The 97,380-nt window shown below is 37.2% G+C and carries 94 protein-coding genes, 4 tRNA genes and 1 other annotated feature; of the genes, 76 read left to right on the top strand and 22 right to left on the bottom strand.

What is annotated here, in order from left to right; genetic code table 11:
* Positions 1–280 precede the first annotated feature (280 nt).
* Both ACAN52_RS18540 and ACAN52_RS18535 read left to right on the top strand, forming a co-directional pair.
* The gene (locus ACAN52_RS18540) at positions 281–1,210 is read left to right on the top strand and encodes an ABC transporter ATP-binding protein (RefSeq protein ID WP_378956457.1); all 930 of its coding nucleotides are present in this window, start codon (positions 281–283) and stop codon (positions 1,208–1,210) included.
* Positions 1,207–1,959, top strand: a complete 753-nt coding sequence (locus ACAN52_RS18535) for an ABC transporter permease (protein WP_378956456.1) — start codon at positions 1,207–1,209, stop codon at positions 1,957–1,959. Before ACAN52_RS18540 ends, ACAN52_RS18535 begins: the two co-directional genes overlap by 4 nt.
* Before the next feature lie 80 nt (positions 1,960–2,039).
* On the opposite strand, the gene fba is transcribed toward ACAN52_RS18535, so the two are convergent.
* The 4 genes from fba to ACAN52_RS18515 form a co-directional block, all read right to left on the bottom strand.
* Positions 2,040–2,975, bottom strand: a complete 936-nt coding sequence (fba, locus tag ACAN52_RS18530; protein ID WP_378956455.1) for a class II fructose-1,6-bisphosphate aldolase — start codon at positions 2,973–2,975, stop codon at positions 2,040–2,042.
* A gap of 119 nt (positions 2,976–3,094) precedes the next feature.
* Positions 3,095–3,967: an RluA family pseudouridine synthase gene (locus tag ACAN52_RS18525; RefSeq protein WP_378956460.1), complete on the bottom strand. Its 873-nt coding sequence runs from the start codon at positions 3,965–3,967 to the stop codon at positions 3,095–3,097.
* Positions 3,968–4,211: 244 nt separating this feature from the next.
* Positions 4,212–4,682, bottom strand: coding sequence for a hypothetical protein (locus ACAN52_RS18520; protein ID WP_378956454.1), 471 nt, complete (start codon positions 4,680–4,682; stop codon positions 4,212–4,214).
* Positions 4,683–4,765: 83 nt separating this feature from the next.
* On the bottom strand, positions 4,766–5,095 hold the full coding sequence (locus ACAN52_RS18515) for a hypothetical protein (RefSeq protein ID WP_378956453.1): 330 nt from the start codon (positions 5,093–5,095) through the stop codon (positions 4,766–4,768).
* Positions 5,096–5,279: 184 nt separating this feature from the next.
* On the opposite strand from ACAN52_RS18515, the gene ACAN52_RS18510 reads away from it, so the two are divergent.
* The 3 genes from ACAN52_RS18510 (at position 5,280) to ACAN52_RS18500 (ending at position 6,178) form a co-directional block, all read left to right on the top strand.
* Entirely contained in the window at positions 5,280–5,531 is a 252-nt protein-coding gene (locus ACAN52_RS18510; RefSeq protein ID WP_378956452.1) for a hypothetical protein, read from the top strand.
* A gap of 24 nt (positions 5,532–5,555) precedes the next feature.
* Positions 5,556–6,017 carry a YajQ family cyclic di-GMP-binding protein gene (locus ACAN52_RS18505; RefSeq protein WP_378956451.1) on the top strand — a complete coding sequence of 154 codons (462 nt, stop codon included), beginning with the start codon at positions 5,556–5,558 and terminating at the stop codon, positions 6,015–6,017.
* Positions 5,990–6,178, top strand: a complete 189-nt coding sequence (locus ACAN52_RS18500; RefSeq protein ID WP_378956459.1) for a DUF520 family protein — start codon at positions 5,990–5,992, stop codon at positions 6,176–6,178. Before ACAN52_RS18505 ends, ACAN52_RS18500 begins: the two co-directional genes overlap by 28 nt.
* Positions 6,179–6,278: 100 nt before the next feature.
* Here the strand turns inward: ACAN52_RS18500 and uraA are convergent, their stop codons facing one another.
* Positions 6,279–7,532, bottom strand: a complete 1,254-nt coding sequence (uraA, locus tag ACAN52_RS18495) for a uracil permease (protein WP_378956450.1) — start codon at positions 7,530–7,532, stop codon at positions 6,279–6,281.
* 343 nt (positions 7,533–7,875) lie between these two features.
* Between uraA and ACAN52_RS18490 the strand changes: the two genes are divergently transcribed.
* The 8 genes from ACAN52_RS18490 to ACAN52_RS18455 all read left to right on the top strand — a co-directional run bounded on the left by ACAN52_RS18490 (position 7,876) and on the right by ACAN52_RS18455 (position 15,278).
* Positions 7,876–9,003: a hypothetical protein gene (locus ACAN52_RS18490; RefSeq protein ID WP_378956449.1), complete on the top strand. Its 1,128-nt coding sequence runs from the start codon at positions 7,876–7,878 to the stop codon at positions 9,001–9,003.
* A gap of 118 nt (positions 9,004–9,121) precedes the next feature.
* Positions 9,122–9,517 carry a class II SORL domain-containing protein gene (locus ACAN52_RS18485; protein ID WP_378956448.1) on the top strand — a complete coding sequence of 132 codons (396 nt, stop codon included), beginning with the start codon at positions 9,122–9,124 and terminating at the stop codon, positions 9,515–9,517.
* Positions 9,518–9,677: 160 nt separating this feature from the next.
* Positions 9,678–9,884, top strand: coding sequence for a small, acid-soluble spore protein, alpha/beta type (locus tag ACAN52_RS18480; RefSeq protein ID WP_378956447.1), 207 nt, complete (start codon positions 9,678–9,680; stop codon positions 9,882–9,884).
* Between the two features lie 199 nt (positions 9,885–10,083).
* Positions 10,084–11,334, top strand: a complete 1,251-nt coding sequence (locus ACAN52_RS18475; RefSeq protein ID WP_378956446.1) for an aminotransferase class I/II-fold pyridoxal phosphate-dependent enzyme — start codon at positions 10,084–10,086, stop codon at positions 11,332–11,334.
* Positions 11,335–11,413: 79 nt separating this feature from the next.
* Entirely contained in the window at positions 11,414–11,596 is a 183-nt protein-coding gene (locus ACAN52_RS18470) for a hypothetical protein (protein WP_378956444.1), read from the top strand.
* Positions 11,597–11,827: 231 nt separating this feature from the next.
* Entirely contained in the window at positions 11,828–12,454 is a 627-nt protein-coding gene (locus ACAN52_RS18465; RefSeq protein WP_378956443.1) for a DUF47 domain-containing protein, read from the top strand.
* Entirely contained in the window at positions 12,447–13,436 is a 990-nt protein-coding gene (locus ACAN52_RS18460; protein ID WP_378956442.1) for an anion permease, read from the top strand. The genes ACAN52_RS18465 and ACAN52_RS18460 overlap by 8 nt, the downstream gene beginning before the upstream one ends.
* A gap of 183 nt (positions 13,437–13,619) precedes the next feature.
* Positions 13,620–15,278 (top strand): nucleoside kinase, encoded by a 1,659-nt coding sequence (locus tag ACAN52_RS18455; protein WP_378956441.1) that lies wholly within the window; start codon positions 13,620–13,622, stop codon positions 15,276–15,278.
* Positions 15,279–15,325: 47 nt separating this feature from the next.
* On the opposite strand, the gene ACAN52_RS18450 is transcribed toward ACAN52_RS18455, so the two are convergent.
* Positions 15,326–16,681 (bottom strand): pyruvate carboxylase subunit B, encoded by a 1,356-nt coding sequence (locus ACAN52_RS18450; protein ID WP_378956440.1) that lies wholly within the window; start codon positions 16,679–16,681, stop codon positions 15,326–15,328.
* Between the two features lie 243 nt (positions 16,682–16,924).
* Positions 16,925–18,304 carry a [Fe-Fe] hydrogenase large subunit C-terminal domain-containing protein gene (locus ACAN52_RS18445; protein WP_378956439.1) on the bottom strand — a complete coding sequence of 460 codons (1,380 nt, stop codon included), beginning with the start codon at positions 18,302–18,304 and terminating at the stop codon, positions 16,925–16,927.
* A gap of 214 nt (positions 18,305–18,518) precedes the next feature.
* Between ACAN52_RS18445 and ACAN52_RS18440 the strand changes: the two genes are divergently transcribed.
* A complete protein-coding gene (locus ACAN52_RS18440; RefSeq protein WP_378956438.1) occupies positions 18,519–18,902 on the top strand; it encodes a DUF1540 domain-containing protein in 384 nt (127 codons plus the stop codon).
* A 74-nt stretch (positions 18,903–18,976) separates the two neighbouring features.
* Here ACAN52_RS18440 and ACAN52_RS18435 read toward each other — a convergent pair whose 3' ends face one another.
* Complete coding sequence (locus ACAN52_RS18435) at positions 18,977–19,195, bottom strand: DUF896 domain-containing protein (protein ID WP_378956437.1); 219 nt, start codon at positions 19,193–19,195, stop codon at positions 18,977–18,979.
* Between the two features lie 129 nt (positions 19,196–19,324).
* Here ACAN52_RS18435 and ACAN52_RS18430 point away from each other — a divergent pair, with 129 nt between their 5' ends.
* From ACAN52_RS18430 to ACAN52_RS18395, 8 genes are all read left to right on the top strand, one after another.
* Complete coding sequence (locus tag ACAN52_RS18430) at positions 19,325–20,236, top strand: NAD(P)/FAD-dependent oxidoreductase (RefSeq protein WP_378956436.1); 912 nt, start codon at positions 19,325–19,327, stop codon at positions 20,234–20,236.
* Between the two features lie 201 nt (positions 20,237–20,437).
* Entirely contained in the window at positions 20,438–20,707 is a 270-nt protein-coding gene (locus ACAN52_RS18425; RefSeq protein WP_378956435.1) for an ACT domain-containing protein, read from the top strand.
* Between the two features lie 18 nt (positions 20,708–20,725).
* Positions 20,726–22,084, top strand: coding sequence for a PFL family protein (locus tag ACAN52_RS18420; protein ID WP_378956434.1), 1,359 nt, complete (start codon positions 20,726–20,728; stop codon positions 22,082–22,084).
* Positions 22,085–22,183: 99 nt separating this feature from the next.
* A complete protein-coding gene (gene nth, locus ACAN52_RS18415; protein WP_378956433.1) occupies positions 22,184–22,816 on the top strand; it encodes an endonuclease III in 633 nt (210 codons plus the stop codon).
* A 135-nt stretch (positions 22,817–22,951) separates the two neighbouring features.
* Positions 22,952–23,554, top strand: coding sequence for a peptidylprolyl isomerase (locus ACAN52_RS18410; RefSeq protein ID WP_378956432.1), 603 nt, complete (start codon positions 22,952–22,954; stop codon positions 23,552–23,554).
* Between the two features lie 9 nt (positions 23,555–23,563).
* A complete protein-coding gene (locus ACAN52_RS18405) occupies positions 23,564–23,821 on the top strand; it encodes a GIY-YIG nuclease family protein (RefSeq protein WP_378956431.1) in 258 nt (85 codons plus the stop codon).
* An 18-nt stretch (positions 23,822–23,839) separates the two neighbouring features.
* Positions 23,840–25,396, top strand: a complete 1,557-nt coding sequence (locus ACAN52_RS18400; protein WP_378956430.1) for an ABC-F family ATP-binding cassette domain-containing protein — start codon at positions 23,840–23,842, stop codon at positions 25,394–25,396.
* Between the two features lie 29 nt (positions 25,397–25,425).
* The gene (locus ACAN52_RS18395; protein WP_378956429.1) at positions 25,426–26,052 is read left to right on the top strand and encodes a TrkA C-terminal domain-containing protein; all 627 of its coding nucleotides are present in this window, start codon (positions 25,426–25,428) and stop codon (positions 26,050–26,052) included.
* 106 nt (positions 26,053–26,158) lie between these two features.
* On the opposite strand, the gene dapB is transcribed toward ACAN52_RS18395, so the two are convergent.
* Entirely contained in the window at positions 26,159–26,971 is an 813-nt protein-coding gene (gene dapB / locus ACAN52_RS18390) for a 4-hydroxy-tetrahydrodipicolinate reductase (RefSeq protein ID WP_378956428.1), read from the bottom strand.
* A 187-nt stretch (positions 26,972–27,158) separates the two neighbouring features.
* Between dapB and ACAN52_RS18385 the strand changes: the two genes are divergently transcribed.
* The 3 genes from ACAN52_RS18385 (at position 27,159) to ACAN52_RS18375 (ending at position 30,113) form a co-directional block, all read left to right on the top strand.
* The gene (locus ACAN52_RS18385; protein WP_378956427.1) at positions 27,159–27,845 is read left to right on the top strand and encodes an NlpC/P60 family protein; all 687 of its coding nucleotides are present in this window, start codon (positions 27,159–27,161) and stop codon (positions 27,843–27,845) included.
* Positions 27,846–27,916: 71 nt separating this feature from the next.
* Positions 27,917–28,165, top strand: a binding site (T-box leader).
* 50 nt (positions 28,166–28,215) lie between these two features.
* Positions 28,216–29,232 (top strand): 3-deoxy-7-phosphoheptulonate synthase, encoded by a 1,017-nt coding sequence (gene aroF, locus ACAN52_RS18380; RefSeq protein ID WP_378956426.1) that lies wholly within the window; start codon positions 28,216–28,218, stop codon positions 29,230–29,232.
* Positions 29,229–30,113 carry a prephenate dehydrogenase gene (locus ACAN52_RS18375; protein ID WP_378956425.1) on the top strand — a complete coding sequence of 295 codons (885 nt, stop codon included), beginning with the start codon at positions 29,229–29,231 and terminating at the stop codon, positions 30,111–30,113. Before aroF ends, ACAN52_RS18375 begins: the two co-directional genes overlap by 4 nt.
* Before the next feature lie 21 nt (positions 30,114–30,134).
* Here the strand turns inward: ACAN52_RS18375 and ACAN52_RS18370 are convergent, their stop codons facing one another.
* Positions 30,135–31,757 (bottom strand): GDSL-type esterase/lipase family protein, encoded by a 1,623-nt coding sequence (locus tag ACAN52_RS18370; protein WP_378956424.1) that lies wholly within the window; start codon positions 31,755–31,757, stop codon positions 30,135–30,137.
* A gap of 305 nt (positions 31,758–32,062) precedes the next feature.
* On the opposite strand from ACAN52_RS18370, the gene ACAN52_RS18365 reads away from it, so the two are divergent.
* The 11 genes from ACAN52_RS18365 (at position 32,063) to ACAN52_RS18315 (ending at position 40,095) form a co-directional block, all read left to right on the top strand.
* The gene (locus ACAN52_RS18365; protein WP_378956423.1) at positions 32,063–32,689 is read left to right on the top strand and encodes an ATP-binding cassette domain-containing protein; all 627 of its coding nucleotides are present in this window, start codon (positions 32,063–32,065) and stop codon (positions 32,687–32,689) included.
* Entirely contained in the window at positions 32,661–33,338 is a 678-nt protein-coding gene (locus ACAN52_RS18360; protein WP_378956421.1) for a heme exporter protein CcmB, read from the top strand. The genes ACAN52_RS18365 and ACAN52_RS18360 overlap by 29 nt, the downstream gene beginning before the upstream one ends.
* A gap of 14 nt (positions 33,339–33,352) precedes the next feature.
* The gene (locus tag ACAN52_RS18355; RefSeq protein WP_378956420.1) at positions 33,353–33,979 is read left to right on the top strand and encodes a cytochrome c biogenesis protein; all 627 of its coding nucleotides are present in this window, start codon (positions 33,353–33,355) and stop codon (positions 33,977–33,979) included.
* A 20-nt stretch (positions 33,980–33,999) separates the two neighbouring features.
* Complete coding sequence (locus ACAN52_RS18350; protein WP_378956419.1) at positions 34,000–34,383, top strand: cytochrome c maturation protein CcmE; 384 nt, start codon at positions 34,000–34,002, stop codon at positions 34,381–34,383.
* Positions 34,380–36,578, top strand: coding sequence for a cytochrome c biogenesis protein CcsA (gene ccsA / locus ACAN52_RS18345; protein ID WP_378956418.1), 2,199 nt, complete (start codon positions 34,380–34,382; stop codon positions 36,576–36,578). Before ACAN52_RS18350 ends, ccsA begins: the two co-directional genes overlap by 4 nt.
* 97 nt (positions 36,579–36,675) lie before the next feature.
* Positions 36,676–37,149, top strand: a complete 474-nt coding sequence (locus ACAN52_RS18340) for a cytochrome c3 family protein (protein ID WP_378956417.1) — start codon at positions 36,676–36,678, stop codon at positions 37,147–37,149.
* A complete protein-coding gene (locus tag ACAN52_RS18335) occupies positions 37,142–38,422 on the top strand; it encodes an ammonia-forming cytochrome c nitrite reductase subunit c552 (protein WP_378956416.1) in 1,281 nt (426 codons plus the stop codon). Before ACAN52_RS18340 ends, ACAN52_RS18335 begins: the two co-directional genes overlap by 8 nt.
* 101 nt (positions 38,423–38,523) lie before the next feature.
* Positions 38,524–38,988 carry a YmaF family protein gene (locus ACAN52_RS18330; protein WP_378956415.1) on the top strand — a complete coding sequence of 155 codons (465 nt, stop codon included), beginning with the start codon at positions 38,524–38,526 and terminating at the stop codon, positions 38,986–38,988.
* 186 nt (positions 38,989–39,174) lie between these two features.
* Positions 39,175–39,597, top strand: a complete 423-nt coding sequence (locus ACAN52_RS18325) for an EamA family transporter (protein WP_378956414.1) — start codon at positions 39,175–39,177, stop codon at positions 39,595–39,597.
* Positions 39,598–39,665: 68 nt separating this feature from the next.
* Entirely contained in the window at positions 39,666–39,812 is a 147-nt protein-coding gene (locus tag ACAN52_RS18320; RefSeq protein WP_378956413.1) for a hypothetical protein, read from the top strand.
* Between the two features lie 103 nt (positions 39,813–39,915).
* Positions 39,916–40,095: a hypothetical protein gene (locus ACAN52_RS18315; RefSeq protein ID WP_378956412.1), complete on the top strand. Its 180-nt coding sequence runs from the start codon at positions 39,916–39,918 to the stop codon at positions 40,093–40,095.
* 54 nt (positions 40,096–40,149) lie between these two features.
* Here the strand turns inward: ACAN52_RS18315 and ACAN52_RS18310 are convergent, their stop codons facing one another.
* Positions 40,150–40,356, bottom strand: a complete 207-nt coding sequence (locus ACAN52_RS18310; protein ID WP_378956411.1) for a DUF1657 domain-containing protein — start codon at positions 40,354–40,356, stop codon at positions 40,150–40,152.
* A gap of 230 nt (positions 40,357–40,586) precedes the next feature.
* Here ACAN52_RS18310 and ACAN52_RS18305 point away from each other — a divergent pair, with 230 nt between their 5' ends.
* The 12 genes from ACAN52_RS18305 (at position 40,587) to ACAN52_RS18250 (ending at position 52,598) form a co-directional block, all read left to right on the top strand.
* Positions 40,587–40,829: a hypothetical protein gene (locus ACAN52_RS18305; protein ID WP_378956410.1), complete on the top strand. Its 243-nt coding sequence runs from the start codon at positions 40,587–40,589 to the stop codon at positions 40,827–40,829.
* 242 nt (positions 40,830–41,071) lie between these two features.
* Positions 41,072–42,646, top strand: coding sequence for a putative bifunctional diguanylate cyclase/phosphodiesterase (locus ACAN52_RS18300; RefSeq protein WP_378956409.1), 1,575 nt, complete (start codon positions 41,072–41,074; stop codon positions 42,644–42,646).
* 153 nt (positions 42,647–42,799) lie between these two features.
* Entirely contained in the window at positions 42,800–43,453 is a 654-nt protein-coding gene (locus ACAN52_RS18295) for a carbonic anhydrase (RefSeq protein ID WP_378956408.1), read from the top strand.
* A 171-nt stretch (positions 43,454–43,624) separates the two neighbouring features.
* On the top strand, positions 43,625–44,194 hold the full coding sequence (locus tag ACAN52_RS18290) for a DJ-1/PfpI family protein (protein ID WP_378956407.1): 570 nt from the start codon (positions 43,625–43,627) through the stop codon (positions 44,192–44,194).
* 146 nt (positions 44,195–44,340) lie between these two features.
* Complete coding sequence (locus ACAN52_RS18285; RefSeq protein ID WP_378956405.1) at positions 44,341–45,480, top strand: PP2C family protein-serine/threonine phosphatase; 1,140 nt, start codon at positions 44,341–44,343, stop codon at positions 45,478–45,480.
* A gap of 100 nt (positions 45,481–45,580) precedes the next feature.
* Entirely contained in the window at positions 45,581–46,039 is a 459-nt protein-coding gene (trmL, locus tag ACAN52_RS18280; protein ID WP_378956404.1) for a tRNA (uridine(34)/cytosine(34)/5-carboxymethylaminomethyluridine(34)-2'-O)-methyltransferase TrmL, read from the top strand.
* A 35-nt stretch (positions 46,040–46,074) separates the two neighbouring features.
* Positions 46,075–46,926, top strand: a complete 852-nt coding sequence (locus ACAN52_RS18275) for a TIM barrel protein (RefSeq protein WP_378956403.1) — start codon at positions 46,075–46,077, stop codon at positions 46,924–46,926.
* 106 nt (positions 46,927–47,032) lie between these two features.
* On the top strand, positions 47,033–47,383 hold the full coding sequence (locus tag ACAN52_RS18270; protein WP_378956402.1) for a YlbF family regulator: 351 nt from the start codon (positions 47,033–47,035) through the stop codon (positions 47,381–47,383).
* Positions 47,364–48,296 (top strand): UDP-N-acetylmuramate dehydrogenase, encoded by a 933-nt coding sequence (gene murB, locus ACAN52_RS18265; protein ID WP_378956458.1) that lies wholly within the window; start codon positions 47,364–47,366, stop codon positions 48,294–48,296. The genes ACAN52_RS18270 and murB overlap by 20 nt, the downstream gene beginning before the upstream one ends.
* 120 nt (positions 48,297–48,416) lie before the next feature.
* A complete protein-coding gene (locus tag ACAN52_RS18260) occupies positions 48,417–50,018 on the top strand; it encodes an MBL fold metallo-hydrolase RNA specificity domain-containing protein (RefSeq protein ID WP_378956401.1) in 1,602 nt (533 codons plus the stop codon).
* A gap of 159 nt (positions 50,019–50,177) precedes the next feature.
* Complete coding sequence (gene typA, locus ACAN52_RS18255; RefSeq protein ID WP_378956400.1) at positions 50,178–51,986, top strand: translational GTPase TypA; 1,809 nt, start codon at positions 50,178–50,180, stop codon at positions 51,984–51,986.
* Positions 51,987–52,172: 186 nt separating this feature from the next.
* Positions 52,173–52,598: a cell division protein SepF gene (locus ACAN52_RS18250; RefSeq protein WP_378956399.1), complete on the top strand. Its 426-nt coding sequence runs from the start codon at positions 52,173–52,175 to the stop codon at positions 52,596–52,598.
* 487 nt (positions 52,599–53,085) lie between these two features.
* Here the strand turns inward: ACAN52_RS18250 and ACAN52_RS18245 are convergent, their stop codons facing one another.
* The 4 genes from ACAN52_RS18245 to ACAN52_RS18230 form a co-directional block, all read right to left on the bottom strand.
* Complete coding sequence (locus ACAN52_RS18245) at positions 53,086–54,486, bottom strand: PLP-dependent aminotransferase family protein (protein WP_378956398.1); 1,401 nt, start codon at positions 54,484–54,486, stop codon at positions 53,086–53,088.
* 32 nt (positions 54,487–54,518) lie between these two features.
* Positions 54,519–55,679: a cysteine desulfurase family protein gene (locus ACAN52_RS18240; RefSeq protein WP_378956397.1), complete on the bottom strand. Its 1,161-nt coding sequence runs from the start codon at positions 55,677–55,679 to the stop codon at positions 54,519–54,521.
* Positions 55,676–56,344, bottom strand: coding sequence for a rhodanese-like domain-containing protein (locus tag ACAN52_RS18235; RefSeq protein ID WP_378956396.1), 669 nt, complete (start codon positions 56,342–56,344; stop codon positions 55,676–55,678). The genes ACAN52_RS18240 and ACAN52_RS18235 overlap by 4 nt, the downstream gene beginning before the upstream one ends.
* A gap of 502 nt (positions 56,345–56,846) precedes the next feature.
* Positions 56,847–57,371 (bottom strand): DUF3794 domain-containing protein, encoded by a 525-nt coding sequence (locus ACAN52_RS18230; RefSeq protein ID WP_378956395.1) that lies wholly within the window; start codon positions 57,369–57,371, stop codon positions 56,847–56,849.
* A gap of 229 nt (positions 57,372–57,600) precedes the next feature.
* On the opposite strand from ACAN52_RS18230, the gene ACAN52_RS18225 reads away from it, so the two are divergent.
* Positions 57,601–57,849 (top strand): hypothetical protein, encoded by a 249-nt coding sequence (locus ACAN52_RS18225; RefSeq protein WP_378956394.1) that lies wholly within the window; start codon positions 57,601–57,603, stop codon positions 57,847–57,849.
* On the opposite strand, the gene ACAN52_RS18220 is transcribed toward ACAN52_RS18225, so the two are convergent.
* The 3 genes from ACAN52_RS18220 to ACAN52_RS18210 form a co-directional block, all read right to left on the bottom strand.
* Complete coding sequence (locus ACAN52_RS18220; protein ID WP_378956393.1) at positions 57,850–59,142, bottom strand: aspartate aminotransferase family protein; 1,293 nt, start codon at positions 59,140–59,142, stop codon at positions 57,850–57,852.
* A gap of 85 nt (positions 59,143–59,227) precedes the next feature.
* The gene (locus ACAN52_RS18215) at positions 59,228–61,174 is read right to left on the bottom strand and encodes a peptidase U32 family protein (RefSeq protein WP_378956392.1); all 1,947 of its coding nucleotides are present in this window, start codon (positions 61,172–61,174) and stop codon (positions 59,228–59,230) included.
* A gap of 36 nt (positions 61,175–61,210) precedes the next feature.
* Positions 61,211–62,080, bottom strand: coding sequence for an ABC transporter substrate-binding protein (locus ACAN52_RS18210; protein ID WP_378956391.1), 870 nt, complete (start codon positions 62,078–62,080; stop codon positions 61,211–61,213).
* A gap of 321 nt (positions 62,081–62,401) precedes the next feature.
* On the opposite strand from ACAN52_RS18210, the gene ACAN52_RS18205 reads away from it, so the two are divergent.
* The 3 genes from ACAN52_RS18205 (at position 62,402) to ACAN52_RS18195 (ending at position 67,771) form a co-directional block, all read left to right on the top strand.
* Positions 62,402–65,827, top strand: a complete 3,426-nt coding sequence (locus tag ACAN52_RS18205; RefSeq protein ID WP_378956390.1) for a DNA polymerase III subunit alpha — start codon at positions 62,402–62,404, stop codon at positions 65,825–65,827.
* A gap of 245 nt (positions 65,828–66,072) precedes the next feature.
* Positions 66,073–66,291, top strand: coding sequence for a hypothetical protein (locus tag ACAN52_RS18200; RefSeq protein ID WP_378956389.1), 219 nt, complete (start codon positions 66,073–66,075; stop codon positions 66,289–66,291).
* A gap of 112 nt (positions 66,292–66,403) precedes the next feature.
* Positions 66,404–67,771: a hypothetical protein gene (locus tag ACAN52_RS18195; RefSeq protein WP_378956388.1), complete on the top strand. Its 1,368-nt coding sequence runs from the start codon at positions 66,404–66,406 to the stop codon at positions 67,769–67,771.
* Between the two features lie 26 nt (positions 67,772–67,797).
* On the opposite strand, the gene ACAN52_RS18190 is transcribed toward ACAN52_RS18195, so the two are convergent.
* Positions 67,798–68,934 (bottom strand): acyltransferase, encoded by a 1,137-nt coding sequence (locus tag ACAN52_RS18190; protein WP_378956387.1) that lies wholly within the window; start codon positions 68,932–68,934, stop codon positions 67,798–67,800.
* Positions 68,935–69,133: 199 nt separating this feature from the next.
* Here ACAN52_RS18190 and dat point away from each other — a divergent pair, with 199 nt between their 5' ends.
* The 4 genes from dat (at position 69,134) to ACAN52_RS18170 (ending at position 72,443) form a co-directional block, all read left to right on the top strand.
* Positions 69,134–69,994: a D-amino-acid transaminase gene (gene dat, locus ACAN52_RS18185; protein WP_378956386.1), complete on the top strand. Its 861-nt coding sequence runs from the start codon at positions 69,134–69,136 to the stop codon at positions 69,992–69,994.
* A 114-nt stretch (positions 69,995–70,108) separates the two neighbouring features.
* On the top strand, positions 70,109–71,533 hold the full coding sequence (locus ACAN52_RS18180) for an MFS transporter (protein ID WP_378956385.1): 1,425 nt from the start codon (positions 70,109–70,111) through the stop codon (positions 71,531–71,533).
* Between the two features lie 68 nt (positions 71,534–71,601).
* Positions 71,602–71,946 carry a hypothetical protein gene (locus ACAN52_RS18175; RefSeq protein ID WP_378956384.1) on the top strand — a complete coding sequence of 115 codons (345 nt, stop codon included), beginning with the start codon at positions 71,602–71,604 and terminating at the stop codon, positions 71,944–71,946.
* Complete coding sequence (locus ACAN52_RS18170; RefSeq protein WP_378956383.1) at positions 71,943–72,443, top strand: hypothetical protein; 501 nt, start codon at positions 71,943–71,945, stop codon at positions 72,441–72,443. Before ACAN52_RS18175 ends, ACAN52_RS18170 begins: the two co-directional genes overlap by 4 nt.
* 19 nt (positions 72,444–72,462) lie before the next feature.
* On the opposite strand, the gene ACAN52_RS18165 is transcribed toward ACAN52_RS18170, so the two are convergent.
* The 3 genes from ACAN52_RS18165 to ACAN52_RS18155 all read right to left on the bottom strand — a co-directional run bounded on the left by ACAN52_RS18165 (position 72,463) and on the right by ACAN52_RS18155 (position 73,633).
* Positions 72,463–73,206 carry a M48 family metallopeptidase gene (locus tag ACAN52_RS18165; RefSeq protein ID WP_378956382.1) on the bottom strand — a complete coding sequence of 248 codons (744 nt, stop codon included), beginning with the start codon at positions 73,204–73,206 and terminating at the stop codon, positions 72,463–72,465.
* 79 nt (positions 73,207–73,285) lie between these two features.
* Positions 73,286–73,371 (bottom strand) — tRNA-Leu (locus ACAN52_RS18160).
* Positions 73,372–73,547: 176 nt separating this feature from the next.
* Positions 73,548–73,633, bottom strand: a tRNA-Leu gene (locus tag ACAN52_RS18155).
* Between the two features lie 200 nt (positions 73,634–73,833).
* Here ACAN52_RS18155 and ACAN52_RS18150 point away from each other — a divergent pair.
* The 20 genes from ACAN52_RS18150 (at position 73,834) to ACAN52_RS18055 (ending at position 96,769) form a co-directional block, all read left to right on the top strand.
* Positions 73,834–74,196 carry a hypothetical protein gene (locus ACAN52_RS18150; RefSeq protein WP_378956380.1) on the top strand — a complete coding sequence of 121 codons (363 nt, stop codon included), beginning with the start codon at positions 73,834–73,836 and terminating at the stop codon, positions 74,194–74,196.
* A 418-nt stretch (positions 74,197–74,614) separates the two neighbouring features.
* Positions 74,615–75,754: a nitrogen regulation protein NR(II) gene (locus ACAN52_RS18145; protein WP_378956379.1), complete on the top strand. Its 1,140-nt coding sequence runs from the start codon at positions 74,615–74,617 to the stop codon at positions 75,752–75,754.
* Positions 75,755–75,984: 230 nt separating this feature from the next.
* Complete coding sequence (locus ACAN52_RS18140) at positions 75,985–77,199, top strand: L,D-transpeptidase family protein (RefSeq protein ID WP_378956378.1); 1,215 nt, start codon at positions 75,985–75,987, stop codon at positions 77,197–77,199.
* Positions 77,200–77,394: 195 nt separating this feature from the next.
* Positions 77,395–80,019, top strand: coding sequence for a DNA polymerase I (gene polA / locus ACAN52_RS18135; protein WP_378956377.1), 2,625 nt, complete (start codon positions 77,395–77,397; stop codon positions 80,017–80,019).
* Positions 80,020–80,044: 25 nt separating this feature from the next.
* Positions 80,045–80,869 carry a DNA-formamidopyrimidine glycosylase gene (gene mutM / locus ACAN52_RS18130; RefSeq protein WP_378956376.1) on the top strand — a complete coding sequence of 275 codons (825 nt, stop codon included), beginning with the start codon at positions 80,045–80,047 and terminating at the stop codon, positions 80,867–80,869.
* Between the two features lie 32 nt (positions 80,870–80,901).
* Positions 80,902–81,492, top strand: a complete 591-nt coding sequence (coaE, locus tag ACAN52_RS18125; RefSeq protein ID WP_378956375.1) for a dephospho-CoA kinase — start codon at positions 80,902–80,904, stop codon at positions 81,490–81,492.
* A 40-nt stretch (positions 81,493–81,532) separates the two neighbouring features.
* Positions 81,533–82,099, top strand: coding sequence for a lytic transglycosylase domain-containing protein (locus ACAN52_RS18120; RefSeq protein ID WP_378956374.1), 567 nt, complete (start codon positions 81,533–81,535; stop codon positions 82,097–82,099).
* Positions 82,100–82,112: 13 nt separating this feature from the next.
* The gene (locus ACAN52_RS18115) at positions 82,113–83,786 is read left to right on the top strand and encodes a peptide ABC transporter substrate-binding protein (protein ID WP_378956373.1); all 1,674 of its coding nucleotides are present in this window, start codon (positions 82,113–82,115) and stop codon (positions 83,784–83,786) included.
* A gap of 88 nt (positions 83,787–83,874) precedes the next feature.
* Positions 83,875–83,960, top strand: a tRNA-Leu gene (locus ACAN52_RS18110).
* Positions 83,961–84,009: 49 nt separating this feature from the next.
* Positions 84,010–84,095: transfer RNA gene (locus tag ACAN52_RS18105), tRNA-Leu, on the top strand.
* 244 nt (positions 84,096–84,339) lie between these two features.
* Complete coding sequence (locus ACAN52_RS18100; protein ID WP_378956372.1) at positions 84,340–84,459, top strand: hypothetical protein; 120 nt, start codon at positions 84,340–84,342, stop codon at positions 84,457–84,459.
* Positions 84,440–84,739 (top strand): helix-turn-helix domain-containing protein, encoded by a 300-nt coding sequence (locus ACAN52_RS18095; protein WP_378956371.1) that lies wholly within the window; start codon positions 84,440–84,442, stop codon positions 84,737–84,739. The genes ACAN52_RS18100 and ACAN52_RS18095 overlap by 20 nt, the downstream gene beginning before the upstream one ends.
* A 316-nt stretch (positions 84,740–85,055) precedes the next feature.
* The gene (locus ACAN52_RS18090; RefSeq protein WP_378956370.1) at positions 85,056–86,633 is read left to right on the top strand and encodes a restriction endonuclease subunit S; all 1,578 of its coding nucleotides are present in this window, start codon (positions 85,056–85,058) and stop codon (positions 86,631–86,633) included.
* Between the two features lie 11 nt (positions 86,634–86,644).
* The gene (locus ACAN52_RS18085; RefSeq protein WP_378956369.1) at positions 86,645–88,123 is read left to right on the top strand and encodes an N-6 DNA methylase; all 1,479 of its coding nucleotides are present in this window, start codon (positions 86,645–86,647) and stop codon (positions 88,121–88,123) included.
* Complete coding sequence (locus ACAN52_RS18080; RefSeq protein ID WP_378956368.1) at positions 88,113–89,357, top strand: restriction endonuclease subunit S; 1,245 nt, start codon at positions 88,113–88,115, stop codon at positions 89,355–89,357. The genes ACAN52_RS18085 and ACAN52_RS18080 overlap by 11 nt, the downstream gene beginning before the upstream one ends.
* Positions 89,358–92,540 (top strand): type I restriction endonuclease subunit R, encoded by a 3,183-nt coding sequence (locus tag ACAN52_RS18075; protein WP_378956367.1) that lies wholly within the window; start codon positions 89,358–89,360, stop codon positions 92,538–92,540.
* 27 nt (positions 92,541–92,567) lie between these two features.
* Entirely contained in the window at positions 92,568–93,185 is a 618-nt protein-coding gene (locus ACAN52_RS18070) for a hypothetical protein (protein ID WP_378956365.1), read from the top strand.
* Positions 93,186–93,301: 116 nt separating this feature from the next.
* Entirely contained in the window at positions 93,302–94,333 is a 1,032-nt protein-coding gene (locus ACAN52_RS18065; protein WP_378956364.1) for a PIN domain-containing protein, read from the top strand.
* 87 nt (positions 94,334–94,420) lie between these two features.
* The gene (locus tag ACAN52_RS18060; RefSeq protein ID WP_378956363.1) at positions 94,421–95,278 is read left to right on the top strand and encodes a PHP domain-containing protein; all 858 of its coding nucleotides are present in this window, start codon (positions 94,421–94,423) and stop codon (positions 95,276–95,278) included.
* A gap of 30 nt (positions 95,279–95,308) precedes the next feature.
* Positions 95,309–96,769 (top strand): hypothetical protein, encoded by a 1,461-nt coding sequence (locus ACAN52_RS18055; protein WP_378956362.1) that lies wholly within the window; start codon positions 95,309–95,311, stop codon positions 96,767–96,769.
* The last annotated feature ends 611 nt before the right edge of the window (positions 96,770–97,380 follow it).

The following is a 97,380-nucleotide window of genomic DNA, read 5'->3' as shown; positions in this document are numbered from 1 at the left end:
CCGGACTGATAACGACGCAGATGGGGCATTATCGCCAGTCGCCGCTCAGTAGGTAGAGAATCGGCTGAACCATCGGTCGTAGGTTCGAGTCCTACTCCAGGAGTCATTTTCAAAAAAGCACCATTTAATGAATGGTGCTTTCTCTTATTAATTTGTATCAAAATTACTTTTCCTATATAATATAGCTACTATACATATATAGGAAAAGTAATCTTGATATTTGCAGCTGATTTTATTTATGATAGCAATATAATGAAGATTTTATTAGAGGAGTATTACTATGGATTACATTGTTGAGGCTAAGAAGTTAGCCAAATCTTATGGAGATTTTCGGGCATTAAAGGGTATTTCATTTGCTATTCCGCAAGGTGAATGTTTTGGATTTTTGGGCCATAATGGAGCGGGAAAGTCGACTACTATGCGGATGATTTATGGATTGTCAGTTGTTGAAGAAGGCGAGTTAAGTGTGATGGGAGAACGAATTATGCATTTAACGCCACCTCATATTAAACAAATTTTTGGTATTGTTCCGCAAGAGGATAATCTAGATCTTGAATTAACAGTGATCGAAAATCTAGAAGTGTATGGAAGTTATTTTGGTATGTCGTCTAAGGAGGCAATTAAGCGAGGGCAAGAATTATTAGAGTTTATGGGACTTACAGATAAAATGAATGTAAATGTGGATATGCTTTCTGGTGGGGGGAAACGTCGTTTAGTGATCGCTAGAGCCTTGATTAATGATCCTAAAATTATTATTTTAGATGAACCTACAACAGGCCTTGACCCACAAGCACGCCGCCAAGTATGGCAAAAGTTGAGAAAACTCAAAGAAGATGGAGTTACTATGTTATTGACGACTCATTATATGGAAGAGGCGGCTCAGCTTTGTGATCGGCTGGTGATTATGAATGATGGGGAAATACTTGCAGAGGGAAGCCCTGAAGAATTAGTAGAGGAATATATACTACCTTTTGTTATTGAAGTTAGAATTTCTATTGATATGTTGCCTCCACAAATTAATGAAAAAATTGAAGCAATGGGCGCTAGGGGCGAATATATGGTAGATAGTTTGTTTATTTTTACGAAGGATAGTCGTGAAATATGGGATAAGCTAGATGAAATCGGATTATCCCAACGAGATTGCTATCTTAGGCCTGCAACCCTAGAGGATGTATTTTTAAAATTAACTGGGGAGAGGGAAGAAGCATGAGAATGGCATTACAAATTTTAAAAAGACATTTAATTGTATTTCGTCGCACATTATGGTCTAATATGGTATTTAATGCCATAGAGCCTTTTCTTTATCTTTCCGCCATGGGTTTTGGTTTAGGATCTCTTGTTCAGGATATAGGTGGTATGAGCTATATTCAGTTTATTGCTCCAGGTATGGTAGCTTCAGCATCCATGTGGGCTGCTACTTTTGAGTGCACCTATGCAAGTTTTGTTAGACTTCATTATCATAAAAATTTTCATGCCATGTTAGCCGCCCCCGGGACAGTGACTGACCTAGTCCTTGGTGAAGTTCTGATTGCCATTATAAAAAATATTGTATTTGGTGTTGTCATTCTTTTAGTCATTGGGATGATGGGACAAGTACAGTCAGCTTGGGCGCTACTAATTCCTGTATTTCTTATTTTACCTGGGACAGTGTTTGCACTGATGGCTTTGTCCTATACAGGTATAATTACTCATATTGATTATCTTAATTATTATATTACCCTTGTTACAACTCCTATGTATTTGTTTGCAGGTGTATTTTTTCCTATCTCTTCAATGCCGGAGTGGTTACAAATTGTATCTTGGATCAATCCTTTATATCATAGTGTAGAGGTGTGTCGTGCTCTTGTCGTTGGGCAGGTTGGTATTAGATTGTGGCAGCATGCTGGGAGCTTAATTGTCCTTTCTATCCTACTAGCTGCTATACCTGTTCGTTTATTGAAAAAGCGTCTTATTAGCTAAAATAAGAAAATACTATTTTGAAGCATAACAGAAGAGGCTATCTCAAAAAATTGAGATAGCCTCTTCTGTTGTATATAAAATTAAGCCTTGCCGTTGCAACCAAGAACATGAACGAGTTTATGTTTAACTAATTCTTTAATGTATGCTCTAGCAGGTGATAGATATTGTCTTGGGTCGAAGTGTGAAGGATTAGCGAACATGTGCTCTCTAATACCAGCTGTTAAAGCAAGACGCAAGTCAGAGTCAATATTAATTTTGCAAACAGCCATTTTAGCAGCTTGACGTAACATATCTTCTGGTATACCAATAGCATCTGCTAAGTTACCACCATTTTTATTGATGATGTCAACGTATTTTGGAATAACAGAAGAAGCACCATGCAAAACAATTGGGAAGTTAGGGAGTCTTTTTTCAATTTCTTCTAAAATGTCAAAACGCAATTGTGGATTTTGACCTGGTTTAAATTTAAAAGCACCATGACTTGTACCGATAGCGATTGCTAAAGAATCAACACCCGTGCTTTTTACAAATTCTTCAACTTGCTCAGGATGAGTATAAGAAGCATCTTCAGCAGATACATTGACATCATCTTCAATGCCAGCAAGTTGTCCTAGTTCACCTTCAACAAAAACGCCTTTGTTATGTGCATAGTCAACGACACGTTTTGTTAATTCCATATTGTCTTTGAAGCTATGGTGTGAACCATCAATCATAACGGAAGTGAAACCACCATCGATACAAGATTTGCAAGTTTCAAAATCAGCACCATGATCTAAATGAAGTGCAATAGGAAGACCAGTGTCTTCAATCGCTGCTTGTACTAAATGTACTAAGTAATTATGTTTTGCATACTTTCTTGCACCAGCGGAAACTTGCAGGATAAGTGGAGCATTTTCTTCTTTTGCCGCTTCAGTAATTGCTTGGATAATTTCCATGTTGTTTACATTGAAGGCACCAATAGCATATTGACCTTCATAGGCTTTTTTAAACATTTCTTTTGTACTAACTAATGGCAAGGTAATCCCTCCTAATATTTGTATCATATGGTATTTATGTTGTTTCATTATAACATATTGCGGATAATAATGTAATAAAATATGATTATACTGACAAGTTATAAATTATACTTTTACTGCTAGCTGATTTTTTCTATTAATTCTAGCAAGTCTGCAGGGAGTGGGCTTGAGATATCAATGATTTCGCCAGAAACAGGATGGGTGAAGTATAGCCGAGCAGCATGTAAAGCTTGTCGTCCAATCAGGTTCCTTGATCCACCATAGAGATCATCTCCTAACAAAGGATGCCCAAGAAATGATAAATGTACTCTAATTTGATGAGTACGACCAGTTAAAAGCGCCAATTCTACTAAACTTGCTTCTTTAAAGTTTTTGATTACTTTATACTTAGTCGTAGCATTTTGACCGTTCTCATCAACAACACGTTGGATGATACTATCTGGATGTCGAGCAATCGGTGCATCAATTATACCTTCATCAGGTATGATTAAACCTGAAACAAAGGCCAGATATTGACGTTTAATATTCTTTATATCATTGTGAGAGAGTAAATGTTGAATATGAGGTAACTTCGCAATAAGGACTAGACCTGAGGTATTGCGATCTAGACGATGGACGGGGTGAAAGCTATAAGGCAGTTGATTCTTTTGAAAATAATACATGATCGCATTACCGAGAGTCATTTGATGTTCTGAAGTAGTAGGGTGTACTAACATACCTGCAGGCTTGTCTACGATCAGAAGATACTCGTCTTCATAACAAATGGTAAGTGGCAGCTCAGTCGGTATGATTGTACACTCTTGTTGCCAATTGACAGTGATCTTATCTCCAGGAGATAGAATATGGTTGAGAGGGATTTTTTGATCATTAACCAATAAAGTACCTGAGTGTTTAATCTTTCGCCAGATGGTAAGTGAAAAGCCGATATGACGGCGTAGATAATCTTTTATAGGTATGGGACCTGTCGAGTCAGGAACTAATAAATCCATTATGAGTACTCCTTCTAGGTATATCTAAACAAATAGTATCTACAAAATTTAAATTTATATTGATGTAATACTTAATTTCGGTAAATAGATAGAAAAATCCTTTATACGAGTTAAAAGGACAATCGAAGGATTGCCCTTTCCCACTCATTATTTGTGGAATCAAAAAAAGATAGATTTTTTGATTCCAAGTAAGGACGACTAAAGATTGTGTCTGTATCTGAGGACTTGTTATAAGCCAAATCTTATCTTATAGTAGAGTTTGTGTCATCGCAATTAAATGAGAAATATGTTCTCGTTCCATCGTTAGAGATTCTTGAAAGTAATCATTCATGGGAGTGCCTCGCAAGCTGAAAATATGTTCTAATCGACGATGATGACGTAGTAGGGCTAGTAATAAGAAGAGGAGGCATACACGATGTAGACCTAATTGACGCTCTCCAGAGTCATTTTGTGCTTCTCTCATTTGTGTGCTATATTTTTTCATTGCAGAACTCATGGCTTCATCGTGCATACAGATAAGATGGGTGACGTCCATATAGGCATCCCAGTGGTTTATAGACATGTCATCCAGACGATCACGCATTGTATCGTTAGCTTGTTCAGCTGCTTCCAATGTTGTATACATTAAATCTAATTGTTCAATCGCTTCAGCATGAAGCATACGAATATGCTCTAAATCAAGTGACATCGGTTTTTTTGTTTGTGTTCTCTTCAACATAATACCTCCCTGTCGCAAAGGAATTTTCCGTATTTTATGCTATGAGTGAATACAATATGAAGGTTTGGTTAATAATTTGTAAATTAGCAATTTGATTTAGGACCAATGAATCGAAGCATTTTAATAGGTACCATCATTGATAGAGGTTTGCGATGCTTGCAGATATTAACAATAATAAAATCACAACCGACATGACATAAGGTACCACAAAATGATTCTTGGCGACATATGCGTGCATCAACTGAAAAAATGACATCATCGCCCAACATACATAACAAGCGATCTTTGAAAGAATTTTCAGGATATGCATATGCTTTAGGTGGCATACATTCTTGGTGCATCATCACTTGCCCCATAGGGGGGCAACATTCTTCCATTTCATCATGATACCAATGTGGATATTTGCCATCCATAAATTTTGATAGCCTCCTTTATTGATATTTTATTAGAGTATCTGATACATCATATGAAGACCAGAAACATAATGACACTATATAAATTGTTTGTAAAAAAGAAATATTATTATAAAAACATGCAGGAAAAAGTACTTTTTGTCCGAATTTATAAGTGTTAACTGCTTATAATGAGGTGACTAATATGGAATTAATGCAAAATAGCAATATTGTTGCTTTGGGATTTTTAGTTTGGGTGTTTATTGCTCCTCGGCGGAATAGTTCTAGATACGGCGAATTATTCTTGGCATACATGACATCATTGCTATTTAGTTTAGTAGGTAGTTCTGAGCTTTTGATGGTCAAGCCAGTAGCTTTTTTCTTTACGATTGGTGGAGTATTAGCATTTTTTTATGTGGTAGTTCGCAAAACAGTAAGGATAGGGCTTAGAAAATAAATATTATAAATGGAGGTTCATAGTATGGCGAAGGATTGTTCTTTTGACGTTGTATCCGATGTAGATTTACAGGAAGTTGATAATGCTGTAAACCAAACAGTAAAAGAAGTGGGTCAACGGTTTGATTTTCGTGGTAGTAAAGCTTCAGTGACTTTAGAAGGTGCTCAAATTAAAGTGGTTGGTGATGATGATCATAAACTAAAAAACGTAATCGAAATTTTACAAGCCAAAATTATTAAACGTGGTATTTCTCTAAAAAATTTAGATTATGGCAAGGTAGAATCGGGTTTTAGTGGAACTGTAAGACAAATTGTTACTGTCAAAAAAGGCATTGACAAGGAAAAAGCTAAAGATGTAATTTCTTTTATTAAAAGTAGTAAATTAAAAGTTCAAGGCCAATATCAAGATGATCAAGTACGAGTCATTGGTAAAAATAAAGNGTTACTGTCAAAAAAGGCATTGACAAGGAAAAAGCTAAAGATGTAATTTCTTTTATTAAAAGTAGTAAATTAAAAGTTCAAGGCCAATATCAAGATGATCAAGTACGAGTCATTGGTAAAAATAAAGATGATTTACAAAGCGCAATTGCTCAATTAAGACAACATGATTTTGGTATTGATTTACAATTTGTCAATTTCCGTTCATAAAAAATTAACAAAAAAAGCTTCCGCATATGCGGAAGCTTTTTTTACGGAATCAGCAAGCATAATACTTTCTTGATTCCAAGTCTTTTCTTATAGGGGAAAATTAGATTTTATCGTTCGTAAGTCCTAGGATATCTAAGATCTTAAGGCTCAAGCTAAGAATAATTGATACAATCGTGGCTAGTGCCATGCCTTTCATGGTTACGGTACCAAGTGTAATGCTGGCACCACTGATGCCGAGAATTAACACAATTGAAGTTAAAATAAGATTACGTGCGCGGCTATAATCCACTTTAGACTCAACGAGTATACGTATACCTGAAGCAGCAATAACACCGAATAATAAGAGGGAAACGCCACCCATAACTGGGACTGGGATACTTTGAATCGCAGCAGCTAATTTACCGACGAAGGAAAGGATAATTGCCAGTATCGCAGCACCAGCAATAACTTGAACGCTATATACTTTAGTGATCGCCATAACACCAATATTTTCGCCATAGGTAGTATTTGGAGTGGAACCAAAAAATCCAGAGATGATTGTGGAAAGTCCGTTACCAAGTAATGAACGATGCAGTCCAGGATCTTTAGTTAAATTACGACCAACAATGTTGCCTGTGACGACTAAGTGTCCGATGTGTTCTGCAATGACAACTAAAGCTGCAGGCAAGATAATGGCAATAGCATTAAAATTAAATTCAGGAGTATACAATGTAGGAACAGCGAACCATGGAGCAGCGGCGATCGGGGCTAAATCTACTAACCCTAGGATAAAGGATAACGCATACCCTGCGAAGACTCCGATTAAGATAGGGATAATGGCTAAAAAGCCACGGAACATGATTGAACCGAGAACTGTCACTGCTAAGGTAAACATAGAAACCGTAATAACATTAGCATCTAATGTTTTAGCAGTAAGACCTGCCATATCAGCGGCAACAGGTGCCAATTCTAAACCGATAACAGCGACAATAGCGCCCATTGCTGCTGGTGGGAAGACTGTATCAATCCATTTTGTACCAACAACACTAATCATGAGAGATACTAAGGAAAAAACAACGCCAGCGGCAATAAAACCACCTAAAGCTGCGTTATATCCATATTGAGGTAAAATGATAAATACAGGTGATAAGAACGCAAAACTGGAACCAAGATAAGCAGGGATTTTACCTTTACAAATAAAAAGATATAAAAGAGTACCAATACCATTAAATAATAAGATGGTTGCCGGGTTGACTTTAAATAAAATAGGTACAAGCACTGTGGCACCAAACATGGCAAAAAGATGTTGTAGACTGAGAGGGAATGTTTGCAATAGAGGTAGTTTTTCCTCGACTTGAATAATACGTGTATTCATAAAATATCTCCTTAGTTACCTTCGGCACACAAAGAAAACCTGGCTTGCTCTAAGCCTTAGTTGCCCTTGCTTACAATAAAGCTGACTGCGCAATAAAAAAACTCTTACCAGAGCAAGAGTTTTAAGGGCAGTAGAGACACAGTCTGGGTAAGACTCGTCATTGTGCACCTTATTAGTCTCTCTGGACTAAATTAAAGGTTATTTTATCAAAATGTATCATAAAATATACACTTTGTCTATTCTTTTTATAATAAATAATTAGGAATATCTTTGCTTTTGGTTTAAAATAAGAAAATAGAGTAATTAAACATGTAATGAGAGTGGTTGAAAGAGAGGCAAGAGTATGGCTAAAAATACAGATCGTGTATCAACAAAAAAGAATCAAGGTGCACGGCAAGAAAAAACAAAAATTTATGTTGATGAGTTATACTTTCGTCATGTGGACCAAGCTGAGCGTTGGCGACGAGAATCTGAGCACTATCAGGCAGTAGAGAATAAATTATTGGAAGTAAGTCAGTTTTCCTATGAAGAATTTGACTATACACCGCTGATGGTTAGAAACATTTTTAAAGAAAGAGTAGTACCAGACTACTCCTATATGTTAAAGGATGCGCAAGTTGCCGCTGAAAGTCAATTTTTCATCCCAATTATTGCGCGAGGTATTTTATTAATTGTTGCTGCTTTTATATTGATTGTTGGAACTAATAGTATAGTATTGTGGATGTCAGGTGCTAGTGTTCTCGCATTACTAATTTTATTGTTTTTACTCATACAAGAACGACACCTTTATATTGAAAGAACATTATTGGAAAAACAAACAGAAATTGATAATCGAGTTGCATATGAAAAAAAGAAAATTGCAGATGAGAGAGAACAACACGAAAAGGATGAAAATGAACGAATTAAAATTATTGAAGATTTATTTTCTGGAGAGATTTCATCAGTTTTTGCTAAAATCGAAAATGTATTAGATCAACTTAATTTTTTCTTCGACACCAGTGTTGAAATTGACTTATATCATAATATTCCATCAATAAAAGTCTGGTTCCCTCCTAAAACGATTATCCCCAATATCACGTGTGTAGTACAATCATCGGGACGCCCAACTTTTACAGAAAAAGAAATGCGTGTCATTAATAAACAATATTTAGAGTTGTGCGCAGGAATTCTTATCAAGATAATGTCTGTCATCTATGCTCATATACCTGTATTTCAGACAGCTTATATTTATGGCATGTCAAGAGAAAGTGGAAATGCTGAATGTTTCATTGAAAGTAAAGCTGAGCGAGAAAGTTTAATTATGGCTTGTAGCGCGACGACTGGTTTAGAAGGATTACAGATACTCAAAGCAAATTTTAAATGCAACACATCATTGGAGTTACTACCCCTTGTAGTGGAAGATCCAGAAGAATGGAATAAGGTTGAACGAAAATTAGTGCGCAGGTTACAAGTCAATTTATCTAGGCCATAGAGAAAATAGTTATAATTATTAAAAAAAGATATAAACTAAAAAGGAATTCCCGAATTGTTGGCAAATATATAACTATAGGTCCAACCAATATTAAATGTTAAAAGGAGGATTTTGATTTATGAAAATTGCTGATGTAATACAAAGTGCCGATTGGAAAATTGAAAAACATGCTCCGGTAATTGAAGCACCAGAAAAGGTGGCTGCTGGTGAGAAATTCTGCGTCGATTTATCTGTAGGTAAAGAAATTGCTCATCCTAACACTACTGAACATAATATTCGTTGGATAAAATTATATTTTAAACCTGATAATGGAAAATTTGCTTATGAAATTGGTTCTTATGAATTTAATGTTCATGGTGAGTCTGTTGAAGGGGCTAATAAAGGACCAGTTTATGCTGAACCAGTAGCTAAAGCTGTTTTGAAAATTAGTACTTCAGGTACATTATTGGCTACTTCTTATTGTAATATTCATGGTTTATGGGAAAGTTCTAAAGCTATTGCTGTTGAAGGTTAAAAGGAATAAATATAAAAACCTGTTCTTATTAAAGAGCAGGTTTTTATATTTGTTGGCGTCTGTTGTAAAGTCTATAACCATAATTTTCAATGTATTAAATGATTCTATTATAGGCAAGATAGGATCAGAACCTAATAAAATTGAATGGAGGTCTTGTGTAATGTCAAGGAGTAAAAAACCTGTGAATCCTGCCGCACAAAAGGCTCTCGATCAATTGAAGGAAGAAACCGCTGCTGAAATTGGATTAACTGATTATAAGAATACCTATAAAGGTGCTTTAAGTTCAGCTGACAATGGACGTGTCGGTGGTCAAATGGTACGCAAGATGATTCAAGCTCAAGAAAATCAGATTAGTGGTCAAAAATAGAATTTTCAAATATAAGCAGGCTAAAGGCCTGCTTATATTTTATATGTTTTTATTGAATATAGGCAGGAGTTTTATGTATTAATAGGGAATGGTAGTAATAATTATGATAATATAATCACAAACACAAGTGTATTTCCAAAGTGGTTTTTTCCCATTGTGGAAGTGGGACTTTGTGAAAGAATGTCAAGGGGGAAAAGAAATGACTGATAGTGTTGCCGCGTCACATGCCAAAGGAAAGTGTGCCACAGATAAGATTTTTGGAGCTAATGCGGCTGCGGTTAAAGATGCCGCTCAATATGGTAATGATAAAGTAGTAAATGCTACAATCGGTGCTCTAATGGATGATCAAGAAAAATTAGCCTGCATACCAACTGTTGAAAAAGTGTTTAGAGAATTACCAATCAATAATATTATTAGCTATGCGCCTATTGCTGGTTCACCTGCTTTTTTGAAAGCTTTTATCAATTTAGCCTTTGCAGATCATAAACCTGATGCTTATATTGAGGCGATTGCTACATCTGGCGGATCTGGTGCCATTCATCATACTATCTGGAATTATTCTGATGCAGGGGATACTATTTTGACTTCTGACTGGTATTGGGGACCTTATAAAGTGCTCTGTCAAGATAGTTTACGTAAATTGGATACTTATACTTTATTTGATGAAGAACAAAAATTTAATATTGCTGCTTTTAGCGCAAAAGTAAAAGAATTATTAAGTAAACAAACCAATGTAGTTGTCATTATTAATACACCAGCTCATAATCCAACGGGTTTTAGTTTAACTGATAGTGACTGGGATAATGTATTGGCATTATTTAAAGAGTGTGCTCAAGATACTGAAAAACGTATTATTCCACTCATTGATGTTGCTTATATCGATTATGCAGGTGAAAAAAACGCTTGTCGTGCTTTCTTGAAAAAACTGGGTGGTTTACCCACTAATATATTCCCAATTCTCGCATGTAGTATGTCTAAAGGTTTTACCATGTACGGACAACGTACAGGTGCTATGATTGGGGTTTCTTCAAGTAAAGAAGTCATTGAAGAATTTAAAAATATAAATCAATATACTAGTCGTGCTACGTGGTCGAATATTACTCATAGTGCTATGAACTTATTATCGACTATTTATCAAGACAAAGAACTTTTAGCCCAAACTGAGTTAGAACGTGATGCACTTTATGCACTCATCCGTAACCGGGCAGACATCTTTATGAGTGAAGCTAAGGAAGCTAATCTAAAGATGCTTCCATATATTGCAGGATTTTTCTTGACTATACCTGCAGATCAACCTGATGCAGTGTGCGAAAAATTACATGAAGACCATATCTTTGCAGTACCGCTAGCAAAAGGTATTCGAATTGCTGTCTGTGCTGTATCATCAAGTAAAATTAAAGGTATGGCTGCTAAGATTGCTAAAGCCATACAAGCTGTAGCAGCATCTTAAGTCAAATAAGGCAATTCATTATTTCTTGTTATTGATTATAGTGAGATGGGTAATACTATAATCAAAGGAGGCGATGAAATTGAGTTGTCAACAGAATCATTTATTTGACAATAATGCTCTGGCGTTGCCGCGATTTTTTTTGTGGGGAATACATGTCATTAGTTCCGTTTTATTCTTTTACTTGGGAATGAGATTTACCCTTCGTCATGCACCACTTCCTTTTCTCGCCTATCGTTTATTGCGAAGGATGATGCATCGTTAATATCAAAGAAGAGTGAACCGTTGTTCACTCTTCTTTGATGTTTGTAGTATCGCTTGTATTTTTAAGTATTATTATAAAATTTCAACTATTAGTAAAAGTCAAACTTTATAGGCAAAGCTAGATATGTTATTGTTTTATGTCGCTATTGATGATATAGTATTTCTGGACTATGCCATAATGAGCTTAGTAGGGTACATAAATTTTCCAATATTTAAAAATGGGGGATAGAACATGTTCGGTTTTAAACCAAAAGAAGATGAGTTTTTTAAATTATTTGTTGAAAGTAGTAATGTGTTACGGCAAGGAGCTTATGTGCTTAAAGAAGTCATGGATGACTACACTCAGCTTGAGGAGAAAATGCAACAAATTTCTGATTTGGAGCATAAAGCTGATGATATTAATGACGCAATAATTGACAAACTTAATCAGACCTTTATCACACCACTTGATCGTGAAGATATTTATTCCTTGGCAACTATGCTAGATGATGTGGTCGACTTTTTGCAAGGTACGATGCAACGGATGGTGCTTTATAAGGCTGGTAAACCGACAGCAGGTTCTGCACAATTAGCTAGTTTATTAGCTGAATGTACAGAAGAGATGGTACTCGCTTTTGAGTTGCTTAAAAATATTAAAGGAAATCAGAATAAAATTCTTGATCATACGAATAAGATTGGTCAGCTCGAAAGTCAAGGTGACCAAATTTATCGTCGTGAAGTGGCCCTACTTTTTGACACTTGTCCCAATCCAATCGAAGTGATTAAATGGAAAGAAATATTGGAACACTTGGAAGATGCTCTTGATCATTGTGAAAGTATTGGAGATTTATTACGAGGCGTGGTTATGAAATATGCCTGATACATTAATTATTTGTGTTGTCTTACTCGCATTAGCTTTTGATTATATTAATGGTTTCCATGATACTGCAAATGCCATTGCCACTTCTGTGTCGACTAGGGCGTTGACACCAAGAGTTGCAGTATGGATGGCTGCTGGACTTAACTTTCTTGGGGCTATGTATAGTACTGGAGTAGCAAAGACAATTGGGGGCGATCTTGTAAAATCTGCCCAGATGGTTAATGAACCAATTATTATTGCTGCTATGTTTGGTGCAATTGTTTGGAACTTATTAACTTGGTGGATGGGGATTCCGAGTAGTTCATCCCATGCCTTAGTTGGTGGGGTTGTTGGAGCTGTTTTGACAGCAAGGGGTTATGAAGCTTTAAAAGTTGATGGTATATTAAAAATTGTTGCTGCCTTAATTTGTTCTCCACTGGTTGCTATGTTCACAGGCTTACTGATTATGACATTTTTATTTTGGATATTTGGTAATATGGCACCTTCACGGATTAATCCTAAATTTAAAAAATTACAAATTATTACAGCGGCAATGATGGCTTTTTCTCATGGCTCAAATGATGCGCAAAAAGCCATGGGGATTATTACCTTAACATTGGTCAGCACTGGATATTTAACAACTTTGGAAGTACCATTGTGGGTTAAAATGTCGGCAGCAACTGCTATGGGTCTAGGGACTGCAGCTGGTGGTTGGCGAATTATCAAAACAATGGGGAGTAAAATCTTCAAACTAGAACCTATTAGTGGTTTTGCCGCAGATTTAAACTCATCGATCATCATTTTTGGAGCAACACTGTTGCACTTACCTGTAAGTACAACTCATGTAGTTTCAGGATCAATCATGGGTGTTGGAGCTGCAAAACGGATTCGTGCTGTACGGTGGGGCGTAGCACAACAAATGCTGATGGCCTGGGTTTTAACGATTCCTTCTACAGCATTGGTCAGTGCATTAGCCTATAAAATAATATCATTATTTTTCTAAGATTTCAATTTATATACAGTAAAACAATGAGCGGCAAATATGCATTTATGTTTATTTGCCGTAATTTTTGATATATCAATTATAGAAGTCTCTATATGGAATGAATCTCATATTGTATAAGGATAAAGATGAGAATAAGTATAAGTTATCTAAGTAACAAAACATGTGCAGGGGGGCGTTTTAATGGAAAAGCCTATTACTGTTTATTTTGCCAATCGGGAGTCATGCCAATATCAGGCAGGCATAACATTACTAGAAATCAGTCATGATGTACAACATTTGTATACTACGGCGATTGTTGCTGCTAAAGTAAATAATGAAATTAAAGATTTGCAGTTTGTTGTTACAACTGATTGTACCATTGATTTTTTCGATTTACGTACTGAATTAGGTATAAAAGTGTATCAGCGTAGTCTGACTTTTGTTATGATTGCTGCAGCGTATGAATTATTTCCTCATGGAGAGACAACCGTTGAGCATTCTTTAAGTAAAGGACTGTATTGTGAATTACATATTGGTGAACCAACGACAGAAGATCATCTAAAGGCTTTGGAAATGCATATGCGGAAAATTATCGATGAAAATCGCTCTATTACAATGAAAAGTGTGCCAATTGCCGAAGCTATTGAATTATTCAGAAGTTCAGGACAAATTGAAAAAGTGAAACATTTAGAGCAACTCAAACGTGAGAGAGTTAGGATTTACTATTGTGGCCAGAGCTATGGATATTTTTATGGTATGATGATGCCAGATACAAAGAATTTAAAAATATTTTCTTTAAAGAAACATGAATCAGGTTTTATTTTACGTTTTCCAGAAAAAGAACGACCTGACTGTTTGCCGGAATTTGTTCCTCAAACTAAATTATCGGAAATATTCCTAGAAGCTGAACGGTGGGGAAAAATTTTAAAATGTGGTTATGTTGCTACATTAAATGAATATGTTCATAATAACAAAGTTCATGATATTATCAGAGTGACTGAGGCATTACATGAAAAGAAGATAGGGCAAATTGCAGATTTTGTGTTTGATAACAAAGATGTAAGAGTGATTTTAGTTGCTGGACCTTCTTCATCAGGTAAGACTACTTTTGCTCAACGTCTGACAATACAACTTAAAGTGAATGGGTTAAATCCTGTTGCTTTATCCTTAGATGATTATTTTATTGATCGTGATCGAACGCCACGTGATGAGAATGGTGATTATGATTTTGAATCCATTGAGGCGATTGATTTACAGTTGTTTAATGAACACTTACGCCGCATTTTAGATGGAGAGGCAGTAAAAGTACCTTCCTATAATTTCATGGTAGGTCAGCGGGAATATCGTGGGCATATCATTCAGATTGAAAAAAATCAGCCTCTTATTATCGAAGGAATTCATGGATTAAATGAAAGATTAAGTGCCTCAGTACCCTCGGAACATAAAGTTAAAATTTATGTGAGTGCTTTAACTCAACTATCCATTGATAATCACAATCGAATTTTGACGACAGATACTCGGTTACTGCGAAGGATTGTTCGTGATAGTCAATTTAGATCTCATGATGCACTTAAAACATTACGTATGTGGTCGTCAGTACGACGAGGAGAAGAACGAAATATCTTCCCGTTTCAAGAAGATGCAGATATTATGTTTAATTCAGGTCTTATCTATGAACTCGGTGTACTCAAAAAATATGCTGAGCCTTTATTAAAGCAAATTACATCTGCAGAGGAAGAATATCCAGAGGCTAAACGTTTATTAAACTTTTTAAGCTATTTTGAAAATATTGCAGATGACGAAATTCCTCTTAATTCTATTTTACGAGAATTTACTGGTTCCTCATGTTTTTATCGGTAAATAGGCATAAAAAAAAGCCCCAACCATTTGGTTAGGGCTTTTTACTCTTAACGATGTTTTGCGAAATATTTCAAAGCAACTTCAGGGAACAATGCATAGGATAGAACATCTTCGATAGATGCATTAGGATATCCTTTTTCAGCAAGTTGTGCAGTAAGAAGTTCCATTTGTGGTGCAATATCATCAGCTGGACGATAATCAATGATTTTTTCATCGCCAATGATTTTAGCACGAACTGACTCGTCAACAGGCATAGGAGTTTTACCATATTTACCACGTGCCAAATCTTTGATTTCGCGTGGTACCATTTTATAACGTTCACCAATCATTACATTGAAGGTTGCCATTGAACCAACAATCTGGCTGGTAGGAGTAACCAATGGAGGATAGCCAAGTTCTGCACGTACGCGAGGCATTTCTTCCAATAATTCTTGATATTTTTCTTCGATTCCTTGTTCCTTAAGTTGGTTGTACAGATTGGACAACATACCACCAGGAATTTGGAAGTCAAGAACATTTGTATCAACATCAAAAGCTGTTTTGAGACCGAAATCGGCTCCCAAACTTTTCTTAACATTAGCAAAGTGAAGAACAGCATCTTTTAGTTTATGACGGTCAAGACCTGTATCATATTCAGTGCCTTCTAAAGCAGCAATCATGGTTTCAGTACAAGGTTGGGAAGTACCAAGAGCGAATGGTGACAATGCGCAGTCAACCACGTCAACGCCAGCTTCAATAGCTTTTAAATAAGTCATTGAACCCATACCGCTTGTATAGTGAGTATGAAGTTGAATTGGTACATTAACTTGAGGATCAGCTTTCAAAGCTTTAACCAAATCATAAGCAATATAAGGTCTGAGTAGACCTGACATATCTTTAATACAGATGGAATCAGCGCCACGTTCTACTAATTGACGAGCGAGTGTGATATAGCTTTCAACAGTGTGGTATGGGCTAATTGTGTATACGCATACACCTTGTACATGAGCACCGGATTCTTTAGCAGCTTTCATAGCAACTTCAAGATTACGAACATCATTCAATGCATCAAATACACGAATAACGCCAATACCGTTTTCAACCATTTTCTTAACAAAAGCAGTCACAACATCATCAGCATAGTGATTATAACCAAGGATGTTTTGACCTCTAAGAAGCATAGAGATAGGAGTTTTTTTCAAATGAGTTTTTAGAGTGCGTAGACGCTCCCAAGGATCTTCGTCTAAGAATCTTAAGCAAGTATCAAAAGTAGCGCCACCCCAAGCTTCTACAGCGAAATATCCCATATTGTCAAGACATTCTAGCATTGGCATCATATCATTCATGCGCATGCGAGTCGCAGCAAGTGATTGGTGACCATCCCGTAAAACTGTTTCCATGATTTGTACTGGTTTTCTAGACATATATATCCCCCTTTTGTTTTGACCCATGATTCTGGTGAAATATAATACATGACCGTAAGCGGACAAAATGTAAAATAATTCTGATTCAGAACCAATTAGTTATTTATGTAACAATCTCTGACAAACTTAATTTTACAGTATTTAAACTGCTTTTGCTAGTTATTTTTTTAACTTTTTTAATTTTTTTATATATTTTTTAATATTATACTGTATACAAAATAATATTTTTTATAATTAACACTCTTATTGTCCCAATTTTCGCGCCAATAATTCAGCCATGGGACTTGTCCCAGTCAGGGCTGATGCCTCATTTTCATGACCAAGACGGGCCAAGATTCCATAGACTTGAGGATTTTCTACAGGTGTATGGGCCGGAGAGGCATTTCCATAACTGCTGACAAATTTTTGTCCTTGTTCGGGGGAGAGTAAGCGACCTGGTCCGCCGACGCAGCCACCTTTGCAAGCCATGCCTTCTACAAAGTTGGCATTGAGCTGACCCTTTCTTATTTCTTCAAGCAATTTTTGACAATCGGGAATACCGTCCACTTTGATCGGAACCAATTTTTGTGAGTGGTGTGGTATCAATTTTTTTAGTGTAGCATCGACTGCAGCACTGACGCCACCTGTATAGGCGTAGACTCGACCACTCCAAGAAGCAATTGCTTTTTCATGATCATCCTGGACTACTGGATCTATTTCAGCAGCTTCAAAAATTGTAGCAAGTTCTTGAAATGTCAGTACATAATCAATTGCTCCTTTTAAATCAGGCAATAAAGCTTCTGATTTTTTAGCAATGCATGGACCGATAAAGACAACTTTTGCCTCTGGTTCAAACTGCTTAATGACCCTTGCTGATGCAATCATAGGTGATACGGATGGTGAAATATGTTCAATTAAATCAGGAAATTTATTTTCGATCAGTTTGATCCACACTGGACAACAACAGCTAGTAAACATAAAATCATGAGCTGTTTTTACATGGTCTTCAAATTCAAAGGCTTCTTTCATGGTAATTAAATCTGCATATAATGCTGTTTCTAACATATCTGTAAATCCAAGAGTCAGTAAGGCAGAACGTAATTTTCCAGGAGTCACATCACTGCCAAATTGTCCAACAAACGCAGGAGCAATGGAAGCGTATACTGGACCTTTTTGTTCTTTTAATAGTTTGATCAAAGGAATAAATTGAGATTTTTCACCTAAGGCACCAAAAGAACATTCCTTAATACAGTGACCTTCGCCCATACATTTTTCTTGGTCAATGCTAACCTTACCAAGTTCATCACGGGTGATGGCATGAAGGGGACATGCCATTTCGCAGCGGCCTTCTCCTTCGGGACACATTTGGCAAGCATCTGAATTGACACAGATTGTTGGCTCACTTGCCATACCCATCAGTGCTTCTTCATCATAATCATTGAGAACATGGTCATCGTTGTGTGGGTCTAAGCCCATGGCCATGCGAATTTGGTTAGCGACATAACGACGTGTCGTCTGATCTTGAAACTCTTTGGAAACCATTTCGCAAATTTCTTCACGGCGTTCAAATAATGTGCCTTCCCATGCGGATTTAGCTACATGATAAAGGATACGTGACTTGAGATTGAGTGCGGTGGAGTTCATAAAAATACCTCCTTCTTAGCTTAGATGATCCTACGATTATAGTATTAGCGATTCAGGGAATTTTTCCTCTTCTAATTGTGTAAAAACAAAAAAAGAAGTAATGAGCAAAAAGGCTTGACCTCGTTGCTAATTACTTCAATATGTATAAAAAAATGATACAGTAAGATACTACAAATGAGTCTATATCACCCATTAAAGAGGAGTGAGGATTATTATGGCAAATCCTATCGTAAAATGCGCTGTTGATCAATGTACACATTATATGCCTGGTGATCAATGCATGGCAGCTAAGGTTAGTATTTACAATGAGGAGACAAGTGGGAATTCTAAAAAGTCCCAAGATACCGAATGTAAATCTTTTCATCATCGTAAAACCATGGGCGATATGATTGGTGCGTTTCACAATGCAAATATTGGTGGTACTTTATCAGCAGCTTTTCTTGATGGTACTCAGGTAACGCCTGTAGTAGAATGCTTTGTGAACAACTGTAAATATTGGGAGAGCGATAACCTTTGTAATGCTCGTCACATTGACGTAAGTGGGGTTAATGCTGCTAAAACGACAGATACAGATTGCAGTACATTTGAAGAAAAATAAGGTCTTATTATCGACAAATACCGAAGGCTTTTCTAGCCTTCGGTATTTGTATTCTCTCTTAAATGAGTTTATAATTAATGTTTATGATGCTTATCCTGGCAACCACATGAACAATCATGAGAATTTATATGTTCTTTTTGCGAATCAAGGTGCACTTTTACTTGATTTTTGATATTATCAATATATAGGCGGCGTAACTTAGCTTGTTCAGTACTTTCGTCTGCGCTTAATTGCCCTTCCTTTTGTTTTCGTCCTAATTCATTAATGCGCGCAATGATTTCAGGTGTTATCATAATGGTAAAAACCTCACTTTTTATTTAACTTATTATTTGCTGAAAAAAATGATCCTATTAAAAAGTTTATATAAATATAAACAGATTGTAAAGCGTTTACAGAAAATAAATGAATAAGAGGGGAATAGTATGTACGATTTAATTATTATTGGCGGTGGTCCAGCTGGCTTAACATCGGCAGTATATGCTGCACGTAAAAAAATGGATACATTATTATTAACAAAAGAGTTTGGCGGTCAGCTCATGTGGACAAAAGAAATTGAGAATTATATGGGTTATCAATTTATTAGTGGACCTGAACTAATGAGTAAATTTGAGGATCAGGTAAGACGTTTTGCTGTGGAAACCAAATATCAAGAAGTGACAGGACTAACCGTACATCATGATGGTTCCTTTATCGTCACAACAGAGGAAGGGGAATACCAAAGTAAGACAGTGATTTTGGCTTCAGGGAAACGATCTAGGCGGCTAGGAGTACCAGGAGAATTAGAATTTGCTGGTCTTGGAGTCAGTTATTGTGCTACATGTGATGGTCCATTATTTACAAATAAAATCGTAGCAGTTGTAGGTGGCGGCAATTCGGCGGTGCAGGCAGCGATTGAATTGAGTAATGTTTCTCCTAAAGTTTATTTGGTAACAAGAGGAGAATATGTTGCCGATCCAATACTCATTGAGAAAATGAAAGCTGCAGAAAATATTATCGAAATGCCAGGGTATATTTCGGAAGGAATTTATGGTAAGGATTTTGTTGAAACACTTCGAATTCGTGATATAGATAGTGGAGAATCTCAGGACCTAGAAGTAAAGGGTGTTTTTGTCGAAGTGGGCTTAGAACCTAATTCTGAATTTCTGGCAGATTTAGTAGACTTAAATGAGCAGAAAGAACTCATTATCGATTGCCGCGCAAAAACGAATATTCCTGGATTATTTGCGGCAGGTGATGTAACGAATGGACCTGATAAGCAAATTGTTATAGCGGCTGGAGATGGGGCAAAAGCTGCACTCATGGCTTATGATTACTTGTTACATAAAGAAAATTAGTTATATGGATATCATTTATATCAGTATATAAAGCGCTAAAAAAATTGTCGGAAAATATAAACATTGCAACAAGGTATTGGCTTTTATTTTAAATGCCGTATAATAAACTATACACTTATATCTTTGAAGACGTTACACATGTATTCTTTTAAGAGACATATGTCGTCAAGATAGCAAAAAATATAGATGGAGCGTGGTCATATGAAAGCAGTAATTACAATTGTAGGTCGAGATCAAGTAGGGATTGTCGCTATGGTAAGTGGAATTTTGGCAACCAATGGTGTGAATGTATTAAATATTAATCAAAATATCTTAGACGGATTTTTTAATATGCTCATGATATCCGATATCTCCAAAAGTAAAGTGAGTTTAAAAGAATTGCAAGAAATTTTAAAAGAACACGGTCAAAAAATCGGTCTCGACATAAAAGTACAGCATGAAGATATTTTTAATATCATGCACCGGATATAGGTTAGGGGAGGATATTTAATGTTAACGATTCAAGAAATACTCGAAACAAACCGAATGATTGAGGAAAATAAACTTGATGTTCGTACGATTACCTTGGGAATTAGTTTACAAGACTGCTGTCATCCTGATATTGATGTATTTTGTAAAAATATCTATGATAAAATAACCTTTGAAGCCCAGCACTTGGTGCGTACGGGTGAGGATATTGAAGCTGAATATGGTATTCCAATTATTAATAAACGCATTTCTGTCACTCCGATCTCCATTGTAGCAGCCAGTTGTAATGCGGATAGCTATGTGCCAGTTGCTAAGGCTCTTGATGCGGCAGCAAAGGCAGTTGGAGTAAATTTTATCGGTGGTTTCAGTGCTCTTGTTGATAAAGGATATACCAAAGGTGATCGTATCCTGATCCAGTCCATTCCAGAAGCATTAGCCCAAACAGAGCGGGTCTGTTCCTCTGTCAATCTCGCCTCTACCAAGTGCGGGATTAATATGGATTGTGTAAGAGAAATGGGAGAAATTATTAAACGTACTGCTGAATTAACTAAAGATCGAGATGGCTTAGGTTGTGCAAAATTAGTTGTATTTGCAAATGCTCCTCAAGATAATCCTTTTATGGCGGGTGCATTCCATGGTATTGGTGAGCCTGAGAAAGTGATTAATGTTGGTGTTAGCGGACCTGGTGTTGTAAAACGTGCTTTAGAAGAAGTAAGAGGACAAGATTTTAGCGCTATTGCCGAAACCATTAAGAAAACTGCTTTTAAAATCACTCGTGTGGGTCAACTTGTTGCTCAAGAAGCTTCACGCCGTATGAATGTTCCTTTTGGTATTATTGATTTATCCTTGGCACCGACCCCTGTTGTCGGTGACAGTGTCGCTCATATCTTAGAAGAAATGGGACTTGAGAGCTGTGGTGCTCCTGGTACTACAGCAGCTTTGGCACTGCTTAATGATGCAGTTAAAAAAGGCGGTCTGATGGCCTCTTCCCATGTTGGTGGTTTGAGCGGTGCTTTCATTCCAGTCAGTGAAGATGCCGGTATGATTGCTGCTGTGGAGTGTGGCAGCTTAACATTAGAAAAATTAGAAGCCATGACGTGTGTATGCTCAGTCGGGCTTGATATGATTGCAGTGCCAGGTGAGACTTCAGCGGCTACTATTTCTGGTATTATTGCTGATGAGTCAGCCATTGGTATGATCAATAACAAAACGACTGCAGTGCGCGTTATTCCTGTTCCCGGTAAAAAAGTTGGTGATTGGGTAGAGTTTGGTGGCCTATTAGGTCACAGCCCTATTCTTAAAGTCAATACATTTAAATCAGATGAATTCATTGCCCGTGGTGGTAGAATTCCTGCACCAATTCGAGGCTTAACCAATTAATTCGATTGCTGTAGATGTAAGGATAACTTTTTTCCTATGACGGGAAATCGTTATCCTTATTTCTTTAAGTAAAGTAATAAGAAATAAGGAGGGTTATTTATGCGAATTACTAAAGCGATTAAAGAGGAAATGTTATCGATTTTGGAAGAACATTATCGAGGAACTTCGACAGCTCTTGAATATTCTTCTCCCTTTGAATTATTGATTGCAGTCGTCTTATCGGCCCAATGCACAGATAAACGAGTCAATATTATTACAGCTCGTTTATTTCAAGAATATAATACACCAGATAAAATTTGGTCCATGGGACAAGAAAAATTAGAAGAATATATTAGAGATTGTGGACTCTTTCATAGCAAAGCTCGTAATATTATGGCGACCTGCGAAATTCTCTGTAGGGACTATGATGGACAAGTGCCAGAGACTTTTGATCAATTGATTACGCTGCCAGGGGTTGGGCGAAAAACAGCGAATGTTGTTATTAGCCAATTATTTAACATCCCAGCCATTGCTGTTGATACACATGTCTTTCGTGTATCCAATCGATTGAAGCTTGCCACGGGAGAGACGCCCCTCGCTGTCGAAGAAAAGCTGATGAAAGCCATTCCTAAGAGCAAGTGGTCAGATGCTCATCATTGGCTCATTTGGCATGGTCGTAACGTCTGCAAAGCACGTAAACCTCTTTGCCATACCTGCCCGTTATCTCAATTGTGTCCAAGCAAAGAGATGTAGAAAATCAAAGTTGAAAAAGATACTATTGATGATATAATATTAGAGCATGTTTAAACAAATACTCAGAAAAGATAAGGCAAATTGATATCTGGGCGAATTTTCATGATGATAAGTTAAATGGTAGGAGGAATGGATATGTCAAGAAAAATAGTGAGTGTATTAATCGTTTTATTGATGCAGGTGTTTTTAGTTGCTGGCTGTTCGGGAAATACTGGTAATTCCAATAATCAAGTAGCGCCAGACAATACACCAAAACAAACAACAAGTAAAAAAAATAGTGTAGCTAAATTTGAAACATCAAAAGGTGACTTCAAAATTGAGCTATTTGAAGACAAAGCGCCGATTACGACCAAAAATTTTATTGATCTTGTTAATAAGAACTTCTATAATGGTTTGATTTTCCATAGAGTCATTGATGGTTTTATGATTCAAGGTGGTGACCCGAATGGGAATGGAACGGGAGGACCTGGTTATAAAATACCTGATGAATTTCATCCTGATTTAAAACATGATGCAGCAGGTATTATCTCAATGGCAAATGCCGGTCCCAATACAGGTGGCTCTCAATTCTTTATTACTTTAGCGCCTACACCTCATTTGGATAAAAAGCATGCAGTTTTTGGTAAAGTCATTGTAGGTCTCGACGTTGTACAAGCAATTGGTAAGGTCAAAACAGGAGCTATGGATAAACCTGTAGAGAATGTTGTCATCAAGAAAATTACGATTGAACAACCATAGGCCATTTTTATGGTCTATACATACATTGTACAGTGTGCTGATGGTACTTTGTATACCGGATGGGCAGTTAATTTAGAAAAACGTCTTGCTGCTCATAATGGAGGTACAGGGGCAAAATATACTCGATGTCGTTTGCCTGTTAAACTAGTGTACTTTGAAGAACAAGATAATCAGAGTAGGGCGCAAAAACGCGAGGCTGGCATAAAGAAACTACGACGATGCCAAAAAATTGCTTTAATTAGTGAATTTAATAAACAAAAAATATAAATAATGCAGGTGAATAGAGTGAGCGTATTAACAGTAGAAAATGTAACACATGGTTTTGGTGGTAGACAAATTTTGGAAGATGCTTCTTTCCGTTTATTAAAGGGTGAACATGTCGGTCTAATTGGTGCCAATGGTGAAGGAAAATCTACATTCTTAAACATTATTACCGGGCAATTAATGCCTGATGAGGGGAATGTAGTATGGTCTAATCGTGTAACCGTTGGTTATTTGGATCAGCATAGTGTACTTACTAAAGGAAAGACCATTCGTGAAGCTTTACGGGAAGCATTTCAGTCAATGTTTGATTTAGAAGCTGAAATGTTGGCTATTTACGATAAAATGGGTGATGCAACCCCAGAAGAACTTGAAAAAATGATGGAAGATGTAGGGGAAATTCAAACCATTCTTGAGACAAATAGTTTTTATATGATTGATGCACGTATTGTAGAGGTCGCTAATGGCCTAGGCTTGGGTGACATTGGTCTTGATAAAGATGTAGCGGATTTAAGCGGTGGACAAAGAACGAAAGTGTTACTGACTAAACTGTTATTGCAGAATCCAACAATATTACTTCTTGATGAACCGACTAACTATCTTGATGTGGAGCACATTGAGTGGCTGAGAAGATATCTGAAAGAATATGAGAACAGCTTTATCTTAGTTTCTCATGATATTCCATTTTTAAATGATGTTGTCAATGTGATTTATCATGTGGAAAATACAGTATTAACCCGTTATACTGGCGATTATGAGCAATTTCAACAGTTGTATAACATACGTAAAGGACAAGAGTCAAAGGCTTATGAAAGACAACAGCAAGAAATCGATCGTTTAGAGGATTTTATTGCTCGTAATAAGGCGCGGATCTCTACGACTGGTCGCGCTAAAAGTCGTCAAAAACAGCTTGAAAGAATGGACGTATTAGAAAAACCACGGGAAAAAATGAAACCGGTATTTGGTTTTAAAGAAGCTAGAACTCCAAGTCGTATGATTGTTCAAGCGGAGCATTTGGTGCTTGGTTATGATGAACCTTTGACACGACCTGTTAACATCACATTAGAGCGAGGACAAAAAGTCGCTATTCGCGGTGTGAATGGCTTGGGTAAGACAACCCTCTTAAAAACTATTTTAGGTAAGATTCAGCCTGTATCAGGTAAAGTAGAACTCGGCGATCATCTCCATCCTGGTTATTTTGAGCAGGAATCTACGGAACGTAATACTAAGACTGCAATGGAAGATGTATGGGCTGAGTATCCAGGTTTATCTCACTCTGAAGTTCGGGGGGCATTAGCCCGCTGTGGACTTACGAATGAACATATTACGAGCCAAATGATGGTACTAAGTGGTGGGGAAAACGCTAAAGTGCGATTGTGTAAGCTCATGCTGCGAGAATCTAATTGGTTGGTCTTTGATGAACCGACTAACCATTTGGATGTAGATGCTAAGGCTGAACTTAAACGAGCTCTTACTGAATTTAAGGGAACTGTGCTACTTGTATCCCATGAACCAGAGTTTTATGAAGATTGGGTAACTGACATATGGGATGTCGAAAATTGGACAACTAAAATTATATAAAACGGTTGCTATTTTACTTGGAGGTAACTATGAACAGTGGAGTCGGAGGCGCTATCTATCGTTCAATTGCTCTTGATATTGCTCAACGCATTATTAATGACGAATTTCCAGAAGGAACGAAATTATCAGGACGTTCGTTATTAGCTAGTCAATATAATGTATCACCTGAAACGATTAGAAAAGCCATTTCCCTATTAAAAGAGGAAAATGTCGTTGCTGTCTCGCAGGGGAAAGAAATAACGATTCTATCCATTCAGAAATCCTATCACTTTATTGAACATTGTAAAAGTTCTGATTCTGTATATTCTCTTCGGCAAGATGCAGAAAGTTTATTAAAGAAAAAACGTGAAATGGATCGGCATTTGGAAGGAATTTTAAAGGATATCATTAACTATTCTGATCGGTTGCGTAATTTGACACCTTATAATCCTGTTGAAATCGAAGTTATAGGGAAATCTCATGTAATCAATAAAAAAATTTCTGATATTCAATTATGGCAACATACAGGAGCCACCATTGTTGCTATTCGGCGCGGGACAGAGATTATTATTTCACCAGGACCAAGTGCTGTCATTCAAGCTTTTGATCGCATTGTAGTTGTTGGAGATAGTGATGTATTAGAACGGACAATGGCCTATATCAATAAGTGTAAGTAATTAAAAGCCTGTGATTCTAAGCGTTTTATACGCTTAGAATCACAGGCTTTTTTTATCGAATCCTAAAGGGGGATCATTAAAGTGGCTGCACTATTGATAATAAAAATTAGTTAGCGATAAAATGATGATCATCATCTGTCACTGTATGTTTTTTGATGATTCGTTCTGCATCAAAAACATTGTCCATTCCATAGAGACCTTTTTTACCATTGATAAAATTTGCAGCTTTATAGGCACCCTCAGCAAATGCAATGCGTGAAAAAGATTCATGGCTAATTTCAAGTTGATCATATTCACCGCAAATGAGTACTTTGTGCCTGCCAACAATACCACCAGAACGAACGGCATGAATGGGAACTTCCCGATCATCAAGATGATTGATCATTATATTTTCAATTTTGGCAGCAATTTTTTTTGCCGTGCCAGAAGGACTGTCTTTTTTACGATGATGATGTTCTTCTAAGACTTGAAAATCATACCCTTTCATCAATTCAGTGGCGATTTCTGTCAATAACATGAGTACATTGACGCCGTGAGTAATATTAGGTGCCATAATAATACCAATCTTATCTTGTAAAGCGACTTGTTTAATTTTTTCTATTTCAGCAGGTTCATAGTCTGTAACGGCTGTTACAATGTTAACGCCATAATGAGCTAATAGATTGATATTCTCGCGAAGAAAATGTGAACTCGAAAAATCAATCAATACATCGGGTTTGTTTTCAAATAGTTTACGTTCTAAATGTTCACACGTTTCAATGAAAATATTTGTGTCTCTACGATTTAGTACTACCCCGAGGTCTAAATCTGCATGGTGGCTATTTTTTCGACATAATACCATAGAAAGTACATTTTTCCCGAGCAAGTATTCTGCGACTATTTTTCCGGTGGCGCCCAATCCTACTAAAGCAACGTTCATACCCGCACCCCCTATATTTTTGCTAACAACTTAATTATATCATGAAGGTTGTTAGTGTGTCGATGAAAGATAAACTAATATTTACAGGAATTTTGTAAGATTTGGCGAAATAGTAAAATTAATTCGTAGGCAATCCCAATGATTGGTCTACTAGGAACAAGATATAGTCATTGAGTGGAGGGACGGTATGCTTATGTTTAGAAAAATGATGCTAATATTGATCATCTTGAGTTTCATGTCAACGATATCCTTCGCTGCAAGTCGGCAATTTTCTGAAGGTGATGCTGGTAAGGAAATTGCAGAAATTCAAGTTAAGTTAAAAGCACAAGGTTATTATCGTGATGTGATTAATGGTAAATTTACTGTTGAAATGAAAAAATCAGTTAAAGCATTTCAAAAAAAGAATAAATTAGAACCTGATGGTGTTGTTGGAGAAAAGACCTATTTTGTATTAATGGGTAAAAATATGATAAATAAACCAATCACTAGTGAAGGTGGAAACCAAAGTAATACAGCGGAAAAAATAACTGGGTCAGCCATGCAGTTAGTTGGTATTCCTTACAAATGGGGTGGAGTAACGACTAAGGGCTTTGATTGTTCTGGCATGGTTTGGTATGTTTTTGATAAGAATTCCGTATCCTTGCCACGGACGGCAGATGTGCAATACAAAATGGGAAAAACAGTGGGGAGAGATCAGTTAAAACAAGGTGATTTAGTTTTTTTTACGACTTATGAACCAGGTGCTTCTCATAGTGGGATTTATCTGGAAAAAGGAAAGTTTATTCATGTTTCAGCTAAGCGTGGTGTCATGGTCAGTAATTTGTCCGATGAATATTGGAACACAAGATATCTTGGTGCACGACGGTTTATTTAAAACAATGTTTTTTTACACTTGACAAAAGTGTAAAGCACTGTTATATTATTGATAAGTTGAATCGCATATTTACAATTACAATGAATAGGATAAGTAAGTTTGCAACATTTTACAGAGAGCCAGGGGGTGGTGTGACCTGGTAAGTGTGCTTGCTGAAATACACCTAGGAGTAGCAGGTTGAACGTAGTACAAGTAGACCGTGCCGGAATGCCACCGTTATCATAGGCTAGAGTATCAGGTGTAAGCCTCGTACTTGAAATGTAAGTGACTTGCAATGCAAGTAGGGTGGTATAACGGATTTTTAACATTCCGTCCCTTTATAGGGGCGGAGTGTTTTTTATTTACACAAAATTAGAGGAGGATTTCGAATATGATTATTGTGATGAAACCAGAAGCAACTCAAGAACAAGTAACAATGGTAACTAATAAGTTAACCAAGGTGGGTCTAAAAGTACATTTATCTGAAGGTGCAAGCCGTACAATTATTGGTGTAATTGGTGACAAACGTTTTATCGCTCAAATGCCAATTGAAGCCATGGATGGCGTAGAAAAAATGGTATCTGTGACTGTAGATTATAAGTTAGTGAGCCGAGAATTCAAAAGAGAAGATACGATCGTAGATGTAGATGGTATACAAATTGGTGGTAAAAATCTAGTTGTCATGGCTGGTCCATGTGCGGTGGAAAGCCTTGAACAATTGTTATTATCGGCTGATATTGTGAAAAATGCAGGTGCTCAGTTTTTGCGTGGAGGAGCTTATAAACCAAGGACTTCACCTTATGCTTTTCAAGGGCTAGAAGAAAAAGGGTTAGAAATGATGGCAGAGGCTAGAGAAAAGACGGGACTAAAAATAGTGACAGAGGTAGTCGATGTAGAGTCAGTACCAGTTGTGTGTGCTTACGCTGATATGCTACAAATTGGCTCACGCAATATGCAAAACTTTCAATTGTTAAAAACTGTTGGTAAAACAAATAAGCCTGTATTATTAAAACGTGGGTTATCGGCAACGATTAATGAATGGTTAAATGCTGCTGAATATATTATGAGTGAAGGAAATTATAATGTAGTACTTTGTGAACGTGGCATTCGTACGTATGAAGAGTACACTCGTAATACCTTGGATTTAAGTGCAGTAGCTGCCGTTAAAAATATCAGTCATTTACCAATTATTGTTGATCCTAGTCATGGTACAGGACGATGGGAATTAGTTCGCCCAATGGCGCGTGCAGGCATTGCTGCAGGTGCTGATGGTTTGATGATTGAAGTTCATCCAAATCCTGCCGAAGCTTTATCCGATGGAAAACAATCATTAACACCTGAAAACTTTGAATTGATGATGAAGGAAATTGTGAGCATTGCACATGTTATGGGCAAGATCGTACCATGAACGTCAAGCATATCACGATCATAGGGTTAGGATTGATCGGTGGCTCTTTAGGGCTAGATTTCAAAGAAATAGGTGGATCACAAGTCGTAGTAACAGGGATTGATCGTGATCATGAGACCTTAGTAAAAGCTGTTGGCTGCAACGCGGTGGATTATAGTACTTCTGATCTAGTTGAAGGTGTAAAAAATGCTGATATTATCTTTTTATGTACTCCCGTATTGCAGATTCTACCCATTGTAGAAAAGATAGTACCTCATCTCAAGGAAGGGACTATCTTAACCGATGTGGGGAGTACGAAAGGATTTTTAGCCCAAGAGATTAGAAAGATTTTACCCCGTGGTATTGAGTATGTAAGTGGTCATCCTATGACAGGGCGAGAACAAAGTGGTATATGGGCAGCAAAGCGTGATTTATTTAAGGATAAATGGTATATCCTTGTTCCAGAAGCATCAACTAGCCTTGAAGCCGTCGAGGAAATCTGTCAGGTGCTTACCTGGACCAGTGCTAGGCTTACCACAATGAATATTGCAGATCATGAGCAGTGTGGCGCTGTCATTAGCCATGTGCCTCATGTTGCCGCTGCTGCCTTAGTTAATCTTTTAGAAATGTATCCTGATTTAGAAGATAATTTTAAATTAGTTGGCGGTGGATTTAGAGATACGACTCGCATTGCTTCTTCTAATGCTGATATGTGGGCAGATATTTGTTTGACGAATGCTCAGCCCATTACAGATAGCTTAATCAAGTTACGCGGTTTACTTGATGAGGTGATTGGAGCCGTACAGCAAGGTGACCGCCAAGCAATCCATCATTTTTTTAAACGAGCAAAAAATCGGCGTGATGCCTTAATTCAAAAAACAGACTCTCATACCACACTTTGATGTGATATGAGAGTCTGCTTTTTATTTTGTGACTTTTGCCCAATTGCTATTAATAATGAGACCCATTAATTTTTTACCTTCACTATCGAGATGTAATCCATCTGTCGCATAATGGGGAGGCAATTCATGATTTTCATCCATAAAGTAAGGCTCTAAATCAATGTAATAACGTTGTTGACGAATGAAAGAATTTACATCGGCAAATTGCTTTTGCCAGTCAGGTACTGTCTCTTCATTAAAAGCCTGATTAATTCCATTAGGATTAATAGGTGGTAGAGTGAGAAAAATAGGTCTGATACCATTAGCCAAACATTTATCACGCATTGCGGCGAGCTCTTTAATCACTTGAGTAGCAGGCACACCACCACGCAAACTATTAGAACCACCCATAATAATTAGAAATTTAGGATGATAAGGCAAAACGTCATTGTTGAAACGTTCTAACATAGTTTCCGAAGTGTCACCACTCTTAGCTAAATTTATTGTGGGAAAAGATAAATAGGTTTGGAAGCTATATTCTAAATCTGCAGGTGAATAGGAAATCGCTCCTCCGCCATGACTAATACTATCGCCCAGAGTAGCCGCATATTTTCCGGCTGCAAGATCGACGACAAATTCTTCAGCATCAGAATATACCCCGATTGGTTTACCTGAATTATCAAGTCCTCGTACTCGCCAGTAATACGTTCCAGGAGTAATGAGAGGTTCTTCATCATAACAATCACTGCCCCCATGAATAACTTGTTGACGGATTTGGTATTTAGAAGGTTGTATTCCATTTGGATTTTCCGGAGGGCGGGTCGTTACTTCGACTTCATAACTCACTGCACCTGGAATGGGAATCCATGAATAGACGGGGTAAAGGGGCATAGGCATCTTTGCTTCTTTATAACCTGTATTTGAGATCGGTTTTAAGACCTGAGGCAATGTATGGTCAATGAACAGTTCTGCCACATCTGAAAAAACACCGATAGGATTATCCGCAAAGTTCAGAGCCCGTACACGCCAATATAAGTGATTTCCTGGATAGCGAGTTAAATCAACACTATATGCGTTCGTAAAAACTTCTCGTGAAGAAGATATTTGGTAAACTGAAGGCTTTACATCATTAGGGTTTTCAGCAGGAGAACTCAAAAATTCAATTTCATAATATACTGCGCCTGGGACGATTGTCCACTTTAAGAGAGGTATACTTGGTGCTGGAGCATCTTGTGGATAGCTCGTGGTCGCAATTGGTTTTTGTCTTGCCTGCTGATGATTGATATTTATTTCTGAAATGGAAATGGAGTCAGAATATAAACCTAAAGGTTGATGAAAAAGACTGTGAGCTGACACTCGTAGGTAAGTACTATCAGGGAAGTTTTGATCAATTTTTATTGTTGTATCAAAGGTACGATATTTTGCAATTCTAGAAGATAGATTTGATGATTTTGAGTCCTGTTCTTTGCCAGGGTTATGGTTTAAAACTTCTACTTCATAATAAGCTAAATAAGGTATTTTGGACCAAGTCAATATATAGTGATTTGCAATATAGTTCACATTGACCAAAGGTTTATAGTTGCTCAAACCAATATTTTCATTGGTTTCAATAAAATACAATAAAGTTGTTAAGAGGGAAATTAAAAGGAAAAATTTTTTCATCATTAAAACACCTACTTGATTCGAATTTATTTGCAGTGGCAGTGCAGGACGCGATGATTTTCGTTATCATCTTCTCATGTTATCATATTTTAGGTATTATTGCTAATTTCATCATGAGTTCAATGATTGTGGTTGCTCATTGGCCATCCAAAACAAGTATTGACATAATTCGCAGATTATTTTAAATTAGTCGCATTATTTCTTAAAATAGTATAAAATTATTAATAGAATAGTCTGATAAATTATCTTGACTATTATAATACGTAATTTGTAAGTATAAAGGTATTTATCTTGGAGGTAATGGGATCGTGTACCAAAGTGTGAGTGTAAAATTAGTGAATGTGAGTAAAAAAATAGGATCGAGGGTATTATTTGAAGGATTAACGGTTACAGTGAATTCAGGGCAGTGTTTGGCCATCACTGGTCCTAATGGCTCAGGAAAGTCAACGTTACTAAAAATGATTGCTGGTCTTAGTAGGGCAACAACAGGTACGATACAGGTACTTGGTGATGGGAAAATGTTAGATACAGAAGCGCGACTTGCCTGCTTGGGATTGGTTTCTCCTGAGATTGTATTTTACGCTGACATGACAGGAAGTGAGAATCTACTATTTTTTGTGCGAGTCCGTGGCGGCTACTGTAGTGCTGAGCAAGTCGCAGATTATTGCCAGATTGTTGGCCTTACTGCAGCGAAAGATCAATTAGTACAAACCTATTCTACAGGTATGCGCCAACGATTGAAATTTGCTCTCATATTAGCCCTTAAACCTTTATTATGGTTACTTGATGAACCATCTTCCAATCTAGATGCTGATGGAAAGAGATTGGTGAGCAAAATGATTGGCGATGGGCTGGTAGAGCAGACAACAGTCATTATTGCAACCAATGAACCATGGGAGGCACAGAATGCAAGTTACAAGATTGAACTTGTTTGACCGTATATGGGCAGTGCTAATAAAAGATGGTCTGTGTGAGTTTCGGACTCGCTATTCATTGAGTGCACTGTTTATGTTTGCTTTAGTAGCTTTAACAAGTATTAGTATGTCCATCGGCTCTATAAGTCTACCTGTTGAACTGATCGCAGCATTATTATGGGTTATATTGTTTTTTTGTGCTATGGCTGGCCTTTCGAGAGTTTTCGTTCAAGAGCAGGAATCAGGTACGATGATGGCCTTACGTATTTATGCATCAGGCCAAGCTGTTATATTTGGAAAATTATTATTTAACGTGATCATGCTGCTTAGCCTGACCATACTCCTCATTCCGTTGTTTATTATATTTTTGAATGTAGACGTTTATCGTTGGCCTATGTTTATCATTGTTTTAATTTTAGGTGATATAGGGATTGCTGCTGCATCAACAATCACTGCGTCGATGGTGGCTAAAACCCAAGGGAAAAATGCTTTATTTACAGTGCTCACGTTTCCGATTCTTTTACCACAATTTTTAAGCAGTATTAGTGCAACAACCCAAATATTGGCTGATACTTCGCCTGAAGTAGGGGGAATTGTATTTATGGTCGGTTATGATGGAGTCATGATGATTGCAATATCAATATTATTTGATTATCTTTGGTATGACTAAGTGGGGGGATTATTATGAAATTAGCGGTAAGTTTATGGATTATTGGCGTGGTATATGCTGTATTTTATATCGTACCACCAGCTGAAGGACTCGGTTATTTAGTACGGGTTGCTTTTTTTCATATACCAGTTGCTTGGGTATCGGTACTCGCTTTTTTGCTATCAGCTTTTTGGTCCATGCAATATTTACGGACACAAGAAATACGGTATGACTGGAAAAGTTCAGTAGCGGCCACGTTAGGTTTACTATTTTGTTTATTGGCAACGGTGAGCGGTGCGATTTTTGCTAAACTGACTTGGGGTGCCTATTGGAATTGGGACCCTCGGCAAACTACTATTTTTATTTTACTCTTAATTTATGGTGCTTATTTAGTACTGAGGGCATCCATTCAAGATGAGGAGCAAAGGGCTAGAATCTCTGCTGTTTATGCTTTATTATCTTCATTGACAGTACCATTTTTAGTCTTTATCATTCCACGGTTTTATTTTTCATTGCATCCAGAACCAGTATTTAATAAGGCTGGTAAATTAGAGATGGATGCAATCATGTTGTATATACTTTTAGCGGCTGTAGGGGCATGCACGGCACTATTTTGGCAATTATTTCAGCATATTGTACATAATAAACAAAAGTCAGTTTAAGGATTGGCGCGAGGGGGATTATGATGAAAAGAAGACATGGGATTGGTATTGCCATCATTGCCATATTCATTATTTTTAGTGCATTTAGTTTTAGCAGTTCTCTAACCCCGTATGTTACTTTTAGCCAAGCGAAAGCCATGAATGGAAGTGTGCAAGTGCGTGGAGTGTTAGCCACTGAACAAGTGACGATGACAGATGATGGAAAGGCTGTAAAATTTAAACTCAGAGATGAGAAAGGCCAAGAAGCAACAATTATATATAAAGGTACTAAGCCAGAGGGGATCGAACAGGCAACGAGCATTGTGGCAATTGGCAAATATCAAAATGATCAATTTATAGCTGAAAAATTATTAGTAAAATGTCCTTCCAAATATCAGTCTGTACAAGGGAGCGTGAAATCATGATTGGTTATGGAGCCGTATTTTTATCTTTGATAATGACATGTATAGCAGCATTTTTCTATTTTAATTTACATTTAGCCAAAAGGACACGACCTTCAGGGAAAGGGAGTAGGAGGCCTTTCGGTCTGATTTTCTATCGTTTATCAGTAGCATTTGCTGGGATTGCTGCTGCTTATTTACTTTATCTCATTTTAGATAATCGATTTGATTATGCCTATGTTTTTAGTTATTCGTCTCGTGCACTATCATTGGAATATAAAATATCAGCATTTTGGGCAGGCCAGCAAGGTTCATTCATGTTGTGGTTAGTTTTTCATGTCATATTTGGTGTATTTTTAGCTCAAAAAAAAGATACCCCGCCTGGTGTCATGGCTGTTTATAGTGTACTGCAGATCATGCTACTCATTACGTTATTAACAAAGAGCCCATTTATGCTGATATCACAGCCGCAGCTTGATGGAGTAGGGCTCAATCCCTTATTACAAGATTTTTGGATGGTCATTCATCCGCCAATTATATTTTTGGGTTATGCAGGTCTTGCAGTGCCTTTTGCCTATGCTCTTGAAGGGTTATTTTCAAACCAACACAAAAATTGGACAGCAGTCGTTCTTCCATGGGCTCTGTTTTCCTGGTGTGCTTTGGGGGCAGGTGTGTTTATCGGTGGTTTTTGGGCTTATAAAGTACTTGGCTGGGGGGGATATTGGGCTTGGGATCCCGTAGAAAATTCCTCTTTAGTACCGTGGCTTGTTGCTGGAGCTTTGGTACATACTTTGTTTTGGGCACGGTTAAAAGCGGCAGCAGTGAAAGCAGCTTATTTGGCAAGTATTTTCAGTTTTGTAACTGTATTATATGGAACTTTTTTGACTCGTAGTGGAGTGTTAAGTGATTTTTCAACACATTCCTTTGCTGATGAAGGTGTGGGAGGATTACTTGCAAGTTTTGTACTGATTGCATTAGCAGCAGGTTTGGTGATGCTTATTATACGTTGGCCTGATTTGCCAGAGGGGGACTTGTATCCGAATATTGAGAGTCGTGAATTTCTTTTAGGTTGTGGAGTCTTAGTATTGAGCCTGATGGCAGTCGTCGTTTTTATTGGTATGTCGACACCTCTCATTACAATGTTAATCGGTAATCCGTCAAATGTGAGTGGAAGTTTTTATAATCGCACATCATTACCGCTGGCGGCAGCATTGGTCATATTACTGACAGTTTCTCCGATATTTGGAGATGGAAAAAACAATGGATCTGGGCTAAAACAATATTGGTGGTTGGCAGTGAGTGGTTTGCTATCATTAGGCATTCCCTTTAAGCTCGGACTCTATCATCCTATCATTCTGATTGCGATTGTTTTTTCCGTTACAGCAGTGATCGTGAATATAATGACGGTTTTTAATCGTGGAAATTTATCATGGCCAGCAGCCATGACTCATGGTGGACTAGCACTGATGGTGATTGGTATTGTAATATCATCGGCTGCCAGCCAATCAATGATCGTAACATTAGAAAAACAAGAATCCAAACAAGCTTTTGGCACCAATTTTACATACATCGGCGTTGAAGAGATGAGTGATGGCAGCGGTTTTTATCAAAATTTTGAGATGAGTGGCTCAGAGGTAGAGAAGACGCTGATACGTCCCTTTACTAAATATAATAAAGATGGTAATCCATCAGCAAGAGAACCTGGTATTGAGCGAAGGTTGCTGGCAGATTTGTATGTAGCACCTGTCATGCAGCATGAAGATCATGACCATAGTGGACAAGAAATCATATTGCAAGCAGGAGAAGAACAAAAGCAAAAGGACGTCACTTTTAAGTTGATTCGCGCTGGGATGGTTGGCAAAGGGATGGGGCAAGAAATGCGAGTACAGGCATTGCTAGAGGTTACGAAAGATGGAAAGACAGAAGAAGTTAAACCAGAGCTTGCATATAAAAATGGTGGGTTTACTGGTGTTGCTGTAAAAGCCTTCAATCAATATGAAATCGCGATAAATAGTGTTAATCCTACTGAAGGTAAGGTGAGCCTTGACGTTATTGACAGGGCTGCTACTCGTAATGCAGAGCAAGTCCAGGTTGAAATAAGTCACAAACCCTTCATCAATTTAGTGTGGCTCGGAGCAAGTTTGATCACTGTAGGTTGTGGTTGGGCGGCAATAAACCGCTTTAGAGTTTATTCAAAAATGACTGTTGGCAGCAACTAAATGGAGTCAATGTCCTGCTTGCGGGACTGAATAATTGACTTGTAAGATCAGCGAAGTGCCAGTTCGGTTATAAGAGAAAAGGGAGGGGGGGATTTTTTTGGATACTGGTCAATTTTTAAATCGCAATGGATTAAAGATTGCCCTGGTAGTCTTAGTTGTGGTAATGATCGGAATGATGGCTGCAGGCGCGGGTTATGCTTATTCAGATAGCCCAGAGTTTTGTGGAAGTTGTCATTCAATGGAACAGGCCCATAGTACATGGCAGGCATCAAATCACAAACAGCTTAAGTGTACTGAGTGTCATTTACCACAACAAAATATGGCTATCAAATTGATTACCAAAGGTACGACCGGTATGAATGACACCTATCACGAAGTGCTTAGAGATTATCCAGTAGCAATGAAGTTATCGAGTAAAGGCAAGACGATTGTGGAAGACAATTGTTTGCGCTGTCATCAATCGACCGTAGAAAACACTGGTATGGCAGCCGGTAATGAAGATTGTACTAAATGTCATCGTGGTCTGGTCCATGGCATTAACAAGAGCAAAGGGGGAATAAAAGTTGAGTAAGATGCAGAAAACTTTAATTGCCTTATTAAGCGTAGCAGTACTATTTTTGGGCTTTGTTGTTGTGCGTGTTGGAGCGAAACCCGCAAGTAGCGTTAAGGTAGTACCGATTGCTCAGGGCGAATATGATCCTGCAGTATGGGGAAAAGCTTATCCGCTTCAGTATGAAAGTTATAAAAAAATGTTTGATATGTCTCCTTCCCCAACTGGGTATGGCGGCAGCCTTAAGGTTCAAAAATCTGATATGCAGCCAGAAATGATTGCAAATTTTGCAGGGATGCCTTTTAGCAAAGATTATGCTGAGGACCGAGGTCATGTTTATGCTGTAGAAGATTTGCGAGATAGTAAACGGATTGGACCAGCTAGTAAAGGAGCCTGTATTACGTGTAAAACTCCATATGTTGAACAATTTTATAAAGAATCCGGTTGGGGATATGCCAATAAACCCTTATCAGAATTAATGGAAAGGACGAAACATCCTGTTACTTGTGCTCAGTGTCATGACTCGGAAACTATGGCGTTACGTGTTATTAATCCTGCGTTCATCGAGGGACAAGCTCGCCGAGGGATCGATGTAACGAAAGCCACTCGTGAGGAAATGCGTACCTATGTATGTGCTCAATGTCATTCGGAGTACTATTTTGAACCAGGTACGACTCGGGTTGTTTTCCCTTGGGACAAAGGTTTTAAACCAGAAGAAATGTATTCTTATTATGCTGAAAAACCAAATGGTTTTATTCAAGATTGGAAGCATGCAGATTCTGGAGCGCCCATGTTGAAAGCTCAGCATCCTGATTATGAGACCTTTTCTAATGGCACTCACGCCAAAGCTGGAGTAACATGTGCTGATTGTCATATGCCTTATATGCGCAAAGATGGAAAGAAATATTCATCTCACTATGTTACTAGCCCTTTAAAAACTCTTGATGCTTCTTGCTCATCATGCCATAGTCAAGGAACAGAGTGGCTCAGTGAAAGAGTAAAAACAATTCAAGATCAAACATTCCAGCTGCAACACACTGCAGGGCAGAATGTTGCGAAAGCTCATGCTGCTATAAAGAAAGCGAGTGAAAATCCCAATGTTGATCAGGCTGAGCTAGCCAACTCGCGGGAACTAGTACGCAAAGCTCAGTGGATGTGGGATATTATTGCAGCTGAAAACAGTATGGGGTTCCACAATCCAGATCAAATTATGACAACCCTTGGTAAGGCTAATGAACTAGCTCATCAGGCTATTGAATCAGCTAATCGAGCAGCAGGAATCGGACTGCTATAAATCAAGAGACGGGATATCGCCTAGTTGGTGATATCCCGTTAGTCACATATTCTGCCTAAGTCGCATATAATACTATGGAGAATCATAGGAGGTGTGGTAGAGTGTTTAATGACGAGGAAAGAAAACATATCATGGATTATGAAGGGAAAGAAATGATGGAGTATAATGGTAAAAATCAGATCAATGTCCATGTACATGTTTACAATACTGAAACAGATATTTCTGATGAACATCAACATGTATTGCTGGGAGTGAGTGGTCCTGCCAATATGGTAGGAAGATCTCATATTCATGGGATTCGAACCCGGACATCCTTTACGGAAGATCATTGGCATTGGGTAGATATTATGACAGATCGGGCAATCACGATGCCTGACGGTACTCATACTCACTATTTTGCTGGTCGCACGAGCATGGATGATGGGCATTGTCATAACTTTTCTAACGTAACCAATCTGGGGCCTGATCGATTTTTTGAAGAAGAGGATGAAGAATGTATACCTCCTTCTCAAAAACCTTGTAAATGTAAATATAAGCGCCCTGATGATGATGATGAGTATAATTAAGACTAAAGCCATGATGAAGTAGATTAAATCTTGGCGAATATAGGCTATAAGAGATAAAACCTCTCTAATTGGGAGGTTTTATCTCTTATAACTTAAAAGCGGTAACATTTTTCAAGTCGTAGTTTTTTGACTTTCTGCATATAGTTTACTATTACTTAGATCAACTTAAAGAAAGGGAAAAATAATATGGTCTTTCTTTATGCTTTTATGGGAGTGCTTTGTTTGGGGATTGCGCCTTTATTTGGAAAAACTGCTTTGGATAGTGTGAATCCAACAACTGCTTTTGCAATCAGGACAGTCATTGCTGCAGTGTTAGTTCTAACATGGTTGATTGGGACGAATACATATCATGAATTAACGCATTTATCAAAATCATTTTGGTTATTCATAACAGCAGAGGCAGTTCTAGCTGCTGTATTAGGTGATTTGGCGTATTTTTATGCCCTTCAAAAAGGGAATATTAATGAAGTTGCTTTGATTATGTCTTGTACACCTTTAATTACGGTATTGCTAAGTTATTTATTATTTGATGAAGGTATTTCTCTATCCCTATTAGTAGGTGCTATTTTGATTACAGCTGGCCTAGTTATAATTAACTATAATTCTTGATTTATTGTTAATTATTGTACCGATTTTTATTATTAATAAAGGCAATACTAACAGTAGGAGGTGATATTATGTTTTTGAAACGAAAACGTAATTTGATGATGGACATGGATATGGACATGAATATGCATATGAAGTCAATGGTCAAAGTCGCCGTTGCAGGTGTCGTTATTTATCAAGCGACTAAATTTGTTATTAACCAATTCATGGATGACTAAACTCTATTAAAAGTCGATTTTGAAAAAAAAATCAGGTATAATCCACCCTATTTTGATCATAATAAATGCAGAACCTTTACTAAATTTAGCGGGAGGTTATTGTATGAATAAACAAAAAAGCAACAGTTCTCAACAAGCAATGAACAAATCTCAAAGTGGTGCAACCAGTTCGACAATGAGTGCATCTACACAAAATCAAACAATGAGTGCAAAACAACAAGCAAGTAAATCTCAATATGGAACGTTGACTGCCAAAGATGACGCGAATAACGAGTATAAGTAAATAAATGATTAAAATATGCCGTGGATTGATTCCACGGCATATTTTAAATTAGGATTAATCTTCCGGAGCGTTTAATTGATTTTGTGCTGTTACACCCAAACGACTATTCAATTGGCTAATGTGTCGATCCATGTCTTGTGTCATTTGTGTAAACATTTGTTTAGCACTTTGATCATCAGTAGATTGGCTAAATGTAGAATAGGTTCCCTTAGCAGATTCGGCAGCAGCTACGGCTTTTTGTAAATCTTTTTGTACAGTCATGATACATCTCTCCTTCTTTTTTATTAATAAAGGTACCTTTACAGTATTCTACGAAATGGTCATTTATATAAGTCAATTATAAAAAAATCTATAGCCTTCGAGTAAAATCGCATCAGATCCTTTTACGAAAAATTAACAAGACATCATTGTTAATCCATGGTACTATAATAATAGATAAAAAACATAATAAGTAATACAGTCAAAATAAAAGTAGTAAAGGAGTGTTTATTGTGTGTAATGAAACAGAAGTTGAAATTGATGAAGAAATTCAGGTGCTATTTACCGAAGATGTTGAAATTTTAGAAGACCGCTTGAATGATATTATTATTGCTATGGGGTTGCCAGAAGAACAAACGAATGCAGTTCTCAGACTGATTAGCGACTCACTGGTAGAACATCATTTTAACATTCTTGATACTTATGAAGATGTTCTTGAAGAACAAGATGAAGAATGCGAAGAAGTTACGGAATAAAATAGATGAGTGAGGGGATTTTACCCTGACATGAATGCCCTACAGTGGGAAGACTGTAGGGCATCGCTTGCTTTTGTGCGAGATATATCTTCATTTTGATGAGTGGCATTGATCATAATTTCTTCAATTCAAATAGATAAAAGAAAAATATATGGAATTTTTACAGATAATGATATAATTAATGGAAATGCTGTCGAAAATGTATAGGCAGATTCATAAAAAATGATGTGATAGAGGGAACTATGGAGAAACAATTAACACGTTCTATTGTAAAAAAACACTTATGGATGGGCATTTTTTTTGGGATGCTTTTTCCTGTCATTGCCATTCTTTTTGAATTATATAGGTTGGAAATAGCCTATACGATAGAGAATATTAAAAGCATTCATTTAAATAATAAATTATTATTTATGATCGATACGGTTCCTATCTTTATGGGAATATTGTTTTATCGCAATGGTGTGAGTCGATGGCATATTGAAGTCGTTAATCAGCAATTTGAAAACCTAGTTGTGACTGATGAAATATCAGGAATTAATAATCGACGATATGGCAAGCGCAAACTAAGTGAAATGATCGTATCGGCAAAGAATCATGGTGGACGGATCGGCGTTATCTTTATTGATTTAGATCGATTTAAAACTTTTAATGATAATATGGGGCATTGGTTTGGCGATAAGTTACTTCAAGTTGTAGCGAATCGTTTGAAAGGAGAGCTGCAGACAGGTGAATTCATAGCACGTTTGGGTAGCGATGAATTTATGATTTTAATTGAAAACCCTTCAACGATGGAAGATCTGCATACTGTAGCTGGGCGGTATGTTGAACTTTTTAAACAATCTTTTTTAGTAATTGATAAACATTACACCATTCATGCGAGTATGGGGATTTCTGTATTTCCAAATAATGGAGATGATATGGAAACCTTATTTAGAAATGCTGATATTGCTTTATACATTAATAAACGCAGTAAAAATAATCAATATGAAATATTCCATGATAGCATGTTAGCAAATGTGAACCGTACATTTATCATGGAAAAAGAACTCTGGGGTGCATTAGAACGCGGTGAATTTTCTCTTGTATATCAACCTCTAGTTGATGCATATAGTGGTAAAATTAGTGGAGCTGAAGCCTTGCTGCGATGGAATAATCCCTTACTAGGGGTGGTATCGCCAATTGATTTTATCCCAGTAGCAGAGAGTACAAATCTTATTGTGAAGATTGGAAAATGGGTACTGAAAGAAGCATGTAGCCAAAATAAGCGATGGCAGGAACAAGGGATGACTCCTATTGAAATTTCAGTCAATGTATCAGCAAAGCAATTACGTTACCCTGATTTTATTGATGCTGTAAAAAATATCATTGAGGAAATTGGTATGAATTCTCACCACCTAAAGCTTGAAATTACTGAAAGTGTATCCATGGAAAATATTGATGAGGTGCGGAAAATTTTTCGTGAATTAAAACAGATGAATATAAAGTTGTCGATTGATGATTTTGGTACTGGCTATTCATCATTGGCAGAATTAAAAGCACTCGCTGTTGATGAAATCAAGATTGATAAATCTTTTATTGATGATATTCATATTAGTGGTAATATCAATGATATGGTTATGATTGAATCAATTGTTGCGATGGCAAAAAGTTTTAAACTGAAAGTAGTTGCTGAAGGAGTAGAAAGCGGTGATCAATTTTCGATTCTGCAAGATGCGCAGTGTGATTACGTACAAGGCTATTTCTTTAGTAAACCTGTAAAAGCCGAGGATTTTGTACAAGTTTTTGAAAAACTTGGAGGAGAGCTAATCTTAAAATAGCAAATTTCTCAATCAAAGGGTCATTCGCCAAGAATGAGATAATAAGATCCTCCATGTATATTTTGAAAAAAAGATATATACATGGAGGATTTTGCTATTATATGTAGAAAATTAACTGAGTATTGAGAAAAAACAAAAAAAGGGGGAGTAAGTGTGTTTAAAAAACTGAGTGTATTTATAGTGGCAATGGTTTTACTTATGTCTACGGCCTTAGCAAATGGTACAGAGGTTGGTGTAAATGCAGACACGGCAAAGCAAATGTTGATCGATGGTAATCAACGATTTGTAACTGAAAAACATGCAGATATCAATATTGGACAAATGCGCCGAGAGGAGCTTACGAAAGGACAGCATCCTTTTGCAATTGTCGTAAGTTGTTCTGATTCCCGCGTCCCTCCAGAATTGGTTTTTGATGAAGGTTTGGGAGACTTATTTGTGATTCGAACAGCTGGAGAAGTTGTTGATGATGTAGCACTTGGTAGTATTGAATATGCCGTTGAGCATTTGGGTGTTAAACTCGTTGTTGTACTTGGACATGAAGAATGTGGCGCTGTAAAAGCGACGATTGCTGGGGGGGAAGTTCCAGGTCATATCGTAGCCATTGCAAAGGCAATTACTCCAGCAGTTAATCAAGCAAAAATGAAAAAAGGCGATCTTCTCTCTAACTCAGTAAAGGCTAATGTTGATATGATTGTTGCTAAATTGAATGCATCAGAACCAATCATTAAAGAAAAAATTGAAAAAGATCATGTTAAGGTTGTAGGAGCTGTCTATGAATTACAAACAGGTAAAGTCGTTTTTCGTTAGGATAGGCAGAAAAATATAAAATGAATAACTTTAGTTAAGCGTTGCTTAGGCAGTTGAGGAATTATTTTTTTCAACTGCCTTGAAATATTCTAAGAGCCGTTTTTTAGCAGGAATATATTTACTTAATCTAGAAGGTATTAAAAGGTTTTACACAAATAAGGAGGCTACATTATGAGTAAAAAAATTTTGGTGCTAACTGGTGATTGTGCAGAAGACTATGAAGTAAAAGTCCCCCAACAAGCATTGATGATGCTTGGTTATGAAGTTCATATCGCGGCTCCTAATAAGAAGATGGGCGATACATTACAACTTGTGGTCCATGATTTTGTAAACTTAGATACTTATATTGAACTAACGGGTCACCGTATTCCTGTTGATATAGCTGCATCAGACGTCAATCCAGATGATTATGTAGGTCTACTGATTCCAGGTGGACGGGCTCCAGAATATATTAGAATGTATGATGAAAGCATTAAAATCGTTCAAGATTTTTTTAAAGCAGATAAACCAGTAGCCGCTGTATGTCACGGTACACAATTATTGGCAGCAGCTGATGTACTAGCTGGCCTTAGCGTAACATCCTACCCAGCGTGTTCGGCTGAATGCCGTATTGCTGGCGCAAATTGGAAAAATGAACCTGTCGTCACCTGCGGTAATTTGGTCACGGCGCAAGCATGGCCTAATCATCCCGAATGGCTTAGATCTTTTGTAGAATTACTAGGAGCAAAGATTGATATTTAAATTTCAGAGACTCATCAAGTTGTATTTTGTCGCTTGATGAGTTTTTATTTATAAATTTTATTTAATATATAGAGAGTTGTGTAGTCGTTATGCTTTTTTACTGGTATAATTATACTGATAAATGATATACGATATGGGGTGAAAATGTGGGATGTAAAATTTTGGTTGTTGATGATGTGTCTGTTAACAGAGCCGTCATGAGAGTAGCCTTAGAATCCATAGAAGATGTTGAATTTGTTGATGCGGTAAATGGTGTCGAAGCTTTGAAATTTCTTGATGAGCAGGAATTTAGTTTAGTTATTCTTGATTTAATGATGCCTTTAAAAGACGGCTTTGAAGTCTTAAAAGAGATGAAAAGTACGCCCGCTCAACGTGATATTCCTGTGATCGTGTATTCGGCAAATGAAGATGTTGAAAGTGTTACTGAGGCCTTGAAACTTGGCGCATATGATTATTTTACGAAACCATTAAAACCTCGTGAAATGAAGGTTATTTTACCTATGAAGGCCAAAAATGCTCTTAAAAGTTATGAGCAGCAAAAAATCATTCAAAATTTCAATTTAAAAATACAAGTGGATTTGTTGATGGCTAATATTTTTCAACAGTCTTTATTAAGTGAAAGACGAAAAATGTCCAATGCTGTAATGTATGGTAAGTATATTCCTAGCCAAGATATTGGTGGATCTTTTTATGAGTGTCTGCAAGTTGATGATACCGTATGGTTTATCATGGCAGATGTATCAGGAGATGGGGTATCGGCTGCTATGCTTTCATCCATGATTAAAATGGAATTCGAACATTGTGTTAAAATTTTACATTCCCCAGATAAAGTACTTCGAGTCATGAATCATACATTTTGTAAAATTACCCAAAGTGACTATACACTGACAGCCTTTGTTGGTATGATTCGCGATAATGTACTCTGGTACTCTAACGCAGGACAAGCTTATCCCTTAATTTTTAACCAAGAGCAACAGCGGATGCAAGTTTTGCGCGAAAGTAGCTCGACGTTAGGAGTCATGGCAGATGAGAATTATAATTCCCATCAAGTCAATGTGGGGGCAGGTGATATTGTTGTCACATATACTCAAGGGTTGATCGAAGATAGAGTTATGATTGATAGTTTAGGAGTGTATGATGATTTAGGAAATTGCTTTTTAAATCAAAAGCATCTTATTGATGAAAATGTCACTGCATTTTTTACGAATATGTTTCGGCTATTTGGTAATGGAGGCCATCAAGTAGTGAATAGTGATATGGCAATGATGTTAGTTTGTATAAAATAAGTGAAATTTTTTATCCTGCCGGGGGGTGGGATTTTTCTTTGTAGTGAATTTATAGAATGAAAACAAATAAATTTTCAAAAAATAAGGTTGAGGTGTTATAATGCATATTGTATTGGTTGAACCTGAAATTCCTGGAAATACTGGAAATATCGCGCGATTATGTGCAGCGACAAATAGTGAACTTCATTTAGTGAAACCTCTTGGTTTTTCAATTGAAGATAAATATTTGAAACGTGCAGGTCTTGATTATTGGAATTTGGTGAAAGTTCATATTCATGAAAGTTTTGCTGAAGTATTAGAGTTATATAAAGGTCATAATTTTTACTACAATACAACAAAAGCTGATCAGAGCTATACAGATATTCAGTATAATTCTGATGACTTGCTAGTATTTGGTAAAGAAACGGCAGGTCTACCTGAAGAATTATTAGCTGCGAATCAAGGGTATTGTATTCGCATTCCCATGGTGGATGATGCTCGATCCCTAAATTTATCCAATGCGGCCGCAATTGTGCTCTATGAGGCTTTGCGGCAAGAAAAATTTTTAAATCTAAAATAAGCGGCACTTAAATATAATAGAGATGGTGATGAACAATGTACGCACAATTTGGGCCAGCGGGTAATCCTGATGCTTTTTATGAGGCTGGGAATAAAGCTTCTGTACAAATGCCAGCATGGCTCGGTGGTATGAAGCTAACGGCATATGAATACCAATGTAGCCGTGGTGTAAATATCAAAGAAGAAACGGCCCGGGATATTGGTCGTCAGGCAGCAATATATGGGGTTAAATTAAGTATTCATGCTCCTTACTATATTAGTTTAGGAACGGAAGATGAAAAAATTATCGCCAATACGCAAAATCATTTTTTGAAATCTTTAGAGGTCGCTCGCTGGATGGGAGCGGATCGCATTGTTTTTCATATGGGTGGCCCAGGCAAACAGGAACGTGGTGCTGCAATGGAAATTGTGAAGCGCTCGTTTAGTCAAATTTTAGAACAAGTAGAAAAATGTGGTCTAACAGGTATTTATTTATGCCCAGAAACCATGGGAAAGCAAAACCAATTAGGCTCATTAGCAGAGGTATTAGAGCTATGTAAAATGTCTAATTGGGTTAGACCTGCAGTGGATTTTGGACATTTACATGCTGTGACAGGTGGGCAATATGTGACCAAAAGCGAGATGGAAGAAGTTTTTGATATCATTGGTGAAAAATTGGGCGCGGATGTAGCGAAGAATTTGCATATCCATTTTAGCCGTATTGAATTTACCAAAGGCGGAGAAAAACGCCATTGGACTTTTGCTGATGAATTTGGGCCACCTCATGAGCCGCTCGTAGAACTTTGTGCTTTACGTGGATTTACACCTAGAGTGATCTGTGAATCTGCGGGAACTCAAGCTATTGATGCGAAAGTGATGCAAGATTTATATTTTTCATTAATAAAATAATGATATTCATGTACTATTTATACAATAATATGTTATTATATGACATATTATTGTATAATGAATGAATTGTGTGTATTTGGTAGATTATAAAAACAGGAGGGGTATTATGAATATTTATGATAAAACCCATGACTTAGTTGGTGCGATTAAGGAATCACCCGAATATAGTGAATTTATGGTCACGAAGAAGGTTCTTGACAAAGATGAGCAAGCTAAGAAAATGGTTAAAGAATTTATCGCTAAACAAATGGAACTTGAATATGAAATGATGGGCAATAAACCAGAGGATAAGGCGAAAACCGAGCAGATACAAAAGCTGTATCAACTTATTGCCGCTAATAGTACAGCATCTCAATTTATGCATTCTTATATGAAATTTCAACGTATGGTAGCTGATATCTATAAAATTTTAGGTGATTCTGTAGCTGAAGGAATGGATTTCTTTGACAAAAAATAGTAAACAGGCTGACGTGTTACTAAAGTTGCAGGGTGTGATTCCCGAAGGACGACTCTTAGTGAATGAACCACTTTCTAAGCACACTACCTTCAAAATTGGTGGTCCTGCAGATTATCTGATTCTCCCAGCAACTCTTGATGAAATATCTAGGGTAATGGTCATTGCACAAGAATATAAGGTACCTGTTACTATCCTTGGTAATGGTTCTAATATTTTGGTACTTGATAAAGGAATTAGGGGATTGGTCATAAAACTTGGTAGTGATATGTCTTATATTAGACATTCTGAGTCTACGATTTGTGCTGGAGCTGGAGCTATGCTTGCCGATGTTTCTAGTTATGCTGCAAAAAATGGACTTGGTGGTATGGAGTTTGCCATTGGGATTCCTGGTAGCATTGGTGGAGCAGTATACATGAATGCTGGTGCCTACTCTGGTGAGATGTGTCAGGTTGTAGTTGCTGTATCAGGGGTCTGTGCTGATGGAAGTGTCAGACGATTCGTTGAGTCTGAACTTTCTTTTGGATATCGGCATAGCATATTTCAAGATAATCAGTGTGTGATTTGTGAAGTAGAACTAAGTTTGCAAAAGCAAGAGCAACCAACAATTGAACAAAAAATGAATGACTATACATTAAAGCGTGAAACAAAACAACCTCTTGAAATGCCAAGTGCTGGTAGTACTTTTAAGCGCCCAGAAGGTCATTTCGCAGGGACTTTGATTGAGCAGGCAGGGCTAAAAGGCTTTGCCGTAGGTGGGGCTCAGGTTTCAATGAAACATGCTGGCTTTATTATTAATGCTGGCGGAGCCATGGCGCAAGATGTGTTAGAACTAATTAAAGAAGTGCAACATCGTGTTTACAAACATTCAGGAGTTATGTTACAACCTGAAGTTCGTATATACGGTGAAGAATAGTCAAAGACTTGGGGTAACCCCAAGTCTTTGACTATTTACCATAATAGGAGGTATGAGCAGGAGATTTAAGAAACATTGTCGAAATATACTGATAAGTAGAATAAGAGGAGAGTGGACGATATGAAATTAACATTCTTAGGTGCTGCAAAAATGGTAACAGGCTCGTCTTATTTATTAGAAGTCGGTAAGCAAAAAATATTGATTGATTGTGGCATGTTCCAAGGTTCAAAGACGATTACAGCTCATAATCATCGTGAATTTGCATATGATCCTACGGCTATTGATTGTGTTTTATTAACACATGCACATATTGATCATAGTGGATTATTACCTAAATTATGCAATGATGGGTTTAAAGGGAAAATCTATGCGACAAAAGTAACGAATGAATTATGTGGTATTATGTTGCCTGATAGTGCTCATATTCAAGAATTTGATGCGGAAATTGCTAATCGTAAAGGAGAACGGGCAGGGCGCAAACATGTAGAGCCTCTCTATACAATTGCTGATGCTTATGCTTGCTTAACTCATTTTTACCCTGTAGACTATGATGCAATGGTAAGCTTAGCTCCTAGTGTAAAAGTGTGTTTCCGGGATGCAGGACATATTCTTGGTTCTGCTATGCTAGAAATATGGGTTACTGAAGAGGGAAAAACGACTAAATTATTATTTTCTGGTGATCTAGGACAACCTAATCAACCGATCGTGAAAGATCCTACTGTAATTGATGAAGCCGATTATATCATTGTAGAATCCACATATGGAAATCGTCTACATGAAGAATATGATAAAGAAGAGAAATTAGCGAGTATTATCAATGCTAGCGTCGCACGGGGTGGTAATATTGTTATTCCTTCTTTCGCAGTGGGGCGTACCCAAACCATGTTATATTATTTGCATAATCTTTTAAAAGCAGGAAAAATTCCCGATATGCCAGTGATTATTGATAGTCCACTTGCCATATCAGCGACGGATATCTTTTTGCATAATACACAAGATTATGATAATGAAGCTAAGAATATGTTGGAGATTGACTCTGAGAATCCACTCCTTATGCCGCAATTACGTTTTACGAAAACAGCTGAAGAATCGAGAGCTTTGAATGATTTAAAAGAGCCAGCGATTATTATTTCTGCCAGTGGCATGTGTGATGCGGGACGTATTCTTCATCACTTGAAACATAATTTGTGGCGTCCTGAAGCCAGTATATTATTTATTGGTTATCAGGCTCAAGGGAGCTTAGGACGGCGGTTAGTTGAAGGTGCAAAACGAGTTAAAGTCTTAGGAGAAGAAATTAGCATTAAAGCCACGATTTACAAGTTAGATGGTTTTTCTGCCCATGCTGATCAACAACAATTATTAACATGGTTAGAAAATGTAAAAATAAAGGCCGCTAATATTTTCCTAGTCCATGGAGAATCAGAAGCTTCAGAAACTTTTTCTCAACTTATTAAAAATAAAATGGGAATTTCCACATATATCCCGGATTTTGGAGATAGTGCTATATTGACAGGAAGAGAATGGCGAATTGAAGAAAATCATTCTGAAAAACCTGCGATCAAACAATTACATGATTATTTAGATGCGTTGGAGAGAGATTATCTAGAATATCGTAAACAATTGAGTGACGCCGCTGGTGCTGATGATAGCAAGATTGAAGAGATTATGCGTAGTTTGGAAAAAGTACACAGTTATATGAATAAAACATTAAATGGACTTTAAAAATTAAAAAGCAAAGATTTTCACGAAATATGTAGAAAATTTTCATTTGCTAATTGACAGTGAGGTCACAGTATAATATAGTGGATTGTATGCCACAATAAAAGGGTGCAGTATTGACAGCATCCTTTCTTTGTTTATTTTTTAGGGGGGCTTTAATTTATGAAACGGACTGACTTACGTAACGTTGCGATTATTGCGCACGTTGACCATGGTAAAACGACTCTAGTAGATGCAATGCTTAGACAAAGCAATGTATTTCGTGCTAATGAAACTGTGGCTGAGCGGGTTATGGATTCCAATGACCTTGAACGTGAACGAGGTATTACGATCTTATCGAAAAATACTTCTGTTATGCATAATGATGTAAAGATTAACATTGTAGACACTCCAGGCCATGCGGATTTTGGCGGTGAAGTAGAACGAGTACTTAACATGGTTGACGGAGTACTTTTATTGGTTGATTCCTTTGAAGGTCCTATGCCGCAAACTAAATATGTTTTGAAAAAGGCTTTAGAGCAAAAACTAAAAGCCATTGTTGTGATTAATAAAATTGACCGTCCTGACCAACGAGTGGATGAAGTTGTTGATGAAGTATTAGAATTATTCATGGATCTTGATGCAACTGACGAGCAATTAAATTTCAAAGTCGTGTATGCTGCAGCAAGAGATGGGATTGCTAAACTTAGTATGGATGATGACAGTACTAATTTAGAGCCATTGTTTGAACTCTTAATTGATGAAATTCCAGCTCCACAAGGTGACATTGATGGACCACTACAGATCATGGTTACGACTCTTGATTATGATGATTATGTGGGACGTATTGCTATTGGTCGAGTGATTCGCGGTAAAGTGCGTAATGGCCAACAAGTATTAATCTTAAATGGCGAAACAGAAAGAAAAGGTAAAATTGCTCGTTTGTATACATATGAAGGGCTAAAACGAACTGAAACCCAAGAAGTGGGACTTGGTGATGTTGTAGCGATTACTGGTCTTACTGATGTCAATATTGGAGAGACTGTTTGTGATTTAGAAAATGCAGAAGCTCTGCCAACTATTGATATTGACGAACCTACTTTAATTATGATGTTTAGTGTAAATAATAGCCCATTTGCTGGTCGGGAAGGTAGCTTCATTACCACCAGACATTTACGTGATCGTTTGTTTAGAGAAGTTGAAACAAATGTAAGTTTGCGCGTAAATGAAACAGATAGTGCAGATACTTTTGAAGTATGCGGCCGTGGTGAGCTTCACTTATCCATTCTAATTGAAACAATGCGTCGTGAAGGTTTTGAATTCCAAGTAGGTAAACCTGCTGTTATTTATAAAACAATTAATGGCGAACGTTGCGAGCCAATGGAATCATTAACAATTGATGTGCCTCAAGAATTTATGGGACCTGTTATGGAGTCTTTAGGTACTCGTAAAGCTGATTTAGTAAATATGACTGAAACAGCTGGATATCTACGGATGGAGTTTGTTGTTCCAGCTCGTGGCTTGATTAGTTTCCGTTCAGAGTTTTTAACTGCTACCAAAGGTAATGGTATCATGCATCATGTATTTGAAGGTTATGCACCGTATAAAGGTGATATTCCTGGACGTACTCGTGGCGCGTTAGTTGCTTTTGAAGACGGTGAAACAACTGGCTATGGTATTTTCAATGTCCAAGATCGCGGCGTTATGTTTATCGTACCTGGACAACCTGTTTATGAAGGTAGCATTATCGGAGAAAATACTAGAGAAATGGATATGGACGTAAATCCATGTAAGAAAAAGAATGTTACCAATATGCGTACGAGTGCATCTGATGAAGCTTTGCGCTTGACAGCACCGCGTATATTGAGCTTAGAACAAGCTTTGGAGTATATCAATAAAGACGAGTTAGTAGAAGTTACTCCAAAGAGCATTCGTTTACGTAAGACGATTTTGGATCGTACGTTACGTGGTAGACTGCGTAAAAACTCATAATTTTAAGCTATGCTATAGCGTAAAAACGCCCTTTACGGGCGTTTTTGCATTTACTTTTACTGAGAACTTATATTTTTCATTTAAAATGTAAAAAAAAATAATGTAATGCAGGATATTTATCTGAAAGCGTCGAATGATTACCATAAAATGGTTGTTCGTATGGAGATATGTCAGGAGGCGAAAATAATGGCACTGAGTATGATTGATAAGCTGACAAATTATTTGATGCCAGTGGAAGGAGTAGGGCATCAAGAGAAACAAGTGGAGGAAGTTGATACCGCTCAAGGGAGTAAATTAGTAAGCTTATCTGTGCACTCGAATCAGTCGGCGAAACTAAAAGTTTTGATCGTTTCTGCAGCCAAATATGATGATGTACGTAAATATGCTGATCATCTAAAAGCCAATATAGCCGTCGTCATTAATCTTGTAGGCGTCGATGTGGATACGCAAAATGCAATTAAAGATTTTATGAATGGTGTTTGCTATATAGTGGCTGGTAATGTTCAGAGAATTGCTGATTGTGTATTTATGTATACTCCAGCTGATGTCGATATAGAGAAAGAGTTATATGCTTATTCTGTACCTGCCTATGTAAAACCTAAATTTGAATGAGACATGGATTTAGTGTGGACACGGAATAAATTATTAAACCAGTAATAGTTGCTTAAACTCAGTAATATTATCGTAACTAGAGATGACGTTTTCTGCGTCATCTTTTCTATATTTTAAATTATAAATATAGATTAAAATCAATAAACGAAATAATATTATAGAAGAAATTGTACAAGTGGCTGTCGATAACTCTATTTTTATATCAATAATAGAAAGAATTTGAAATGAAGGTTGAAGTTATAATTGATGGCATCTCTTCTAAATTCAATAGTAAGGCCAACATTTCACAGGGAGATTATAAACTATGTTTTCTTTTTAAAGCTGTAGCGTAATATTAGAGAGAATATAATTTGTATCACCTCTAATCGCTAAAATAGGCTGGCCCTTCTATAGTAAGGGTTCAGCCTATTTGCTTTGAGGGGTTCGCTTTAACTCACCTCCACGATTCAAATCTGAATTTTTTTGTAAAAAATAGTAGACAGCTATTTTATTCATCCCCTAGCCATACCTGTCGCAGTAAATGAACCGCGGGATAAATATCCTCAAGTGCGATACCACCATACCCTAGTAGAACAGTTCCCAAAGGAGCATCTTTTTGATTTAGCCACAAATTTCCTGCAGGATGGATTAGAACCCCTGTTTGAAGTGCACGCATTACAAGTTCCTGCTCTAGTAAATGTGACTTTACTTGAACCAAAAGATGCAACCCTGCATTTTCTCCCGAAATTGAAACCGCATCACCAAACTCATGTTTAAGAGCCTGAATAAGAATATCGCGCTTTTTCTTCATATGCCTGGTGACTTTTCTTAAATGACTTCCCCATTCGCCTTCTTTTAAGAATAACTCCAAAGGCTTTTGTATTAGAAAGGGTACAGAACAAGGGAAATGCTCTGTCGTTAAGAGAAATTGATCTACCAGTTTTTGAGGAAGAACCATATATGCAACCCGTATGGATGGTGAGAGTATCTTCGAAAAACTTCCGATATATACGACTTGGCTAGGAGCTAATGCTTGTAATGCCTGTATGGGTCTTACGTCATATCTAAGGTGGCAGCTATAGTCATCTTCGATAATGATAGCATCAGATTGATAAGCCCACTCCACAAGCTCAAGACGTCTGGTAATAGACATGATATTTCCTGTAGGAAATTGGTGTGAAGGGGTTACATATACTGCTTTTGCATCAGTCATACGTAATTGTTTTACTTGTAAGCCATGTTTTTTTACTGGTATTGGTATTACACGAAGCCCCATATTAGAAAAAATAGAACGTGCTGCCCAAAAACCTGGGTTTTCTATCGCAATCGTAGTCGTTGAGGGGCGGATCAACTGACCGATAAGAGTAAGACAGTATTGAGATCCAGGGCCAATAACAATCTGATTTGCAGTGCATTCTACCCCACGATATTCTCTCAAGAACTCTGAAATGGCTATTCTCAGTCCAAGCTCTCCTTGTACTGGTCCATAATTCATAATTTGCTCTTTATTATCACGCAAGCATTTATTGGTTAATTGCCTCCATCTCTTAAAGGGGAAAATAGCCGTCTCGAGCTTACCATATTGCAAGTTATATTTTGGAGCCTTTAATGGCGCGCTTAGAATAGCTTCTTCTTTTGCATTTGTTTCCATAAACACAGGTATATTAATATTGTCTAGCGCTTCTATATAATAACCGCTGCGTGATTTTCCCACAAGATAACCTTCTGACACAAGTTGCTGATAAGCCATATCCACCGTGGTTCTACTGATACATAACTCTTTTGACAGGTGGCGGCTTGACGATAGCTTTGTCCCTGATTTCAAATCCCCGCTAAGTATATGATTGCGGATTTGTTGGTAGAGTTGAGAGTATAACGGCTTTTCATTTTTGCCACTTAAAACAAACATAACAATGCTCCTATGTAAAATTTATAAAATATTTATTGTTTCATCGGGTATTTAATCATCGATTTAGCTACAATCATTTGTAATGTTAACAAAAAAGTATCCACTTCTTCTATTGTGTTATAAGTAGAAAAGCTAACGCGAATAGCGCTATTGGCTATAATTTCACTTATCCCAGTTGATAATAAAACACGGGAAGGTTTATTGTTTTTGGATGAACAAGCAGAACTTTTTGAAACATAGATATCTTCACTTTCTAGGGCAAGTAGTAATTCTTCTGACTTAAAGCCAGGAAGAGAGAAGTTAATAATATGGGGGGCTCCAACCTTGCTTTGTTTTTGAGGACCATTCAGTATGCAACCTGGTATTTCTATAAGGCCATCTAGTAAGTATTGTTTAAGATTAGATAGATAGCTATAATTGTCCTTCTGTTGTAGGTGCTGTTTATGCATTGCTTTGCTCATAGCGACGATACAAGGGACATTTTCTGTTCCTGCCCGATACCCATGCTCTTGTCCGCCACCATTTACTAATGGAGAGAATGAAGTGCCGCTGCGAATATAGAGCAGTCCTGCTCCACGCAAACCATGAAATTTATGTGCAGAGATGGAAAGAGAGTCGACTCCCCATTCTTTGGGACTGAGTGGTAGCTTTCCGAAGCTTTGCACTGCATCAACATGAAAATGAATAGTAGGATATGCAGACAACAAACGGCCAATATCTGCGATGGGTTGTATTGAACCTAATTCACTATTTACATGCATTACAGTAACAAGAATGGTATCTTTTCGTATTTCTCGTATTACATCCTCTACATGGACACAACCCTTGCCATCGGTTGGTAGATATGTAATGGAATATCCGATGTTCTCTAATTGCTTGCAGGTTTCATATACAGAGGCATGTTCTACACTTGTTGTAATAATATGCTTGCCATGCAAATCTTTCCCCGTAACAAGTCCTTTTATTATTGTATTATTACTTTCAGAACCACTGGATGTAAAGATAATCTCTTCCGGTTTAACTCCTAGACTATCAGCGCAGACACCTCTTGCCTGCTCTAATTTCAGAGCTGCTTTTCCACCTAAGCGGTGGAGCGAAGATGGATTGCCAAAACATCCTGTTACGATTTCATGATAGGTTGCTAAGATATCTTCATCTGGTAAGGTCGTGGCACTATTATCAAAATAGATCATAATGTGTTACTCACTTCATTTTTGTTGTTGAATTTTTTTATTATGGATACGACTGTATTCATAGCGGATACTACAAACCCAAATCCGTTCCAACCCATCATCCCGCTAGTTAAGATTTTTGCCTTATAGCCATTGTCTTCTAAAAACTCGCAGATATAACGAGCGCGAAATCCATGAGAGCATACAATAATATATTCTTTATCCTTAGAAAGGGTTGTCATTTTATGGGATAGCTCTTCGATTGTTATATGTACAGCACCAGGGATACTGCCTTTTTCTAATTCCTTATCGGCCCGTACATCAATAATTTGAAAAGACAGATCACCTGTTTCCATCTTCTTTTTTAATTCGTTAGCACTTATCGACTGGATCTTACTGTTTCGACGACTGCTTTGGCGGGAGTTTTGCCCATATATAGCTTCTTCTATGGCATAACCAATTATAAATGGGAAATTCATGCCATCCTTTGCGGCTGCCTCTGCTTCAGATTTCGTTCTAAATACGGAAAGTGCCCACCATTCATTAGATCTTTTCTGTTGTAGGTAGACGATGTAGCCGGTTTGAATACAGTCACCACAGATATGATTTCCTGTTTCCATTTCGTAAGTAGTCCCGTGTGTTTTCGAATGACATACGCTACAAATATCATGATTCTTATTTTCCATAACTGAGATCTCCTCTCCGAAATTAACGCTAGGTTTGGCATATTCTTATGTGCCTATGTTACACCAAAGGACTGCGCATTAAAAAGATCCAGTTTAAAGAAAAAGTATAAGGCCAGTTATAATTTTCAAGGCCACGCCTCGCCCTACCATGCAGAACTGGGATTTTTCCATCAGTGTTACTGACGTAAGACAGGGGTGTGATTCGAGTGTATCTTACAAGTGGAGGATCGAAGGCTTTTCTTGAAAACACTGCTTTCTCTTATCTGTACGGATAAATTAATGAATGTGATTTTAATAAGAGATTATATGTTCTCAAAATAGTAACGCCTCTTAAAAGTAAAGTACATATATTTATAAATAAGTGGCTAGAAACTGAAAATTTACTTTATGGTTAAGCTATACAAAAATTAAATTTTGATTTTAAAAATTATTCCATGTCCACAAATGTAAAACCCTGAATTCGATTTTATATCGGTTTCAGGGTTTTGTTTTGTATCTTTAATCATGTTGGATTTAAATAGGAATGACAATGTGTACAGATTGATTGGGAAATAGGTGGGGGAGGAGGGGGGCAGAGTTGATGATCTTTTTTAACGATTGGGCAAATAAAAATAACACTAGCAATGGTTATCGATCGAGGGTTAATGCACTGGACAGAGATATCTTCAACAACAGTGTAAACATCAACAACATCACCTTGAAGTTCTTTTAATAAAATAAAAGTACAAAAGGGAATTTCAAAATCGATGGAGTAGAGTGCTTGGTGAGAAGGATTTGATGACAAGAGTACTTTGATTTGCTTTTTCCCATTGATGACGAGTTTATTACCGACTGGTGTACAGATGATTTTAAATGAATTGATCAATACCTTTAAACAGACTTGTCGTATGTTTTCAATTTTAATTTTTCTCGACGGTAGGTATAAAGTGTCGCTTTCACAGAATTGTGTACAAGGATGATGGGGCGGACATTGAGGAAAATGTGATGGTGGCGTAATGCCAAATATTTCAATCGGTTGGCTATCCATAGAGAGTTCCTCCTTATTGCCTAAATCATACGTAGTGGTTCACTACTATCGTATGGCAGTGAGGGGTCGTATGCTACTATACAAACTAATAAAATCTCTAAAATCCTTGTTAGTCATAGTTAAGCTGTCATTAGAATAAGATTGTACTGCAAGGTGAAGTAAAAACTCATGGTAAGGGGTGAGGATAATCAGGAGATTATTTAGAACGAGAACCAGTAAAATTAATTCATTGATTAGTTTGAGTACACTGGCGGCTATGTTTATATTATTTTTCTTATTAATGCCCGAATTTACAGCAACGATTGGTGGAAAAGTATTTGTTGCGGTATGGACACTGATGGCCATGTTGTCTTTCGTTGCCCATGGAAGGAGAATGAAGCAGCGTGAAGGGCGACAATATGTTCCTGTCTTTGGTATACAAAGAAATGAGCGTACCTCCAAGAAGGCACGCTCAACAAGTTTTATGAGTGGATCATAATTAGATTGTCAGTGAACCCAATATGTCATCTAAATGATTGAGCATATTGTTCAAATCATTGGCGGTGATGACAAGAGGAGGTTGGAAGGCTAAGACATTGCGGTTGGGGCCATTTTTACCAACTAAAAAACCTTGGTCTTTCATTCTCTCCATAATGATATCCGTTTCGGCGATCGCAGGTGTCTTATCTTTGTACACTAGCTCAGCACCTAACATAAGACCGATACCTCTTACATCGCCGATGATAGGATGTTTCTGTTGTAAAGTGAGTAGGCCCTCTTTTAAGAGTTTGCCAAGTTCAGCAGCCTTCCCAGGCAAATCGTGATCAGCCATATATTTTAAGGTTGCAAGGCTAGCTGCGGCTGTGACTGGATTACCGCCAAGAGTTGATGCACCAGGGCGAGTATAAACATCAGCGATTTCAGATCGCGCTGTGAAGGCTCCAACTGGTGTGCCATTGGCAAGTGCTTTGGCCATGGTCATGATATCAGGCTCCACGCCATAATGCTCCATGGCAAACATTTTTCCTGTACGGCCAAAACCTGTTTGTACTTCATCAATAATGAGGAGTATGCCGTGAGCATCCAATATTTCTTTAACCCGCTTGAAATAGTCTAGGGGTGGAGTGATAATACCTCCATTACCTTGAATGGGTTCAGCAAACATAGCAGCTACTTTTCCAGAAGTTGCTGTTTTGATAATCGTCTCAATTTCATTGGCACAGGCTAGATCGCATTCAGGGTAGCGTTTATTCATAGGACAACGATAGCAATAGGCGTTCGGTGCAAAACTAATACCACCGACTGGTGTCGGATCAGTACGCCAAAAACTAAGTCCTGTTAAACTCATGCCGAGTTTATTACGTCCATGGAGTCCTTGGCGTAAACTGATGAGCTCTGAGTTGCCAGTATAAAGAGAAGCGAGGAGTGCGGCTCCTTCGTTGGCCTCACTGCCACTAGCGCAGAAGAAGGTTTTTTGCAGTCTGCCAGGTGTGATCCCAGCAAGACGTTCAGCGAGGTTTACAATATTTTCTGTTAGATAAATTGTTGTAGTGTGTTGTAATGTGTTAACTTGCTGGCAAATTTCTTTGGTGATTTCAGGATTGCAGTGACCGCAATTAGCGACGGAGACGCCGGCAAAACAATCAAGATATTGTTTACCATTGCTGTCATACAAATACTGCATTTCACCACGCACTAACTGCATCGGTTGATTATAGAAATGATAGACGCAAGGGATCAAATATTCACGTTTTTTTCGTAAAATTTCTTCAGGGCCAATATACTGACTCAAAATATATCCCACCTTTCAATAAGTAAGTATCTGAAAGAAAATAAATAGATCAGAAGAAAATGACTAGTTATTTTTTGAAGATACCTTAGCGTGAAACACGGTAACGGAAAGTACCAAGACCTAGCTTTCTTGGGCTAGAACTCTGAATTTTTTCAAGTTGTGTAGGTTCAAATTCATATGCAGATTGCTGACTTGCAATCTTATCAAGTTCTTGACGGTAAGTGCTTGTCAGGAGAGCGATGAATTCAGGAGTGTAGTGTTGACCTTCAATGCGGTAGTTCTGGACAGTCTGTAACGACTGCAAATGAGGTAACAAACATAAATCATTAGCAAATAAAATATGGCTGCGATCATATTGGTCAACCATAATGAGATGTTCTTGCCCAGCAGTATCAAGTAAGGCATATTGGCGCGTATCGAGTGTATGATCATAAGTATTGCTGCCATTGTTTAGGATGGCGACCGGAATGGAATGGTCAGTCACCATTGCCGGTAAAGAGCCGTGTACAATCATCTCGATTGGTAATGAACTTTCTTTTGCCAATTGTATAATTTGCTCATGAGTAGCTTCTAGGGAAACGGTACCTTTGCTGATTCCGTTATTTTTTAGGAGTTCAATTGTCAAATGATTAAATATGTTGAATGAAAAATCAGCCTGTATTGGTAAGTCACATAAGGTGCGAGCTAAGCGTAATGCGCCAATATTGCTGACCATTAAGCCATGAGGTCGCAGTGTATTCATACTGGTGAAAAATTGTTCTAATTCACCGCATTCTCGTTCCATTGTAATGCGTGGAGTCGCAACAACAACTTGAGCATTGTATTTGTTGGCTTCTGTAATTCCTTGAGTGATTTGCTCTAAGGTCCAAGGAGTGGCAGGTTTTAGAGCTTCGCCACCAATGTAAATGATGTTTGCACCATTTTGGCAGGCTGCTCTAAGAGAAGGTAAATCGGCAACGCGTACGGATAGTACAGGCTCCATCTTAGTATTTGTAGTAGTGGTAGGTGAAGTAATAGCAACTGGTGTACTCATATCGGCTTCACGGACGGCTTGGCTAAAAAAGCGAGGTTCGCGTTTTCCAGTGTAGCCAATTGCGCTAGCGCCAGGATTACCTAGTGCATAACAAGTGGAAAAGTCACGAGCACGAGAATCTTGTAATTTTTTCCAATCATCAAGGTTTGGTGTATAACCGAGAGGATCTGCAATATAGCTGTCAATGGCATGACGATATGACTGTACAATACTTTTTACAAATGCTGCTGTACGCATGCGGCCTTCGATTTTGAATGAAGTAACGCCTGATTGTATCAGTTCAGGTAACTTCATATATAAACACATATCTTTCATAGCCAGTTTATAAGGGCCAGGATCTTGGTCAGTGACTTTTTTGCCAGTGGCTGCATCAATCAATTCATAAGGCCAGCGGCAGGATTTTAAACAACGGCCTCGGTTGGAACTTTGACCGAAGACTACACCTGAATGAACACATTGACCGCTGTGAGAAATGCACATATCCCCATGGATAAAGTATTCAACTTCAATACCAGTACGTTCTTTTAATAAGGCGAGCTGGGCAAGGGACATTTCTCGATTTACGACAACTCGACTAATACCATAGTCTTGCAAGGTGCGAACTGCATGTTCATTATGAGTATTCATCATAATTGAAGCGTGGAGGGGGACACTTAGTTTCATTTCACGTGCTAATTGCAAGATCGATAGATCTTGAACAATCAGAGCATCAGGTTTAATTTCATCAAGAAATTTGAGGTAAGAACGCATATTGGGAATTTCCCGTTCACTGATGAGATTATTAACTGTGACGTGCAGATGCACATGATGTTGATGAGCGTATTCAATCGCTCGAATGAGCATTTTGTCATCGAAATTTGCGTCTGTTTTTAACATACGCATGTTAAAGCGTTTACCACCCAAATAAACTGCATCAGCTCCCGACTCGACAGCGGCTTCTAATACATCCCAAGTACCAACAGGAGCTAACAGCTCCACAGAATTACGTTTTAATAGCATATTTTCATCTCCAGCATTTTAGTAAAAATGAGTCATTTATTCGAAAATTTCCTTGGCTTCAGCGACTAAATCAGCAGGTAAATTGAGTCCTAAGTTTTGAGCAGCAAAATCATTTAGTAATATCTCTGGAATTTTTACAGTATCTACAGGGATGGAGGCTGGCATTGTGCCGCTAAGAATTTCCTTAGCCTTTGCAGCGCATTCAACTCCTAATTGATGGTGATTCGCAACCAATGCACCTAATGCTCCAGCAGGGACATTGGGTGCATGGGAGGTGATCACTGGTATATTGATGGTGTCGGTATAATAGACAATAGTGGCAAAATTTTCTTCAACTATACGCCCTATTGGTAAAAATAAAACATCTAGGTTTATGGGTAAGAGGTCAGGGAGATTTGATAACTCTTCAGCCTCGTGAATTGGGATTTCGATGAGAGTGAAGGTTGAGTTTTCTAGTTTGCGGAAATTTTCAACTTCTGCAATAGAATTGCTATCATTAACGTGATAGAGTATTCCAAGAGTGCGGGCTGCAGGTAATAGGCGCTGAATAAAAGTTATTTTAGCATCTGCGGGAACCATGCCAGCAACGCCTGTTGCTTTACCTCCTGGTAAGGCTAGACTGTTGACCAATCCAGAACCGACTGGATCAAAAACAGGTGTAAAAACCACGGGAATATGCTCAACAAGCTCAATAGCTGCTTGTGCTGATGGTGTGGAGCAGGCAAAAATAAGATCAACTTTTTGCTGTGCTAATGCTATGGCAAGGTCCGGAAGCAAATCGATATTGCCGTCGGCATTTAAATAATGAAAATTGGCAGCAATTTCTTGTTGAGCAAGACCTTGTTTGAAACCATTGACTGCATCATCCAAATTTTGCGTAAGTTGCAAAATACCTATGTTATACAAAGACGAACACCTCTTTAAAAAAAATTCTAACCCATACATTTTCAACACATATGCGATAATACCTGCAAAAAAAACGAATAAATATTGTAGCATAAAATGATAGAAAATTCCAACATATTATAGTATGCTACGTTGTGAAGGCAGAATTTATTCAGTCATTATAAAATGTTTGCATTTAAGTAAAAGTAAGTCGTAAAATGAAGAGGAAAACGTCTATCTAAAACTTGATGAGTAGGTTAAAATAGAAGTTCACTTCAGTGTTAAAAATCTTCATCGAAAATATAAATTATAAGTGAGATATAGGAAGGATAATAGACCCTTATGAATACGAAACATGATGTTTACAAAGAACAATTCGTTCATTTGCACGTTCATACAGAATACAGCTTACTTGATGGTGCGAGTCGCATTGCAAATTTGGTTAAGCGGGCTAAGGAACTTAATATGCCAGCGATTGCGATTACTGATCATGGGACAATGTATGGTGTTATTGATTTTTATAAACAAGCAAGAAAACAAGGAATTAAACCGATTATTGGTTGTGAAGTGTATGTAGCTCCGCGGTCTAGGCGGGAACGATGTACCGTCGATGGAGAAAACTACTATCATTTGATTCTGTTGGCTGAAACAGATGAAGGATATAGAAATTTAATCGAACTGGTATCTAGAGGCAATACCGAAGGTTTTTATTATAAACCAAGGGTCGATACGGAACTGCTCAGAGAGTATAGTAAGGGGCTCATTTGTCTAAGCGCCTGCATTGCAGGGGAAATTCCGACTTGGATGTTAAAAGGTGATATGGATCGGGCTGAAGCATTGGCTCGCGAATATATGGAGATTTTCGGTAAAGATAACTTTTTTCTTGAAATGCAAGACCATGGTATTCCTGAACAAAAACAAGTGAATAAATTATTGGTGGAGTTATCTCGCAAACTGGGAGTTGGTCTCGTAGCAACCAATGATTTACACTATATTGATAAAAAAGATGCAGAATGTCATGATGTACTTCTCTGTATTCAAATGGGCAAAACTGTGGATGATGCCAATCGTATGAAGTTTTCCACGGAAGAATTTTACTTGAAAGATCATGGTGAAATGTCCCAGTTATTTGGATCTTATCCAGAAGCTTTAGAGAATACCTGCCGTATTGCTGAGCGGTGCGATGTTACTTTGGATTTTGGCAATATGTATTTACCTGAGTTTCCTGTACCAGAGGGTTTAACTGCTGATGAATATCTTGCGCAACTTTGTAAAGAAAGACTCGTTGAACGGTATGAAGAGGTTACGCCAGAAGCTCATTCTCGCCTTGATTTTGAACTATCTGTTATTTATAAAATGGGTTATTCAGGATATTTTTTGATTGTTTGGGATTTTATTAATTATGCCCGAAAACAAGAAATTCCTGTAGGACCAGGTAGGGGATCGGCGGCTGGTAGTATTGTATCTTATTTATTGGGCATTACTAATATAGATCCTCTCAAATATGGTTTGCTATTTGAACGGTTTTTGAATCCCGAACGAGTCAGCATGCCGGATATTGATATCGATTTTTGCTATGTAAAACGCGGAAAAGTCATTGAATATGTATCAGCTCTTTACGGTGCTGATCGCGTAGCTCAAATTATTACCTTTGGTACCATGGCGGCGAAAGGTGCCATTCGTGATGTAGGACGGGCTTTAAACATGTCTTATGGTGAAGTGGATCGCATTGCAAAAATGATACCAAATGAACTCGGAATTACCTTACGCCGCGCTTTAGAAATTAATTCTGAACTGAAGAATGCGTATGAAAGTGAACCGATGGTTGCTAAATTATTGGATTTGGCAATGGCGGTAGAAGGTTTACCGCGTCATGCATCTACACATGCAGCAGGGCTGGTGATTTCTAAAGAACCTTTGACACATTATGTACCGCTGCAAAACTCGGCTGAAGGTTTTTTGACCACCCAATATGATAAAGATAAAGTTGAAGAAATTGGACTCTTAAAAATGGATTTACTCGGTCTGCGAACGTTAACAGTGATCGGTGATACCATCAAGTTAGTACGTGAAAATCGAGGCATAAAGATTGATATTGATCATATTCCTTTTGATGATGCCAAGGTTTCGGCTATGCTGAGTCATGGAGATACTGCAGGAGTTTTTCAGTTGGAATCAAGTGGTATAACAACCTTAGTCAAAGATCTGAAACCTGAATGTTTTGCTGATTTGATACCCTTAGTAGCTTTATACCGACCAGGGCCATTAGGCAGCGGCATGGTGGCTGATTTTATCAATGGCCGTCACGGTAAAAAGCAAGTAACCTATGTACATCCATTGCTTGAGCCGATTTTGCACGAGACCTTTGGGGTGATTTTATATCAAGAACAAGTTATGCAGATCGCCTCTGTCATGGCTGGCTTTACACTCGGCCAAGCTGATATGCTCCGGCGAGCCATGGGCAAAAAGAAACATGATGTACTAAATGCTCAGCGGCAAAATTTTTTGCAGGGGGCCAGTGCCCGAGATATTGATGCCAAATTGGCTGGAGAAATCTTCGATTTGATGGCCCATTTTGCTGATTATGGTTTTAATAAATCCCATAGTGCTGCTTATGCCTTAGTCGCTTATCAAACCGCTTATTTGAAAGCAAACTATCCCCAAGAATTCATGGCAGCTTTATTGTCAAGCGTCATGGGAACCAATGAGAAGGTAGGCCATTATATTGAAACATGCCGGCAGATGGGAATTGCTATATTGCCCCCTGATGTCAATGCCAGTCATAATAGTTTTAGTGTGGATGGTGAGGCCATTCGATTTGGCTTGGCTGCCGTAAAAAATGTTGGTGAAAATGCTATTCAAAATATGGTGATCGCTCGAGAGAAACAAGGATCTTTTACATCGTTGGTTGATTTGTGCACACGAGTTGATATGAGAGTGGTAAATAAGCGAGTCATTGAAAGTTTGATTAAATGTGGAGCTTTTGATTCATTTGGTGCAAAACGGTCCCAACTACTTGCAGTTCTTGATCGTGCAGTGGATATGGCTGCTGTAAGTCAACGAGATAAAGCCAGTGGACAACTTGGGCTGTTTGGTGAAGAAACTTTGAATGAAGCCGCTGAAGTTAATCTACCAGATATACCTGAAATACCCAAAGATCAATTACTTGTTTTGGAAAAAGAAATTACTGGGTTTTATGTAACCGGGCACCCTTTGGATGCATATCGAGACAAGATGAATAGTGTTACACCCCTTGGTGAACTTGTAAATGGTAATTATGCTGATGGGAAAATTGTACAAGTAGCAGGGCTGATCAATAATGCAAAACGTATTACAACCAAAAATGGTGATATGATGTGTTTTATTGCTCTTGAAGATTTTACGGATCAAATTGAAGTTGTCGTTTTTCCTAGAATTTTTGATAAGTTTAGCAAATTTTTATTGCCTGATATGCCTGTTCGAGTATCGGGACGATTAAGTGTGAATGATGAAAGTGCCAAAATTCTTGCTGATAGTGTTCGAAGTTTAGATGATGCAGTCAGCGGTGAAGTGCGGCTTAAGATTTCAAGTCAACAAGAAACTGGAGAAATTTTTGAGCAATTAAAACAAGTTTTGAAACAATATGCTGGCTCAACTGTCGTATTTTTACATCTGATTGATAGTCAGCGTGTCATTAAGACAGAAAAACAATTTTGGATTCAACCTTCAGCAGAGGCTGTTGAAGCCTTAGAAGTGATTATTGGTAAGGGAAGAGTGAAGATTGTATAAAAAAAGAATTAATGTAATTTAATGGTAAAAAAAGATGGTATTCTTTTACGCGATATGGTATTATATGTATTATAAGATGCAAATAAAAAGAAACTGTTTATATTTTTAAAAGAAAGCAAAAAAAAAATGCAGGATTACTGTTTGATATGGAGAAAACAATAGAGAATTAATCTGGCGAGATATGAATGTAATAAAAACATACTTGTGAAAGATTTAATATTAATGATGTAGTAGTAGGAGGACTTATGTGGACTGTAATATATATCGCAGCGAATCGGGCGCAAGCTGAAAAAATGAAAGATATACTAAGTGCAGAAGGGATTCTATCCAATACAAGAGCAACGGGAGCGGCTTTAGCTGCTGGTGATGGAGCATATGAAATTTTGGTCTTGGAGTCCGAAGCAAATGAGGCAAATGAAATTATTTGTCAATATGCTGTTATGAAAAATTTGACTCGAGGCTAATCATAAGATGAGTTGCTGCAAAAATAATTGATACTCCTTATCTCCAGTGTGTATAGTGTAAACGCTCGATGGTGTTTTAAAAATGATTTTGATGGGGCGGAGGGCGTTTATATTGTTCTGGATGATAGGAATAAGCAGTGTTGTTGTATTCATTATACTTGGTTGGTACTATCTTCATAACTTAGACTGGCAGATTAAATTTTTAATAGCGCGATTAAATAAAATGATTCGCTGCCAGAAGCGGGATCGACAAGCTATAAAATCATTATTAAAAGATAGTTATACCATTATCAATAAAGGTATGGTTTGCAATCATTCTACTGCTGTTTATCAAACGTTAGATTTATTAAAATTAGCTTTTGGTCATGGCTTGGTTCGTTCTGGTGAGTCTGGTCGATTAATGGCGATTGGTATAAGCGCATTAAATAACAATAAACCTGATGTTGTTGGTTTTGTTGTAGATGCTTTTAGACCTTTAGTACGTCAGCTATCGCCTGATGACGTTGTCATTGCAATCAATCAATTAACTTTGATTGGTGTGATTTCTTTTAAAAAGAAACAAAATTTTTTAGCAGCCAAAGTTGTAGATTGTATTTTATTTATAATGGAGCAACCGGATGAATCTGTAGAACGAAAAAAAATGGTAGCCGCCATTAAAGCTTTAAAGGTTCTAGGTGTTCTTAGTTTGCGCCGTCGTGATACGGGATTATTTAGAGAACTCAATATACGTTTGTCGACCTGCCTTATCTCTAGTTGTAAAGCAGATGATATGACAACTGAAATCTCTAGTATGCTTGCAGCCTGGTTACATCGTATTATATGGCTCAATGAAACAGTTTTATTCACGGTCATTACTGATATGATTTTCAATTTGATTGGAGCCGATGTATTAACAGATGATGGGATTGAAGTGATGATTGATGAGCTAGGAAATGTTGCAGCATCAGCTTGTTTAAATCCCAATAGTCCCTTGGCAAGTCTCATCCTTGAGTTTATGTTCAGACTTGCAAATGAACGGAAAAATGATCGGCACTGGACGAGGGTCGTTACAATTGCTGGGCGGGTAGCCAAATTAGCTATTTATCGCCATGGTCTTGCTGCAGCATTTACTATCATACATCCTCTTTTGGAATTTGGACGAAATTTACTGTGGGCAGAATTAAAATTTATAGAGTCTGTTGATAAGATTCGCCAGCGACTTTTATTTAGAGTTGTCAGAGAAAGTTTACTCATTTTGTCTTATTGTGCGAGGCTGAATTTACTTGGTTCAACAGAAGAAACGATTGTTGATGTTTTTAAATGTTGGATGGGGCATTCAGAATTAATGATCAATCAGAAATCTGCAAAAAAATATTGTCAGCTCTTATTATTGTTTTGGTTAAAAAATAAACGGCAGATGAAAAGAACTCTGTCATATGACCCAGAATTCATAGAACCTATATTGTTTTCTAGTAGCGAAAGACGACGGCTAGGCATTTAAAAATGCAAAAAAATCCGGGTATATTATTATACGCCGGATTTTTGTTTTGGTAGGCTGCTGCCAGTTAAGAGTACGCTGACAATGGGAAAGACTTTGCTAATGTGTTTAATCAGTACTGCGAAGGTCAAACTAATTCCTATAGTTAATAGGTAAAAAATAATTACGACGATCGCTGACATCATGATATTGTGTCGCGTTAGATAAGCATCTAAATAATACATAACCAAAGGATGAACTAGGTACACTAGGTAAGAGTGTTTTCCTAAGGCAGAAAGAATACTTTCTATACTATTAGGCAGTTTGCTGTTGTTAAAAAATAAAAATAAAAATAAGGTGGAACCGAGTGTATATAAAACGCCAATAGGACTTAGTTGGTGAGCTGTGTTAACAGCTTGTTCAGGGGAATAATGGGAAACATACAACAAATAATAATAAAATGAAAGCATACCTGCTGTGGTAAGGTAAAAGAAAGATTTTATATGTTGTTGATATTTTTTGATTTTCTCTTCGAAAACAGAATAATTTACGGCACAAACAGCACCGAAGAGGAAAATAAAAATATAATGGAATACCCAATAATTTAGACGGTATGATATGAATTTGTTGAAATAATAACTTGTAAAATCAGCTTTCAAAAGATAACTTGAATAATAATTGAAAATGATTTGAAGGAGTAAAAGGATACTTAAATTGCGGAGTGGATGGTCGATGATGTAACGAACCATTGAACGCCAAAGAGGCATAAGAGAATAAAACCATAGTAAAATGACTAAAAAGTACAGCTGACAAGAAGCTAGACCAAATAAAAAAAACTCATAGACTAAAGGCGGAGTCCATATTGAAAAATCTCGATTCATAAATGTATAGTGAAGCATATACAATAAAGACCAGACAATGTAGGGGAGGAGTACAGTGCGCCAACGACGCATGATAAAATTCATATAATTCAGTTTGCCTGTTAGATCTTGATTTACAAATAAGCCAAAGGCTGATACGAAGAAAAAAATAGGTACGCTAAAACGAGTGAGAATTTCTAATAAAGCAAAGAGATGAACGTTTACTTTGGGATTGCTTAATGAATAGGCACCAGTATGAATGCCGACTACGCCGAGCATGGATATCCCGCGAATGTACTCAAGAGCATTTATTCTTTGTTTGGACATAATAAGGTTCCTTTCTTGTACGAATAAATTTATTATCAAATACTAAATTCGTAATTCTTTTAGATTATTCCTGCTTGTATTGGTCACAAAGAGGATTTTCAAGAATAAACGACTCGTTAGCAAAGAATTTTTAATAGGCAGGAATATTAAACTTTGATTTTGAATATATAGATAAATGCTTTTTTTAGGAGGATTGAGAATGAAATCATTAGGTTTAATCAATGGCAATTTAGTTGACCTTGACGAAAATGTTATATCAATGGAAGATCGTGGGCATCAATTTGGTGATGGTGTTTATGAAGTTACAAAAGTCTATAATGGTCGTTGCTTTGCTTTAAAGCCACATTTGGAAAGGTTGTATCGCTCTTTACGGGCAATCAGGATTCCTGCGACTTACACCTTTGAAGAATTAGTTGAATTTCATGAGTTGTTGATTGAAAAAAGTGGCATTGTTGAAGGGGCCATTTATTTGCAAATTACTCGGGGTGTCGCTCCTCGAATACATAGCTTTCCAGAACAAGTTGTACCATGTCTAACCATGTCCATAAGACCTGCTGGTAAGGTTAATAAGGAACTGTGGGAAAAAGGTGTTAAAGTGACTCTGATTCCTGATGAACGTTGGCTGCGTTGTGATATTAAATCTTTGAATTTATTACCTAATATTTTGGGTAAGCAGCAAGCTAAAGAAGCTGGATGTTACGAAGGGGTCATGGTTCGTGATCGGCATGTCACAGAAGGGACAAGCAGCAATTTTTTTGTGGTCAAAGATGATGTGGTTTGGACTTACCCGGCAAGTCCTTTGATTTTGAAAGGAATTACGAGAACTATTGTCATGGATCAATTAGCGAAAGAATTGGGAATTACGATTCTAGAAAAAGCTTTTGAGACATCATTTATCAAAGACGCTTCAGAGGCCTTTTTATCAGGAACAAGTACTGAAATTATGCCCGTCACTATGATTAATGGCAATAAAGTAGGGGATGGTGAAGTAGGGCCTATCACTCGTAAACTACAAATGGCCTATACACGTTTGATTGATGAGGAATGCGAACGCAAATAATGAAGATCTGGTAAAGTCTTGTGTTTTTAGGGGGTTCAAATAGCAGGGGATACCCTGCTATTTTTGTATAGCAGTAGTAGAAGAAACAACTATTTTGGCGATGGAGGCTAATTTATGCAGGAGAGATTAAGGCAGTTGTCATATTATCGATGGTTGATTTTTGGTGTTGCTGCAATGGGAACATTTATGGCGGTATTAGACTCTACAATTGTGAATGTTGCTTTACCGGTGATTGCTGTGAATTTGAACGTGGAGTTGGCAATCGTACAATGGGTGGTATCGGCTTATTTACTTGTGATCACAATCTTACTCCCTTTGTTTGGTAAAGTTGGTGATTTATATGGTCGACGCAGAGTGTATCTACTGGGATTTGTCATATTTACAATTGGATCATTGCTGTGCGGTCTCTCTCATGGAATTTGGCTTTTGGTATTAGCAAGAGTTGTGCAGGCGATTGGAGCTTCTATGTTGATGGCTAATGCACCAGCAATTGTGAGTGTGACTTTTCCGGGTAAACAGCGAGGGCGGGCATTAGGGATGATTGGTACTGTCGTGGCTTTGGCTTCAATGATTGGTCCGATTTTAGGTGGTGTATTGGTAGGATTATTTAATTGGCAATCGATTTTTTATATTAATTTGCCTATCGGTCTATGTGCCTATTTACTAGGATATTTCATATTGCCCGTTGAAGAAAAAGAAGGAAGCGCATCATTTGATGTGCAGGGTGCAATGCTGTTTGCCAGTGGTATGACAGGGTTGTTGATCGTGCTATTGAAAGGGCAAGAATGGGGGTGGGGTTCCTATCTTGTGGATATAATTAGTATGATAACAATTATACTTCTCGGTACCTTTATTTGGTATGAAAATAAAATTGAACATCCGATGATTGATTTATCTCTTTATAAATGCTGGCCATTTCTGGCGGGAAATCTATCTGGATTATTGTCCTTTATGGCGCTATTTTCTAATGTAATCTTATTTCCTTTTTATCTTCATTCAATATTATTGTTTTCACCGACTGAAATTGGTTTAGCGATTACCCCTTTCCCTTTACTAATGGCTGTAATTGCTCCTGTTAGTGGTTATCTATCAGAGCGAATCAGCCCTGCCTTGTTGTCGAGTTCAGGTCTGAGTATTGTGATGATAGGACTTTGGTATTTATCGACTCTTGATACTCAATCTGTAATTTGGAATGTGTTGATTGGGCAAGGTATTCTTGGTATCGGCCATGGTATGTTTCAATCACCTAACAACAATAGTGTTTTAAGTTGCGTACCAAAAGAAAAAGTGGGACTAGCGAGTGGAATGAGTGCCTTGATGCGTAATATTGGCATGGTCAGTGGTACGGCAGTGACTGTATCTGTCTTTGAATGGACAAGACAAATGGAATTGGCTAAAGTCAGTTTGCCCAGTCAAACGGCGAATATAAGCGCATTTTTAATAGGGTATCATGATTCGCTAATGATTGGTGCCTGTTTTGCAGGGCTTGGTGCTCTTATTTCCTTAAGTCGAAAGGGGCATGCAGTATTAAAGACGTAGTTAAATGAAAATAGTTGTGGTAATATAAATATAAGGAATGTTCAATTAGAAATGAGAGGGGTGCAAAAATGAATAAAGTTTGGTTGCAAATCTTTGCTACAATGATCGTTGGTAGTATTCTTAAATCTGCCCTTCACAACTCTTTGGTATGGGTAGCCATTGACCTTGGTATCTTAGGGATTTCCTATTTGATTTTACGTCAACATCTTAATGTAAATCTGAAAGGCAGTATGTTATTTTTAAGTGGTTTAACAGTGATTTCCATACTTGCAGACTTGAATTTGATGAGCGATATGGTTAGTAATCTTTTGGTGTTAGGTTTGGTAGGCTGGATGATGTTCGGCAAGGGTGGTCAAAGTAATGGAAATCGAAATCCTAAAAGTCCGACGATTCGTCATAAATGGCATAAATGAAGAATTTAACTCGTGCGGCACTATTGTTAGCTCTCACTTTGACATTTCAGTCTTTGCGTTATTTTGTCCCGATTCCAATCTTTTTATCGACTTTTTTGATCGGTAGTTTAGTCAATGCTTGCTTGTTGGTCGCGCTAGAAATGATAGGTCCAAAACCTGCTCTTGCCATTGGATTTATAGCGCCGGTGATTGCTTATTTTCAACAATTATTGCCATTGCCGATTATGATTCTTCCAGTAGCTCTTGGAAATGCCATTTATATTGGAGTTTTTTTTAGTGGTGTAAGGTGGCAGTCGTGGTTGAGAATTGGTGTTGCTGGATTAAGTAAAGCGGTATTTATGTATGGTGCCTTCAGTTGGCTGCTGATGCTCATTGCGATTCCGGCCAAGTTGGCAAGTTCTTTGTTGTTTGTTATGAGTTGGCCGCAGTTTGTGACTGGGGTGGTCGGTGGTCTCTTGGCTAGTATAGTAAAGAAAAGGTTACAAAGACTTTTATAAAGCCTTTGTAACCTTTTCTTTACGCATTTTGTAAGAAGTTCATAAGTAGTGCGCCGTTATTTTTTAACCACTGTCTGTGTTCTTTGAAATTTGGTGAGAATTTTCCAACCTCTTGCCAAAATAGAGAAGAATGATTGAGTACACGTAAATGGCAAAGTTCGTGAATCACTAAATAATCAATGACTTCAGGTGGCGCCATAATAATCCGCCAGTTATAATTAATATTACTCTTAGACGAACAGCTGCCCCAACGGGTTTTCTGCTCTTTGATTGTGAGACGTTGAGGTTGAACGTTAATTTTAGTCGCCCATAAGGCGGTTTTGGCGATTAGGAGTGTGCGCGCATTAGTGATATACCATTGTTTTAATAAGGCTTCGGCAACAGAAGCGTTTTCCGACGAGATATTGATGATGATTTGGTGATCGTATAGATGAATGATAGGATGAATATTTTGAGTCTCTGTAAAGTGAAGTGTATGTATTTGACCTAGATAAAGTACTGTTGCGCCATGGGCAATTAATTTGTTCGTAGGATTTGCTTTTAAGTTTTCCAAATGTAAAATTTTTTTGATAATCCAGTTAGATTTTTCATATAATATTTTTTCGATAGCAGTTTTTGGGAATTTATTAGGGGCAATAATTTCCAATTCTCTACTGGAGATTATCTTCAACTGGAGAGATTTACGATTTTTTTGATAAATGATGTGATAGGTTAGTGGATGGTTAGCAAGTGTAATCATATTCATGATAGTAAAATTAGGCACATAGAATATTAAATCCTGCAAGTTTTATGATAAATAAAAAAAAGTTTCCAATTTCAAAATTGGAAACTTGTTAATCACTTGGTGCCGAAGGCCGGACTCGAACCGGCACGTGGAGTACACGTCTGATTTTGAGTCAGGTGCGTCTGCCAATTCCGCCACTTCGGCACATCCTAGGCTGAGATGTTCTCTCAACATTTATTATGATACCATAATGAGGTATTATTGTCAAGTATATAATGCAGTTAACCAAATTTCATTGATATGATGCCGCAATTTCGGATGAGATGTAAAAAATATAAAATAAAAAAGACTTAAGCAATTTGCTAAGTCTTATAATTATCTGGTGCCGAAGGCCGGACTCGAACCGGCACGTGGGGTACACGTCTGATTTTGAGTCAGGTGCGTCTGCCAATTCCGCCACTTCGGCACGCTTATGATGTTTGGTATTCAGAGATTGTTTACCAGACAAGAAGTATAATAACATGTTAAGTAGAGTCGTGTCAACTGTTTTTTTGAAAATAACAATCATTTTATCTATTTTAAGTGAGAATGATTAAATTTATGTATAACAGTGAAATTGTAGGGGATAATTGTATCGTGCGTTTACAAAAAAGGAGGAATAGTCGGATGGCAACTAAGATGGGAAAATTACCAGTGAAGAAAGTTCTTTTAAATAGCGAAACAATGAGCGACGAGGGAGAATTTGAATTTATTATTGACTGTGAGTCTGTTTATTTTAATGCATTGTATGATAATGATGGTAGGTTACAATACTTAGATCAGTACTTTTATACGCAGCATCGTTCTCATGATGATATTGATAGTGCGATTGCTGAACAAGAATTTTTAAGTGTGGATCATAATGATTTTCCTGTAAAAAGCTATTTGTTAGCAAAAGAAGAAGAGGGTAATGAATGGATGCGTTTTCATGCTGTAGTACCTAAAGAAGTAAATCCTGACTATTTTCATCAAAAATATTTAGGAGAATAATTAGAAAAGAAAAATATTGTAGTTTATGCGGTATAGATAGTGGCAGTTTTGGCGGTTGAGTGGCCGCCTTTTTTTATGTTTGGATATTTTTCGTGTATAAGAGTTAATTTTAAATGTCGAAAAATGATTTAAAATGAAAAAAATAATAAAATGTAATAAAAAGGAAATTTTACAATAAAAGTAACAATAATTTGCTTTTATTAGCTCAAACATGTCGAATGTAAGGTGTGGAAGAGATAGAGGAAGGTAGAGGGCTGTTGATCACGTTAACAAGCCTCGACAAAAGTCTGTTAGTTAAATCCGAAATATGTCGCATTTTTACGAACGAAAAATGGTCTAATATAGCAGGAAATACCAAAAAATACAAGAATAATATCTATCACCTTAATAAATGAACGTTACAAAGGGGATAGGAAATATGCAATTATTAGAAGCTTCTCAGAATAAGTTATTGTATTTAACAAGAGAAGATGATTATAAAGAATGCTTTTCATCAACGAGCAATGGAATTATACATCTTGATAGTGAAATGAGAATGAAAAATTTGAATCGAGAAGCTGAACGAATATGTGGTGTTGTACGTACTTCTGTTCTGGGGCAAAGAATTGATATCGTACTAAAAAAACATGGTGAGGATTTTTTAAAGATCTTTAATCTTTCAGAATATAAAAAAGTTAAGACGACTAATTTTAAATTGAAACAGAAGGATCAGTTTATATATATTAATACTGATTCCTTACTACTGCTCGATTCGTGTGGTGAAGTCGATGGGCTGATTGTTATTTTGCAGGATGTAACGGCTGTGCGGGTTGCTATCAAGCAAATACAGACAACCCAGATGCTGATGTCACTTGGTGAACTGGCTGCTGGAGTGGCTCATCATGTCCGTACCCCCTTAACGACGATTAGTGGTTATCTTCAAATCATGTTAGGGCGACTGGAAGATGATCAATATACTGTACGTCGTGATATATTAGAAACTTTGTTAGATGAAGTATCCTATATCAACAGCGTAGTAAAAGAACTGATCTTATTTGCTAAACCGCCAGTAGAGAAGGAACCAGGAGTTGAAATTAATAAGTTGCTTGATGAAGCATTGCTTTTGACTTTTAAACAAATTGGTGGCGAAAAGATCAGTATAGAAAAGCAATTGGCAAAGCAACTTCCTACGATTACTGCTGATAAAAATTTGATAAAGCAGGCAGTGGTCAATATTATGCAAAATGCTATTGAATCTATGGCAGATGAAGGAATGCTCAGCATAAAGACATGGATAAATGGCGATTTGAATATGTTAGTTATTTCCATCAATGACACAGGGAGTGGAGTGGGGGCAGATATATTGGCGCGAGTATTTGAACCTTTTTATACCACAAAAGCCGATCGTATGGGACTTGGGCTGCCAATTGCCAACCGTATTATTGCTGAACATGGTGGATTTGTTAATGTGACTCCTGGTGAAATCAGCGGTACAAAAGTACATATTTACTTGCCGATTATTGATGATCGTATAAATCGATTAACAGTTGTACATCAACAAATTTTAAATTTGCAATAACGTAAGATTTGGTCGTTCTTAGGTGGAATTGCAAAGTGACTTATGTCCTGATTATATAAAAAAAGCACTATAAAATAAGACTTGGCTTGCGCCAAGTCTTATTTTATAATATCCTTTAAATTATCGAGGTTCGATAGGGATGAGAGATAACCTTAGATCGTGTCATACTCATATAGCATTCTTCATATATATTGATTGTTGTGTGAAATTTATATAAAGAAGGTATGCTTATGTTATTTTTTCTGAAAAAGATAATGTATTCGGTTTTGTTATTGTTGCTTTGTATGACAACTGGATATGCGCAATTGAAGGATGTTGCTTCGCCTGCCATTGTTATTAATCTTCCTAGCCGTATGTTGGAATTATATTCTGGTAATACTTTTATTAAAGAATATCCAGTAGCGATTGGAAAATCTTCGACACCTACGCCTCTTGGTAAGTTTACAGTGATTGATAAAGAGATAAATCCAGTATGGGTACCACCAGGCCGTGATTATAGTGTGCCATCGGGACCTGATAATCCCTTAGGATATCGCTGGATTGGTTTTGTAGAGTTATATGGGATTCATGGAAACAATGCACCTTGGTCCATTGGTCAGGCTGTATCAAATGGTTGTGTCCGTATGCTAGAAGAAAATGTTGAGGAATTATTTGAAATTGTACAATATGGTACACCAGTTAAAGTCACATATGATCGAATTAAGGTGAGAATTGACAATTATGGGCAGGCCACAGTAGGGATTTATCCTGATGTTTATGGGCGCAAAGCAGTGACGTTAGCAGAAGTAAATGAAAAAATGTCAGAAATGGGTTTGCGGGGAATGGCGAGTGATGCTTTTTTATTGGGAGTCATTCGCGAAGAAGCTGATAAACAGATACCTTTTGCTCAGGTGTATAAGATAAAGGTCAATGATACTTTATTAAATGAGTGGGCGGTAGCTATTGATAATATTCGATATGTCCCAGTATGGCCTGTCGCCAAGGCCTTAAAAAATAATGTTATTTTGGATGAAACAACCAAAATGGTATGGAATGATAAGCGTGCTGTTAACAGTATGGTGAAAAATGATATTGTATATATTAGTGAGGATAATATTCCAAAGTTATTTGGTGGAGAAATTCTTTTTAAATCAACTGAAAATTGTCTTGAAATTAACGTAGTAACGACAGTCGTTAATGGCAAAATCCTTGGCCGGGCGGCAGAGGTCATTGATGGTGTATTAGCTGTACCAGTTCTTGCCCTTTCTGATTCCTTAGGGAAAAAACTTACTTATGATGAGGTCAACCATATTTTCACTATACAAGAAAAAATCGTACCCGTTTTCTTGATCAATGATCAGCCTTATATACAGATCACCAAAATTAATGAATATTTTAACGCAGATGTATATTGGAATAAAGGAAAAAACAATATTGAAGTCACATATCCTAGCCAGTCAATATAGAATCGATTCCCTAAGTCTTACTATGAATAAATTTATACTTTAAAAAAATAATATAAAGGATTTATGTCTTTTTTAGCAAAATATAATAGAGCGTGTTAAACGTAAGCCATCTTTATGCAAAAAACGATGATGAAGAATATGTCAATCCGTTTAATTAAAGATGAACTTAGATAAATTCTTAAAGGTGGTGGGTGTATGGCCCGTAGATTTGTAATTATTGATGGAAGTAGTTTAGTACATAGAGCTTTTTATGCTTTACCCCTACTCACTACTGCAAATGGATTATATACCAATGCTGTATATGGTTTTACAACAATGATGGTAAAATTGTTAAGTGAGCTTAAACCAGATCTCATGGTCGTCGCTTTTGATAAAGGTAAGATTACTTTTCGAAATGAAGCATATGCTGAATATAAAGCACATCGGAAACCGACACCAGGAGAATTATCTCAACAATTTTCCTTAGTGAAGGAAGTTCTAGAGGCTCTTGGAATTACTGCTATTGAGCAAGCTGGTTATGAAGCTGATGATATTATCGGAACTCTCGCGGCTCAAGGCGGAAAAGCTGGTCATGAAGTCATTATTGTGACTGGAGATCGAGATGCGCTGCAACTCATTTCCCCTCATACGCGAGTCATGCTGACTAAAAAAGGTATCTCAGATATGGATGTATATGATCGACAAGCTTTTGAAGATAAATATGGTGTTACACCTGAGCAGCAAATCGATCTAAAAGGTCTCATGGGAGATGCTTCTGATAACATTCCTGGAGTCCCAGGAATTGGTGAAAAAACAGCAACAAAACTCATTATTGAGTATGGTACCATTGAAAATCTACTTGAAAATATTGAACATGTATCTGGCAAAAAAATCCAAGAAAATCTGCGTAATAATCGGGATATTGCTTTGTTGTCAAAAAAATTAGCAACAATCGTTTGTGATATGCCCCTTGAATTCGTAACAGAGAAGTTTGAATTTCACCCTGATGCTGAAAAGATGAAAGAACTATGTGTTAAATTTGAATTTAAAAGTTTACTTCTCAAGATTGACAGTATTTTTCCAGCAACTGAAATTCAATGTTTAAGTGAACCTGAAAGTTTACCACATGTTGAAATTTTAATGAAACATGATGAAATAATTAAAATAGTTAACAAAGTTCGACAGCTGGGAATCTTTGAATTTTATGCACTTGTGACTGGAAAAGTACCTGAGATGAGTATGCAAGGGTTAGCTGTTGTGGTAGATGGAAAAACGGTTTTTATTCCAGCTGATGGTGAAGCTTGGCAAGATGTTTTATCATTATTTGCTGATCAAACTGTTATGAAAATTACTCATGATGCAAAGAAAATTTATAGCACTTGTATTCATATGGGGACGAAATTGCAAGGGTTAGTCTTTGATACTGTCTTAGCTGCTTATTTACTAGACCCTACAGCCAGCGAATATACTCTTGCAAGGCTCAAAGAGCAGTATCTTGGTCAAGGTAGCCAATCACAATTTGAGAAAATGTCTCAAGAACCCTTGTTTGCAGTGTGGGCTGCTGAAGCCATTCATGCTCTCCATCCTATCTTACAACAAGGTCTAATTGATAATGAACTGAATCTGTTATTTGATGAAATCGAGCTTCCTTTGGTCGAAGTGTTGTCAGCTGTAGAAAATTATGGTATTAAAGTAGATGCTGATTATTTAAAAATCATGTCCGATGACCTTGGAGGGAAAATTGAAGCTTTACTCATTGAAATTTATCAATGTGCTGGTGAAAAATTTAATGTTAATTCTCCTAAACAATTGGGCGTTATTTTATTTGAAAAACTGAATCTGCCTGTCATCAAAAAGACTAAAACCGGATATTCGACGGATGTAGAAGTATTGGAAGCATTAGTCGGTCAGCATGAAATTATTGATAAAATACTAGAATATCGAATATTGACGAAATTAAAGTCTACTTATTTAGATGGTCTTGCTGCTTTGATTTGTCATAATACTGGTCGAATACATACTACTTTTAATCAAATGGTCACTGCGACTGGTCGGCTTAGCAGCTCCGAGCCTAATCTTCAAAATATCCCCATTCGGACAGAAGCCGGTCGAAAAATAAGGGAACTCTTCGTGCCTGGTGAAGGGTATGATTATATTATGTCGGCGGATTATTCTCAGATTGAACTGCGAATCTTGGCTGATATGTCAGGTGATGGAAATCTTGTGGAATCTTTTGCGCACAATCAAGATGTTCATACGCGTACTGCGGCCGAAGTATTTGAAGTATCCATGGATGAAGTCACTGCAGAGCTACGCTCAAGGGCTAAGGCTGTAAACTTTGGTATTATATACGGTATTAGTGATTATGGATTATCCCGGGATATTGGTGTGAGTCGTAAGGAAGCAGGCCAATATATTCACAATTATTTTCTTAAATATCATGGCGTCAAAGAATTTATCGATCGTGTTGTCGCCGAAGCCCATCAACAAGGATATGTGACGACCTTATTTGGGAGAAGGCGCTATTTGCCCGAAATCAATAGCAGTAATTTTAATCAACGGTCTTTTGCTGAAAGAACGGCAATGAATACTCCCATACAAGGGACGGCAGCGGATATTATAAAAAAAGCCATGATTGACGTACATCTTGCTTTGCAAAGTGAACAACTACAAAGTCGGGTTCTACTACAGGTTCACGATGAACTTGTATTAGAAGTACCTAAAGATGAAGTTGAGAAAGTTGGGAAACTTGTGCAAGAGGCAATGCAACAAAGTGTAAAATTGCAGGTTCCTCTCGTTGTCGATGTAAAATTCGGTAAAAATTGGGCGCAGGCTAAATAATAGAGAATGAACCAGGAGGTCAATTATGCCGGAAATGCCAGAAGTAGAAATCATCCGACGGACTCTTATCAAACAAGTGGCAGGACGAAGAATCAAAGAAGTGGAGTTTTTATTATCACGATTGGTGAAGTGGCCTTCGGCGGGTGAATTTCAGGCCGTGTTGACCGGTAAAAAAATCATCGATTTAACTCGACGTGGCAAATATCTGCTTTTTCATTTGGACGATCGCCAGATTATGGTCGTACATCTTAGAATGACTGGAAGATTGAGTTATGTGAGTCCTGGTATGGAGAGTGATAAATTTACTCGTATTATCTTTAAATTAGATAATGGGGATCGTCTCATTTATGGAGATACACGGACTCTAGGGACGTTGTATCTTCTGCCACCTGAAGAGCTATGGCGTATTTCTGGTCTTGCGACAATGGGACCTGAACCTTTGTCTGCGGATTTTTCATTGGAATATTTCACAGATATGCTAAAAAAACGTCATGGTAATATTAAGGCCGTTCTCTTAAATCAAAAATATATTGGTGGCTTAGGTAATATTTATGTAGATGAGAGCATGGCGATTGCTGCGATTCACCCTGAACGAATCGCTAGTAGCTTAGCAGATGATGAGATACAACGACTATTTGATGCCATTAATAAAGTCATTGCAGATGGTATAGCACATGGTGGTACTACTTTTAGAGACTATCGTGATGGCAATGGTAAGAAGGGCAGCCATCAAAATCATCTCGCAGTGTATGGACGAAAGATGGCTCCTTGTCTTACTTGTGGCACTCCGATTCTTTGGAAAACAATTGCTGGACGCGGTACGCATTTTTGTCCAGAGTGTCAAAAATAGCAATCAGGATAGAGTATGGTGGAGGAAATTTGATGTATACGATCGGGTTAACGGGGGGCATTGCAAGTGGCAAAAGTACTGTTAGTGCAATGCTAAGGAAACTTGGAGCTTATATCATTGATGCCGATGAAATTGCTCGAAAAATTGTCATGCCCAATGAACCTGCTTGGCATGATATCGTAGCACACTTTGGCAATGAAATTTTACTGCCTGACGGTAGGATTAATCGAGAAGTATTGGGGCAAAAAATTTTTAAAGATAAAGCTGAGCGTCAATGTTTAGAAAAAATAACACACCCTTACATTGAAAATGAAGTGCAAAAGAGCATTGCTCATGCTAAGTCCATTGGTGAGCAGGTTGTTGTTCTTGATGTACCCTTGTTATTTGAAGTTGGTTGGGGGAAGATGGTTGATAGGATTTGGGTGGTTTACGTAGAGAAAGAAGTCCAGTTATCTCGACTGATGGATCGCAATCACTTAACACGTCAACAAGCTCAGGAGCGAGTGGACGCTCAAATGAGTTTAGATGAAAAAGTTAAGCAAGCTGATGTCGTAATTAATAATAATTTGGATATTGAGCATGCAAGAATGCAGGTTGCTGCAGCGTGGCGAAAAATCGACTAGAAAGTATTGATCCATAGTAAATATAACGGAGTGATTTGTTTTGCACATTTTGGCCCGGATGAAAATCCTGGTAACTATTGGCTTTGTCCTTATGGTTGTTTACGGAATATATACCAGTGACTGGTTTCAGAAAAAATATTTATACCCTTTTCCGTATCAGGACATTATTTATCGTTATGCAATAGAAAAAGAACTTGATCCTTTTTTAATCGCTGGTGTCATGAAAGTTGAAAGTAAGTTTAATACGCGAGCACGATCACCAAAAGGTGCTTTAGGATTAATGCAGATGATGCCTGAAACAGCCACATGGGTAGCTGAACAGATGGACGATAGTGAATTTAGCATCGAGCAATTAGAACGTCCTGAAGTCAGTATTCGTATGGGAACATGGTACTTATCTTCGTTGAAAAAAGAATTTAAAGGTAATCAAGTGCTGATGCTCGCTGCATATAATGGTGGTCGTGGCAATGTAAAGCAATGGATGGAACGATATGAATGGAACATGTCCTTTGACGAGGTTGATAAAATACCTTTTTTAGAAACAAAGGAATATGTAGATAAAGTATTATACAGCAAGAAACGTTATCAAGAGTTATATGGCAGGTGAGGAGAGAGTTGTTTTGCAGCATATAAAAAAACAAAAACTAATAAAAACGATTATTTTTGGGTGTAAAAACAGTCTGCTTTTATGTTCGATGTTGATTATGATATTGCTAGTGGGTGGTTGCAGTTCCAATTCTCTACAAAGTCCTGCTAAACGTGAAATTAAGCAGGGGGGGCAGTTGGTATATGGTAGCCTGCAAGAGCCTGATACCTTAAACCCCCTGCTATCTGATTTAGTATCAACTGCTGAGGTAAGCAGCCTCATTTTTAGTGGGCTGGTCACAATGAATGATAAAGGTGAATGGATCCCTGATTTGGCTACTGAAGTTCCTACCTTGCAAAATGGCGGAATCAGTAGAGATGGTTTGACTATAACCTATAAACTTCGTTCTGGTGTTACGTGGCATGATGGTAAGGTTTTTAATGCAGATGATGTTAAGTTCACATGGCAAACCATTATGAATTCAAAGGTGAATGTAGTATCACGTGAAGGGTATGACAAAATCAAAGCAATTGATACTCCTGATCCATATACGGTTATTATAAGGTTCAAAGAATATTATCCATCTCATCTGGCATTATTTAATGCTATTTTACCTAAACATATTTTAGAAGTGGCTGGTGATATCAATAAAACTCCATTCAATCGCTCACCAATTGGTACAGGGCCTTTTAAATTCAAAGAATGGCGTTTAGCAGAGGCTGTTGTACTTGAAGGAAATGCTGCGTATTTCCGTGGTAAAACCAACCTAAATACGATTGTCTATAAAGTGATACCTGATAGTAATATTATGCTGATTCAATTAAAAGCTGGTGAAGTTGATGTTGTAGCAAATATTCCTTTTGCACAACTTGACCAAGTGAAAGATATTGATGGAATTGAAGCCGTTATTACGCCAAATATGATTTGGGAGCACTTGGATTTTAATTTGGATAACGCTTTATTTCAAGATGGGCGGGTACGCCAGGCCATTGCATTGGGGATTGATAAGCAAGGTCTTGTTGCCAATGTACTGAAAAATGCAGGGAGTCCAGCCGCGGGAGATCAATCGACCTTATCTTGGGCTTATAATCCAGGAATCAAACAAGAAACCCGTGATGTAAATGCAGCACGTGAACTTTTAGTACAGGCAGGATGGAAACTTGGTGATGGCGGGATTTTTACCAAAGATGGTAGTAAACTGGCATTTTCGTTAGCATTTCCTACGGGGAATCGATCGCGAGAGATTGCTGCCAGTGTGATCGTGCAGCAATTAAAAGAAATAGGGGTTGCTGTAGAGTTAAGACCTGTTGATGAAAAAGTATTTTTTGCAGAAGTATTAAAAAATCGAGGATTCCAAACAGCTCTATATGCGTGGGTAGCTGGCATTGAGCCCAATAGTTTGAATTTGTGGCATTCTAAGAAAATTCCTAGCCGGACCAATGGGTATGATGGACAAAATTATTCAGGGTGGAGAAATCCTGAAATTGATGCGCTAACAGAGCAAGGAGCACGTCTGATTGATGTTGAGGGGCGTAAGCAAATCTATTATCGCATCCAAGATCTCATTGTCCAAGAACATCCAGTGATACCTTTGTATTTTAGAAGTAACATTGATGCAGTGAGAAAAACTGTGGCCAATTATCATTCAAATCCAACGCCAGCAGGCAATCTTTGGAATGCATGGCAATGGGGATTAATGTCCAAATAATATTATTTGTTATTTATTATGTAAAAATGCTTGACGAACATTCTGACATATGGTAATATAGATCTTGTCGCTGATGAATTGTACGAACGCGGTCGTGGCGGAACGGCAGACGCGCTAGATTCAGGTTCTAGTGAGGGAAACTTCGTGGAGGTTCAAGTCCTCTCGACCGCACCAAGCTTTACCTAGTGACAACCAAAGAATATGCCAAGCATATTTACACAATGCGGTAGTGGCGGAACGGCAGACGCACCAGCTTGAGGGGCTGGCGGGGGCAACCTCGTGATGGTTCAAATCCATTCTACCGCACCAATTCAATATTGATAGACTTACAGGCTTTTTGCTTGTAGGTCTTTTTTGTTGTTTAAATCCTGATAAAAAATGGCTGTAAATATCCAAAGTAGTGTTAATCATAAGAAATTCGTTTTAAAACTTCAATTCGATTATTGGGTTCTATACTAAATGTTGAGGTATGCCAGTTGCTAGAATTGGTCACCCCAACATTTAGTATAGAGCTGTTAATGCTACAGGATGCTTCTAAATTGAGTCTTCTGGCATGACCAAATTGTTTAAAGATATGAAGCTTGAAGAATACTCTGACATGATACCGCTTGTTGCCTTGTATCGACCCGGTTGTTTACAAGCCGGGATGGTTGATGTATTGTCAAAGAATTAGACATCTAAGAGAAAAGCCTCGCTTAACGCAAACAGAAATAGCTAATAAAATAGGTATTTCACAAAGTGCTTACAAACGCTATGAGCAAAATGAAATTAAACGGTACTCAGAGACAACTCTTGATAATTTGGCAAAAGCTCTTGAGACCACCACCGAATTTATCCTTGGTGAAGAAGGGCAGCATGACAAGTTCGAGCATGTTCCACCGGAATTTCTTAAATGGATTGCTACCGAGGAATCAATGGCGTATATTATGGAAGCTTTTATTAAGTTTCAGTAGGCTAAATATGCTAAGTTTGCTAAGAAATAAACAAAGAAGTTTAAAGGTAATTAAATAAGTATGCATTGTATTTGCTTAAACTTAGTTTAAGCGATTTTTTTTGTCGATTATTGGTGTTTTTGCAAATGAACAAATAAATATGAAGAATTTGGAGGAATTTGTGTAAAAGTATGGAAGGATAAAGAAATATCACTTCCTCTTAGATGCGAAAAATAGCAAGTCCATTATATTTTTAATGTTTTAGTATTGACATACTAAAACATTAAAAATATAATGAAAAATGTAGGATGCAAGAAATCCTGAGAGGAGAATTATCTTGAAATTAAAAATAGATCTGGCCTTAAATAAAATGTATCAAAGACAAATTACTTCAAGAGAGCAACTGTTAAATGAAATGCTCAGAGTTAAATTAACAGTAGAAAGGCTAGATAATCGGTTACATATCGCAGATGATAAAGAAAAATTATTTCAGTTTATGAAACAAGAAACAGAAAGTGAACTAGGCTTTTTTCCTGCAGATCGAGATGATTTTATCGAATTTTTTGAAGCACTAAAAGAGATTGACCTCATCGGGTTCGCTCTTGAAATATTTAAAAATGATCGAATGGGTACTGTTATTACGCCAGTATATTTGACAAATTTTATAAAGAGTAAAGTGAGAGACTGCATTCCGCAAAAGGTGTTGATTACTGAGGCTGAAAAACATTTAGCTGGTTTGAAAGCACTGATTGATCACTTTCCACATTCAAAAATTACTCTTACAACCCAGTTGAAGCCGATGGCTTTATTGCTGAAATTGGGGTTTATGGATTGCCAAAATGTGAAAATTGTATTTGAATCAATCTATACAGATTTTTTGCTAGATGAAAAATTTGATTATATTTTATCGTTTCCTTCTTTTGGATATAAACCAGACGAACTAGGTGGACAATTTTTTACCAGAGACAGTGATGGCATAGGGATGGAAAATATGCTGAAGCATCTGCAGAAAGAGGGAACATTGGATATCATTCTTCCTGCTAAGATTACTTTTGCTAGTATGGGGTTTGAAAAGTTACGAGCTCATATAAACGAAAATTATAATATAGAAAGAATTTTCATTTTACCAGAGGGAACCTTCAGACCCGTGACAGCCATTAAAACCTATCTCTTTACGATTAAGGATACAATACTACGGGGTACTCAAATAGGGACTTTGCAAATGAACAGAGATGTACTCGAAGTAGCCGACAATGATAAGTGGGTACCCCCACTGTCTCACGAGGACTGGAGAATTGAGTTACTGCTCTCTGATGATGATGAGAATATGCAAAAGTTCAAAAACTCTAATCTAGAGAAAATGAAATTGAAAGACGTAGCAGAAGTATTTAGAGGTAAGTCGATTCTCAAAAAGGATACAACCATTGGCAATATATCGGTACTAAACATCTCAAACATTGAAAATGGCGAAATTAATTACTCATGTTTGGATACCATCGAAGAAGATGAGCGCAAAATCAAACGATATGAACTTGCTGAAGGTGATGTTGTCCTCTCTTGCAGGGGAACAGCCATTAAGTCGGCTGTATTCCAAAAGCAAGATAAAGTGATAATTGCTTCGGCGAATGTAATTATCATAAGACCTAAGGTTCAAGTTCTTGGCAAGTATATTAAGATGTTTTTAGAAAGTCCGATTGGTATGGCAATGATTAAAAGTTTCCAACGAGGCACAACGATCATGAATATCAATCACTCCGATATTATGGAGATGGAAATCCCTATAATACCAATCAATGAGCAAGAGAAAATGATCAATAGCTATAATGAGGAGCTAAGTATTTATAAAGCCACCATCAGTCAGGCTGAAAATCGATGGGGAAATATAAAAAATAATATTTATAATAAATTAATTTAGGAGGGTCAATCATGGCTGTAAATTTAGAGTTTGAAAACAAATTATGGGAAATGGCAGATAAATTAAGAGGTAATCTTCAGCCATCAGATTATAAGGATGTTATTTTAGGTTTGATATTTTTAAAATACATCTCAGATAGTTTTGAAGAAAAGTTCAATGACTTGGTTGCTGATGGTGAAGGTTTTGAAGAAGATCGGGATGCTTATGTTGAGGATAACATTTTCTTTGTGCCACCAAGTGCCAGATGGGAATTTATAAAGAAAAGTGCTAAGCAAAGCGCAATTGGTCAAATTATTGATGAAGCCATGATTGCCATTGAACGAGAAAATAAAAATCTAAAAGGTGTTTTGCCAAAAAACTATGCTCGTCCAGAATTGGACAAAACCAAGCTAGGAGAATTGATCGACTTATTCTCGTTTAATTTAGGAGATAAGAAAGCAAAAGCACAGGATATTCTCGGTAGAGTTTATGAATATTTCTTAGGTAAATTTGGTTCAAGTGAAGGCGAGTTTTATACTCCGCCGACAATTGTTAAACTTCTTGTTGGTATGATTGAACCTTATAAAGGCAGGGTATATGATCCTTGTTGCGGTTCAGGGGGGATGTTTGTCCAATCCCAACGCTTTGTTGAGGAGCATCAAGGGGCAAAAGATAATATTCACGTCTTCGGTCAAGAGTATACAGCTACCACTTGGAGACTGTGTAAAATGAACCTTGCAATTCGTGGTATCGATGGGAACTTGGGCGAAAGAGATGCAGATACCTTCGGTAATGATCTGCACAAAAATTTAAGAGCCGATTATATTTTGGCAAATCCACCATTTAACGTCAGCGATTATACCTTGATACAAGATGATGTTCGCTGGAAATATGGTCTGCCACCACAAAACAATGCCAACTATGCTTGGATCGAGCACATTATTAGCAAGTTATCTCCTAACGGAATTGCTGGATTTGTATTGGCGAATGGTTCTATGAGTACATCAACAAAGCAAGAAACTGAAATTAGAAAAAATATTATTGAAGCTGGATTAGTGGACTGTATTATTACCATGCCACCGAACCTTTTTTATAATGTAACAATTCCCGTTTGTCTCTGGTTTATTTCTAAGAAAAGAGAAAATCGCAAGGATAAAATACTATTTATTGATGCTCGAAAAATGGGAACGATGATTACTCGTAAGCATAGGACGTTATCTGATGAGGAAATTAAGCAGATATATGATACATATCATAATTGGCGGGATGAAAATGGATATGAAGATATACAGGGATTCTGTAAATCAGCTAATATTGAAGAAGTTAGAGGACACGAATATATTTTAACCCCAGGCAGATATGTCGGCATTGAAGAAATAGAAGATGATGGCGAGCCTTTTGATGAAAAGATGACAAGGCTTACTGGTGAGCTTAGTGAAATGTTTGTTAAGTCCCATAAACTAGAGGAAGAAATCAAGCAGCGATTGGGGGCAATTGGGTATGAGTTTTAGTGAGTGGAAAGAAGTTAAACTGTGGGAAGTTTGTTCCAAAATAGGAAGTGGAGCAACTCCAACAGGGGGAGCGAATGCCTACTGCGACAATGGGATTTCATTAATCAGAAGTCAAAATGTATTAGATTTAAATTTTTCAAATAATGGATTAGTTTATATAAATGAGATACAAGCAAAAAAACTTAATAATGTGACTCTTGAGGAAGGTGATGTGCTGTTAAATATTACAGGCGATTCTGTTGCAAGAAGCTGTATTGTTCCAAAAGAAATGCTGCCTGCAAGAGTCAATCAACATGTAGCTATTATAAGAGGGAGTCAAAATCAAGTTTATAATAAGTATATTTTATATTATTTACAGAATAACAAAACATATCTATTATCTATTGCTGGAATAGGTGGAACAAGAAATGCACTAACAAAAAAAATGATTGAAAATTTAAATATAACACTTCCATTCCTGTGTGAACAAAAAGCCATTGCCGACACGCTATCCTGCCTCGATGAAAAAATCGAACTCAACAACCGCATCAACAAAACTCTGGAAGAAATGGCGCAGGCTATTTTCAAAAGCTGGTTTGTGGATTTTGAGCCTTTTCAAGATGGCGAGTTTGAGGACAGTGAGTTAGGGAAGATACCTAAGGGTTGGAGCGTTAGAACAATTGACAAATTTACTTTAGATATGAAAAGTGGTGGAACTCCAAGTAGAAAAACTAAAGAATATTGGAATAGTAATGACGTGCCTTGGATTAAAACAGGTGAAATTAGCAATGCACCTATAATTTCAAATAAAGAATTTATTTCATTCGAAGGGTTAAAGAATAGTTCGGCGAGATTATTGCCATATAATGCTGTGCTAGTGGCCATGTATGGTGCGACGGCTGGAAAAGTTGGGCTTTTACGTTTTGAAGCAAGTACAAATCAGGCGTGTTGCGCTATGATTTGTGATGGTGCTAATAAATCGATTTATTTATATTTATGGCTATTGTACAATCAGATCTATATCGAAGGTTTAGCTGTTGGTGCAGCACAACAAAATTTGAGTAAAGATACTATTTCAAAAATAAATATTGTAATACCACCAGATGATATATTAAATTCTATGTTGTTTGATGAATTGTTTATGAAAATTGAAAATAATCTTATTCAAAATCAAACTCTTACCACTATGCGTGACTCACTACTTCCAAAATTAATGTCAGGCGAAATAAGAGTTCCCATACAGGAGGTGCAATAAATGGCTAAGAATAATTTCTGCGAGTCTCATCTTGAAGAAGCTACCCTTGAATGGTTTGAAGAATTAGGCTATGAAATTATCTTTGCTCCTGATATTGCCCCCGATGGTGAATATGCTGAACGGGAAGATTACTGCGATGTTATTCTTGGAGAACGAATCAAAGAAGCTCTAGGGCGCATTAATCCTAAACTACCTACAAGTGCCATTGAAGATGCTTATCGGCAAATCGCAGTACCTAACAGTCCAAGCCTACTCATAAATAACAAGGCTTTCCAAAAGATGATTACGGATGGTATTGACGTACAGGTCAAGCAATTTGACGCTAGTTATCGCACCGAGAAAGCCTATGTATTTGACTTTGAAAAACCGCTGAATAATGATTTTATGGTAGCGAACCAATTTACTATTAACGAACATGGCGTGGAAAAACGACCGGATGTAATTGTTTTTGTTAATGGTATTCCTCTAGTTGTCATTGAACTGAAAAGTGCCAGTGATGAAAATGTAGACATAACTGATGCCTACAATCAGCTGCAAACATATAAAATGGCGATCCCTTCCCTTTTTACATATAACTCATTCATGGTAACTAGCGACGGAATCAATGCTAGAGCAGGAACTATTACTTCTGATGAGGATCGATTTATGGCATGGCGGACGATTGATGGCGAAGGCGTTGCACCCAATACAATTCCACAATTAGAAGTACTCATTAAGGGAATGTTTGAACGAGAGCGTTTCCTAGACATTATCAAACAGTTTGTATTATTCCAAAGTGATGGTAAGGACACCTTCAAAATCCTTGCTGGTTATCATCAATATCACGCTGTTAATAAAGCAGTGGAGAGTACCGAACGTGCTACTATGGACGATGGTGATAGGCGCATTGGTGTTGTTTGGCATACTCAAGGATCAGGAAAATCCCTTTCCATGGTTTTTTACACGGCAAAACTTGTTATCAGTGAGGAACTAGAGAATCCGACTATTGTAGTCATCACTGATAGAAATGATCTTGATGATCAACTTTTTGGTACATTTTTAAAGTGTAAGGATCTTCTGCGTAGCATTCCAGTGCAAGCAGCTGACAGAGGGAATTTACGGGAGCTACTGAATAATCGTACCAGTGGAGGTATTATTTTTACTACCATTCATAAGTTTGCTCCAGAGGAGAAAGGTGATAGTGCACCTGTATTAACAAATCGTAAAAACGTCATTGTAATGGCAGATGAAGCCCACCGGAGTCAATATGGATTTGGTGCAGATGTTGTTAAAAACGATGATGCAGCCGATGTGAAATATGGCTATGCCAAATATATGCGTGATAGTTTGCCGCATGCTTCCTATATTGGCTTTACTGGTACACCTGTAGAACTCACAGATAAGAATACTCGTGCGGTATTTGGTGATTATATTGATGTTTATGATATGACACGAGCTGTGGAAGATGGAACGACAGTTAAAATATTCTATGAAAGTCGCATTGCCAAGCTAGAGCTTCCTGATGATCTAAAACCTCAAATTGATAGTGAATATGATGATATTACTGAATATCAAGAGTATAGCCAAAAAGAACAGCTCAAGAGCAAATGGGCTAGGCTTGAGGCTATCGTGGGTGCAAGTGAGCGTGTGAAACTGATTGCTAAAGATATCGTAGAGCATTTTGAAAAACGTGAACAGGCTCAAGAAACAGAAGGCGGTAAAGCCATGATTGTTGCTATGAGTAGGAGGATTGCCATTGATCTCTACAAAGAGATTATAGCCCTTCGACCTGGCTGGCACAGTGATGACTTGATGAGTGGGAAAATCAAAATAGTTATGACAGGTAGCTCCTCTGATCCTGTTGATTGGCAACCGTTTATTGGGACAAAAGCGAATCGTGAAACCATGGCTAAACGGATGAAAGACAAACAGGATGAATTACAACTAGTTATCGTTCGTGATATGTGGCTTACTGGTTTTGATGTGCCGAGTATGCATACCATGTATATTGATAAGCCAATGCAAGGACATAATCTAATGCAAGCTATTGCGAGGGTTAACCGCGTATTTAAAGAAAAACAGGGTGGACTCATTGTTGACTATATCGGCATTGCGGAAAATCTAAAACAAGCCCTTTCCCAATATACAGAAAGTGACAAAAAAACCACTGGTGTTGACGCTGATATGGCTGCACAAGTACTTTTAGAAAAACACGATCTGATCAAAGAGTTGTTACATAATCATGACTATCGCAAATTTTTTAAAGGTAAGCCTAGTGAAAAGATGCAAGCGATTGTGGAAACCATGGACTTTATTATTGAATTTCGTGATCAAAGGAAAAATGACTACATTACTTTAGTAACAGAACTAACAAGAGCCTATTCTCTATGTGCAACGACTGAGATTGCGGAACGATTAAATATTGAAGTTGGCTTTCATAAGGCAGTTAAAGCCAGCCTTGTTAAGATTATTAGTGATGATAACAAAAAGAAAACAACGGCTCAACTTGATAGTGAGCTAAACCAGTTGATTTCAAAATCGATATCTTCCAATGAAGTCGTTGATATTTTAGGTTCTGTAGGTCTTACCAAACCTAATCTTGCGATCCTTTCTGATGAGTTTCTTAAAGAAGTCAAGGGAATGAAACAGAAGAACTTAGCAGTAGAACTATTGAACAGACTGTTAAAGGGTAATATCAAGAGCTTTTCGAAGCGCAACTTGGTACAATCTAAAAAATTCTCGGAGTTATTAGAAGCTGCTATCAGGAAATATCAGAATCGCGCCATCGAAACGACTCAAGTTATTATGGAGCTAATTGCCCTTGCCAAAGAAATCAGCGAAGCTGAAAAACGCGGTGAAAGCACAGGATTAACCCCTGATGAGTTAGCCTTTTATGATGCACTATCTGATAATGAATCTGCAAAAGAAATCATGGGCGAAGATATATTGAAACAGATAGCCCGGGATTTAACCGTTTCGATTAAGAATAACATCAGCGTAGATTGGGCCATCCGCGAGAATGTGCAGGCTAAAATGAAAATGACGATTAAACGCCTACTAAAAAAATACGGCTATCCACCAGATAAAACAGCAAAAGCAGTAGACATCGTCATGGAACAGACTAAACTGATGTGTCAGAATGAGAGTAACGAGTATCGGTATCAGCCAATAAAAAGTGAAAAGTTGAAGGTGGCTGAAGAGTAGGGATAAAAAGTAGATGGAGGGATTGTTGTGACAGTATTATTTTGTTTAGTCGGTTGGATGGATTACTATCAGGGGCTTGCTAATGGTGATCGTATTCGAGGTGGCGGTTCATATGTAGATGATAATAATACTGGATCAGAAATTCATAATTTTTCTATTGAAACGATTGTGGAAGAGCCTTATTTTCCTTCTGATAAAGATGATGGCTATGTAGATGTTTGCCAAGGTTTTGTCATGTGTCAAAGTCAGATTAGAATAGAAAACTTAGGTGCATCAAAACAAGATGATTGGATTGATGGAATAACGGTAGTGTGGCTCGCTAGAGATCCCGATCATGGTAAGGTATATATCGTTGGCTGGTATAAAAATGCTAGAGTCTACCGTCATTGGAAGGAACCAGACCTTGATACGGACAGAGGTTATGATGACTGCTATTATAATATTCAAGCAAGAGCTGTTGATTGTACCTTATTGCCATATCGGCAGAGAAGATTCCACATTCCTAAAGCATCATCTACGACATCTGGGGGTATCGGGCGGTCTAATGTTTGGTTTGCGTCAGATAAAAAGAATGAAGACATTGTTAGAGGTGTGCTGAATTATATTGAACGATATGAGGCAGATAATAAATCGGTAGCGATGTAAGCGATTTTAGTGGAATTAGTATGACGGGATTAAATATTGAATAATATTAGGTTCCGTTGCCAAGATGGTTGTTATGTTGAAATTTATTAGAGAAATAGGGAAGGGGTAAATATCAAGTGTTTGAGATTCTTATAGATACCTGTGTATGGCTTGATCTCGCTAAGAATTACCAGCAACGGGATCTTCTAGCTATGCTAGAAGAATTTATTCGACGGGGAGATATAGCACTTATTTTGCCTCGTACCGTGGTCGATGAATTTGCTCGCAATAAAGTGCGTATTATCGAGGAAAGTAGCCGTAGTCTGTCTAGTACCTTAAAACGTGTCAAAGAAGTTGTGGAAGTATTTGGCGACCCTGAGCAGAAGAAAATAGTGTTGTCGCAACTTAATGATGTTGATCATCGGCTTCCAACCTTAGGTGAGGCGGCTGTGGATACGGTCAGTCGGATCGAAAAGTTATTCGAATGCACGCCTATTATCGAAATTTCTGATTCTGTGAAGCTACGCGCAGCGCAGCGTGCCATTGATAAGCGCGCTCCTTTTCACAAACAACGAAATAGTATCGGGGATGCCATTCTGATTGAGGTATATACAGATGTGAAGGGAGCGCAAGCCGCGAGTGGAAATCATTTTGCATTTATTTCGCATAATACTAGTGATTTTAGCCATCCAAGTGCCAATCAAAAACTGCCACATCCAGATATAGCAGATTGTTTTTCACGGGCGAAGTCATTTTACTTTATTAATTTGAGCGAAGCGTTACAACACATTCAGCCAGAAGAATTTAATAATCTGATGAGTGAGCAAGAATGGGTTGAAGAACCCAGGGGGCTTACGCAAATTGTAGATACAATCGACGAACTAGTAAACAAAGTTTGGTATAATCGCCATCAAGTTACACGGCAACTAATTGAGCGGGGTAAAGTCAAGATTGTTGAGAAGGAAACCTTTCCAGTCAAAGATCACACGCGGCGACCTATTCAACGTGACATATGGGAGGGGGCACTCAAGTCAGCGGAAAAGGTTGAAAAGAAATATGGGTTAGAAAATCTTGGTCCATGGGATGATTTTGAATGGGGAATGATTAACGGTAAACTTTCCGCGCTACGCTGGATTCTAGGCGAAGAGTGGGATATGCTGGATACATGAATAGTCTGGTTTAATAGACTTATCACGGTAAAATATTCAATATCTGACTGTTTTTATATCATAAATACAGTCAGAAAGGAGTAAAGTATGAATAGTCAAGAAGTTGCGAAAATATATAAAGAAATTTTAAACAGCAATAATGGAACACAGATTATTAGATTTGATTTACATATACATTCTCCAGCTTCTTCTGATTATGATAAGAACAATAAAAATGAAGAAAACTGCTACTTATCAATTCTAAATGAAGTTTTAGAACATGATTTGAAAATTATTGCAATAACAGACCATAATACTTTTGAAGGATATAATCAAATTAAAAAAATTAAAGAACAGTACGATAAATACAGCGAGTTACTTATTTTATGTGGAATAGAGATAACTTGCTTTTCAAAACATTTATTGGCTATTTTTAATGATGATTTTCGAGAAGATCAACAAAATGACTTTTTGAAGAAAATAGGATTTGCTAATGGTGAAGAAATGGCTGATTTATATGGACCAGCAAAATTAATAGATATTATTGGAGAATTTGGCGGCTTTGCATTATTAGCACATGCAGATGCGGAAGCTGGATTTCTATTGTCTTTATGTAAAAAGGGTAAATCAGAATTAGAGTTTTCAGGACAATCTTTAGCTAAAATACTGCAATCTAAGTTTCTTTATGGAATTCAAATTGTAAATGATTATAATAAAAAAATAATTAGAGAAAAATTTGGAAATTATACTTATAAACAAGCTGGAGAGCGGCTAGGTTTTTATAAGTTTTCCGATTCACATGGACTCACTATTAACAATCAATATGTTGCCAAGAGTGGAAAGGCTATAGGACAGGCCTTTTCTTTGGCTAAATTATCAAGTATATCCTTTGACGCTTTGAAAATGGCATTAAAAGATCACACAATGAGAATTATAGAAAATGAAGAAGAGAAAAACTATCCATAGATTATTGGAGCTGCTATCGACAGTGAATTTTTGGGAAAAAATTATTGTAATCAGTACACTTTGATTTCTTTTCATCCTGAAATGAATTGTATTATTGGGGGAAGAGGAACGGGAAAATCAACTATATTACAAATTATTCTACATATTCTTAAATTTGGAACAGATGAAGAATTTGATCATATAAAAGATAGATTTTCAGAAGCTATAATTTATATTCGATACAAAGGTCAAAATTATGCTATCTATTATAACTTTAAGTTAGAAATAGATAGTTATGTAAATGGTCAGTACAAAAATGCGTCGAAATTTAAAATATATATTCAAAAAGGAAATAACGGATATAAGTTTCAATTAGCAGATGTTGCTGAAAAAAGTGCCTTACTCCTTTTTATTGGAACGGGATATATGCAAGGTGACCTATCGAAATTTCAAAGAGACCCGAATAATATACTTTCTATCGTAGAAGAGTTTTTAAAGTGGAAAAAGAATAAAGAATATAAGAAAAATCAATTAATGATCTCAGCTAATATTGGAAAAATAAAAGAAATTATGGTGGAGTATGAAGATAAAAGAGATGTAAAAGATTTAAAAACATTTTTAATAGATGAAGATTATCTTCAGGAAATAATTTTATATCATAATATTATATCGAAGGCAAAAGATAATGAATTTATTTTATATAAAAATATGATAGATGAACTCAATGGGCTGTTAAGGGGGAAGGTCAAACTACATTTGAAAAAAGGCATAAAGAATGACAGTCGAGAAGCATTACTAAAGTATTTTCCTCAAGAAATCATACGGGAAAAAGGTAAATACTATGCTTACCAAGTCAAAGTTAGAAAGCTATTAGAAAGAGTGATAGAATTTATAAGTGTAAAATCCCAATTTGATTTTTTTATTCTTTTGTTTGATAGAAAAATAGAAAAAGTTATAAAAGATTATAATTTATCTTCGGTAGAGGATATAGAAAATATATTAAATGATATTAGTCGATGTATTTCACCAGATGAATTGTGTATAGTTACAGATTTAGAAATTGAAATGGAATATAACATACATGCTGGCAATAAGGAGTATCCTGAACTATTTAAAAATTCACAACGAATTTCGATGGGACAAAATTCGGTGGCTCTATTATTGTTGATTTTAAATGTAGCACATAATTTGGGAGATAATAGGACGCTATTAATGGATCAACCAGAAGATGATTTAGATAATAATTATATTTTTAATACATTAGTTAGCGAGTTTAGAAAATCAAAAGCAATTAGACAAATTATTATATCAACGCATAATGCAAATATACCAGTCGCTTCAGATTCTGAGAATATTTTAGTTTTAAAATATGATGGTCAATATGGTTGTATAGAGGTTAATGGTTCACTAGATAATGATAATATCGTAAAAGAAGTTTTAAATAATTTAGAAGGTGGAAGTGAAGCGATAAAACTGAGATTTGATAAATATAAGTTGTTTAATGAGTTTTAAGTATTGAGCTTTGTGTGAAGAATTATATATGGATGATGCCTCCTTGAAAGTTGATGTGTGGTATAATATTATTTATGGTGCATGATTTGGTGAATTGGTACCACCCAAAAATACACCAACACATTTGGAGACACTATGGAGACACAATATATTTTTTATCGATTGAATATTTTTGGTAGTTATAATGGTATGCGAGATGAGAATAATAACGCATAAGGCGTGCGATGATATTTTGCTTAGCTTAAGACCCCATTCTGCACGAGTTTTTATGACTTGTATAATATGGTAAAAGCTCTTTCGTAGACTTGAGGGGCTGGCGGGGGCAACCTCGTGATGGTTCAAATCCATTCTACCGCACCATTCTTAAATGATAAGACTTATGAGCATTTTGCTTGTAGGTCTTTTTTGCTGTTTATGGGCGGTGAAATAGGGGGGATAGTATCTCCACTTATTAGGTCGATTAATTTGTTTGTGAATTTGAATTGAAATATTATCCATTAGATAGGTTGGCAAGCCTAAAGGAATGCGTGTTAGTAGTATGTAGCCGCTATGTAATTAAATTACAAATAATATAGGTTTGTGCAATAGAATAATAGTTCTATTGTATGCGT

This window comes from Pelosinus sp. sgz500959 (assembly GCF_042610375.1).
GTDB lineage: Bacteria > Bacillota > Negativicutes > DSM-13327 > DSM-13327 > CTSoil-075.
The sequence above is the reverse complement of the archived record's forward strand: the minus strand, read 5'-3'. Positions and strand labels throughout refer to the sequence as shown.

Excerpts from the sequence above, each read along its gene's own strand:
- ACAN52_RS18540 (WP_378956457.1), top strand. The coding sequence starts at position 281 with ATGGATTACATTGTTGAGGCTAAGAAGTTAGCCAAATCTTATGGAGAT.
- ACAN52_RS18535 (WP_378956456.1), top strand. The coding sequence starts at position 1,207 with ATGAGAATGGCATTACAAATTTTAAAAAGACATTTAATTGTATTTCGT.
- ACAN52_RS18520 (WP_378956454.1), bottom strand. The coding sequence starts at position 4,682 with ATGTTGAAGAGAACACAAACAAAAAAACCGATGTCACTTGATTTAGAG.
- ACAN52_RS18515 (WP_378956453.1), bottom strand. The coding sequence starts at position 5,095 with ATGGATGGCAAATATCCACATTGGTATCATGATGAAATGGAAGAATGT.
- ACAN52_RS18510 (WP_378956452.1), top strand. The coding sequence starts at position 5,280 with ATGGAATTAATGCAAAATAGCAATATTGTTGCTTTGGGATTTTTAGTT.
- uraA (WP_378956450.1), bottom strand. The coding sequence starts at position 7,532 with ATGAATACACGTATTATTCAAGTCGAGGAAAAACTACCTCTATTGCAA.
- ACAN52_RS18490 (WP_378956449.1), top strand. The coding sequence starts at position 7,876 with ATGGCTAAAAATACAGATCGTGTATCAACAAAAAAGAATCAAGGTGCA.
- ACAN52_RS18485 (WP_378956448.1), top strand. The coding sequence starts at position 9,122 with ATGAAAATTGCTGATGTAATACAAAGTGCCGATTGGAAAATTGAAAAA.
- ACAN52_RS18480 (WP_378956447.1), top strand. The coding sequence starts at position 9,678 with ATGTCAAGGAGTAAAAAACCTGTGAATCCTGCCGCACAAAAGGCTCTC.
- ACAN52_RS18475 (WP_378956446.1), top strand. The coding sequence starts at position 10,084 with ATGACTGATAGTGTTGCCGCGTCACATGCCAAAGGAAAGTGTGCCACA.
- ACAN52_RS18465 (WP_378956443.1), top strand. The coding sequence starts at position 11,828 with ATGTTCGGTTTTAAACCAAAAGAAGATGAGTTTTTTAAATTATTTGTT.
- ACAN52_RS18460 (WP_378956442.1), top strand. The coding sequence starts at position 12,447 with ATGCCTGATACATTAATTATTTGTGTTGTCTTACTCGCATTAGCTTTT.
- ACAN52_RS18455 (WP_378956441.1), top strand. The coding sequence starts at position 13,620 with ATGGAAAAGCCTATTACTGTTTATTTTGCCAATCGGGAGTCATGCCAA.
- ACAN52_RS18450 (WP_378956440.1), bottom strand. The coding sequence starts at position 16,681 with ATGTCTAGAAAACCAGTACAAATCATGGAAACAGTTTTACGGGATGGT.
- ACAN52_RS18445 (WP_378956439.1), bottom strand. The coding sequence starts at position 18,304 with ATGAACTCCACCGCACTCAATCTCAAGTCACGTATCCTTTATCATGTA.
- ACAN52_RS18440 (WP_378956438.1), top strand. The coding sequence starts at position 18,519 with ATGGCAAATCCTATCGTAAAATGCGCTGTTGATCAATGTACACATTAT.
- ACAN52_RS18435 (WP_378956437.1), bottom strand. The coding sequence starts at position 19,195 with ATGATAACACCTGAAATCATTGCGCGCATTAATGAATTAGGACGAAAA.
- ACAN52_RS18430 (WP_378956436.1), top strand. The coding sequence starts at position 19,325 with ATGTACGATTTAATTATTATTGGCGGTGGTCCAGCTGGCTTAACATCG.
- ACAN52_RS18425 (WP_378956435.1), top strand. The coding sequence starts at position 20,438 with ATGAAAGCAGTAATTACAATTGTAGGTCGAGATCAAGTAGGGATTGTC.
- ACAN52_RS18420 (WP_378956434.1), top strand. The coding sequence starts at position 20,726 with ATGTTAACGATTCAAGAAATACTCGAAACAAACCGAATGATTGAGGAA.
- nth (WP_378956433.1), top strand. The coding sequence starts at position 22,184 with ATGCGAATTACTAAAGCGATTAAAGAGGAAATGTTATCGATTTTGGAA.
- ACAN52_RS18410 (WP_378956432.1), top strand. The coding sequence starts at position 22,952 with ATGTCAAGAAAAATAGTGAGTGTATTAATCGTTTTATTGATGCAGGTG.
- ACAN52_RS18405 (WP_378956431.1), top strand. The coding sequence starts at position 23,564 with ATGGTCTATACATACATTGTACAGTGTGCTGATGGTACTTTGTATACC.
- ACAN52_RS18395 (WP_378956429.1), top strand. The coding sequence starts at position 25,426 with ATGAACAGTGGAGTCGGAGGCGCTATCTATCGTTCAATTGCTCTTGAT.
- dapB (WP_378956428.1), bottom strand. The coding sequence starts at position 26,971 with ATGAACGTTGCTTTAGTAGGATTGGGCGCCACCGGAAAAATAGTCGCA.
- ACAN52_RS18385 (WP_378956427.1), top strand. The coding sequence starts at position 27,159 with ATGCTTATGTTTAGAAAAATGATGCTAATATTGATCATCTTGAGTTTC.
- aroF (WP_378956426.1), top strand. The coding sequence starts at position 28,216 with ATGATTATTGTGATGAAACCAGAAGCAACTCAAGAACAAGTAACAATG.
- ACAN52_RS18375 (WP_378956425.1), top strand. The coding sequence starts at position 29,229 with ATGAACGTCAAGCATATCACGATCATAGGGTTAGGATTGATCGGTGGC.
- ACAN52_RS18370 (WP_378956424.1), bottom strand. The coding sequence starts at position 31,757 with ATGATGAAAAAATTTTTCCTTTTAATTTCCCTCTTAACAACTTTATTG.
- ACAN52_RS18360 (WP_378956421.1), top strand. The coding sequence starts at position 32,661 with ATGCAAGTTACAAGATTGAACTTGTTTGACCGTATATGGGCAGTGCTA.
- ACAN52_RS18355 (WP_378956420.1), top strand. The coding sequence starts at position 33,353 with ATGAAATTAGCGGTAAGTTTATGGATTATTGGCGTGGTATATGCTGTA.
- ACAN52_RS18350 (WP_378956419.1), top strand. The coding sequence starts at position 34,000 with ATGATGAAAAGAAGACATGGGATTGGTATTGCCATCATTGCCATATTC.
- ccsA (WP_378956418.1), top strand. The coding sequence starts at position 34,380 with ATGATTGGTTATGGAGCCGTATTTTTATCTTTGATAATGACATGTATA.
- ACAN52_RS18325 (WP_378956414.1), top strand. The coding sequence starts at position 39,175 with ATGGTCTTTCTTTATGCTTTTATGGGAGTGCTTTGTTTGGGGATTGCG.
- ACAN52_RS18320 (WP_378956413.1), top strand. The coding sequence starts at position 39,666 with ATGTTTTTGAAACGAAAACGTAATTTGATGATGGACATGGATATGGAC.
- ACAN52_RS18315 (WP_378956412.1), top strand. The coding sequence starts at position 39,916 with ATGAATAAACAAAAAAGCAACAGTTCTCAACAAGCAATGAACAAATCT.
- ACAN52_RS18310 (WP_378956411.1), bottom strand. The coding sequence starts at position 40,356 with ATGACTGTACAAAAAGATTTACAAAAAGCCGTAGCTGCTGCCGAATCT.
- ACAN52_RS18300 (WP_378956409.1), top strand. The coding sequence starts at position 41,072 with ATGGAGAAACAATTAACACGTTCTATTGTAAAAAAACACTTATGGATG.
- ACAN52_RS18290 (WP_378956407.1), top strand. The coding sequence starts at position 43,625 with ATGAGTAAAAAAATTTTGGTGCTAACTGGTGATTGTGCAGAAGACTAT.
- trmL (WP_378956404.1), top strand. The coding sequence starts at position 45,581 with ATGCATATTGTATTGGTTGAACCTGAAATTCCTGGAAATACTGGAAAT.
- ACAN52_RS18275 (WP_378956403.1), top strand. The coding sequence starts at position 46,075 with ATGTACGCACAATTTGGGCCAGCGGGTAATCCTGATGCTTTTTATGAG.
- ACAN52_RS18270 (WP_378956402.1), top strand. The coding sequence starts at position 47,033 with ATGAATATTTATGATAAAACCCATGACTTAGTTGGTGCGATTAAGGAA.
- ACAN52_RS18260 (WP_378956401.1), top strand. The coding sequence starts at position 48,417 with ATGAAATTAACATTCTTAGGTGCTGCAAAAATGGTAACAGGCTCGTCT.
- typA (WP_378956400.1), top strand. The coding sequence starts at position 50,178 with ATGAAACGGACTGACTTACGTAACGTTGCGATTATTGCGCACGTTGAC.
- ACAN52_RS18250 (WP_378956399.1), top strand. The coding sequence starts at position 52,173 with ATGGCACTGAGTATGATTGATAAGCTGACAAATTATTTGATGCCAGTG.
- ACAN52_RS18245 (WP_378956398.1), bottom strand. The coding sequence starts at position 54,486 with ATGTTTGTTTTAAGTGGCAAAAATGAAAAGCCGTTATACTCTCAACTC.
- ACAN52_RS18240 (WP_378956397.1), bottom strand. The coding sequence starts at position 55,679 with ATGATCTATTTTGATAATAGTGCCACGACCTTACCAGATGAAGATATC.
- ACAN52_RS18235 (WP_378956396.1), bottom strand. The coding sequence starts at position 56,344 with ATGGAAAATAAGAATCATGATATTTGTAGCGTATGTCATTCGAAAACA.
- ACAN52_RS18230 (WP_378956395.1), bottom strand. The coding sequence starts at position 57,371 with ATGGATAGCCAACCGATTGAAATATTTGGCATTACGCCACCATCACAT.
- ACAN52_RS18215 (WP_378956392.1), bottom strand. The coding sequence starts at position 61,174 with ATGCTATTAAAACGTAATTCTGTGGAGCTGTTAGCTCCTGTTGGTACT.
- ACAN52_RS18205 (WP_378956390.1), top strand. The coding sequence starts at position 62,402 with ATGAATACGAAACATGATGTTTACAAAGAACAATTCGTTCATTTGCAC.
- ACAN52_RS18200 (WP_378956389.1), top strand. The coding sequence starts at position 66,073 with ATGTGGACTGTAATATATATCGCAGCGAATCGGGCGCAAGCTGAAAAA.
- ACAN52_RS18190 (WP_378956387.1), bottom strand. The coding sequence starts at position 68,934 with ATGTCCAAACAAAGAATAAATGCTCTTGAGTACATTCGCGGGATATCC.
- dat (WP_378956386.1), top strand. The coding sequence starts at position 69,134 with ATGAAATCATTAGGTTTAATCAATGGCAATTTAGTTGACCTTGACGAA.
- ACAN52_RS18180 (WP_378956385.1), top strand. The coding sequence starts at position 70,109 with ATGCAGGAGAGATTAAGGCAGTTGTCATATTATCGATGGTTGATTTTT.
- ACAN52_RS18175 (WP_378956384.1), top strand. The coding sequence starts at position 71,602 with ATGAATAAAGTTTGGTTGCAAATCTTTGCTACAATGATCGTTGGTAGT.
- ACAN52_RS18170 (WP_378956383.1), top strand. The coding sequence starts at position 71,943 with ATGAAGAATTTAACTCGTGCGGCACTATTGTTAGCTCTCACTTTGACA.
- ACAN52_RS18150 (WP_378956380.1), top strand. The coding sequence starts at position 73,834 with ATGGCAACTAAGATGGGAAAATTACCAGTGAAGAAAGTTCTTTTAAAT.
- ACAN52_RS18145 (WP_378956379.1), top strand. The coding sequence starts at position 74,615 with ATGCAATTATTAGAAGCTTCTCAGAATAAGTTATTGTATTTAACAAGA.
- ACAN52_RS18140 (WP_378956378.1), top strand. The coding sequence starts at position 75,985 with ATGTTATTTTTTCTGAAAAAGATAATGTATTCGGTTTTGTTATTGTTG.
- polA (WP_378956377.1), top strand. The coding sequence starts at position 77,395 with ATGGCCCGTAGATTTGTAATTATTGATGGAAGTAGTTTAGTACATAGA.
- mutM (WP_378956376.1), top strand. The coding sequence starts at position 80,045 with ATGCCGGAAATGCCAGAAGTAGAAATCATCCGACGGACTCTTATCAAA.
- coaE (WP_378956375.1), top strand. The coding sequence starts at position 80,902 with ATGTATACGATCGGGTTAACGGGGGGCATTGCAAGTGGCAAAAGTACT.
- ACAN52_RS18100 (WP_378956372.1), top strand. The coding sequence starts at position 84,340 with ATGACCAAATTGTTTAAAGATATGAAGCTTGAAGAATACTCTGACATG.
- ACAN52_RS18095 (WP_378956371.1), top strand. The coding sequence starts at position 84,440 with ATGTATTGTCAAAGAATTAGACATCTAAGAGAAAAGCCTCGCTTAACG.
- ACAN52_RS18085 (WP_378956369.1), top strand. The coding sequence starts at position 86,645 with ATGGCTGTAAATTTAGAGTTTGAAAACAAATTATGGGAAATGGCAGAT.
- ACAN52_RS18080 (WP_378956368.1), top strand. The coding sequence starts at position 88,113 with ATGAGTTTTAGTGAGTGGAAAGAAGTTAAACTGTGGGAAGTTTGTTCC.
- ACAN52_RS18075 (WP_378956367.1), top strand. The coding sequence starts at position 89,358 with ATGGCTAAGAATAATTTCTGCGAGTCTCATCTTGAAGAAGCTACCCTT.
- ACAN52_RS18060 (WP_378956363.1), top strand. The coding sequence starts at position 94,421 with ATGAATAGTCAAGAAGTTGCGAAAATATATAAAGAAATTTTAAACAGC.